The sequence below is a fragment of the Wylensekiella montiformis genome (assembly GCF_009697385.1).
GTDB classification, from domain to species: Bacteria; Bacillota; Negativicutes; order Selenomonadales; family Selenomonadaceae; genus Selenomonas_A; species Selenomonas_A montiformis.
In genome coordinates, this window is record NZ_VUNL01000009.1 from 1 (window position 1) to 114865 (window position 114865).

Genomic DNA, 114865 nt, shown 5'->3' on the forward strand with positions numbered 1-114865 from the left:
GAATATCCGGTGACGATGCCTGAATGGTTCCACCTGTTCCCATACCGAACACAGTAGTTAAGCATTCAGAGGCCGAAAGTACTTGTCTGGAGACGGGCTGGGAGGATAGGAAGTTGCCGGTTTCATTGAAGGCGTCCTGCGGGGCGTCTTTTTCGTTGCATCAAAGAAAAAAGCAGCTTTTCCGTTAGAAGCTGCTCCTTTGGCCGTGAATGGCCTGTGTCTGCATCAATTTTCGCGTTCTGTGTTGTGAAGAAAAATAGATGGATCAATATTGATTTCGCGGATGAAATGACGAAGTTCTCTGTCGCTGATGACGATTTCAATGGCCCGGTTTCCCGCCGGATCGGTGGAAAGATCAATGGTTTCCGGTTCATTCCGTACCTTTCCGTCGCGATCGGCAAAGAGCACAATGGTCGGCGTTTCTGTCTTTCCAAACGTGCAGGAAGAAACGATGCCATATCCGTAGATGGTCTGCATTACCGTCCCTATCGGATAAAGCGATACATTGTTGAAGAACAGGGCGAGAAGGTCCGGATCAAACTGCCCTTTGCTGATATTGACCATGATGTTGCGGGCAATGTTTGGTGTATAGGCTTTTTTATAGGGGCGTTCGCTGGTCAGCGCATCGTAGACATCGGCGATTGCTACGATACGGGCATAACGATGAATCTTTTCGGCTGACAGGCCGCGCGGATAGCCTGTCCCGTCCATGTGTTCATGATGTTCCGAGGCAATGGCCGCGAGAATGGCAGGAGATGGAAGACCGCGCTCCATGCGCATAATGCGTTTTGCTCCTTGAAGCGGGTGCTGCTTGACCTGCTCGAATTCTTCCGCTGTCAGTCCGGTTGTTTTATTCAAAATGGCAGGGGGGACATTGATCTTTCCGAGATCATGCAAAAGAGCGCCTAATGTGAGCAGGAGAAGTTCCTTTTTCGTATAATGGCAAAGGAGCCCCAGCATGGCGGACAGGATGGCGACGTTTACACTGTGCGCGAACGTGTACGTGTCGTGCAGGCGGATATCGGTGAGCTGCACCAGATTTTCCCGACGGTCGATGAGATCGAACAGGATATTTTCAGATACGGCCTGAATGCTTTTGGCATCAAACTGGCCGGTTTCTTCTACGGTCTGAAAGGCATTATAGACTTTTTCGATGGCATTGACGCGTGTTTTTTCCTGTACAATGTCCTGAGGCGGCATCAGCTGGAAGTTGGGATTGGATGAGGTGACGGCAACGGTCGGAATGCCGATTTTCCGGAGCTGACGGATGTATTCTTTGGTGATGGGCTGTCCTTTGACCAGATAGCTTGCACCATGATGATTATAAATGCTTTGAGCGACGATCATGCCCTGTTTCAGTTTTTTTATCGGTAAGCGTATCATGAATCAGGACCCCTCCCTGCTGCTTTTGCGGCGATATGACGCAGCGATATATTCCTGTTTATCATAACGTATTTTTTATTTTTTGAAAAGCGATTTATGTAAACGCCGCGATTTCATTGCGGGAACAGGGGATATTTGTTATACTTATTAAGTTGAATTTTTCGTATAAGGGGCGCGATACCATGCGGCAGAAGCGCAGAAAGCGCAGTTATAAACGGTTGTGGCAGGCAGGAATTCTTTTTATGGTGATTCTTGCAGCCGGACTGGGGCTTTTTTTCGGCAAGATGCAAAACGGTACTTTGCCGGGGCAGGATGGCGATGGAAAGAATCGCATTGTACATGTTATGATTTTGGGGGTTGATCGTCGGGCTGATGATGCCGGGCGAAGCGATACGATGATGATTGCTTCTCTGGATCCGGACAAGGAAACGGCGTCGCTTCTTTCCGTGCCGCGTGATACGCGGGTGAAAATCGACGGGCATGGCTATGAGAAAATCAATCACGCCTATGCGTATGGAGGGCATGAGCTTTCCCAAAAGGCGGTAGAGCAGCTGCTCGGAGAGAAGATCGATCATTATATTCTCATCGATACGCGTTCCTTTGCACGGATTATTGACGCGATGGGCGGTGTGGATATTCAGGTGGAAAAGCGCATGTATTATGAGGATCCCTGGGATGACAACGGCGGTCTGGTCATTGATCTTTATCCCGGGAAACAGCATATGGACGGAGCAAAAGCGATCCAGTATGTGCGGTATCGTGACGGTGAGGGCGATATTGGGCGTATCGGCCGCCAGCAAAAGTTTGTGAAAGCCTGTCTGAATCAGCTGATTTCCCCGGAAATGCTGCCGAAACTGCCGAATTTGGTTGAGGAGATCCGTTCGGTGCTGGAAACGGATATGTCTCTGCCGGAGCTTCTGCAGTACGCGCATTTGCTGAAAAGTGTCCACGATCACGGGCTGACTGCGCAGATGGTGCCGGGGCAGCCCGGGTATCTCAAGGATGTCAGCTATTGGATTCCGGACATCACGGATCTGAGGAAGATGGTGATGGAAGAATTGGGACTGGATTTTTCGGCCGAGGCTGAGGAAAAGGCAAAGGCCGATGAAGCGGAGTATATGAAGAGCCTGCCGAAGGATATGCAGGTTCTGGCTCAGTCCAAAAATAACGGCACGATAAGGGACGACGGTGCGCAGGCCGAGCAGGAAGGCGATGCGGCTGCACCGATGGAGCCGTCCCAGATTTCGGTGATGGTGATTAATGACAGCGGGATCAACGGCGCCGGGGCAAAGGTGGCCGGGGTTCTTCAGCGGAAAGGGTTCATGATTTCCGGAGTGGAGACCGGCCGGACGAGTTCACGGCAGCATACAACCATTGTGACTTCCAAACGCAATACGGATGTGTTTTATGGAATGCCCTTCCGTTGTGTGATTATGGACGGCGGAAGTTCGAATCAGGCAGTCGTTCATATCGGGCTGGATTATCGGCCATGAATGAGAGACGGGGCAGCTGCTCCGTCTGCTTATTATAGACGAACTGATATTCTGATTTTACGCGGATTCAGAGGTGAACAGATTTTGAGTATATTGAAGGTACAGGGACTGAGTAAATCGTTTGGCGTGGAAACGCTGTTTCATGATGTGTCGTTTGAGATAGGCCGCGGCGATCATGTGGGATTTGTCGGCGCCAATGGCGCGGGGAAAACGACGCTGATGAAGATCTTGATGGGAAAAGAGGAGGCAGACGGCGGCTCCGTGCAGTTTGACCGGGCCGCTACGGTCGGGTATGTTGAGCAGCAGGCCGATTTCGGGGAAGGAACGCTCTATGAGGAATTCAAGCGGGCCTTTGAAGATGTCATGGAACTTGGCGAACGAAAGCGTGAGCTGGAACGGCGGATTGAAACGGAGCAGGACGAAGCGCTCATGGAGGAATACGGCCGGGTTGTGGAACGATTCGAGCAGCTGGAAGGCTATGATTATGAAAGCCGTATCCGCCGTGTGGCGTTTGGTCTTGGGTTTACGGAAGAGGATTTTGAGCGGGATGCAGCGCATTTTTCCGGCGGACAGAAAACGAGGATCTGTCTGGCGAAAGCGCTGCTTCGCGAGCCGGATTTTCTGTTTTTGGATGAGCCGACCAATCATCTCGATATCCATATGATCGAATGGCTGGAACGTTTTCTGAAAAATTATCGCGGCGGCGTATTGATTATTTCGCATGACCGCTATTTTCTGGATCGGGTCGCTGCGCGTATTATCGAGCTGTCTGACCGGACTGTGACGAGCTATGAGGGAAATTATACGCATTTTATGCAGGTTCGGACGCAGCGCCGCGAGGCCTTAAAATCTGCTTATGAAAAGCAGCAGGAACATATTCGCAAGACGGAGGAATACATCCGAAAATATAAGGCGGGAATCAAATCCAAGCAGGCAAGGGGACGCCAGAGCCAGCTCAATCGTTTGGAACGCATTGTAGTGCCGCCGGAAGAGGCTTCGTTTAGTTATTTTGCCTTTCACAAACCGCCGGAATGCGCACAGCGGGTCGCGGAATTGGAGGATGTATCGGTTTCTTTTGGATCGAAGGATATTTTCCGCCATCTTTCTCTGCTGATCCGCAGGGGCGACGGCGTTGCACTGGTTGGACCGAACGGGGCGGGCAAGACGACGCTGCTTCGCGTTCTGGTCGGGGAACTGCAGTCGGAGACAGGACAGGTCAAAATCGGCAGCCGGGTCAAGATTGGCTATTTTTCCCAGCAGCACGAGGGCCTGCATATGGAGCAGACCGTTTTGGACGAGATACGATATGAATACGGGCTGGATGAAGAGCAAGCCCGGCGCTATCTGGGGGCCTTTCTCTTTCATGGCGATGAAGTTCTGCGGCGTATCAGTGATTTATCCGGCGGAGAACAGTCCAGAGTGGCCTTTTTGAAGCTCATGCTGACCGGCGCGAATTTTCTCGTGCTGGACGAGCCGACCAATCATCTCGATATTCCTGCCCGCGAGGCGGTGGAGGAGGCGCTCATGGCCTATCCGGGTACCTTTCTGGCCGTTTCGCACGATCGGTATTTTCTTGACAAGGTCGCGAACTGTACGTTGGAACTCGATCATGGGCATCTTACGGAGTACCCCGGGAACTACAGCTACTATCTCATGAAGAAAGAGCTGGCGGAACAGGAGGAAGAGGCGCGGCAGGAAGAAGCGGCGCGCAGGAGTCCGGAATCTGATGGAAAAAAGACAAAAACCGATTCCTATACGGCCATGAAGCAGGCGGAAGATGATCGGCAGAGAAAGGCCCGGAAGGAACAGGCTGAACGTGGGCGCATTCAGAGTATGAGCGAGACCAGACGCGCGGAACTGATTCAGCGGGCGGAAGCCGAAATCGCCATGGCGGAGGCCGAACTGAAGGGGCTGGAGTATCAGATGAACGATCCTGCTGTTCAATCGGATCCGGGCAGGAGCCGGAGTATCGCTGAAGCATATGCGGCCAAGGAAAGAGAAATCGAGCAGCGCTATGAAAAATGGGAGCAGCTGACGGAAGCATAAGGCTGGGCAGGAGGGACAGGAAATGGCAAAGCCGGATTTTCAACAGACGACATTGGGCTTTCAGACAGACGAGGAGCTGGTGGGGCTGGTGGACCGTATCGTTTTCGCCAGTGACGACGGGATGTTTTCCGTATTCCGGTTGTGTCCGGTCCAGCAGAATAGCCGTGTGACGGTAACGGTTCGTGCAGAACCGCCGTTGGTCGGTCAGCAGCTGCATCTGAAGGGGAAATGGGTCAGTCATCCCCGCTTCGGCCAACAGTTTCAGGCGGAAAGCATTCGGCTGGAATCCCCGACCGGCTTGGATGGAATCGAGCGCTTTCTGGCCTCCGGGGTCATCGATGGCGTCGGCCCCGCGATGGCACATCGTATCGTAAGTTGTTTTGGAACGGATACCATGGATATTCTTGAGCATCATCCGCATCAGCTGGAACAGGTCGAGGGCATCGGGAAAAAAACGGCTGAGAAGATCGCCGCTTCGTATCGGGACCAATCCGAGCTGCGGGAAATCATGATCTGGCTGGAAGGACATGGCGTATCTGGCGCGTTTGCCGCCAGAATTTATAAGAAGTACAGTTCTTTTTCTTTGGACATACTGGAACATCATCCGTATCAGCTGGCGAGAGATATTGAAGGCATCGGCTTTGCCACTGCAGATGCCATCGCCAGCTCGTCCGGCGTGTCACGGGAGGATGCGAGCCGCATAGCGGCTGGCATTGATTACGCATTGCAGCAGATTGCGGTCAACGGGCATTGCTGTATTCCTGAAGAACCGCTGATCGACAAGGCGGCGAAGCTGCTGCAGACGGATCATGAAACCGTGCGCGATGTTCTGAGAAAACAGTTGGACAGCAAACAGCTGGCTGTGGAATACCTTGGGACCCGGCCGCTGATTTATCCGGCATATCTTTATCGGGCGGAACGCAAGACGGCCGAGAAGCTGTTGTACCTGCAGAAGTATGCGGAGCCGATTCAGGCGGAGGACGCGGAGCGGCGGGTTGAGGATTGGGAGCATCAGACGGGACTGGCTCTGGCAGACGCCCAGCGCGAGGCGCTGGCGGCAGTTCTGATGCATGGTGTTTTTGTACTCACTGGCGGTCCGGGTACAGGTAAGACTACCGTAATACGCGGTATGCTGGAGCTTTTGGAGCAGGAGGGGCTGGAACTTTTACTGGGGGCGCCGACGGGAAGGGCGGCCAAACGGCTGACTGAGGCGACCGGGCGCAGGGCTTTGACGGTTCATCGCATGCTGGAAGCGCAGGGCGGACGTCAGGACGACGGCGCGTCGATGTTTGCCAAGGATTCGGAGGAGCAGCTGGAAGCAGATGCGATCATCCTCGATGAGGTTTCTATGATGGACATTGTGCTGATGCAGCATTTTCTGGAGGCTGTGCCGGACGGATGCCATGTTATTTTAGTTGGTGATGTCGATCAGCTTCCGGCTGTCGGGCCCGGCTCTGTGCTGAAAGATATTCTGAGATCCGGGGTTATTCCAAGCGTACGCCTGACGGAGGTATTTCGTCAGAATGAAGAGAGCAGCATCGTGTTGAATGCTCATGCGATCAATGCCGGACGAATGCCGGTATGCAATCCGTCCGGGGATTTTCAATTTATTGATTTGCCGGATGAGCAGGCTGTCGCGGACCGGATTGTGGAACTTTGCGTAAAGGAATTGCCGAAGCAAGGCTGGAATCCGATGACGGATGTTCAGGTTTTATCGCCAATGCATCGATTGGCCTGCGGCGTCGCCAATCTGAATAAGCGCCTGCAGGCTGCGCTGAATCCCCCGTCTTCGTCCAAGGCGGAATTTGTCAACAGCGTGCAGATTTTTCGCCTGGGTGATAAGGTGATGCAGACGAAAAACAATTATATGAAGCGGGTATTTAATGGTGATATCGGTTTTATCACAGAAGTGGAATCCGATCACATTACCGTCCGTTTTCAGGAAGATCTTTGTGTCGATTATGAGCGGAATGAATTGGGGGAGCTGCAGCTTTCTTATGCGATGAGTGTCCATAAAAGTCAGGGAAGTGAATATCCGGTTATTCTGCTTCCTCTGACACCGGGACATCGGATTATGCTTCAGCGAAATCTTTTATATACGGCAGTCACACGGGCAAAGAAGCAGGTTATTTTATTGGGATCCAAAGCGGCATTAAACACGGCGGTGGAAAATGATCGCATGCGAAAACGCTATACGCTTTTGGCGGAACGCCTCGCTCGTTTATCCGGTGATAAGGAGCGCTAAGATTTCCATTTCTGCAGGCGGGAGATAAACGCCCCAAAAGCCCGGAATAAGTATTCCCTTATTTCACGGAGGATCCTTTTCGGGCTGAATCCATACGATAAATTTTTGATAAAAAAGATTCAGATAGCCTTGCGGGATAAGGTATCTTTTGCTAGAATGAAAAGTGGTAAATTTAGAAAGGAAAGGGAGATCTTTTATGGCTAGAAAAACAAATTATACGGAAAAGATTGCAGCACTTGAAGCGAAAATCGCGAAAAAACAGGATGAGCTGAAAAAACTCAAACAGCAGCTTTCTGAACTGAAGGCCAAAAAGGCCAGTGAAGATTATCAGGAATTGACGGAATACATGCAGGCTAATAATCTGACGGTATCGGAAGTTCTTGCTTCCATCAAAGGCTGATTCTTTGCTGCAGAAGAGCTGCGGTACGGGATGGATGCGTTCCATCTGGTGCACAGCTCTTTTTTTTTCAGTTTATCAAAGCGCAGGGAAAGAGCTGACTGGCGATTTTTGCGGTTCGTGGTATAATAAAAAGATGTACGCATACAGGATGATTGTGAAGAATGGAGTTTTTTCTATACCATGAAACGATTGCAAAAGAGATGGATAATAACGGGCGTTCTTGGTCTGGCCGCATGTCTGTCGGCCGGCATAGAACCGGTGGCAGCCGAATCGGCTGCTCATGCTGTACGAAGCGTGAAGACGGCGCCGGATGTGCCGAGGGTGATCGCTCTGGGAAAGCGGGAGTCAGCGAGTCCTTCGGAAACTGGTTCGGTGATTCCGGCGGTGAAGGAAATCCGGAATGTCCGGCTGGAATGGCCGGAAAGACCGGGAGCTGTCCAGTATCAGGTTGTTTTGCTCCGGTCGGAAAACGATGAGGCAGCGAATATTGTCCTGACGCGTGATGCGGTATTTACAAACGGGGTAGATATTAACCTGAGCCGGTTCGGCAAAGCTGCCGGCGGATTTTATTGGAAGGTATGCGCGCAGGACTATGAAGGCCGGCCCCTTGGGCATTTTTCTAAACCGAAGCCGATTACAGAGGGCAGCACCTTGAATCCTGAGGCACCGAAGCCGACGACGCAGTTTGAGCGTATGGACTACGTTCCAGTTTATCCGGTGTTTTCGTGGATTCCTGTAGATGGCGCCAAGCATCATGAAGTGGAAGTTTATCGGGAAAATGACTGGGGAGATTCTCTGGTACACCGGTTGTCCGCGGAGGAATATGATGTGTATGAGATGGGTGGCTATACGACGCCGGGACGTTATTTCTGGCGGGTTCGTTCTCTGGATGAAACAGGAAATCCCATCAGCGGATGGTCGGAGAAAAGCCGATTCACGGTGACGAGTCCCGTGCCGGTTGCGGCGCTGGGAGACAGTATCACGCATGGCGGCGGCGCCATGTCTGTACCGCCGGGCTATCTGCTGTATGACTGGGAGACGTATTCGCCGGTTCCGGTCAAGAATATCGGTTTCAGCGGAAATACGACGGAGGATATGATTGAGCGGTTTGAACGGGATGTCCTGCCGTTTTCTCCGCGCATTCTGGTCATCATGGGGGGCGTCAATGATTATCGCGGGACGGTAAACGGCTGGACAACGGTTCAGCATTTGAAGACCCTGCGCGATAAATGCGATGCCTACGGCATTATTCCCGTCTTTGCCACCGTCACGCCGATCAATCCGGATCTGATGGCCCGGCGCGCGCATATTGAGGCGCCGCCTTTGGACTGGCAGGTTCATCAGCAGTATATCAATGACTGGATTATGAGACAGACTTATTGCGTGGACGTGTCCACCATGCTGGCGGATGGAACAGGATGTCTGCGGTCAAATTATACAACAGATGGCCTGCATCCAGATTATTTTGGGAAAAAATACATTGGGGAACGGATTGGCCAGTACCTGCTGCGAACGTTTCCGTGGATTACGGCGGGACTGGTTAAAAAGCCGGTTCCCGTATTCGGACAGTAAGACAGCAGCGTGAAATATGAAAAAGGGAGAGGAACCGTGTTGAAAAAAAGGCGCCTTCGGGCAGCGATGGTGCTCATCCTTCTGCTTGCAGTGAGCGCGATCGGTTTTTCCTGGCAGTCGGAGCGTACTCCGGAATATGCCATGAAACAGCTTATGGAGGGAATGCGCACAAGAAATTCCCGTCAGGTGGAGTTGTATGCGGATGTCAGCAGTCTGATCGAGACGAGCTACGACGCCGGCACGAATCTTCTGGCGGAACGGATACAGGAACTGCAGCGGGAATATCCGCAGGACTGGTTTTTCCGACATGATACTGCGTTTATGCGGAATTATATTGCCGACCGGCGCGACGAGGATATCTTGTTTATTCATCAGATTCTGGTATTCTATATGGATCCGGACATGACGCCGATCAGCCGGATGGATGGGCAAGCCCGATGGGCGGCGGATGAAATCGAGCAGTTTGAAACGAATTATACGGTAAGGCTGGGAGAAGTGCGCAGGCACGGAACGGAAGCGACCGCTGCTTTGGAGATTCGGGGCAGGGATACGGACTATGGGCGGCTGGTTCCGCAGCTGACGGTCAAGATTCGGCTTCGTCGGCAGGCGGACGGACACTGGCAGGCTGTAAGCGTGGACAATGTGGATGAGCTGTTTGCTCCGGTGGTCCGGGGGGTTGAGGATTACTGGACGCTTCAGGGATGGCAGTAACCGGATGAATTTTCTATAGGAGGCAGGAGTCGAAGCGCGTTTGTCGAATACACTATATCAGAGATGGTGATGGGAAGATGCGGATGGTATCTTCTGTCTATGGAGGGGATTTAGCGAAAAGGATACGAGTGCAGGGAAAGGGGAGAACATAATGAAATATGAATTTACCGATGATTATCTGACAGGGATCGAGTTTATTGATCAGGAACATGCGCATCTCTTTGAGATTGCCAATGAGACGTATGATCTTCTGACCGATAATCTTGTTACGGATAAATATGATCGGATCGTCAGCTTGCTGGAAGAGTTGCGCGAATATACCAAGACGCATTTTGCGCATGAAGAGGAATATATGGAGAGTATCCATTTTCAACATATTTGGAGTGAACGTCATGCGCATATTCTCTTCGTAAAAAAGTTAGAGGAGGTCGATCTGCAAAAGGTGGATGACAGTCAGGATGAATATATTCTTGAAGTTCTGGACTTTCTGGCCAAATGGCTGACGGGGCATATTAAAGGAGCGGATAAACGCATCGGTGTAGCTGCCGGAACAATAAAGCAATAAAAAAAGAGCCGAAAGGCTCTTTTTTTATTGAGGGATAAACCAGCTCCTCAAAGCAGCTCGTCTTTGTGATCGAGAATGGTCCTGCCTGCCATGCAGGCAGGGCAGAAACAGGTGTCGCCGCCGTCGGCTTTTACCTGTTTTGCCTGAGCCAGCATGGCTGCTGCCTGATCCGCGCCGAAAAGCTCTTTGGCTTGTTCGGAGGCGAAAAAGGGAATGACCTCGTCGATGGACTGAACATCCTGCTCGAGTTCCCGGATCAGTTTTTCCGCAGCGGCGTGTTCGTTTTCTTTTCCCACAGCGTCCAGATAGGCGCGGGCTGTTTGGCGAAGCCCTTCATAGCAGCTTGGTGCATCGATAACGTCCTGAACCTTTTGACGGAGTTCGTTTTTTGTCATGGCGGATACATCCTTTCTTTGTTTATAGATGTAATATAATTTATTACTTATTCATCCATAGCTTAGCATAGATTTCAGGCGTTGTCAATCGATATGTTTCAGCAACAGGCCAGTTCCATAGGAATATGTATCGTGTGGAATAGGCAGCTTGACGGATAGGAAGAAATATTATATGATAAATAAAACAAATTAAACATATTTTGATACTATGAATTGGCCATTCGACAAACGAAAGCCTGCGGCAGCTCATGGGGTGATGATATGGCAAAAAGGAAAATCGCGCAGGGGGAGATACCCGCCGATGTCATGGCGGAGATCCTGCGGATGCTTCAGAAGATCCGCTTTGGCGAGGTGATCCTGACGGCGCAGGATGGCGTGTTGATTCAAATGGAGTGGAGTGAAAAGCTGCGGCTGGATTGCTGGGGAGATCAGCGGGAAAAAGCTGACTGGCCGCCCGGGACAATCCGATGTGTGGCCGGGCATATCCGGCAGGAGTTTGCGCATTTGCAGTTTGGGCGTCTGGTTATTGTAGTGAAGCAGGGCAATGTACTGCAGATGGAACGGACGGAAAAACAGCGGTTTACGGGAATGTACGGCGAAGGAATTTGATTTGCAATTTTTATCAAAGTGTGTATAATGAAAGTAACAATCGTATAACAAGGGGAGCTTGTGGGCAGAGGATGCAAAGCAGGCTGAGAGGGAGTTTGAGACTCCGACCCGTAACCTGATTTGGATAATGCCAACGTAGGGATGAGCAATGGAATTTGCATATTCGGTGAGACTGTCCGTCGGGCAGTCTCTTTTTCTTGTGGGTTAAAAAAAGAGCGTATCAGGCCGGAATGTCAGGCCTTCCTGCATGATGAGGGAGGAAATGTGATGGTAAAAATCAATGGAGCGAAACAGGATGCCGACGGGTGCACGGTGGCGAAATGGCTGGCAGAGGCCGGCTATGACAGCCGTGCCGTAGCCGTGGAGTACAATGATGTGATTTTACCGAAGGAGGATTACGGCAGCACGGTGCTTCGGAACGGGGATGTCGTGGAGATCGTCTGTTTTATGGGCGGCGGCTGCGGCTGCCGTAAGGATGGCTGATTCTGTATTTGGAAAGGGAGCGTTAATTGTTATGGCAATGAATGAAGAAGATACGTGGAGTCTGGGCGGACATCGGTTTCATTCTCGGTTTATTCTCGGTTCGGGCAAATATTCCCTGCAGCTGATAGAAGCGGCGGTGAAGGATGCCGGTGCGGAGATTGTGACATTGGCGGTCCGGCGCGCGAATACGAAGAAGAAGGAAAACATTCTGGACTATATCCCTTCCGGAACGACGCTGCTGCCGAATACTTCCGGCGCCCGCAGTGCCGAGGAAGCGGTGCGCATTGCCAGACTGGCTCGGGAACTCGGATGCGGGGATTTCATAAAAATTGAAATTATGCGCGATTCGAAGTATCTGCTGCCGGACAATCAGGAGACCATCCGGGCTACGGAGCAGCTGGCAAAGGAAGGGTTTGTCGTTCTCCCCTATATGTATCCGGATCTGAACGTGGCGCGGGATCTTGTGCAGGCTGGCGCGGCGGCAGTGATGCCGCTGGCGGCTCCGATCGGCTCCAATAAAGGACTGGCTACAAAAGAGTTTATCCAGATTCTCATTGATGAGATTGACTTGCCGATTATTGTCGATGCGGGGATTGGAAAGCCTTCTGAGGCCTGTGCGGCGATGGAAATGGGCGCGGCGGCGATCATGGCTAATACGGCGCTGGCGACAGCCGGCAATCTGCCGATGATGGCAGCTGCGTTCCGTGACGCGATCCGTGCGGGGCGGAACGCTTATCTGGCGGGACTCGGGCGCGTCCTGACGCGCGGTGCGTCGGCTTCGGATCCGTTGACCGGTTTTCTTAGGGACTGAGGGGGCAGTATCATGAACGAAGAAACAAAGGAAAATCATTTTTTTGTCGATTCTGAGAAGCTCAGCGAAAAGGCATTGGCTAAAAAGCATCAGCTGGAAACCGACCCTTCCTGCCGCCGTGATCCGATGGAATATTTTCCGGAAATGGAACAGATTTCTTCGGATGTGCGGGATAAGGTTGTCGCACAGATGGGGTCTTATGACTATACCCGTTATACGGCAGCAGACGTGCGCCGCGCACTGAACCATGAAACCTGCGGCGTTGAGGACTTTAAGGCGCTGCTGTCGCCGGCTGCTGAACCGTTTCTGGAAGAGATGGCTCAGCGGGCGCGGCGGGAAACCGGCCGTCATTTTGGCAATACCGTATATTTGTTTACGCCGCTTTACATTGCCAATTACTGTGAGAATTATTGCGTGTACTGCGGGTTTAATTGTTACAATGATATTCAGCGTCTGCAGCTCAACGCGGAACAGATTGAACATGAAATGAAAGTCATTGCTGACAGCGGCATGGAGGAGATCCTTATCCTGACTGGGGAAAGCAAGACGAAAAGCAGCGTGGAATACATCGGCGACGCCTGCCGGATGGCCAGAAAATACTTTAAAAATGTAGGGCTGGAGATTTACCCGGTCAATACGGAGGAATACCGGTATTTGCATGAGTGCGGCGCAGATTATGTCACCGTGTTTCAGGAAACGTATGATTTGCAAAAATATGAGACGCTGCACCTCATGGGACATAAACGGGTATGGCCGTATCGTTTTGAAGCGCAGGAACGGGCTTTGATGGGCGGCATGCGCGGCGTTGGCTTCTCGGCGCTGCTTGGACTGTCGGATTTTCGCCGGGATGCTTTGGCGACGGCGCTGCATATTTGGTATCTGCAGCGCAAATATCCGCAGGCCGAATTTTCGTTGTCCTGTCCGCGCCTGCGGCCGATCATCAACAATGAAAAAATCAATCCGCTCGATGTGGGAGAGAAGCAGCTGTGTCAGATTCTCTGTGCATATCGGATTTTTCTTCCGTATGCCGGCATTACGGTATCTTCACGGGAAAGCGCGGCGTTCCGCAATGGCATTGCACGGATCTGTGCGACGAAGATATCCGCCGGAGTGTCGACAGGAATTGGCGATCATGAGGAAAAATACACGGGACGGGAAGAAGAGGAGACGGGCGACGCACAGTTTGAGATTTGCGATACGCGCAGCTTCCGCAAGATGTATGAGGATATGAGCAGCGAGGGGCTGCAGCCGGTGCTCAATGATTATTTGTATGTCTGAGCGCATCGATTGGAACAGGGTGGTTTGCGTCACAAACCGGCATCTTTGCGATGGCCCGCTGGAAGAACGGATGAAGCGCATCGCTGCCTGCCGTCCGAGGGCGGTTATTCTGCGGGAGAAAGACATGGACGAGAGGGAATATGAGGCCCTTGCGGCGCGCATGATACCGATTTTTCGCTCGCAGGAGGTTCCCGTTATTCTGCACAGCTTTTTCTCTTCCGCTGTCCGTCTTTGCCCGGATGGGCTTCATTTGCCGCTTTCGCTGCTTCGCAGAACCTCTCCGGCCCAGCGCCGCCGATTCCGGGTGCTGGGAACATCCTGTCATTCCCTGACTGACGTTCAGGAGGCGGCTGCGCTTGGATGCAGCTATATTCTGGCCGGTCATATTTATGCCACCTCGTGCAAACAGGGCTTGCCCGGGCGCGGTATTGATTTTTTGGCGCAGGTCTGTGCGGCTTCGCCTGTGCCGGTTTATGCGATTGGCGGGATCACGCCGCAGCGCCTGCCGGAGGTATTGCGGGCCGGTGCGGCGGCTGCCTGCGTGATGAGCGGTCTGATGAGCGGTGAATTATGGCTGGAAAAGGCGGAGAAAAGCTGATAGGCAGGTTGACATTTTCTTCATCACGGTGTATGATAGCACTATCGAATTACAAAACATATAAAAATAATAGGAATAGATGGTGCAAACCGAAGGTCATTCGAAAAACGAAAGCCTATGGGAAACACGAAGCCTGTTCGGAATCCGCAGCAGCATGTTCTGTTTTTGCAGAGACCCGGCCGGTGTGTTTTTCATGGGCTTTTTTGTGCTATTAGGAGGAGAAGAACATGAAACTTACTGTTAATGGGAATCCGCTGGAACTCGACCATGCTGTCAGTGTACGGGAGCTGTTGACCGTGGCGAAGGCAGAACAGCCGGACTATGTCACAGTACAGCTCAATGGGGAGTTTGTCGATCACGCAGGATTTGATGATACGGTGGTAAAAGATGGTGATACAGTGGAATTTCTTTATTTTATGGGAGGCGGTGCGCGGTGAGCAGTACGCTGACGAATGAACAGATTGAGCGATATTCTCGTCATATTATTCTTAAACAGGTTGGGGGAAAAGGGCAGGAAAAGCTTTTGAACGGAAAGGTACTGGTCATCGGTACGGGAGGCCTTGGCGCGCCGGCTGCGATGTATCTTGCCGCCGCAGGCGTGGGGCATATCGGTCTGGTCGACTTTGATGTGGTGGATTTATCCAATTTGCAGCGACAGATCATCCATCAGACGAAAGATGTCGGCAAACCGAAAATTCTGTCCGCTGAGGAGACTATCCATGAGATGAATCCGGACGTTGCGGTTCACACATATCATGAGATGGTCCATGCCGCAAATATCCGGGATATTATTCGCGATCAGGACTATGATTTCATCATCGATGGCACAGATAATTTCCCGGCGAAATTTCTCATCAATGATGCCTGTGTCTTTGAGAAAAAAGCGTATAGCCATGCCGGTATCATCCGGTTTCAGGGACAGCTTATGACCTATGTTCCGGGACAGGGGCCGTGCTATCGCTGCGTGTTTCCGACGATGCCGCCGAAAGACGCCGTACCGACCTGCCGGCAGGCCGGCGTGCTCGGGGTCATGGGCGGGATTATCGGTACGCTGCAGGCGACGGAAGCGCTGAAATACCTCCTCGGAATCGGCGATCTGCTGACCGGCTTTTTGCTGACGTATGATGCCTTGACTATGACGTTCCGCAAGATCCGGATCCCGCGCAATCATGACTGCGCCGTCTGCGGTGATCATCCGACCATCACGGAGCTGATCGATTATGAACAGCCGTCCTGTGATCTGCGCACGCACTGATGCCGGCGGCGAAAAAGAAAGGAGCTAAGGCCATGCCGATACATTTGCATTTAGAGGATTATCTGGCAATGGTACGTCATGCGCGTGATATGGCCCCGGTTGAGGACTGCGGGCTTATCGGCGGACGCATAGACGGTGAGGATAAAATCATAGAAAAGGTTTTTTATCTTACCAATGTTGACCATAGCGAGGAACATTTTTCCCTGGACCCCAAAGAACAGTTCGATGCGGTCAGGGCGCTTCGCGAACAGGGGCTGGAGCTGCTCGGAAATTGGCACAGCCATCCGGCAAGTCCGTCGCGTCCGAGTGAAGAAGATAAAAGACTGGCCTTTGATACGAAAGCGAGTTACTTGATCCTGTCCCTTCATGGCGGGGAGCCGGTGCTCAATAGTTTTCAGATCAGCCGGGATAAAACCGTGACGAAAGAGGATTTGCGGATACGCTGAAGGGAATCCTGTTTGTTTTAGGAGGAGTTTTAAATGGCAGTAGATTACAGCGCGCTGAAAAAAGGCGGTCTGATGAGGCAGAAACAGAAAGATTGTTTTTCGATGCGATTGAAGTCGGTCGGCGGCCACTTTACGGCTGACCAGCTCAATACCGTCCGGCAGGTTGCGGACCGGTACGGCAAGGGATATGTGCATCTTACGAGCAGGCAGGGGATTGAGATCCCATATATCCGTCTGAGGGATATCGATGAGGTCAAAAAAGTGCTCAAAGAAGGCGGCGTGGAAGTCGGCTTCTGTGGCCCGCGCGTGCGTACGATCACAGCCTGCCAGGGCGCGGCGACCTGTCCGTCCGGTCTGATCGATACGGTAAAGCTCGCCAACGAATTTGACCGCCGCTACGGCGGCAGAGAACTGCCGCATAAATTTAAATTTGGTTTTACCGGATGTCATAACAACTGCCTTAAAGCAGAAGAGAATGACATGGGGATAAAGGGCGGCGTGGAACCCCGCTGGGATTCTGCAGGCTGCACCTACTGCGGCGTATGCGAAGCCGTGTGCCCGGAAAAGGCGATTGCGGTCGACAAAGAGTCGGGGACGGTTACGCTTCATCCGGATCAATGCGTCTATTGCGGCAAATGTATCAAAAGCTGCCCCGCTGATGCCTGGACGGGAGACCGCGGCTTCGTCATTTCGTTTGGCGGCCTCTATGGCAACCGCATTGCGGTCGGCCGCCATTTCCTGCCCATTGTGTTCAGCGAGGAAAAAGTGTATGAAATCGTAGAGGTTACCCTGAAATTCTTTGAAGATTATGCCCGCCCCAGCGAACGGTTCGCAAACTGTCTGGATCGTGTGGGCTGGGATAAATTTCAGCAAGAAGTGGAGGCGGTATTATGAGCGAAACAGTCAGGACGGATCATGTGATCGATATTACCGATGTAGTCTGCCCGATTACCTTTGTCAAGGTCAAGATGGCACTGGAAGATCTCGAAGACGGGCAGAATCTGCGGATACATCTCAATGAAGGCGAGCCGATTCAGAATGTGCCGCGGAGTCTTAAGGATGAGGGGCATAAAGTGCTGTCTGTCGATCGAAAGGACGACGGCACTTATGATCTTGTCGTGCAAAAGGGCGGGCTGAGCGCATGAGGTTTACGACGAGACTTTTGCATGATTCCTTTCAGCCCGATAAAGGAAGCGGATGTGTGACGCAGCCGCTGTATCAGAGCTCGGCCTTTTATTAGAATGCGGCAGATTCGGAGCGATGTTCACGCTGCGGCTGGATTCGAAAAAGCGGGTCTTCCGTTTCATTGACGGACTGAGGATCTGCTGGAAGATCTCGATCAGGCTCTGAGTCATTTGCTTGTGGATTGACAGAAAAACGATGGTATGATAGTATAATACACAGATTAACGAATTGTGGGAAAAGTGGTTCCAAATCGTAAAGGCAGTGCGATTTGGAGCCCTTTTCGTCTATCGGAGCAATAGGGGGACTTTTGATGCAGGATCTGATCTCACCGGAAATTCATACGATTACCCGAAACATTCTGGCAGACTATGACCATAAGCGGCCGATCGATAAGCTGGACGTGTTCAATCAGCCGGACTCGAAGGTTATCTATGAACTCATTCAGGAATTGGTGCGCGTGGCTTATCCCGGTTTTTCCAAGGATAAGAATTACCGGATTTATGATATCCGCAACAATTTGTCCATGGTCATTGAAGATATTGCGTTTCGGCTCAATAAGCAGATTGCCATTGCGCTGCGGTATGGTCAGCGGGCTGATGACATCCGGCTGGCTGAGACGAGAGATCAGGCGCAGCGCATTACGCTGGAATTTTTGCGCAAGATTCCGGAGATTCGCGAATATCTGGCTACGGATGTCGAGGCGGTTTTTGACGGCGATCCTGCAGCGGAGAGTGCGGATGAGATTATCTTTGCTTATCCGGGGCTGTATGCTATTACGATTTTCCGCTTTGCGCATGTTTTGTATCAGCTGGGTGTTCCGGTGATTCCCCGCATTATGACGGAACTGGCACATAGCAAAACCGGCATCGATATCAATCCGGGAGCAACTATCGGCAAATATTTCATGATCGATCATGGAACGGGGATTGTCGTGGGCGAAACGACGGAGATCGGCGAACATGTCAAGGTTTATCAGGGCGTCACATTGGGCGCATTGTCCACTTCCGGCGGGCGGAAATTGTTTAACAAGAAACGGCATCCGACCATTGAGGATTATGTGACGATTTATTCCGGCGCGTCTATTCTTGGCGGGGACACAGTCATAGGACGCGGAGCGGTCATCGGCGGCAATGTATTTCTGACCAAATCCGTTGCGCCGGATACGAAAGTCAGTGTCAAAAATCAGGAACTCCGCTATAATCAGGGGAAGCGGGAGGTTCAGGAAGTGGAGGCTGATCCGGATGCAGCCTGGTTTTATGTGATATGAAAATCCGCTTCATTATCCACTGTCGGAATAGGATTGCGGACCGACAGCGATGCTCAACGCGATCCGTTTTCTGTTTGAACGGGAAGAGGATAGGGTATTTTATTTGATTGAGAAGAAAGGCGCGGAGTGCAGGGAGAGGATTCTTTACTGCATTCCGCGCCTTTCGCTATAGGAAAAAGTGCGGAAGGGAAAAGGGTTCGGGGCAGAACGAGCCTTTCGGGCAGGGATTGTCCTGCGGGCATGGCAGGCTTGAATGGAGCGGCTGCTCCATGATATTGACGGAATCGGCAGCATATTGTACGATGTTCTCAGATTGAAAAGCAGGGAGCGTTTTATTATGGATAGTATGACCTGGGTGGTCTTTGATATGATGGGAACGGTCGCGTTTGCTGTGTCCGGGGCGATGGTCGGGATTGAGAAGAGGATGGACATCTTTGGCATTGTGGTTCTGGCGCTGCTCACGGCGGTGGGTGGCGGCATGGTGCGGGATGTGCTGGCCGGCGTGACACCTCCGGCCGCCTTGTGCAATATTACCGATTTTATGCTGGCTATTGTGACTGCGGCAGTGGTTTCGCTGGTTTATACCTTATGGTCGATCTCGCATCGCGGCAAGCATTTGATTTTGGCGGTGTACAACATTTTTGATTCCATCGGGCTGGCCTCTTTCACCATCACAGGGATGATTACGGGGCTGTCTGTACAGGGGGGCAACCCGTTCGTTCTGCCGGTATTGCTCGGTGTGATTACCGCGGTGGGCGGCGGAATTTTGCGTGATCTTATGGCTCAGCGGATGCCCGCGGTCCTTTATAAGGATATTTACGCGGTGGCTTCTTTGGCTGGTGCTTTGGCCGCTTCTGTATCTCTTCCGTATATGGGAATCACCGGGATGGCCTGGCTGTGCTTTGCCGTGGTGATGGTTCTGCGTTTTGGGGCGCTGCAGTTTGGCTGGCATTTGTTTCATCCGCGGCCGGGCCGGATCAGACGGCGCACGCGGGACAAGGTGTTGTAAACGGGAGGAATACAGTATGTCTGTAAAAATTGTTGGATATTATCAGCTGCCGACACAGCGTGAACCTCAGCTGGTGGATTTTCAAGAGGTATTTGATCGATCCTTTATGCGGAAATATACGCGGTTCCGCACCTTTGACAAATTTTTGTCCGGTGGAAAGTTTCAGATTGCCTCTCAGGCGGATTTTGAGGCGCTGCCGGAAGAGACGATGGATGATCACGTTCGCCGGACGACAAAATTTTCTTCCTGGCAGGAAATGCTCGATACAGCGACCGATAAATACGTCCTGCATCAGCAGAAGGTATGGTCGGACGGTTCAGAATAGAGAGGTCATGGGGAGGAGAAAAACATGGGTTGGAGCAATATAGCGGCCGGCGCGGCTATGGGACTTTGGCTGCTGACGACACCTGTTTTTGCGGCCGGAGCCTGGATCGACACGGAGGATTTTGCTGCGATAGCAAGCGGCGAAACGGTACCGGGATATTCCAGCAAGGCGCAGCTGATCCGGAAGGCGGAGAAGGCGATGACGCAGCCGGTTCCGCTTCTGACGGATAAAGAAGTGGTTCCGCCTTCCGGAGATAAGCGGGATTATACGAGTCTGGCGATTTATTTCTGGCCGGACAGCACAAGTCCTGACGGGCTTTCATACGTCCGCCGGGACGGCCATGTAAATCCGGAGCGCTGGGATGAGTCGCGCTATGATGCCAGACGGTTGGAGCGGATGAAGAGCGAGCTTCGGGCTCTGGCGCAGGGCTATGCGGTAAGTGGATATGAGGCGTTTGCCGAGCGGGCGGCCGCTTTGGTGGACAGCTGGTTTATCGATCCGGCTACACGGATGAATCCACGGCTGGAATATGCCCAGCTGGTGCCGGGGAAATCAGAGGGACGCCATTCGGGGATCATCGATACGGTGAATCTCATTGATGTGGTGGATGCGTTGTATCTTCTGGAGTCCTCGCCGGCTTTTCCACCGGAGAAGCAGCGGAAGGTGAAGGCATGGTTCGGCGCATATACGGATTGGCTGCTGACGAGCGAGAAGGGGAAACGGGAAGCGGCCTCGGCGAACAATCATGGGGTCTGGTATGACGCACAGACCGCTGTTTTTGCGCATTATGCCGGACGTGATGATGTGGCGCGACGTGTTATCCGCGATGTGGTTCATCGGAGGCTGGAGAAGCAGCTGGCGCCGGACGGCAGCTTTCCCTTGGAGCTTGCGCGGACACGGCCGATGAATTACAGCCTGTATGTTTTGCGCGGCTATCTCACGCTGGCCAGAGTCGGTGAGGAGCTCGGCATCGATCTTTACGATCAGAAGACGGCAAAGGGGCAGGGGCTGAAGGAGGCCGTTTTGTTTATCCTGCCATATGTGCGCGGGGAGAAGCAGCTGGAAAAACGGGATGTGGCCGAATGGAAGGCCGGTTCGTTCCGGCAGGCTTTGCGTCTGGCCAATCGTCATTATCATGAGCCGGCGTTCGATTTCGCTTCCGTTTCAGGACAGCAGACGTCCGGCAGGATAAAGTAAGACGTATTCAGCGGGAGTCTTAGCGCCCTTAGTATCGGATCATCCTGAAGGTGGAGTGAAAGCGCTTTCTTTTTTGTGCGGAATGGGGAAAAGAGGACTTGAAACATGGCCCTCTTTTCTAGTATGATGGTACATATAGAGTTTAGAGGCGGAATGACAGGAATGGGAGGCAAGCGTAAGATTGCTGGAGAAACTGACTTTTATATCGGAAGAATACAAATTGAGGGTCGAGCTTACGGTTCGGAATCGTCAGCTGTATTACCAGGTACAGCATGGGGAGGAGCAGATGCCTGAGCCTGAGATGATGGATGGAGGGCGGCGCTGGCTGAGACGTATGGAACGGATTCATTTGGATTCCTGGCGGGCCAGCTATCAGCCGGAAGTCCCGCCTGCCGCGCATAAGCTCTGGCGTCTGGCTTTCAGGGACAGCCGGACGGGGGCGCGGCGCATTGTCGGCGATCAGGCTTATCCCGGTTCCTGGGCGGCGTTTATCGATCTCATGAATGAAGTGCCGGGCGTGGCTTTGCACCGCGTTCGCCAGCTGGAGCAGGTTTCCCTGCTTTTGCAGGATACCATGGACAACCCCGGAGGGACGATCTATCTGCCACGTCAGAAAAAACTGGCTTTGACGGAGAAACTGGTCATCAACCGGGGCAAGCATCTGCTGCTTTTTACGCGCCATAAGCAGGGGCTGGGTACGGAGCGTCATGCCTATGATTCGGTGCGGAATGTTCCGCTGCTTTTGGAGCGCATTGCGGCTCATGCCGCGGAGTTTGGCGGGCAGTCCGATTCGCTGGCCGATGATTTTCTGCCGCGTGTGGAATGGAAGCTGATTTGGCATGACGGTACGGAAAACAGCGGCAGCTATACGCTCCGGGGAGAGGAAATGCCGGAGTCCTGGAAGGCTTTCATTCAGGAAATCGAATGGTTTACCGGAAACGTACGCGGCCGTATTTTTTGATACATGTCGGGCTGATATAACAGGGCGTCTTTGTCAAAGGTACAAAGATATAGAAAATGGAACAGGACAATCTTGATTTTACTTCCTTAAAGTGATATCATAAAGGCATGGGATAGGCAGAACGCATGGAAGTTGCATCCCAATCAATGATGTTTTCTCGGGTATAATCGGCAAGAGTTATGCCTGAAGTCCCTGCTCTTGTGCAAAGAGTGCTGCAGTTCGTGGAGGAAGCAGCGCTCTTTTTGCGTTTTGCCCGTAGATTTTGCGGCCGGAACCCCCAGGGGGGCTTCCGCTTTGTCGGACAAGCCTTTACAATGAAAAGGTAACATAAAGGTAATATTTCATTGTGAAGGAGATGAGGCAATGCATATTCCGGAAAATTATCTGAGCCCTTCTACCTGCGCGGTTTTGGGGGCTGCGATGGTACCGGTATGGCTGATGGCTGTTCACAAAGTCCGCCGGGAGATTCCTCGGGAGAAGATGCCGCTGCTGGGGATTGGCGCAGCGTTTTCTTTTCTTGGCATGATGTTTAATATTCCGCTGCCGGGAGGAACGACGGGGCATGCGGTCGGCGGAACGCTTCTGGCTGTTTTGTTCGGCCCGTGGTCGGCTTGTCTGACGGTCAGTATCGCTTTATTGATTCAGGCGTTGTTTTTTGGTGATGGCGGGATTCTGGCCTTTGGCGCAAACTGCTTCAACATGGCATTAGTCATGCCGTTCAGCGGCTGGGCGGTCTATCGCGGCCTGATTCGGGTTATGCCGGCGCATCCGACGGCGGCTGCCGGTATCGGCGCTTATGTGGGAATCAATCTTGCCGCCCTGTGTGCGGCGGTGGAATTTGGCATTCAGCCGATGCTGTTTACCGATGCAGCCGGACAAGCGCTTTATTGTCCGTATCCGCTGCAGATTTCCATTCCCGCCATGATGGTCGGTCATCTGACTTTGTTCGGGCTTGCGGAGATTGTGTTCACCATGGCTGTGCTGAGTTATCTGCATAAGACGGCCCCGGCCCTGACTGATGGAACCGGCATAAAGGGCAGCCGCCCGGTCTATGCGCTGCTTGCCTTGCTGATTGCCGGGACGCCGCTGGGACTGCTGGCTGCCGGAACAGCCTGGGGAGAATGGGACCCGGAAGAGCTGGCCGGACAGGACTTTTTGGGCAATGCTCTCGGTTATACGCCGGCAGGGATGGAGCAGGGCTTTTCCTTTGAGGCACTGTTTCCGGATTATGCGGTTGCCGGTATGCCGGAATCGTTCGGTTATATCTTGTCTGCGGTGATCGGGACGGCGCTGCTGGTGATTTTGTTTAAGATTTTTGCATCGTTTTTACCGCGTTCTGCTGACTATGATGCGCAGGCGCATGGATGATGAATCGATGAGGCGGAGAAATGCGGCTTTCTGAGTGGATGATTCGGGAAGAAGAATATCAGCCGGGAAGAGATCGGGATTATTTTATTTCCCGGTCTTTTTTGCGTGTTCTGGCTGTTTTGATTTCCTTCCGGCATCAGGCGCACAAGCGGATTCTGGATAAGGTTCCGCCCCGGACTGTGCTGATTCTTTTTGTGCTGTGGCTATTTCTGACGGTCAGTGCGCATACATTGGCTTTCCTGCTTTGCCAGCTGGCGGGGGTACTGGCTCTGCTCTGCTTTCTGGATGGGAGAGTGATTCGGCATCTGCTCGGAGCCGCCATTGCTGCGATGTTGTTTTCGTTTTTTCTGTTGTTTCCTGCGTTGTTTCTGGGGACCGGGAACCGGACGCTGCTGATGATTCCGTTTAAGACGTTTCTTACCGTATCTTCTCTGGGGATTGTGACGGAACTCTTGCCCTGGCATCAGATGACGGCGGCTTTGCGCGCTTTTCGCTTGCCTCAGGAGGTTATCTTTCTGCTGGATACAGCGCTGCGCTGTATTGTTCTGCTGGGAGAACGGGCCGGGGAGATGCTGACGGCGCTGAAGCTTCGCTCTGTCGGTCATAATACGCACAAAAGCCGGGCCGCAGGCGGCGTGCTCGGCAGCTTATTCCTGTATTCGCGGGATATGTCGGAGGAGATGTATCAGGCCATGGTCTGCCGGTGCTTCACGGGAGAATATCCGGCTGCGCCTTCCCAGCGGGCTGGTTGGATGGATGCTGTTTTATGGGCCGTGTTTTTGGTCTATCTGTTTCTTTTTTTGCGGATGGAGGGGATCTGATGAGCATCCTTGTCTTTCGGGATGTGTGCTATGCCTATGAGGGCGAGCCGGTTTTGCGTCATGTGGATTTTCAGGCAGAGAAAGGGCAGGCTGTAGCCTTGTGTGGGCCGAATGGGGCGGGAAAGTCGACCTTGCTGCGCATGGTCAATGGACTGATTTATCCGGATATCGGCAGCTATACCTTTGAGGGAACGGAGATTACGGCTGCCCGTATGCGTGATCATCGTTATTCCAAATGGTTTCATCAGCGCGTTGGTTTGATCTGGCAGAATCCGGATATTCAGCTGTTCTGCGGCAGCGTGGAGGACGAACTGGCTTTTGGCCCGCGGCAGATGGGGCTTTCAGAGGACGAGGTGAAACGGCGTGTCGACGATGCGCTTGTCCTGCTGGGGCTGGAGCGCCTGCGCCGCAGGGCTCCGTATACGCTGTCCGGCGGCGAGAAAAAAAAGACGGCCATTGCCAGTGTCCTGACGATGAATCCAGCGGTTTGGACGCTGGATGAGCCCATGAGTTTTCTCGATGCAGAGGCGCAGGAATGGCTGCTTGATTTTTTGAAGTCGCTCAAGGAAGCGGGCAAAACGTTGATTTTTTCTACCCATGAAAGCCGTATGGTGCGCGAACTGGCAGATCTGCGGCTGGATATCCGTGCGGATCATGGAGCGGAAGTCCATGCCGTCTGAGGTTGTATCCGCGCGGTGGTCTGCTATAATGGAGACAGGAGTTGCCGAAATGATCTGAGGATAAAGGAGCGATAACGATGTATACTCTTTCCAGTCGTGCGTTTCAGGGCATCAGCCCGAAGATTGATGAAGAGGCGTTTGTGGCGCCGCAGGTGTTCCTGTCCGGTGATGTCCGGGTGGCGAAATATGCGAGCCTTTGGCCTGGCGTTGTCGCGCGGGGCGATGTGAATTATATTTCGGTCGGCGTCTGCTCGAATGTGCAGGATCTGGTCTGTCTGCACGTTGCTGACGAGTTTCCCTGTCTTATCGGCGATTATGTCACGATCGGACACGGCGCGGTAGTTCATGGCTGTGAAATCGAGGACCATGTGCTTATCGGCATGAATGCGACGGTGCTGACCGGGGCGAAGATCGGCCGCGGCTCCGTGATTGCTGCCGGGGCTCTGGTACGGGAACATGAAGTGATCCCGCCGAATTCGCTGGTGGTCGGCGTGCCGGGCAAGGTGGTCAGGACACAGGATCGCATGAAAAGCATCCACGCACAGGCCATTAAATATAAATGCGAGTGGGCCATCGGTTATGGTGTCAAGCCGGATATTGCCGGTGAGACATATCATGGAGAAACGATTATCTGAATAAAAGGCGACAGGCCCTCTGTCCCGCTTTGGGACGGAGGGCCTGTCGCCGTGATGGGGCTCTAGGATTGTACCGGAAGGGCAAGGAGACGCTGGCTGCCCTTTTGGAAAGTGAAGCGGGCGGAGGTTTTATCCGTGAGTTCTGCCAGTATTTTTTCCATGTCGGCCGGCAGGATCAGCAGATGAAGCGTAACCTTTTCTGCGTATTCGGGCGCTTCGCTTCGGATTCCGGTCTGGCGCATCCAATGTTCGACGGAGGCGAGCAAATCGTAATCCAGAGTGACGGAAAGCTCCTGATAGGGTGTCATTTCTACGACGGTGGCGGCTTCGATCCCGAGTGCCGCGGCATGGCTGTAAGCCCGGATCAATCCCCCGGCGCCGAGCTTTATGCCACCGAAATAGCGGGTGACGACGATGACCGTATCGGTCAGGCCGGCTTTTTTCAACGCGTCCAGCATCGGATTGCCGGCGGTTCCGCCTGGTTCGCCGTCGTCGTTGGACTTTTGTTTTTCTGCGGATTCGCCCAGCACCCATGCCGAGCAGTTGTGTCTGGCATCAAAGTATCTTTTTTTTATGGACAGGACGAAGGCGCGGGCTTCTTCTTCGGTTTTTGCATGGCAGATATGTGTGATGAATCTGGAACGCTGTATTTCATAGAGCGTTTCGATGGTATCGTCTTGTTCCGCAATGGTCCGGAACGCTTTCATGAAAAGCACCTCTTTCTTGCTGAATCCTGTTTCTCATTATAGCGTATGGGCAGGCGGTGAGAAAAGAAAAATTTCTTGTCCGAAGGTATAGTAATCGGCTGCGGTTTGTAGTATTCTTAGAATCATAAAGAATCGAAGCACCGCGGATGGCAGACGCTATACAAATCACAGACAGGCAGCGGTGCTGGGAAGGTTGTGTTAGTAAGGTCATGAGCGAATCGAAGATGAACAGAGGCCTCAAGAATCGGCATTTGCAGCTGATCTCTTTGGGCGGGGTTATTGGCAGCGGTTATTTTCTGGGAACGGGATATGTTCTGGAAAAGGCCGGTCCGGCATCTATTCTGGCCTACTTGCTGGGCGGCATCATTGTACTTTGTGTTATGCTCTGTCTGGCGGAGCTGGCCGTAGAAAAACCGGTTTCCGGCTCTTTTGTTACCTATGCACGGGAGAATATCTCCTCTACCTGGGCCTGCGGCGTGGGCTGGGCCTATTGGATTACCTGGGTTGCCTACGTCCCTTCGGAGATGATCGCGGCAGGGATTATCATGAATCATTTTCTGCCGATGGTCAGTCAGCTTTGGTGGGCGGTCCTGTTCAGTCTGCTGGTGACCTGCATCAACCTGTTTCATGTCGATAAGTTCGGGGAGAGCGAGTCGTGGCTGGCGCTCATCAAGATCATAGCGCTTGTGGCGTTCAGCGTGGTGGCGGGGCTGATCTGTTTCGGCCTGATCGGTGATCAGGGGTATATCGGCACGAGCGTGCTGCTCGGAAGCGGCGGATTCGCTCCGAATGGTTATTGGTCTATCGTGCTGACGATGGTGATCATTCTGGTCAATTTTCAGGGGACGGAAATCATCGGACTGGCCGCCGGCGAGTGCCGGGAACCGGCCCGCAGCATTCCGATTGCCGTCCGCAATGTCACCTGGCGCATCATTGCGCTGTATATCATTCCGATTTCCCTGTTGATTTCCATCCTGCCATGGGATCAGGCCTCTTTATCCGAGAGCGTGTTTGCCGCTGCAGTCAACCAATACGGCTTTACCGGGTTTGGCGCCTTTTTTGCGTTTGTTATTCTGACGGCCGCCATTTCCTGTTCCAATTCCGGCCTTTACGGTGCGGCACGGGCGCTGCACGCATTGGCCAAACTGGACATGGCGCCGAAAGGCCTCGGGCGGCTCAACGCAAACGGCATGCCGTCGCGGTCGATTCTGGTGTCCGTCTGTGCCTGTTGGGCAGTGATTCTTCTTTATGCGTTCAATCCGGATTCCGTGATTTATACTTATCTGCTGGCCGTGTCGGGATTTACCGGTGCGATCGCCTGGATTTCGATCTGCTGGAGCCAGTATCGCCGCCGCCGCCGCCATATTGCGGAAGGGACAGTGAACCAGCTTCGTTACAAAACGCCGTTTTTTCCTTATGTGACCTTGTTCGGTATTTGGTCGCAGGTGTTTTGCCTGATTGTCATGATCTTTACGCCGGAGCTGCGCGATGCGCTGCTGGCCGGTGTTCCCATGCTTGTACTGCCGATGCTCTGGTATCGTTTCCGTGTGAGACATCATGAGACACCGGTTCGCGTTCTGCGCTGATCCGGTATGTTTGCCTGACTGGCCGGTCAGATAGGACGATCATCCTGTCTGACCGGTCTTTTTTGCCGGAAGTTCTTTTGTTTTGCTTGCATCGCCTTAGCAATGCGAGTAAAATAAACAAAGTGAGAAAAATATGAGACAAAAGTCTTATTTTGAGGAAAACATCATGTCAAGAAATTTCTGGCGTATGCTGGTGGCGGGGATTTTGCTGCAGGGAGCGGGCTTTTTCCTTTCCGGCTGGGCAGGCGCATTCGTTCTATTTGATTTCGGTGCTTTGCTGGTCACTGCTGCGATGGGGGTTCTGCCCGGATTGCTGGTGGTATTGATCGGCGGGATGCTGGTCTCCGTCGCAGGGGACGGCCGTTTTTTTATGCTGCCGTTTGATTTTCTGACGGTGCTTATGTTCGGATTTTTTTTACGGCGCGGTGTATTAAGGTCCTGGCGGACTATGGCGGAAGCGGCCATAGGGCTCAGTGTGTTCATTGCGGTTTTGGCCGATGGCGTATGCCATGCGCTGAATTATAAGATACCGGCGGAATCTTTGGCACAGACGGTCAGCGGACAGACGGCAGGAGCGGTCTTCCTATTGGCGGAGGTGGGGATTCTTGCGCTGCTCATCAGCGTGAATCTGTTTTTGGACTTTTTCCTGATCCGGCTGATCCTTGACCGCTTCCCCGGACTGGTCAAACGGTCTTTGATTGAGTCGGCGTGGGGTTGGGGACGGGTGCGTCAGTGGCCGCTGCGCCTGAAATTTGTTGCCGTGCTCAGCGTCATGATGTTGCTGGCCGGATCCGCGCTTTTTTTTCTCCTTCGCGGCGTTTACCGGGAAGAAGTTTATGGGACTTACGGTTCTTTGGCGCGCAATTATGCTTCCGCGGCCAAGGGCATGATCACGCCCGATGAGCTGGAAGCTGTTTTGGCGCCGCATGGGGATCGTTCGCGGGATTATCAGGAGTTGAAGCGGGATTTCCGCACGTTGTATGAACATTCGGATCATGCGATCCGGTTTCTGTATGTTCATCAGGTGATCCGGGATGAAACGGGGCCGGCCATGCGTGTGATTTGCGAGGCGGATAACGAGACGCTGCAATATGATGACCGCATTCCTATGCGCAGTGCGTATTATCGCCCCTTGAAAAAGGCGTTGCTGGACGAGAATACGAAGCAGACCATCGGCCCGGTGGTGTCTCATGATCCGAAATGGGGCTGGCTGCTTTCTGTTTATGAGCCCCTGATGGACGAGTCGGGAAACACGGTGGCTTATATCGGTGTGGATTTGGATATGCGTCAGGTGATGGACGAGGTACACAAGCTGGACGCAAAGATCATCAGTGTGGAATGTATCATTTTCTGTTTCCTGCTGGCCTTTGTTTATACGTTCATCACCAATCAGGTGATCCGTCCGATTGGCAGGCTTCAGGAAATGCTCAGATATTTTCGTGAATTTCTGGAGAAAAAGCCTTCTGAACCGCCTATTCGTTCGGGCGATGAATTGGAAGAGCTGTATAAGGAGATTTTGCTGTCGCAGGACAAGATCCTGGACGATACGCGCCAGCTTCGCGAGTATCTGAATCTGATCGAGCGGATGGCCCTGCGTGATGAACTTACCGGGGTGAAAAACCATACGGCTTATGAGCAGAAGATCGTGGAACTTACTGCGTCTATTGTGGCCGGAACCGCGGAGTTCGGCGTGCTGATGGCCGATATGAATGAGCTGAAATACATCAACGACGTTTACGGGCATGAAAAAGGGGACGTGGCGCTCAAGGCGGTGAGCAGGGTTCTCTGTACGATTTTCGCGCATAGTCCGGTGTATCGTATTGGCGGGGATGAGTTCGTGGTCGTTCTGACTGGACAGGATTATGCCGTGCATCAGAACCTGCTTTTGCAGATGAGGCCATATATCCGGCTTCATGACCGGACGGTAGAGCATCCCTGGAAAATGGCAGCGATGGCTGCCGGATTTGCGGTATATCGCCAAGGGGATACGTATGCGGATGTATTCAATCGGGCTGACGAGCAGATGTATGAAAATAAGAAAGTCTTGAAAGCCGGCGGGGCGCTTCCCCGCGATTCGGTTCCGGACAAGATGTGATTCTTCTGCAATAAACGATGCCCCCGGCAGATCAAAACTGGCCTGCCGGGGACATCGTTTATTGCGGTGAAGGAAGATCTTCACGGATATCGAGATAATCACGGATTGCGGTGATTTCCTTTGCGGTATACAGCCCGACCGGCGATTCGCGGATCATGACCGATTGCAGAATACGGCTTTGTTCCGTCTGGCTTTCTGCGCGCATGGAGGCTGGATCCGCTGCCGCTTTGGTCAGGGCGATAGTCCGATATTGCGCATCGGCATAAGCGGAGGTTTTTTTCATCACCTCGGCAAGCAGATCGTAACATCCGTCATTGAGCGCAGCCGGGGGAGCGTTGTGCGCGATCCGGTCGCGCAGGCTTTGGCTGTCTTTTTCCAGCTGCTGGAGGCGCTGATAGGTGGTTTGTATGCTGATGTTGTTTTCCTTGAAGTTTTCAAGAATATGATGATACCACTGCCAATTGCGGTCCAGTTCATTGAGGTCTTTCTGATATCCGGCATACCAGGCGGCAAAGATTTGCTGCTGCTGGCTGCGCTCCCATTGCTCGGACTCACTCAGAGCGGTTTTTGGCGGTTCCGGACGCGGCCAGACATAGTATACGATCAGTCCGGCGACTGCAAGCGTGAGACAGAAGCAGGCAAAGATTTTTTTATTGGGCAGATAGCGGTAGAGCAGAATGAGCAGGATAAGTGCGGCAAGGGCCATCATGTATAAGATCATATTTGGAAACCTCCCGTTCCGATAGCGCATTTCCTTTATTTTATCATAGATTTGGCGACAGCGGCAAAACCTGCCGGGCGGAGGTGATTTTTTCTTTCGGATGAAGGAGGAGATCCCTTCTTTTTGCTTGCGGATCGGGGCTTTAGCAGGTAAGATTAAAAGAAGAAGGAAATGGATATATGGGAATCAATCGATAAAGATGGTCAGAGAACGATGAGGATGGATAAGTTATGAAGCAATTCCCTTTTTTGGTACATGGAAGAAAAGAACTGCTGGCCGATGTTGAGCAGGTCCGTCAGGAAGCAAAGAAGATGAAGGCCCTGTCGGGCGTACTCGTCTCGATCTTTATGAATCGGGCGGATCCGGCGATGCTGCAGGATATGAAGCAAATGATTTGTGCGGCGTTTCCGGAAGCACAGATCATTGGCGCGGTGTCGACTGTAGAGATCATCGACGGCTGTTTGATCGAGAACGATATTGTTGTCAATTTTACGCTGATGGAATGTTCCTCTGTGCGGGTCATGTCGTTTGATTTTCGGATGGAGGACAGTGAGGCTGCCGGACGCAGTCTGCTTGCGGTTCTGGATGCGGATCGTCATGCCGCGGCGGTGGAGGTTATTTCGGCGGGATTTCATCTCAATATCAACCCGTTTTTTCGTCAGGCGTCCCGGGCGCGCAGGGAGATTCTTTTTTTTGGCGGCCTTGCGGACGACGGCAGTCTGGGGCAGAATGGCATGGTCTTTACACAGGACGCGCTGCTTCGCCACGGCATAGCTGTGGCCATATTCAGCGGGAAAAAGCTTCATGTGCAGACCAGTTCGAGCTTTGGCTGGAAACCGCTGGGCCGCTTTATGACGGTTACGAAGATGGACGGAGAGTTCTGCGTGCAGGAACTGGACGGCAAGCCGGCCATGGATGTGTTTGAGCGGTATCTGGATATTGGCAATGATGACCGCTTCTTGACGGAGGCGCTGACCTTCCCGTTTTATTTTGAGCGCAACGGCGTGGTGCTGGCCCGCCATCCGCGGCGCTGTCTCAAAGACGGCAGCGTCATGTTTGGAGCGGATTTCCGCGTGGGAGAGCGGGTGCGTCTGGCCTATGGAGACCCCGGTGAGATCATTGACAATGCGCTGGTCCTTCAGAATAAAATGGCGTCGTTCCGCCCGGAGGCTGTTTTTGTCGTGAGTTGTGTGGCGCGCTGGATGCTGCTGGGCAGTGATACGGAGCAGGAATTGTCGATCACGCGGCGTTTGGCGCCGTCCGCCGGATTTTATGCGTATGGGGAGTTCATGCGCACCGCGGATGGTCAGATCATGGTGTCCAATATGACGCTGGTTCTGATCGGGATGCGGGAGGGGCTGGGCAAGGATTCTGTGCGCCGCGCGCCGAGTCAGCCGCTGCATCTTCGGCCGCATCGTTCGATTATGGCCCATTTGGTTCATTTCATTGAGAGGACGACGCAGGAGCTGGAGGAGAGCAATGCTGCGCTTTATCGGCTGGCCCGCATCGATTATCTTACCGGACTCCTGAACCGGGGAGAAACGGAAAACCGGCTGCGACAGTTGATGGCCGAATTTCAGCTGTGCCGTCAGCCGGTGGCTGTTTTCATGTTGGATGTGGATGATTTCAAGCTGGTCAATGACCGGTTCGGTCATGCGATGGGCGACTGTATTCTGCAGCTGCTGGCCGGGATTATCCGGGAGGTTTCTGACAAAGCTCATGCTGTGGCGGGCCGATGGGGCGGCGATGAATTTCTCGCCGTTTGCCCGGATCTTTCTTTGGAGGAAGCCCGGGGAGCGGCCGAACAGATTCGGAAGCATGTCGCTGACATGGATCCGCTGTCGGAAAAAGACCGCGTGACGGTCAGCATCGGCGTGGTGGCTGCACGGACCGGCGATACGGCAGAGACGGTGTTTGCGCGTGTGGATCGGGCCTTGTATGAGGCGAAGCAGCTTCGGGGAAAGAATACCGTGGTGATCCGGGAAGAGCCGTGATTTTGCTAAAATCTTCTTGCCAAGTCCGGGATTTCTATGATAAACTGAACAGAGTTTTGTTATAAGGATAGTTGAGGCGGAGTCTGTTCACCACAGGCCCCGTCTGTTTTTTCGGGAGCATATCCCGGTAAATGGAAGGAGGAAAGAATAATTTGGCGGTTGTAGCAGGAATTATCTTTATTTTGATGTATGCGGTGATTGTATCGGAAAAGATTCACCGCACCGTGGCTGCCATGCTTGGGGCGCTGCTCATGATCTTGTCAGGGATTTTGTCGCAGGATACAGCGCTGCATCATATCGACTTTAATACGTTGGGACTGCTGGTCGGCATGATGGTGCTGGTTGGTGTGACCAGCCATACCGGCCTGTTTGATTATGTAGCAATCAAGGCGGCCCGTGCGGCGAAGGCAGAGCCGCGCCGTATTCTGGTTTATCTTGGCTTTATTACTGCGGTTTTTTCGGGGTTTCTCGATAATGTGACGACGGTTCTGCTTATGGTTCCGGTCACGTTCAGCATCACCCAGAAGCTTCATATCAATCCGATGCCCTTTTTGCTGACTCAGATTATCGCTTCGAATGTCGGCGGAACCGCCACGCTGATCGGCGATCCGCCGAACATCATGATCGGCAGCGCGGTAAAGGAGTTGACGTTCATGGCATTTATTGAAAATCTGGCGCCGATTGCCATTTTCAATTTATTGATCGTGATCTTCTTGGTAGAGGTCATTTACCGCAAGGGGCTGAAAACCACGCCGGAATTGCAGGCGGAGCTGATGCGGCTGGATGAGCGGAAGGCGCTGAAGGACCGCCGGTTGCTTTCCCGGGCGCTCTTTGTACTGGCCTTGGTTATTCTCGGCTTCTTTACGCATTCCGTGACCCATATTGAATCTTCGTTGATCGCCTTGACGGGCGGTTTCCTGCTGCTCCTGCTGGCCGGCGGAAGTCATCATCTGGTGGAAAAGACGATGAAGTCGGTGGAATGGGCGACGATCTTTTTCTTTATCGGCTTGTTTATTGCTGTGGGCGGCTTGATTGAAACGGGGATTATCAATAGTTTGGCGGCCCGGGCGGTATCTCTCACCGGCGGCGATGTGACCGCGACCTCTCTCATGGTGCTCTGGCTCAGTGCGCTGGTATCTTCGGTCCTCGATAATATTCCGTTTGTGGCGACGATGATCCCGCTGATTCAAAATATGGGGACTATGGGCGTGAGCAATCTGGAGCCAGTATGGTGGAGCCTCGCTCTGGGGGCCTGCCTGGGCGGAAACGGAACGCTGGTCGGAGCGTCAGCAAATCTTATTGTGGCCGGATTGGCCGCAGAGCGCGGCGTGAAAATCACGTTTATTCAGTATTTTAAGATCGGATTTCCGATTATGCTCTTGACGATTGTGCTGTCAACGGTGTATGTTTATATCCGGTACCTGATTTGATCCGGTAAGCAGCTGTGGGACTCTGTCGGTTCCACGGCTGTTTTCATTATAAGAAAATGTCCTTTGTGGAAGGACTTTCTGGAGATGCGGCGAATACTAGGAAATGAAAATCTGTTGGGAGGGACTCCTTTTGGCTAAATTTGGTGGCCGTGGATACGGGATGTGTATTCTCTTTGTTGTGGTTGGCGCGATTCTCGGCGGCATTTTGGGACAGCTGCTGTCAGGCGTCGAGGCGCTGGCCGGTCTGATGCCTTATCTGGTTACGACGTATCCGGTTTTTGATACGTCGCCGATAACGGTGAATCTATATGTGATTCGCCTGACGATCGGTCTGGCCTTTGCTCCGAACCTCATGAGTATTCTGGGCATTGTGGCGGCGCTTCTCTTGTTCCGCCGGTATTGAGGAGGAGGGACGGTTATGATTATTCTCGCATCCGGTTCGCCGCGCCGCAGAGACCTTCTTTTGCAGATCGGGGCCAGCTTTCGGGTGGTTGTAAGCGATGCTGCTGAGGAAAGCGGCGATGCGCTTCCGCCGGAAGAGCTGACTGTCAGGAACGCTTCGGCCAAGGCTATGGCTGTGGCGGCGCAGCAGCCGGACTTCCCGGTGCTCGGCGCCGATACGGTGGTGTCCCTGGACGGGCATATCTATGGCAAGCCGGGCGGCAGAGAGGATGCAGTCCGCATGCTGTCGGAGCTTTCGGGACGCACCCATCAGGTGACGACAGGGATTGCGCTGGCCGTCGGAGGCCGTGTATTCACAGACGCGGCTGTGACGGAGGTTCGATTTGCACCGCTCAGTGAGGTGGAGATTCTGGCTTATGTGGAAAGCGGGGAACCGCTGGATAAGGCGGGCGCCTATGCGATTCAGGGCAAGGCGGCCGTTTTTGTCGAGTCGCTCCATGGTTCGTTTTCCAATGTGGTCGGGCTTCCGCTTCATGCTGTAGCGCGGCTTGCCGGAAAGGCAGGCGTTAATCTTTATGACCATTATGGTAAGGGACCTACCGGCTGAGGAAAGGCCAAGGGAGAAGCTGCTGGGATATGGTGCTTCCGCCCTGAGCAATGCGGAACTTCTGGCGATTCTGCTGCGTACCGGCACATCGAAGCAATCGGTGCTTGGCATTGCGGATGAAGTGCTGGCGCATTACAAGGAACGGGGAATTGCCGGCATGGTGCACATGGCTCCTGCGGAGCTTGCAGCCATACGCGGCATCGGTATGGCCAAGGCGGCGACGATCGTCGCCGCTGTGGAGCTGGGGCGACGGCTGGCCGTTCGGACGGCGGAGCAGATACAGGTGGTGCATGGGCCGGAGGATGCCGCCCAGTTTGCGATGCCCCGGTTTCGCTTTGAGCAGAAGGAACATTTTGCGGTCATGCTGCTGAATACCAAAAATCATATTCTGGGATTAAAAGAGGTTTCGATGGGGAGCCTGCAGGCTTCTGTCGTTCATCCGCGGGAAGTGTTCCGGGCGGCGATCGATTATGCGGCGGCATCTATGATCCTGCTTCACAATCATCCGAGCGGAGATCCGAGTCCGAGCCGGGAGGATATTGCTGTTACGCAGCGTCTGGTCAAAGCAGGGCGCATTATGGATATCCCCGTTCTGGATCATATTATCCTTGGCGATTGCCGCTTTTTGAGCCTGAAGGAAAAGGGAATGATGTCCTGAACGGAAAGTTTACGTTTTTCGCGGAGAAAACCGTAAAAGACCATTACAAACTGACAGGATGTGTGATACAATAAGAGTACTGTTTTGATTGATTGTAAAATCGCCGGTGCATACTGTGCCGGCTTGCTTTGATTCACGAAGGGAGTTTTTCAGTAACATGTGGAGTCTTTTTGGCGGTTTGTCTCACGATATGGGTATTGACCTTGGTACAGCCAATACGCTGGTTCATGTGAAGGGCAGGGGAATTGTTCTGCGTGAGCCGTCGGTTGTCGCGATTAAGAGCGATACGGGAGATGTCCTGGCGGTAGGCGAGGAGGCCAAGCAGATGATCGGCCGCACGCCGGGAAATATCGTTGCCATTCGTCCGATGAAAGACGGCGTTATCGCCGATTTTGATGTGACGCAGGCCATGCTGAAATATTTTATATGCAAGGCGATGAATACGAAGTCCTTCGTCCGTTCGCGTCCGCGCGTCGTCGTCGGCGTTCCATCCGGCGTGACGGAGGTGGAGAAGCGCGCGGTTATCGATGCGGCGCAGCAGGCTGGTGCGCGCGAAGCGTATCTGATCGAGGAGCCGATGGCGGCTGCGATCGGCGCTGGTCTGCCGGTCGAGGAAGCGACGGGCAGCATGGTGGTCGATATCGGCGGCGGGACGACGGAAATCGCGGTGATTTCTCTGGGTGGCATTGTGACGAGCTGCTCCATCCGCATCGGCGGGGATGAGATGGATTCGTCCATCGTTCAGTACATCAAGCGGATGTACAATCTGATGATTGGCGAACGTACGGCAGAAGAGATCAAGATTCGGATCGGCACGGCGATTGTGACGCCGGATACGGATAAATCGATGGATATTCGCGGCCGTGATCTGGTCAGCGGACTGCCGAAGACCCTGACGATCCAGTCCAAGGAGATTCGCGAAGCGCTGGATGAGCCGATCTATAAGATCATCGATGCAGTCAAGGGGACGTTGGAGAAAACTCCGCCGGAGCTGGCGGCCGATGTCATGGATCACGGCATTATGATGACCGGCGGCGGCGCGCTGCTGACGAATCTTGACAAGCTGTTGTCGCAGGAGACGGGCATGCCGGTGCTGGTTTCGGAGGATGCGCTGTCCTGCGTCGGTGAGGGAACGGGAAAATCCTTAGAGAATATTGAGCTCTTGAAGCGTGTTGTCATGACCTCGAAGAAGCTGAGACAATGAGCAGCCGGGTGAGAAAGAGCAGAAATCCGCATCGCAGGCTGTGGGTGCTCCTGATTGTACTGGTCAGCATATTCTGTGTGATCTTTTTTGCCGCCCGGGGACGGTTTCAGGTTCCTGTGACCAGCCGGGCGGTCCTGCTGGTTCTGTCTCCCTTTCAGCAGGCTGTTTCCTGGGCAGGGGATCAGGTCAGCGGGTTGACACGGAATATTTGGGACATTGTCACGGTGTACGAGCAGAATAAAATGCTCCGCAATGAGGTGGGGCAGCTTCGCGTGCAGAATCTGGAGGCCAGTGAGGCGCTGGCCGAGAATGAGCGGTTGCGGGCGCTGATCGGCTATAAGCAGACGATGACACAGTTTGATCTGGTGGCGGCGCGTGTTATTGGCCGGGAATCGGCCACATGGTCCCGTATGATTGTCATTAACCGGGGCCGGAAAGACGGAGTGGATGCCGATATGGCTGTCGTGACGGAAAAGGGGCTGGTCGGTCATGTCGTCGAGGCGGGCTGGAATACGTCCAAGGTGCAGCTTATCCTTGATCCGCGTTCGTCGGTGGGGACGATTGTTCAGCGGGCGGAGTCGCGCGTGGCTGGTATTGTGCAGGGAGATCTGGATAACCCGATGATGCCGCAGATGGTGAATATCCCCAAAAACGCGGACGTAGTCGAAGGCGATGTGATTGTAACTTCGGGATTTGGCGGTATTTATCCGAAAGGCATCGTGGTCGGACTGGTCTCTTCCCTGCAGAATGATTCCGGCGGTTTGCTGAAAGTTGGTCTGCTGGAACCGGCTGTGGATTTTCAGAAGCTGGAGGATGTCATGGTCATCACCGTTTCCCGGGAAGCGCCACCGGAGCCGATCCGCCCGCCGGTACAGACGCCGGGGACGGAGACGGATCCGGCCGCGCAGGCTGCTGAAGCAAAGGCCGCTGCAGCAGACGAAGGGGGACAGCCATGAATCATTATGGAAGAGTGGCGGCAGTGGTTCTTGGCCTGTATGTCCTGCAGACTTCGCTGCTGCCGTTTGCCGCTTACCATGGCATCAGTCCCAATCTTATGCTGCTCCTGACTGTTTCTGCGGCATTTCTGCGGGGACCGCGTGACGGCATTATGATGGGCTTTGTCACCGGACTGCTGCAGGATCTGTCGACAGGGACATTTCTGGGAACCAATACACTGGCTCAGATGCTGATCGGCCTGTTTTTCGGACGTTTTTCCAACCGGGTATTCCGGGAGCAGTTCTTCCTGCCGGTTCTGGCATCGGTGCCTGCCATGGCGGCGGACTATTTTATTTTGGCGCTGCTTATGGTATTATTAGGGTATCGCTTTAATCCGGTGAGCAGCATGCAGACCATGCTTCTGCCAATGCTCATCTATCAGCTGGCTTTTGCTTATCCGGTTCATCGCCTGACGTATGCGCTGGATCAGAAGCTTCGCGAAAAAGAACAACACTGATTAAGGCACCTTGCGGGGTGCCTTTCATTATGGGAGAGATATTTCTTGGTCGAAAAGGATGAATTCGGCGGCAGGCTGAAAGTGATGGGCTGGCTGTGTGTGCTGGTCATCGTCATATTGATCGGAAGGGCCGGGTATCTGCAGATTTATGAAGGCGATTATTATTCGGAGCTGGCGGAGGGCAACCGCATCCGCATCATCCCTTCCATGGCACCGAGGGGGACGTTCTTTGACCGCAACGGTGAGCTTCTGGTGCAGAACCGCCCGGGGTTTACGGTATCCCTTCTGCCGTTGACAGCGCCGATCTCAGAAGAAGTGATTCAGCGTTTGTCCGGGCTGATTAAAGTGCCGACGGACGAAATCAAAACAAAGATCGCCGCACACAGCGGCTTTGATCCGATACGCATCAAGGCAGATGTCACCCCCGACATCGTGACGATTATCGAGGAGCAAAAGAACAATTATCCCGGTGTTGTCATCGAAGTGCAGCCGATCCGCGATTATGTGGGCAGGCAGGAAGGCGCGCATACATACGGATATGTAAGCGAGATCAACGATACCGAGCTGGAGAAGATGAAGGACAAAGGATATAAATCCGGCGATATCATCGGCAAGTTCGGACTGGAGAAAATTTATGATCAGGAACTGCGCGGGGAGAATGGCGGACAGCAGGTCGAGGTGGATGTTTCCGGCAAGCCGGTTCAGATTATCGGCCGCAAGGATCCGGTGCCGGGCGATGATCTTGTCCTGACGATTGACAAAAGTCTGCAGGATGCAGCGGAAAAAGCCGTAGATGAGCAGCTTCAGGCCATCCATGCGAATGCGGCTGCGGCTGTCGCTCTGGATCCGCAGACCGGAGAGATTCTGGCGATGGTCAGCCGTCCTGCCTTTGATCCGAATTTGTTCGCGCACGGCATTTCATCGAAGGACTGGAATGCTCTGAACAATAATCCATATCATCCGATGGATAATAAGGCGATTACCGGCGAGTATCCGCCGGGCTCCACCTTTAAGATCATCACGGGGACGGCGGCGCTGACCGAAGGAGTGGTTTCTCCGGATGAACTCATTATGGACAGCGGGCATCACTGGCTGATTCCCAAGGGCAATGCCGGCGGAGAAGCGCTGGGGCTGCTGAACTTCCGGCAGGGAATGGCTCATTCGGATAATGTTTACTTTTATGAAATGGGCAATCGTCTCGGCATTGACCGGCTGGAAAAGTATGCGCGCATGTTCGGACTCGGCAAGAAGACGGGGATAGATCTTCCGTATGAAGCGGAAGGACTCGTTGCCAATCGGCGTTATAAGGAAAAGAATTTTGAGGACGGCGACTGGTATCTGTCGGAAACCTTTGATGCGGCAATAGGGCAGGGCTTTAATCTGGTCACTCCGCTTCAGGCTGCGATGGTTATGGGAGAGATCGCGGCGGACGGAAAGCGCTATAAACCGCATGTGGTCAAGCGGATCATCAGCCCTGACGGCAGCACGGTAAAGGAAGTGGAACCGGAGCTGCTGTCGACACTGGATGTCAAGCCGGAGGTCATCCGGCTGGTTCAGCAGGGGCTCCATGATGTTACGACCTATGGAACGGCGGCTTCGTCGTTTCAGGGATTTCCCATCCAGATCGCAGGCAAGACAGGTACGGCGGAAAACCCGCATGGGCGCGACCATGGATGGTTTGTCGCCTATGGACCGTTTGATCAGGCCAATATTGTCGTCGCCGTTATTGTGGAACAGGGCGGCTATGGTTCCCAGTCCGCTGTGCCGATTGGGCGCAAGATCCTTGAGGCATGGTTTGGTTTAAATCAGCAGCAGGATAAAAACGGGAGCGGGAATGCGCAGTGAATGACGCAGAGAAGAATTTTATGAAACGAGGACAGTCATGAGTGAGGAGATTGTGAAAATCAAAGGCAGCAAGTCCGGCCTGCAGCTGAGTTTTGCTAAAGGCGCTGCTTTTGCAGAAATCAGGAAGGATATCGAAGAAAAGCTGAATTCGGGAAACGGCTTTTTCCTGCGGGGGACGTTGGTGCTGATTCCGCGGGATGTCTTTTCGGAAGAGGAGCGCGCGGAGCTGCGCCGTATGTTTCATGAGGCCGGCCTGATCTGCCGGACGATTCGCGAAGAAGAGCGTCCGCCTGCGCCTGCCGCGAAACAGCCGAAGCATCAGGCGGAACCCTTGGCGCAGGAGCCCGGCCCGGTACAGGAGATGGTGGTCGTGAACCACACGATCCGGGGAGGACAGGAAATCCGGACGCAGAGCTCCGTCATGATCTGCGGCAATGTCAATCCCGGCGCACAGATTATTGCCGGCGGAAGCATCGACATTCGCGGCACGTGCCGCGGAATGGTGCATGCCGGCGCTTTTGGCGACAACACGGCTTTTATCATCGCCGATCATCTCATGCCGACGCAGATTCGTATTTCGAATCTCATTGCCCGTTCCCCGGATCATATGGAAAAGACGGACCGGGCAGAACGAGCTTCCATCAAAGAAGGACGCATTGTCATTGAACCGATAGAAAGGTAGGAGCAGACAGTATGAGCGAAATCTATGTAATCACTTCCGGAAAAGGCGGCGTCGGCAAGACGACAACCACGGCGAATCTCGGTGTAGGACTGGCTATGCGCGGCAAGAAGGTCGTATTGGTGGACACGGATACAGGGCTGCGCAACCTGGATCTGCTTCTCGGGCTGGAGAACCGCATCATGTATGATCTGATTGATGTCACAGAAAAACGCGTTCCCTATAAAAAAGCTCTGGTCCGGCATAAAAAATACGATAATCTGTTCCTGCTTCCTACTTCACAGGTTAAGGACAAGATGGCCGTGAATCCGGATCAGCTGATTCAGCTTTGCGATGAGCTTCGCAAGGAGTTTGACTATATCCTGATTGACTGCCCTGCGGGAATTGAGCAGGGATTTAAAACAGCCATCGCCGCAGCAGATATTGCACTGGTGGTTACTATGCCGGAAATTTCCGCCGTGCGTGATGCGGATAAGATCATTGGCGAACTCGGACGTGCGGATAAGGAAAATATTAAGCTCATTGTCAATCGTATCCGTCCGCAGATGGTGGAAAACGGGGATATGCTGGACATGAATGACATCAATGATATTCTGTCTATCGACTGCATCGGACAGGTTCCCGATGACATCAAAGTTGTTACGAGCACGAACAAGGGAGAACCGTGCATTACGATGGAAGATTCGCAGGCCGGACAGGCTTATCGCAATATTGTCGGCCGTATGTGCGGAGAGAATATTCCCTTCATGACTTTTGCGAAAGAAGGATTCTGGTCCAGACTTAAGCATGTGTTCGGTAAATAAGGAGGAGTTTCATGTTAGACGCATTGATGAAGATTTTCGGCAAAAAAGAGCAGTCCGGAAAAATCGCGCGTGACCGCCTGAAGGTGGTGCTCATCCATGACCGTGCCAACATATCCCCGGAAGTCATGGAGAATCTGAAGAATGATATCATCAAGGTGATTTCCAATTATATGGAGATCAATCAGCAGGAGATGGACATTTCTTTGGCCGATGATGATGATTCGGTGGCTTTGGTGGCCAATATTCCCGTGAGCCGCATGAAGCATGATAAGGGAAGCCATTGAGAGAAGTTAGTGTATTATGACGAAACGATTACTACGGCGTACGGACTTTGTTCTGTTGGCAGCGACAGCGGGGATCCTGATCATGAGCCTGATCGTTATCGGCAGTGCGACGCATATCAATACGCCGAGTGACGACCGCTACTGGTTCGTAGCCCGTCAGGGCATCTTTGCCCTTATGAATATTGGCATCGCTGCCTTTTTGATGAATTTTGATTATAAGATGCTGCAGGGATATGGCAATAAGCTGTATCTTTTCAATCTGGTCATGCTGGTTGCAGTCATGCTGGTCGGCCAGTCTGCTCTGGGCGCACAGCGGTGGATTTCTCTGGGGCCGATCAGTATTCAGCCGTCCGAATTTTCTAAGCTCATCATGATCATTTCTTTGGCGACTATGCTGGAAAAGCGGGTCGGCGAACTCAATACGCTGCATGATCTCCTGCCGGTGGCCGCCTACGTGGGCGTGCCGTTTTTGTTGGTGCTGAAGCAGCCGGATCTCGGCACGTCGCTGGTATTCATGGCGATTTTCTTCGGGATGGTTTTTGTCTGCGGCATCAATCTCCGGCTGCTTGGCGGGATCTTTGGCGCAGGGATTGCGATGATGCCGATCTTATGGCATTTCCTCAAAGACTATCAGAAAATGCGCATCATGGTTTTTATGGATCCGAATGTCGATCCGCTGGGCTCAGGCTATCACATCATTCAATCGAAGATAGCCATCGGTTCGGGCATGTTGTTCGGAAAAGGGCTGTTTCAGGGGACGCAGAGTCAACTGAATTTCCTGCCGGAGAATCATACGGACTTTATTTTTGCCGTGGTGGGGGAAGAACTTGGCTTTGTCGGCGCAGCAATTCTTCTGCTGCTGTACCTGATCGTGCTGTGGCGGGGAATCTGCATTGCGCGGGATGCCAGTGATATGTTCGGACGGCTTCTGGCGGTCGGAATCACTTCTATGCTGGCTTTTCACGTGCTGGTCAACGTGGGAATGACACTGGGCATTATGCCGGTGACAGGGATTCCGCTCCCTTTTATGAGCTATGGAGTCAGCTCGCTGACGACGAACATATTGTCCGTGGCTATTCTGCTCAATATTCAGCTCAGAAAGCAGAAACTGCTTTTTTAGTGCTTGCTTGCATGTCCGTGAGTCTCTGCCGGGGCTTGCGGGCATGCAATGTTTTTTCCTCGGAGAGCGTGGCGCATTTTGCAGGGCAAAGGGCTGTGCAGGAGTAAGACAGACGGAAAAAGGTCAATGGAAAGATGGAGGAATGAAATGGTACGACTTGAACATGAGGTGCTGCAGTCGGTGCTGAAACCGTCGCGCTATACGGGCGGAGAATGGAATGCTGTTCGGAAAGACTGGTCGGAGGTGGATTGTACCTTTGCTCTGGCGCTGCCGGATGTCTACGAAGTAGGCATGAGTAATCTGGGACTGGCCATTTTGTATGATATTCTGAATCGTCAGGAACGGATCGCGGCGGAACGGGTTTACGCACCGTGGACCGATATGGAACAGGAGATGCGCAGCCGCCGCATTCCGCTCTTTTCTTTGGAGACGCATACCGAGCTGTCCGCTTTTGACTTTTTTGGTTTTTCGCTGCAGTATGAGATGATTTATACCAACGTCCTGAACATGCTGGATCTGGCAGGCATTCCGCTCTGGTCTGCCGACCGCGGCGAAGAGGATCCCTTTGTCGTCGGCGGCGGGCCGTGTGTCTACAACGTCGAGCCGGTTGCGGATTTTTTTGACTTCTTTATTGTCGGTGAGGGAGAAGAGGTCATTGTGGAGGTCGCCGAGGCTTTGATCGCCTGGAAGCGTGAGGGGCGTCCAGGCGGCCGCCGCGGATTCCTCCGTCGACTTCTGACAATGGATGGGATTTATGTCCCGTCCTTTTACGCGCCGAAATACGCGGAGAACGGACAATATGAACGGCTGGCGGCATTGGATGACCAAGCCGCGCCGGTCATTTACAAACGCGTTTGCCGGGATATGGATGAAATTCCTTCGGTAGAAAAGCCGGTGGTGCCGTATATGGATATCATCCATAATCGCATCATGCTGGAACTCTTCCGAGGCTGTTCGCGCGGATGCCGGTTTTGTCAGGCTGGGATCTGTTATCGGCCGGTCCGCGAAAGGACGGAGAAAAACCTGCGCAAGATGGCGCGCGGGCTGGTGGACTGCTCCGGCTATGATGAGATGAGTCTGACGTCCCTGTCTTCGGCAGATTATTCCTGTCTGAGCGGTCTGGTGGAAGATCTCATGCAGGATTTTCATGAGGAGAAAGTGAGCTTTTCCCTGCCGTCTCTGCGCATTGACAGCTTTTCGATCGATCTGGCCCATAAAATGCAGCAAGTCCGCAAATCCGGGCTGACTTTTGCGCCTGAGGCGGGAACACAGCGCCTGCGCGATGTCATCAATAAGGGCGTAACCGAAGAGGATTTGATGAATGCCTGCGGTTCGGCTTTCCGTCAGGGGTGGAAGCAGGTCAAGCTCTATTTTATGATGGGGCTGCCGACGGAAACAGATGAGGATGTGATCGGCATTGCCCGTCTGGCCAAGAAGGTCGTCGATCTCTATACGGAGATCAAGGGACGCCGCGGCGTGAAGGTTACGGTTTCCGTATCCTGTTTCGTTCCGAAGCCGTACACGCCGTTTCAGTGGTTTGGCCAGCTGCCGATTGAAGAATTTGAGCGCCGCCAGCGCCTTTTGAAGGAGCACATCACGGATCGGGCCATCACCTTCCATTATCACGACGCGCGGGTATCCGTTATCGAAGGGGTACTGGCCCGCGGCGATCGCCGATTGAGCGCGGTGCTTTATCAGGCGTGGAAAGACGGTGCAAAATTTGATGGCTGGTCGGATCTTTACCGGCATGAGACCTGGATGCAGGCGTTTGCAACATGCGGTATCGATATGCGGCAGTACAACGAGCGGACCCGCAATTTTGCGGAGCCGCTGCCATGGGAAATCACGTCGCCGGGTGTCAATAAGGATTTCCTGCTGCGTGAATGGGAACGGGCGATGGCGGGCCAGCTTACGGAGGACTGCCGCCGCGGCGCATGCAGCGCCTGCGGGATCTGCCCCAATCTTGGGGTTCATGTCATCGATCATGCCGGGGAAGAATCCTGCGGGGCAGAGCCGCCGGCGCAGCAGCCGGGCCTGCCGGTTTCGCACGGGCCGGCGGAACCGGGCCGTCCGCGTGTACTCTATGCGTACCGCGCCGAGATCACGAAAGGCGAGGAACTGCGCTATGTTTCTCATTTGGATTATGCGAATCTTTTCCTGCGGGCTTTTGACCGCGCCAAGCTGCCGATGGCTTATTCGGAAGGATTTAATCCGCATATGAAAGTGGCGTTTGCTTCGGCGCTCTCTCTGGGAGTCGCCAGTGAGGCAGAGTACATGGATTTTGAGCTGACCCGGCCGGTTTGTCAGCCTGAGGTTTTTGACCGGCTGAACGAACAGCTTCCGCCGGGGGTTATGCTGAAAAAGCTGCGGGAGATACACGGGAAGCACAAGGCGCTGATGGCGGAAACCGACGAGGCGAAATACACGGCTGTTCTTTCCTATGAGGGGGATGAAGAGGCGGCCGCCCGGGCTGTACAGGCCTATAATGAAGCAGATACCGTTATCTGGCATCGTGTGACGCCGAAGAAAAAGCGGGAAATCGAAATGAAGCAGTATATGAAGGCGCCGGTCATCTGTCAGAGACATGCGGATGGTTTGCACCTGATGATGGATATTGCGATCACGCCGTCCGGGAGTGTCAAGCCGGTTGAGATTCTGCATGCCCTGCATGAGCAGTTCGGTCTGGCTGTCAATCCGGTGGAAGCACGCATTACAAGAACCGGGCTGTTCGGCCGCGGACGGAGCCTGATTGATTTGGTATCGTGATGGCTGGCGATGATGATCTCAGGGACAGAAAAACGGGAAGGGGGAACAGACGGTGAAGTCGATCCTTGTGACGGCTGCTCCGGAAGAGACGAGGGCAGCACTGGTGGAGGACGGGGTGCTGGAAGCGGTGGAAATGGAACGCTCTGCCCATTCTCACCTTGTCGGCAACATCTATAAAGGAAAAGTCCAGAATGTCCTGCCCGGCATGCAGGCGGCTTTTGTCGATATCGGCACCGGGAAAAACGCCTTTATGTACATTGGCGATGGAAAATCACATGATATGATCGGGACTATGGCGCCGATGCAGTCGATTCATATCGGTCAAAATCTGCCGGTACAAATCATTAAGGATGAAATTGGTACGAAGGGGCCGAGGGCAACGACGCATATATCCCTTCCGGGCCGCAATGTGGTTCTCATGCCGACTGCTGCTTATATTGCCATGTCGCGTCGCATCGAGGATGAAGCGGAACGAAGCCGCCTGCATGAGATTGCCGGACGAATCTGTCCGGAGGGCATGGGCCTGATTATACGGACTGCAGCGATCGGACAGAGCGAAGCGGTTTTGCGTGAGGATGTGGAATATCTGATCCGCTTGTGGCATTCGATTTTGGCGCATTTCCAAATGAAAGGTAAAAAGGCGGCGCTTCTGTACCGCGACGCAGATTTGATCATCCGCGTGGTGCGTGATTCCCTGACCAGCGAGATCGATGAAATGGTCATCGACGACCGGAAAGTCTGGCAGCGGGTCCGGGATCTGGTCCACTTCCTGTCTCCTGATTTGACGGACCGTATCCGCCTTTATGAAGGCCGTGTGCCGCTCTTCCGTGAATATGGCATTGAAGAAGAATTGGAAAAGCTGGGGGCGCGCAAGGTAGAACTTCCGTCCGGCGGTTTTTTGGTTCTGGATAAGACGGAGGCGCTGACGGTGATTGATGTCAATACAGGGAAATATGTGGGAAGCACCAATTTGGGAGAGACGGTATACCGGGCCAATCTGGAAGCCGCGGAGGAGATTCTGCGTCAGATTCGTCTGCGGGACATCGGCGGGATTATTCTTGTGGATTTCATCGATATGGAAAAAGAGGAGCAGAAAGAACATCTGCTGTCCGTTATGCGGGAGAAGGCCCGCAATGACCGCACGAAGACGAACATTGTCGATATCACGAGTCTGGGTTTGGTGGAGATTACCCGCAGAAAATCCCGGCAGAACCTCGACAGCATCCTTTACAGCGACTGCCCGATCTGCCATGGCCGGGGCCGCATCGAATCCCCTGAAACCGTCAGCATACGGATTGCCGGGGACATCCGACGCATGGAACGCACCTCGCATGCCCGTGAAGGCTATGAGATCGAAGTTCACGAAACCGTGGCGGAGGAACTGCGCCAGAATCAGCTGCTGATGGATCTGGCGGCAGAGTTTGGCATGGATATCCGGGTGACGGCAAAGCCCGGGATGCACCCGGAAAATTATTCGATTCTGCAGCAGAGCTGATTCGGGGAAAAAGCACGGAGACGTGCTTTTTTTTATACCAGAGAACGGTGCGCCTTTTTTTCTGTAGACATGTCAGAAAATTTTAAGTATAATAAAGTTAGACGGGGATTAAGAACTTATTCTACTGTTTTTCTTTATTTTATTTTCAAGAAGGAGTGATTGCAATGAACCTTTCCATCAAGATTTTTATTGCTCTGGTCCTTTCCGTCATTGTCGGACTCATAGCGGGGGAACCTGCTCTTCCGTTCATTAACTGGTGGATTGCCCCGATTGGTACGATGTTCATCAATCTGATCAAGATGATGATCGTTCCGGTGGTCTTTACCTCGCTGGTCGTCGGCATGACGAGTCTGGGAGATACCGGAAAGCTTGGACGAATCGGCATTAAGACGATTCTGCTGTATCTGTTTACCACGGCGATTGCGATCATTATCGGCTTTGGCATAGCCGGGCTGGTTCATCCGGGGATCGGCCTTCAGATGGCGAGCGATGCGGCGGTCAAGGTGAAAGAAGCTCCCTCGATCATGCAGGTATTTGTTGCCATGATCCCCGCGAATCCGGTGGCGTCCATGGCGAAAGCGGAGATTCTTCCGGTTATCGTGTTCTCCCTGTTTGTCGGTGTAGGCATCCTGCAGGTCGGCGGTGAACGCGCGGAACGCCTGACGAAGTTCTTCGATGCCTGTGCAGAGGTCTGCTACAAGATCATCGGTATCGTCATGAGCTTTGCCCCGTACGGTGTATTTGCCCTGCTTCTTCCCGTCGTAGCAAAGAACGGACCGGCCGTCCTGCTGCCGCTGATCTCGGTGATTGCCTGCGTGGCGGTCGGCTGTCTGATTCATGCGGTTGTGGTCTACTCGTCATTGGCCAGGTTCTGGGGCGGTCACACGCCTGCGCAGTTCTTCAAGGGCATGAGCGAGGCGATGCTGATTGCCTTTACAACCTGTTCCAGTGCGGCAGCATTGCCGATCAATATGAAAAACTGTCAGGAAAAGCTGGGCGTGTCCCGGGAAGTATCTTCCTTTGTTCTGCCGCTCGGCGCGACGATCAATATGGATGGAACGGCTCTTTACATGGGCGTATGCTCCTTGTTTATCGCCAATGTATTCGGTATTGACCTGACGATGGGACAGATGATGATGATCATTCTGACCGGTACGCTGGCATCCATTGGTACGGCGGGCGTTCCGGGAGCAGGGTTAATCATGCTGGCCATGGTTCTGCAGTCGGTTGGTCTGCCGATTGAAGGTCTGGCCCTTGTAGCAGGCATTGACCGTGTTCTCGATATGTTCCGTACCTGCCTGAATATCACAGGAGACGGTGCGGTGACCATTGTTATGGATCAGGAAGAAAAGCGGTATACAGCCGAACACAAGGCGGCCTGATCTATGCAGTAGTCCCCTGACGAAACAATCCGGGAAATTTTGTTTTCCGGATTGTTTTCTGTTTAAAGGTATGTTATAATGATCAGCGGTGTAATAAAAAGCATGGGTTTCCGATATCTGCCCTGTGCCCTGTAAAGGGTGGTGCAGAGGATGAGGAGCCCAGAAGAAAAAACAGGAGGTGCACCAGCATGGCAGTTATATCCATGAAGCAATTACTTGAAGCAGGTGTTCATTTCGGACACCAGACTCGCCGTTGGAACCCGAAGATGGCAAAATACATCTTCACGGAGCGCAATGGCATTTATATCATTGACCTGCAGAAGACCGTGAAAAAAGTCGACGAGGCTTATGCGTTCCTTCGCAGCGTAGCGGAAGAAGGAAAGAATGTCCTCTTCGTCGGCACGAAGAAGCAGGCTCAGGAGGCCATTAAAGAAGAGGCTCTGCGCGCAGGCATGTTCTATGTCAACGAGCGCTGGCTCGGCGGTATGATGACGAACTTCCAGACCATCCAGAAGCGCGTTTCCCGTCTCAAGGAACTTGAGGCAATGGAAGCTGACGGCACGTTTGAAGTCCTTACCAAGAAAGAAGTTCAGGTTCTCCGTCATGAGATGGAAAAGCTGGAGAAGTATCTCGGCGGCATCAAGGAAATGAACAAGCTGCCGGGTGCGCTGTTCATTGTTGATCCGCGCAAGGAGCGCATTGCGGTAGCTGAGGCACGCAAGCTCAATATTCCTATCGTGGCAATCGTTGATACGAACTGCGATCCGGACGAGATCGACTATGTGATTCCGGGCAACGACGATGCGATCCGCGCAGTCAAGCTGCTGACGGGCCGCATGGCGGACGCTGTCCTTGAAGGCCGTCAGGGTCAGGACAGCGAGGCTGCTGATACGAAGGCAGCGGAGTAATCTGATTCGGACAAAACAGGAAATCGTGACGGGGTAAGGGAATGGTTATCCCTTGCCCCGTTGTTGCTATAAACAGGAGGAAGAAATCAATGGCAATTACTGCTGCAATGGTAAAGGACCTGCGCGAAAAAACGGGCGCAGGAATGATGGACTGCAAAAAAGCACTGACTGCTGTCGACGGAGATGTAGCGAAGGCAATCGATTATCTGCGTGAAAAAGGCATTGCCAAGGCGGAGAAAAAAGCTGGCCGCGTCGCCGCAGAGGGCGCTGTTACGGCTTATGTTAGCGAGGACGCGAAAGTCGGTGCGTTGGTTGAGATCAACTGTGAAACAGACTTTGCAGCTGGCAATGACCAGTTCAGAACGCTGACGGCTAAGGTTGCTAAGCATATTGCCGATGTGAAGCCGGCAGACCTCGATGCGTTGAACAACAGCGAGATCGACGGCAAGAAGGTTTCGGATCTTATCACAGAAGCTACGGCTACCATCGGTGAAAAGATTTCCCTTCGTCGTTTTGTCTGCTATCAGACGGAAGGCCGTTTGGCAAGCTATATCCACATGGGCGGCAAGATCGGCGTTCTCGTCAACCTGACCGGCGGAGATGCAGAGCTTGGCAAAGATGTCGCCATGCAGATCGCTGCTGCTGCACCGGCGGCCATCAACCGCGACGGCGTAGACGCTGCTGCACTGGAGCATGAAAAGGAAGTGCTTCGCAAGCAGGCAGAAGAGGAAGGAAAGCCGGCGAAAATCATCGAGCGCATGGTGGAAGGCCGCATCAATAAATTCTATAAAGAAGTCTGCCTGAATGAGCAGGTATTTGTCAAGGATCCGGACAAGACGATCCAGGATATCCTCGGCGATACGGTGGTTACGGAATTCACGCGCTTCCAGCTCGGCGAAGGTATCGAGAAAAAACAGGAAGACTTTGCCGCTGAAGTGAAAGCGCAGATGCAGTAAAATTCTGGTCTGTCCAGACGGGCATGAGAGAGTACAGATGGTTGTGCTCTCTCTTTTTTTATAGGAAAAGCGGAAATACCTTGCGGGAAACATTGTTTCGCATGCCGTTTTACGGTATAATAAATGAGGTATAATTGTGAATCGGGCCCGGCGCCCTGATATGGAGGGTAATAGTTTTGGAAACAGCGAAATATAAACGTGTAGTCCTGAAACTCAGCGGTGAATCGCTTGCCGGTGAGCAAGGCTTCGGAATCAATCCGGCTGTCGTAGAGGATATTGCATCTCAGATCAAGAAGGTTCGCGAGCATGGCGTTGATGTTGCTGTGGTCGTCGGCGGCGGCAATATCTGGCGCGGGTTGTCCGGCAGCGCTAAGGGAATGGAACGCGCTACCGCCGACTACATGGGTATGATGGCTACGGTCATGAATGCACTGGCCCTGCAGGATGCGCTGGAAAAGATGGATGTAGATACCCGTGTGCAGACGGCCATTGAGATGCGTCAGGTGGCTGAGCCTTATATCCGCCGCAAGGCAATCCGTCACATGGAGAAGGGACGGGTCGTCATTTTTGGCGCCGGTACAGGAAATCCTTACTTTTCCACGGATACCACGGCAGCCCTTCGTGCGGCGGAAATTGAAGCGGACGTCATTCTTATGGCAAAAAAAGGGACGGATGGCATTTATGATTCCGACCCGAATAAAAATCCCGCAGCACATAAATTCGATTCACTGACCTATATTGAGATCCTGAACAAGGGCCTTCAGGTCATGGACACGACGGCGACGAGTCTTTGCATGGACAATAAGATCCCATTGCTCGTATTCAATATCGACGAACATGAGAATATCGTCAAGGCGGCTCTGGGGGAAGAGATCGGTACGACGGTAGGAGGAAAAAACGCATGATTAAAGACATTCTCGCATCCCATGAGGATCGCATGAAAAAATCCATTGAGGCACTGAAACGGGAATATGCTTCCCTTCGCGCTGGGCGCGCGACACCGGCTCTGCTGGATAAAGTCATGGTGGATTATTACGGAGCACCGACGCCCGTGAACCAGATTGCGAAGGTGGCGGTTCCAGAACCGCGTATGATTCTGATTCAGCCTTATGAGAAATCCATTCTTCATGATATCGAAGTGGCGATCATGAAATCCGAGTTGGGGCTTTCCCCGAATTCGGATGGTACGGCAATCCGTCTGGCAATTCCTGCCTTGACGCAGGAGCGCCGTCAGGAATTGGTCAAGACGGTCAACAAGAAGGCTGAGGATGCCAAGGTCGCCATTCGCAATGTCCGCCGTGACGGCAATGATGAGATCAAGAAACTGGAAAAGTCTAAGGAAGTCACAGAGGATGAATCCAAGCGCGGTCAGGAAAGCATTCAGAAGCTGGTGGACAAATACATCAAGCTGGTCGACGCGACAAAGGAGTCCAAGGAAAAAGAGGTTATGGAAGTCTGATATGGCTTATGATGCAGTCGGCCTTCCCTGGACGGAGGCCGCCCGGCAGCTGACAGAGTCAGGCTGCCGTTTCCAAACGGAAATCACACGCCCAACGCGTGATTTTTTCACGACAGATTCAACCTGTCTTTATGTGATCCGGCAGCGTGAGCTGCCGGATGGCATCCTGTTGCTTACCCTTGCGGCTAAGCAGATAACATCGTGAAGGAGGTGTCCTGACATGGCTTATAAAATCAACGATGACTGCATTTCCTGCGGTTCCTGTGCTGCTACCTGCCCGGTTGAGGCAATCAGTGAAGGAGCGGATCATTATGAAATTGATCCGGAAAAGTGCGTAGAGTGCGGCGCCTGCGCCGCCGGCTGCCCGGTATCTGCTATCGAGGCTCCCTGACGCATGGATGACGGAACATCGGATTCCGCCGGGAACGGGCCCCTCTTGCAGAGGGGCTTGTTCTTATTTCGGCCTGTGGCGAGTCTCCCGCGCCTGCGATACGTCGCAATCAGGCGGGCGGGGATGAAGCAGACTCGTATCTCGGCGGTAAACAGCCGATCCAAGCGGCAGCATTTTGCGTATTTTGCATCATTGCGTGATTTTTATTGGGAAAAATTATCCTGAGGATGAGGGATTACGATATGTTGAAAAAAATTCTGGGATCGATCGGCAGCTCCGTGGTATCCGGGGGCAGGTTTGAGATTCCCGAACATGATTCCCCTTTGTTTTCCGAGATTGATTGGGACAAGCTTCCCCGCCATGTGGCCATTATCATGGATGGCAACGGCAGATGGGCGAAGGGGAAGGGAATGATTCGGACAGCGGGGCATACGGCAGGGGTTAAGACGTTGAAAAATATTCTCAAAACAGCAATCGGGCTCAGGCTGGACGCTCTGACTGTTTACGCATTTTCCACGGAGAACTGGAAGCGGCCGCATCAGGAAGTCGATTTTTTGATGAACTTGTTTTCGGAGTACCTTCGGAAAGAGGTTCGCGAGATGTACGAGGATAATGTGCGGATTCATTTCATCGGGCAAATTGACGGTTTGCCCGAATCTCTGCAGAAACAGATGCGCGATGCGGAAGATCTGATGAAGGCGAATACAGGAGTGCGGTTTAATGTTGCCGCCAATTATGGCGGACAGGACGAATTGGTGCGCGCTGTCCGATCCATTGCCGGCAAGGTGGCCTCCGGGGCGCTGAATCCGGAGGATATCGGCGAAGACACGGTGGAAGCGAATCTGGATACCTGGGGGAATCTTCCGGTGGATTTGGTCATCCGCACAAGCGGCGATCAGAGGCTGTCGAATTTTTTGCTCTGGCAGTCCGCCTATGCGGAGTTTTGGTTCACAGAGACGAATTGGCCGGATTTTACCCCGGAATGTTTTGTGGAAGCCATGAAAGATTACGCCGGACGCGATCGTCGTTTCGGCGGACTCTCTCAGACGGATAAAAAAGAATAGGAGCGATGGATTTGCTTACAAGAATCATAACCGGTATCGTCGGTATTGCCCTGGCTGCCGTCATAATCCAGACGGGCGGTGCTTTCTTTGCCGGCGCAGCACTGTTGCTGGCCTGGCTGGCCTGGCTGGAATATGTACGGGTTTTCGCCGAGCGCGGTATGGGACTGACGCTTGTCACAGGACTTCTGGGAATCGGTCTGATTTGGTATGCCGGCTGGCAGCAGCAGACGGACTGGCTGCTTGCCGCCGTTACGTTGTCTGTATGCGTGGTGTTGATGGAAAGCGTGCTGAGACGTTCGGCGGTCAGCATCATGGATGCTCTGGCGTCGGCTGCCGGTATTCTTTATATTGGTTTTCCTTTCGCGTACATGGTCATGCTTCGGCAGACTGCACCGGAGACCTTGCTGATGACGCCGGTCGGCTCGTTTGATTTCGGCTGTGCGATGATTTGGATTTTATTTATCGGCACATGGTCCAGCGATACGTTCGCTTATTTTACCGGCTCTGCGCTGGGGCGGCATAAGCTTTGTCCGTCCATCAGCCCGAACAAGACGGTGGAGGGCTTTTTGGGATCTTTAGTCGGGACGACTGCCGCTGTTGCCGCACTGGGCATGTTCTTTGACCTGCCGGTTCGGGAAATGGCTGTGCTGGGCTTTATTCTCGCGCTTCTGGCTACAATCGGCGATCTCGTGGAGTCTGTAGCCAAACGATATGCGGGGGTCAAGGACTCCGGAAATATTATCCCCGGGCATGGCGGCGTATGGGATCGCTTTGACAGCATCCTGTTTACCGCTCCGCTGGTTTATTATTTTGTGAAATTCGTCGGTATTGTCCTGAAATAAAGGCATGCTGCAGTGAGGAGAATGGAACGATGAAGAATATTGCTGTCCTGGGCTCGACCGGATCGATTGGCACACAGACGCTGGATGTCGTGCGCAGTCATCCCGAGCTTTTCCGCGTGCGGGTCCTGGCCGCGAATTCCAATGATGAATTGCTCGAAGCTCAAATTCGTGAATTTTGCCCGGATCTGGCTGTTCTGGCTGATGAATCAGCCTGGAAGCGCCTTTCGGCGCGATACAGCGGCCCGGTGAAATTGGCCGGAGGCCGGCAGGCCTTTATCGATGCGGCAGCCGTGGATGGCGTTGACACGGTGGTTACGGCTATGATGGGATTTGCGGGGCTGGAGCCGACGATGAAAGCGCTGGATGCCGGAAAGAACATTGCGCTGGCCAATAAGGAAACGCTTGTGGTCGCCGGTGAGCTGGTCATGAAGCGGGCCCGTGAGCAGCGCGTAGCGATTCTTCCTGTTGACAGTGAACACTGCGCCTTGTTCCAGTGCCTGCAGGGAGAGAAAAAGGATACGGTAGAAAAACTGCTTCTTACCTGTTCAGGCGGCCCGTTTCGGGGAAAGAGCCGGGAAGAGCTGGCTGGGGCTACCGTGGCGCAGGTGCTGGATCATCCGACATGGACTATGGGGAAAAAGATTACGGTGGATTCGGCTACGCTGGTCAATAAGGGGCTGGAGGTCATCGAAGCGAAATGGCTGTATGATGTCCGGTACGATCAGATTCAGGTCGTGGTGCATCCTCAGAGCATCGTACATTCCATGGTGCAGTTCCGCGACGGTGCGGTCATGGCGCAGCTCGGGTCGACCGATATGCGGCTGCCGATTCAGTATGCGCTGACTTATCCGGAGCGCACCGTGTCCGGGTTCGAAAGGCTGGATTTCTGGAAGATGAAATCCCTGACGTTTGAGAAACCGGATACCGATACGTTCAGAGGACTGGCCTTTGCCTATGAAGCGGGACAGATGGGCGGCAGCATGCCATGTGTATTCAATGCGGCAAATGAAGTGGCTGTCGGAGCCTTTCTGCAGGGGAAGATTCGGTTCCTCGATATTTATGATATTATTGAAGAGACGATGATGAAAACAGAATGCGTTCTGTCGCCGACGCTGGACGAGCTGTTTGAGGAAGACAGCCGGGCGCGCCGCTTTGCCGCCTCGCTTTTGGCGCGATAAGAAAGGGGAAAAGTATGGTTGTAACGATAGCGGCCGCTATTTTTGTCTTTGGGCTGCTGGTTCTTGTCCATGAACTCGGCCATTTTGTTACCGCAAAGCTGACCGGTATGCGGGTGGATGAATTTGCCATTGGATTCGGCCCGAAACTCATCAGCCATCGATGGGGCGAGACCGTATACTCGATTCGGGCCGTTCCGCTGGGGGGCTTTAATGACATAGCCGGTATGGATCCGGCTGATAATGATGCGGGGGAGCGCGGATATTGCGAGAAGCCGGTTCGTTCCCGCATGATTGTCATTTTGGCCGGTTCCGTTATGAATTTTCTTTTGCCGGTTTTGATTTTTTTCGGGATCTTTTTCTTTTCCGGCGTTAGCACGCCGAATCCGGAACCCGTCATGGGCACCGTCATTGCCGGAAAGCCTGCGGCGGAAGCCGGTTTGCTGGAAGGCGACCGCGTGCTGAGTCTGAACGGACAGCCGGTCGAAAGCTGGACAGATTTTGTGCAGGGTGTGAGAGACAATACCGGCGAAGCAGTCACGGTGACGGTACAGCGCGGCGAAGACACGTTCACGACGACGATGACGCCGGTATATGACAGCAGCGCCAAGCGGGCTATGGTCGGCGTCATGAGCTCGGTGGATACCCGTTATCCGGGGCTGGCTGAAGCTGCCCGGCTGGCCGTGCAGAAAACGGCGGCGATACTCTATATGATGGTGGATGCCCTTTATCGGATCCTTCTGGAGCTTTCCGGTGCGGAGTTGGCCGGGCCGATCGGCGTGGCGCAGATGGCCGGTGAGGTGGCCCAGATGGGCTTTGTGCCTTTACTGAATTTTGCAGCGTTTCTCAGCCTGAATCTCGGCATTGTGAATCTCTTTCCCATTCCCGCTTTGGACGGCGGACATTTTGCCGGCCTGTGCGTTGAGGCTGTGCGCGGCAAGCCGATGGGGCAGAAGGCGATGGAGTATACCCAGAAGATCGGGATTGCGCTGCTGATTCTTCTGATGGTTCTGGCTACAAAAAATGATATTGTGCGGGTATTTACGGGAGGCTGAAGCAAGCTATGATCCAACGAAAAAAGACGCGTCAGATCCATATTGGTCCGGTGGCGATCGGCGGAGGTGCGCCGATTTCCGTACAGTCGATGTGCAATACGAAAACGACCGATACGGAAGTGACTGTCGCGCAGATCAAAGCCCTGCAGGCAGCGGGCTGCGATATCGTGCGGCTGGCTGTGCCTGATATGGAGGCGGCGAAAAATCTTGGAAATATCATCCGGTCTGTACAGGTGCCGCTGGTAGCGGACATTCATTTTGATTATAAACTGGCGATTGAGGCCATTCATCAGGGAATCGCGGCCTTGCGCCTGAATCCCGGCAATATTGGAGGCGCGGAAAAGGTCCGGGCCGTGGTGGCTGCAGCGAAGGAACGGCATATCCCTATCCGCATCGGCGTCAATGCCGGTTCGCTGGATAAAAAAATTTCGGCGAAATATGGAGGTGCTACGCCGGAAGCTTTGGTGGAGTCCGCGATGGAGCATGTCCGTATTTTGGAAGCACTTGATTTCCATGATATGAAAATTTCCCTCAAGGCACATGACGTGCCGCTGACGATTGCCGCCTATCGCCTTATGAGCGAAACCGTGGATTATCCGCTTCATCTCGGCATTACCGAGGCCGGTACGGTCAATACGGGCATCATTAAGTCGGCTGTGGGCATCGGTGCGCTGCTGGCAGAAGGAATCGGCGATACGTTCCGCATTTCTCTGACTGGCGACCCGGTGGTTGAGGTCAAGACGGCCAATGAAATTCTGAAATCGTTGGGGCTGAGAGAATATGGCCCGACTCTGGTGGCCTGCCCGACCTGCGGGCGTACGAGCATCGATCTTCCGGCTATCGCCGATCAGGTAGAAAAGAAGCTGGCAGGCATCAAGGAACCCATTGACGTTGCGGTGATGGGCTGTGTGGTCAATGGTCCAGGTGAAGCGCGCGGAGCGGATGTCGGCATTGCAGGAGGAAACGGCGAAGGGCTGATTTTCCGCAAGGGCGAGATTATCCGCAAGGTTCCGGAAGCCGATCTGGTGGATGAGTTATTCAAGGAAATCGATGCGATATTGGAGGAACGGAATAAAAAATGAGAGCAAGCAATTTATATGCACCAACACTTCGGAATACGCCAGCTGAGGCCGAGATTGTCAGCCATCAGCTCATGTATCGCGCCGGAATGATCCGCAAGGTAGCCGGCGGCATGTATACCTTTTTGCCGCTTGGCTGGCGGGTGATTCGCAAGATCGAGCAGATCATCCGCGAAGAAATGGACGCTGCGGGCGGACAGGAGGTCTGCATGCCGATTCTGCAGCCCTCGGAACTTTGGGAGGAGAGCGGCCGTTGGGCGGCTTATGGCGATGAAATGATGCGGATCAAGGATCGCCATAGCCGTGATTTCTGCCTTGGACCGACGCATGAGGAAATGATTACCGATCTTGTGCGCGATGAAGTGCGCAGCTATAAGCAGCTGCCGCTGATGCTTTATCAGATTCAGGACAAGTTCCGCGATGAGCGCCGCCCGCGCTTCGGTCTGATGCGCAGCCGCGAGTTCATCATGAAGGATCTCTATTCCTTTGACAAGGATGTCGAGGGGATGAATGAATCATATCGGAAGATGTACGATGCCTATACGAAGATTTTTACGCGCATGGGCCTGGAATTCCGTCCGGTTGAGGCCGACAACGGTGCGATCGGCGGCGGTCATTCGCATGAGTTCACCGTTCTTGCGGATGCGGGGGAATCCAATATCGCGTACTGCACGTCCTGTGATTATGCGGCCAGTGATGAAAAGGCGGAACTTAAGCCGCTGGATATTCCCGCCGAAGAAGAGCTGCCGTTGGAAAAGGTCTCTACGCCGGGAACGAATACCATTGAATCGCTCTGCGAATATCTCCATGTGTCTGCCGATCAAACGATCAAGGCTGTCGCTTATCAGACCGATAAGGATGAGCTCGTTTTGGCCTTTGTCCGCGGCGATCATGAAGTCAATGAGGTCAAGGTCATCAATCAGATCGAGGGGGCTCTCGATCTGCGCATGGCGGATGAGGATGCGATTCGCGCCGCCGGCGGCTGTCCGGGCTTTATGGGGCCGATCGGCCTTAAGAAGGGGACGCATGTGCTTGTCGATGCCACGGTGATGAAGATGCATAATGCCGTCACGGGGGCAAATGAGGCGGACGCGCATTTCCGGCAGGTTAACCCAGAGCGTGATTTTGACCGGGGGGCGGTTGTCGTCGCTGATCTGCGCATGGTCAGCGAAGGGGATCCGTGTCCTCATTGCGGTGCGCCGCTTAAGATGACCCGCGGCATCGAGGCCGGTCAGGTCTTTACGTTGGGAACGAAGTACAGTCAGGCCATGGGGGCTGTTTTCCTGGACGAGAACGGCAAGGAGCAGCCGCTTGTCATGGGATGCTACGGAATCGGCGTCGGCCGTACGATGGCAGCGGCCATTGAGCAGAATAACGATGAGCAGGGGATCATCTGGCCACGGGCAATCGCGCCGTTTGAAGTCGTGATCGTAGCCGTCAATGCGAAGAAGGACGACCAGCTCGCTTATGCGGAAGGTGTTTATGAGGAATGTCGTCAGGCCGGCATGGATGTTCTCCTCGATGACCGCAGAGAACGTGCGGGAGTCAAGTTCAAGGACTGTGATCTGATCGGTTATCCGGTACGTGTCGTTATCGGGCCCAAAGCCGTCGATGAGGGCGTGATTGAAGTCAAGGTGCGCCGCACCGGTGAAGTGTATACCTTCCATCGGGAAGAATATCTGTCCAAGGTACAAGAATTGCTGAAGACCCTTTGAGTAAATGCTCATGTACGGTAAGGAAGCAAGCAACCGAAAACAAGAGATAGACCGCCAGCACTACACTATTCCGAACCAAAGACCAAAAGATAAGCATTGTGGGAAAATCTAAACTTTTGGATTTTCCTACAATGCCAACTACGGCGGAATCCCTCCCACTCCTTATATCTTTCTGTATACATTGAATTTGTATTTAGTAAAATGCAGACAACACCACGGATCGGCTTTTGGTTGGACAATTCCAACCAAACACCACAGCAGACAGCAGAAAACATTCTGAACGCTAGGAAGCCGGTATGATTGTTACATATAAGGGGAAGAAAAATTTCTTTTAGGTACTTGCTTTCCTAAAACTGATGTGATACAATGATTTAATCCAGAAAAGGAGTAAAAAATATGCGGCAAGGTATTCTTAAATAAAACTATAATCAAATAGTGGGAACAAAGGATTATGATAGCTCCTTTTGTAGGGGCTTAGTTTTTTGTACCCAATTTAAGAATACTTTTGCCTTATCAATTTTGACATATCCCCAAAAACAGCAATCACAAACAGGTGTATGCTGTATATGTGTATGTCCGCAACTTATAATCCCCAGTGGTAAAAGTATTTTACTGCTGGGGATTTTTATGCCCTTTGGGGCTGTAAAGGGAGGACAATCACATGAAAATAATCAATATTGGAATTCTTGCCCATGTAGACGCTGGAAAGACGACCTTGACGGAGAGCCTGCTATATGCCAGCGGAGCCATTTCAGAACCGGGGAGCGTCGAAAAAGGGACAACGAGGACGGACACCATGTTTTTGGAGCGGCAGCGTGGGATTACCATTCAAGCGGCAGTCACTTCCTTCCAGTGGCACAGATGTAAAGTTAACATTGTGGATACGCCCGGCCACATGGATTTTTTGGCGGAGGTGTACCGCTCTTTGGCTGTTTTAGATGGGGCCATCTTGGTGATCTCCGCTAAAGATGGCGTGCAGGCCCAGACCCGTATTCTGTTCCATGCCCTGCGGAAAATGAACATTCCCACCGTTATCTTTATCAACAAGATCGACCAGGCTGGCGTTGATTTGCAGAGCGTGGTTCAGTCTGTTCGGGATAAGCTCTCCGCCGATATTATCATCAAGCAGACGGTGTCGCTGTCCCCGGAAATAGTCCTGGAGGAAAATACCGACATAGAAGCATGGGATGCGGTCATCGAAAATAACGATGAATTATTGGAAAAGTATATCGCAGGAGAACCAATCAGCCGGGAAAAACTTGCGCGGGAGGAACAGCAGCGGGTTCAAGACGCCTCCCTGTTCCCAGTCTATCATGGCAGCGCCAAAAATGGCCTTGGCATTCAACCGTTGATGGATGCGGTGACAGGGCTGTTCCAACCGATTGGGGAACAGGGGGGCGCCGCCCTATGCGGCAGCGTTTTCAAGGTTGAGTACACCGATTGCGGCCAGCGGCGTGTCTATCTACGGTTATACAGCGGAACGCTGCGCCTGCGGGATACGGTGGCCCTGGCCGGGAGAGAAAAGCTGAAAATCACAGAGATGCGTATTCCATCCAAAGGGGAAATTGTTCGGACAGACACCGCTTATCAGGGTGAAATTGTTATCCTTCCCAGCGACAGCGTGAGGTTAAACGATGTATTAGGGGACCAAACCCGGCTCCCTCGTAAAAGGTGGCGCGAGGACCCCCTCCCCATGCTGCGGACGACGATTGCGCCGAAAACGGCAGCGCAAAGAGAACGGCTGCTGGACGCTCTTACGCAACTTGCGGATACTGACCCGCTTTTGCGTTGCGAAGTGGATTCCATCACCCATGAGATCATTCTTTCTTTTTTGGGCCGGGTGCAGTTGGAGGTTGTTTCCGCTTTGCTGTCGGAAAAATACAAGCTTGAAACAGTGGTAAAGGAACCCTCCGTCATTTATATGGAGCGGCCGCTCAAAGCAGCCAGCCACACCATCCATATCGAGGTGCCGCCCAACCCGTTTTGGGCATCCATAGGACTGTCTGTTACACCACTCTCGCTTGGCTCCGGTGTACAATACGAGAGCCGGGTTTCGCTGGGATACTTGAACCAGAGTTTTCAAAACGCTGTCAGGGATGGTATCCGTTACGGGCTGGAGCAGGGCTTGTTCGGCTGGAACGTAACGGACTGTAAGATTTGCTTTGAATACGGGCTTTATTACAGTCCGGTCAGCACGCCGGCGGACTTCCGCTCATTGGCCCCGATTGTATTGGAACAGGCATTGAAGGAATCGGGGACGCAGCTGCTGGAACCTTATCTCTCCTTCATCCTCTATGCGCCCCAGGAATACCTTTCCAGGGCTTATCATGATGCACCGAAATACTGTGCCACCATCGAAACGGCCCAGGTAAAAAAGGATGAAGTTGTCTTTACTGGCGAGATTCCCGCCCGCTGTATACAGGCATACCGTACTGATCTGGCCTTTTACACCAACGGGCGGAGCGTATGCCTTACAGAGCTGAAAGGATATCAGGCCGCTGTCGGTCAGCCGGTCATCCAGCCCCGCCGTCCAAACAGCCGCCTGGACAAGGTGCGCCATATGTTTCAGAAGGTAATGTAAAGATACATAATCGTCAAGACGGCAACAATCAGAAGTTATGGAGGGTAACAATGGAATATAGTAAGGAAGATTTAATGGAAGCAAAAAAGCAAATTTGGGGAGTGGGAGAGAACATGGGAACAGAGGAAAGTAAAAAAATCTGGGAGGAGAACGCACAATTTTGGGATAATGCAATGGGTGACGAATCTAATGAATTTCACAGAGAGGTAGTGCGTCCCAAAGTAACGGAACTTCTATCTCCTAATCCTGCGGATTACATTTTGGATATTGCGTGTGGCAATGGAAATTATTCTTCGTATCTTGCACAAAGAGGCGCTTCGGTTGTCGCTTTTGATTACAGCAAAAAAATGATAGAATTGGCTAAAAGACGGCAATCACAATATGCAAAACAAATTGAATTTTGTGTGGCGGATGCGACCGATAGAAAAAGTATATTAGAATTAAAAAGAAATCGAGCCTTTACGAAAGCAGTTTCTAATATGGCAATTATGGATATTACGGATATTGAACCACTTCTTATGGCTGTTTATGAACTGTTGCAGGAAAGCGGAATTTTTGTCTTTGCAACGCAACACCCTTGTTTTGTCACGTTGACTGAAAAATATATGACACCGCACAGTTACTATGATATAGCGATTGAAGGGCAACCGAAAGAGCAGATTTATTATCATCGTTCCATACAAGATATTTTTAACCTTTGTTTTAGAGCTGGATTTGTCATTGATGGATTTTATGAAGAATGTTTTAAAACCAACAAAGAAATTCCTATGGTAATGATAGTAAGGCTTAAGAAGGTAAAACGTGATAGCTTAAAATAAATTCAAGTTTGTCGGGTAAATAGCAAACCCAGCCGAGCCAGTCAACGGTCAAGATGAACGGCGCATATGCGCAGCCGTTGACAGCCCCGCCCGCCTTTGCTGGTAGGCAATCAAGGGGCGACAGCAAGAAGTGCCACCGCCCCGCACTATTATTCAGAAAGGGGAATTTCCATGACCGACCAGATAGCCTATCAAGAATATATCCAGCGCAGGTACAACGCCTTTTGCAAGACTGTTATCCGCTGTGCCGCCTTGGACAAGATTTTGAAGCTTAAACGGCAATGGGAACGGCAAGTTTCCCTTGACTATCTGATGAACGAGAAGTTTGTCCAGTTTGCCGCGTCGGAGCCGGACGAGGAATACCCATTTACCGTCTGCGGTCAGACCGTCCTGCTCTGCAACGCCGCCCTTGCCGACGCGATCTCTGTTTTGCCGGAGCAGACGCGGGAAGAAATCCTGCGCTATTACTTTCTGCGCCAGCCGCAGCGCGTGATCGGCGCGTGTATTGGCCGGTCACGCAGCACAGCGGGGCGGCATATCCAGCTTGCCTTGCAGCGGCTACGCGAAGAAATGGGGGTGAGCCGGTATGAGTAGACTTCTCCCCTATGAAACAATCCTCAAAGCCCGTGAGGGCGACCCAGAAGCCGTGAACGCTGTCCTGCTCCACTACGCCGGATATATCCGCTATTTCTCAAAAGTGAACGGGCAGGTCAACGCCGAGGTGGAGGACTATGTAAAGCAGCGGTTAATTGACTGTCAATTCAAGTTCCGGCTTGACGAACCACCGGACAAGTCATAAAAACTGAATACCAGCCGCCACCGACGCGGCCAGCGAAAGCAGTAAGTCTTGAAAAAGATTTACTGCTTTTTTTGTTGTCCGGCTCCGCTCCCGGCCATTTTGCCCCCTGCCGGTTGTAGTAGTAAGCGAGGAGGGAATTTTTCTGCCCTGGTGTTTGGCATTTGGAGCATTTACCCGTAGTAGAGGGCAAAGAGAAAGGATTTCTCCAACACCGGGTAGAAACCACTGCGTCCGGTGTCATTTTAGCGAAAGCGGGCAGGAATGCCCTTTACAGGATTAGTAGTAGCAGAAAAAGAGAAACAAACTTTTGTGGTTGCAGTTTTCCAAAAAAGTGGCGGACGGAAGTGAGAGAAAGTTTGCAGTCACGGAGAGCAAGTTTCTACCACGGTGCCAAAATCCGCAATTCTGCAGTTTTGCCCCTCGCGGGAAACTTGTTGGGGAGTGCCTTCCCCAAACCCTGCTCATGCGCCCTTACGGGCGAGAAAGGAGGTCACACCATGCGAAAGAAATACAACACGCCCCACCGCAGCCGCGTTGTGAAAACCCGGCTGTCCGAAGATGAGTATGCCGACTTCACAGCGCGGCTTGCGCCCTATGGTATCAGCCAGTCCGAATTTCTCCGGCAGGCGATACGGCGGGCGACCATACGCCCGGTTGTCCATGTGTCGTCGGTCAATGACGAGTTGCTTTCCGCTGTCGGGAAGCTGACAGCCGAGTACGGCAGGATCGGCGGCAACCTCAATCAGATTGCCCGGTATCTGAACGAATACGGCGTACCCTACAACACCCTTTCCGGCGAGGTACGCGCCGCCATATCCGACCTTGCCGTCCTCAAGTATGAAGTCCTCAAGAAAGTAGGTGACGCGGTTGGCAACACTCAAGCATATCAACTCTAAAAACGCCGACTACGGAGCCGCCGAGCAATATCTTCTCTTTGAGCATGACGAGTTTACCATGAAGCCCGTCCTTGATGAAACCGGCAGGCTTATCCCCCGCGAGGACTACCGGCTGTCCACGCTGAACTGCGACGGGGAGGATTTTGCCGTTGCGTGTATGCGGGCCAATCTCCGCTATCAGAAAAACCAGCGGCGGGAAGATGTGAAAAGCCACCACTACATCATCAGCTTTGACCCGCGGGACGGGCCGGACAACGGCCTGACCGTAGACCGGGCGCAGGCGTTGGGGGAACAATTCTGTAAAGAGCATTTTCCCGGCCACCAGGCCCTTGTCTGCACCCACCCGGACGGGCATAACCACAGCGGCAACATTCATGTGCATATCGTCATAAACAGCCTGCGGATTGAGGAAGTGCCGTTCCTGCCCTACATGGACAGGCCGGCCGATACGAAAGTCGGCTGCAAGCACCGATGTACCGACGCTGCCCTGCGCTACTTCAAATCCGAAGTCATGGAGATGTGCCACCGGGAGGGGCTTTATCAAATCGACCTCTTGAACGGCAGCAAGAACCGCGTCACCGACCGGGAGTATTGGGCGCAGAAAAAGGGACAGGCCGCGCTGGACAAGCAGAACGCCCCCATGATTGCCGATAGTATCACGCCCCGGCAGACCAAGTTTGAAACGAACAAGGAGAAGCTGCGGCAGACCCTACGGAAAGCCCTTGCCACCGCCGCCAGCTTTGACGAGTTTTCCTCTCTGTTGCTGCAGGAGGGTGTGACCGTCAAGGAGAGCCGGGGGCGGCTTTCCTACCTCACGCCGGACAGGACAAAGCCAATTACCGCCCGGAAGCTGGGCGACGATTTTGACCGCGCCGCTGTCTTTGCCGTTTTAGAGCAAAACGCCGCCAGAGCAGCCGAAGCGCCAGCCAGATCCCCCGATCCCCCACGCACCATAAAAGACCGCTTGCAGGTTGCCAGAGCCGAGATAGCCGCCCCGAAACAGGACGGAGTGCAGCGGCTTGTGGACATTGAGCAGAAAATGGCCGAGGGCAAAGGCCGGGGCTATGAACGCTGGGCGAAGATACACAATCTGAAGCAGGCCGCCAAAACGCTGTCCGTCTACCAGCAATACGGCTTTACTTCCCCGGAGCAGTTAGAAGCCGCCGTTGACACCGCCTATCAGAAAATGCGCCAGACCAGCGGCGAACTGAAAGCACTGGAAACGAAGCTGCAAGGGAAAAAGAAGTTGCAGCGGCAGGTGTTGGCCTACGCCCAGACCAAGGCCGCCCGCGACGGGCTGCGGGCACAGAAATCCGAGAAAGCCCGCGCCGCATACCGGCAGGCCCATGAGAGCGATTTTATCATAGCCGACGCAGCAGCCCGGTATTTCAAGGCGCATGGCATTACCAAGCTGCCCGCCCGGAAAGCGTTGCAGGCCGAGATCGAGCAGCTTATCTCCGAGAAAGACGGCCTGTATAACACCTATCACGAACAGAAACAGCGGTTCAAGGAGTTGCAGACCGTCAAGCGGAACATCGACCAGATTTTGCGCCGGGACGAGCCGCACCGCAGAAAGGAGCAGAGCCATGAGCGATAACCTGCCCCACATGGACTACCGCCAGCACCGGCGGGCGCGGCGGCTGGTACATGAGTGCTGTAACTACGATGAGGGGAACTGCCTGCTATTGGACGACGGGGAGCCTTGCGTGTGCGTCCAGAGCATTTCCTTTTCCCTCATGTGCCACTGGTTCCGTGTGGCTGTCCTGCCCCTTGACGGGGAGCTGGCCGCAGCCCTCTTGTGCCGGGGAAGCCGGAAACGGTGTGCCGTCTGCGGGGCGGCCTTTGTCCCCAAATCCAACCGGGGAAAATACTGCCCCGACTGCGCCGGGCGCATGAAGAAAATCAAAGCCGCCGAGAGAAAGCGGAAACAAAGGCAGAGATGTCACGCTTTAGAGCCTTTCAAACCCGCATAAATCAAGGCTTTTTTCGTGGGTGTCAAAGGGTACGCGATACATTTATCCTTTTCCCCCGGAAACGGCGTTTTAATGCGTGACAATACGCCAAAATCAACCCGAACACAGGGAGGTGATCCTATCGCTGATTATATCAGGGCAGACACGCGGCTGCCCGCCTATCTGCCGTATCCCCGTTTCCTGCTGAAAATGGAGATTTCACAGACCGCCAAGCTGCTGTATTCGCTGCTGTTAGACCGTTCCACCCTCTCCCAGAAAAACAAGTGGCTGGACGACGAGGGCAGGATTTATATTATCTATCCCATCGCGGAGATAGCAGAAATACTGGATAAAGGCAGCACCACCATCAAGGGGGCGCTTAATGAACTGGACACGGCGGGGCTGTTGGAACGGGAACGGGGCGGCTTCTCCGCACCGAACCGGCTTTATGTCAAAGTACCGCCAGTGCCACAGGTACAGTTTTCAGACCAACTGATGGCCGGAAGTCCGCCCCTCATAGAGCCGGAAAACCGTCCTACTGATGGTCAGAAAACCGACCTTATGATGGTCGGAAAACCGTCCCCTAACCAAACTACTATAAACAACCTTACAGAGAGCCAAACAAAGGGAGTGAGTGGGGGGCCGTCCGCGCCCTATGGCCGATATGGAAATATTTTTCTGTCACAGACCGAATACGACGAGTTGCAGGCAGAGTACCCTGACAGGCTGGAACGGTTCATCGAGGAAATGAGCCGCTACCTTGCCGCCAACGGGAAAAGCTACCAGAACTATGCCGCCGCCCTGCGGATATGGGCGGGGAACGACAAAAAGGAAGCCCCTAAAAAGGGCATACCAGACTACTCATGCAAGGAGGGCGAGAGTTTATGAAGAATGAAATCAACGCGGTTTTGGAGAATATGACGACCACCATCCCGGAGCCGGAGGACTACACCGGCGAGGACGGTTTACTGTACTGCGGCAAGTGCCGCAAGCCGAAAGAAGCCTATTTTGCGCCGGATAAGGCCGCTATCTTCGGGCGCGACCGCCACCCGGCAGAGTGCGACTGCCAGAGAACCGCCCGCGAGGAACGGGAAGCCGCCGAAAAGCGGCGCAGACACCTTGACACCGTGGAAGAACTGAAACGCCGGGGCTTTACCGACCCCACCATGCGGGACTGGACTTTCGAGAACGACAACGGCAGGAACCCGCAGACCGGGCTTGCCCGCCGGTATGTGGAGCATTGGGAAGATATGCGGACAGACAATATCGGCTGCCTGTTCTGGGGCGGCGTAGGCACCGGCAAAAGCTACCTTGCAGGCTGTATCGCAAACGCCCTCATGGAGAAAGAAATCCCCGTCCGCATGACGAACTTTGCTCTTATCCTCAATGACCTTGCCGCCAGCTTTGAGGGGCGCAACGAGTACATTTCCCGCCTTTGTCGTTATCCGCTGCTGATCCTTGACGACTTCGGCATGGAACGCGGGACGGAATACGGGCTGGAACAGGTGTTCAATGTGATTGACAGCCGTTACCGCAGCGGCAAGCCGCTGATCGTCACGACCAACCTTACGCTGGACGACCTGCACAACCCGGAGGACACCGCCCATTCCCGGATTTATGACCGCCTGCTTTCCATGTGCGTCCCGGTACGCTTTACCGGCGACAACTTCCGGCAGGAAACCGCCAAGCGGAAAATGGAGAGCATGAAGAAACTGATTACCGACTGAAAGGAGTATTGCCTATGGCAGATAACAAGCAGCACGACACCCGCACCACCCGCCGCCCTGACTGTGTGACGGAAATCCGCATGGGCAATTCCGTCCTTGTCGTGTCCGGCTATTTCAAGAAAGACACCACAACCACAGCCGCCGACAAAATGGCGCGGGTACTGGAAGCGGAAGCCGCTGCTACACAGGAGCCGACTTATCCGGCGTGAACCGGGGCATGGAAAAGCGGCCATGCCAGGGAGCATGACCGCTGGAACGAAAATCGGAAGTGCTTTAGCAATTCTTAATCTCATTCTCTATAAAATAATTTGCAATTTCAAAGGCTTTTATTCTTCTCTTTGCCAATGTGATTTGTGATTTATAACGCTCGGAATTATCCTTTGATTCAAATGTTTTTACTGTTTCTCTTAGCTTGTGCAGAGTTGAATCAATTTGCCTTTTGGCCGCGGTTAATTCATCTATTGTATACTTCATGTTTTCTCCTTTAACTTCTGATTTTTTTGTTAAATCAGAGTATACCACGGAGTTATGAACTTTTCTACTGCAAATATGGGACGACAACCCATACCATAAAAATCGGAAAATTGAAAAGCTGTAAAGAAGCAAATTTAACGCTTTTGCCGCTGTACAGCCCCCGCCGTTCCGTGGTACAATGAAACCACGGAATAGTGGGGCTGGCTGTCGGAAACGGAGGATTTTATGTTAAGACAAGCCACCCAAAACCTCATTACCGCCCTTTATCCGAGATTGTCCCACGAGGATGAATTGCAAGGCGAGAGTAATTCCATATCGAACCAAAAAAGGATACTCGAAACCTACGCAAAACAGAACGGCTTTACCAATCTGCGCTGGTACACCGACGACGGTTTTTCCGGCGCGAACTTCCAGCGGCCCGGATTTCAAGCCATGCTTGCGGACATTGAAGCCGGGAAAGTGGGTACGGTCATCGTCAAGGACATGAGCCGGTTAGGGCGAAACTACTTGCAGGTAGGGTTTTACACGGAAATGCTGTTCCCTCAAAAGGGTGTGCGTTTTATCGCTGTCAACGATAATGTGGACAGTGCCAGCGAGGGCATGGACAACGATTTTACCCCGCTGCGAAATCTGTTCAATGAATGGCTGGTGAGAGATACGAGCAAGAAAATCAAGGCAGTGAAAAAGTCAAAAGGCATGAGCGGCAAGCCTGTTACCAGCAAGCCGGTTTACGGCTATGTGATGGACGAGGACGAGAATTTTATTATAGACGAGGAAGCCGCCCCGGTGGTGCAGCAGATTTACCAGCTTTGCCTTGCCGGGAACGGCCCGACCAAGATTGCCCGTATGCTGACGGAGCAGCAAATCCCCACGCCGGGGACGCTGGAATATCAGCGGACAGGCAGCACCCGCCGTTATCACCCAGGCTATGAGTGCAAATGGGCGACCAACACCGTCGTTCATATCCTCGAAAACCGAGAGTACACCGGATGTCTGGTGAACTTCAAAACGGAAAAGCCTTCTTATAAGGTCAAGCACAGCATAGAGAACCCCGTCGAGAAGCAGGCCATTTTCGAGAACCACCATGAGCCGATCATCGACAAGGAAACATGGGAACGGGTGCAGGAGTTACGCAAACAGCGCAAACGCCCGAACCGCTACGATGAAGTGGGGCTGTTCTCCGGGATTTTGTTCTGCGCCGACTGCGGCCATGTGCTGTATCAGCAGCGGTATCAGAACAAAGACCGCAAACAGGACTGCTACATCTGCGGCAGCTACAAGAAGCGCACCCGCAACTGTACGGCGCACTTTATCCGCACCGATCTGTTGACCGCTGGTGTCCTGGCAAATCTCCGGCAAGTGACCGAATACGCAGCCAAGCATGAGAGCCGGTTTGTGAAACTACTTGTCCAGCAGAACGAGATCGGCGGCAAGCGAAAGACCGCCGCAGCCATCAAGCAGCTTGAACAGGCGCAGGAACGCATTTCTGAAATCAGCCGCATTATCAAGCGGCTGTATGAGGACAATGTAAACGGCAAAATCAGCGATGAGCGTTTCATGGAACTGTCGGCTGACTACGAAGCCGAGCAAGCGGAGCTGAAAAAGAGAGCCGCCGCCCTGCAAGCCGAACTGGACAAGTCACAGGCAGCTACCGTCAACGCCGAGAAATTTATGGGCATTGTCCGCAAGCACCTTGCCTTTGAAGAACTGACCCCCACTCTCTTGCGGGAAATGATCGAGAAAATTGTGGTGCATGAGTGCAGCTATGATGAGAACGGCACCCGCAGGCAGGACATTGAGATTTATTACAGCTTTGTCGGCAAGATTGACTTGCCCGAATAACCGCCCGACCTATCCGACACAATGGCCAAGTGTCGGATAGGAACGGCAAAATTTTTTGCACTTCTATTGCTTCTTTATCACACATAAGCAAAGACGCAAGGTTTGTTTACCGGCCCTTTTTCAGAAACAGACGGTTTTTGTCTGTTTTCTGGAAAGGGGCTTTTTTATTCGATGCTAAGCGCCCCTAAAGCTCTGAATAAGTCTCATTTTATCGGACAGAGTATCTTTACGGCGAATGAATCATTATGTTAGAATTAAAATATTAGAGCGATGAGGCTCAGACAGAAAAAGTGGGTGAGTGACTTGAGTCGTTGCGACGATATTTTTCAGGAAATTCAGACATGCCCGGAGGCATCGACCGGGATTACGGCCCAAGAGCTGTGCAGCCGGACTTCTCTGGACCGGGCGGGAGCGAGCCGTTATCTGAATCAGCTCTGCCGGACAGGAAAGCTCGAAAAGATGAACGGGCGGCCGGTCCGGTATCGTCTCCGGCGAAAGAACGGGGAGGGGCAGGAGGACGGGGAAGATTTGCCGCGCATTGTCGGCATGGACGGCAGCCTGAAGATGGCAGTCCGTCAGGCCAAGGCGGCTATCCTCTATCCGCCGTACGGCCTGCATACCCTGATCCTCGGCGAAACCGGCGTGGGAAAGTCTATGTTTGCTGAGGCTATGCATGATTTTGCCTGCCGGTCCGGTGTCATCCGGGAGGATGCGCCGTTCATCCGGTTTAACTGCGCTGATTATGCCGATAATCCTCAGCTGCTGGTCGCGCAGATCTTTGGCGTGAAAAAGGGAGCGTACAGCGGCGCGGAAAAAGACCGGACCGGTCTTCTTCAGGAAGCGGACGGCGGCATGTTTTTCCTCGATGAAGTACACCGCCTGCCGCCGCAGGGGCAGGAAATGCTGTTCACATTTATCGATAAAGGTGCATACCGGCCGTTGGGGGATACCGGCGCCATGCGGAAGGCCAGCGTGCGGATCGTAGCGGCGACGACGGAAGACCCCCGGTCTTCGCTGCTCGGAACTTTTACGCGCCGCATTCCCATGACGATCACACTTCCTCCATTGCGGGAACGTACCATCGAGGAGCGCTTTGCCCTGGTGAAACATTTCTTATGTATGGAAGCCGGGCGTCTGCAGCATGAGATTTACGCCGAATATCATGCGGTTTTATCGTTCCTCCTTTATGACTGCCCCAATAACATCGGTCAGCTTCGCAGTGATGTACAGCTGGCTTGTGCGCAGGCTTTTCTGGTGCATCGGCCGGATCCTTCATCGTACGTTCTCATCCGGCAGGAAGATTTGCAGGCGAGAGTTAAGCGGGGGATTTTGCATTTCGCGGAACGGCGCGGTGAGATTCAGGAATTTTTGGATCAAAATGAAGACATCATGGTGTTCCGGCCGGATGGAAACGAACATCAGCCTGTTGCTTCCGGCGCCTCAAACAGTCTGGACTTTTACAGCGTGATCGCCTGCCGGGCGGATAAGCTGAGAGCACAGGGAATGACAGAATCAGAAGTGCGGGCGCTGGTCAACGTAGATATCGAGCAGCACTTCCGCCGTTATCTCAGCGATCTGCCGGAACGGTTCCGACGCGATGAACTGGCCAAGGTCGTTCCTGGCGAAGTCATTGATCTGGCGGAAGAATTGCTTCTGATGGCTGAAAAGGAATTGGAGCGCGAATTCGATGAAAAGGTTTATTACGGGCTGACTCTGCATCTGAGCAAAAGTCTGGAACGGATTCGTTATGGTTCACCGATCTATCATCCGCAGCTCAATCATGTGCGCAAGCAGTATCGGCAGGAATTTCAGACGGCAATGCACTTGGCACATCTCATCGAGGACCGGTTTCAGATCGAAGTGCCTTTGGATGAGATCGGATATATCGCGATGTTTTTGATCCCATCCGGAACGCGTGGCGAAGAAAATCCGCAGGCCATGGTTCAGATTCTGGTCCTTATGCACGGGCCGGCCGTGGCCAGCGGAATGGCGGAGGTTGCCAATACACTGGCCGGTATCGCGGTGGCCAAAAGTCTCGACATGCCGTTATCAATGAAGGTGGAGGATATTTATGAGCAGGTGCGGCTTCTCCTGCGTCAGCTTCCGCTGGAACGCGGATTTCTTCTGTTGGTGGACATGGGATCATTGAGCAATTTCGCGGGACTTCTTCAAGAGGAATTCGGTGTGCCAATCCGCTGTCTGGATATGGTAAGCACGCCCATTGTGATCGAGGCGTGCCGGAAGGCGGCGGAAGGCTGCAGTCTGGAGGAAATCTATCGTGACTGCCGGGAGACAGGGCGTTACCGCCTGCAGCCCGTACCGGACGGCACGAAAAAACCATGGATGATCGTTACGGCTTGCTTTACGGGGACGGGAACTGCGCGTTATTTGAAGGAATATCTGGAGAAAGAGCTGGATGGACAGGATATGGCGATTGAAGCGCTGAATATACTGGACCGCAATGATTTCTGCTGCCGTATGCAGACGCTGAGTAAGAATTGGCAGATCGTGGCAGTCGTGGGAACGGTGAATTTCCCAGTGGACCGCATCCCCTTTTTCCCTGCAGCGGATATTCTGGCGGGCAGCGGTCTCGGGGCGCTGCGACGGATCCTGAAAGAACGGCGGGATGATGAGCGGATTCGCCAATCTCTTCAGGCGCATTTGAAAGGCATGGATGTTGGACGGGATCTGGATCAGGCGAAACGGTTCCTTCAGGTCATGAAACGGCGCCTGAATTTGAATTTGACGCAGGATGTTTGTACCGGCATTGCCATTCATCTGCTGTTTATGATCGATCGTATTCTGAATCAGCGGGTTCCCTGCGATTTTCCAAACTGTGCGAAGTACGAGGAAGAACATTTGCAGGCATTTGCAGCTGCTCGCGAAGGCGTGCAGGCATTGGAAAAAGAACACCGGATGGTGATTCCGGATGAAGAGATTGCCTTTTTGGTACGCATGTGTCTGGAAAATCATCAGGAATGTCGGATGGATGAGAATAGTGTGTAAGAGAAAAAATAGTGTGTAAGTTCTTTTGCACACTATTTTTTTTTGCGGAAATACTGCGCGCCCTTATACCATGCGCTCTGGTGAGAAAAAGAAGGCGGGGAAAAGTTGGCATGCCAATTGCAGTATATCAAGGTGAAGCCGAAAAAAGGAAGGAGTGGTTCGATGAAAAAAATCTTACTCGTATGTTCGGCCGGGATGTCTACGAGCCTCATGGTGGCTAAGATGAAGGAAGCTGCGGAGGCGTCCGGGGAATCGGTCCGGATTATGGCTTCGGCGGAAGCGGATCTGGAGGAAAATTTGGAGGGAGTGAATCTGGTTCTTCTCGGGCCGCAGGTACGTTATCTGGAGGCGAAGCTGCGGAGCCGGGTGCCGGCGGAAGTGCCGGTACGGGTCATCGACAGCGTGGATTACGGCACGATGAACGGTGCGAAAGTGCTGGCTGGGGCGATGGCAGAAATCAAGGGAAGGGAAGGATAAACAAAAATGGGAGCAGTCATAAAATTTCTGGAAACCTATTTTGTCCCGATTGCGGGGAGGTTCGGTTCACAGCGACATCTGGTGGCAGTGCGCGATGGTTTTGTTTCGATTACGCCGCTGATCCTTGTCGGTGCGTTGGCTGTGCTGATCAACAGCTTTCCGATCGATGCTTATCAGCATTTGATGGGAGCGGTATTCGGCGGAGAAAATTGGAAAAGCTTCGGCGGAAATCTGTGGACAGGAACCTTTGCGGTCATGAGTCTTTTGGCGGCAATCAGTACCTCGTTTCATCTGGCGAGATTCTATAAGGCGGATTCCCTGGCGGCAGCGCTGCTAACCTTTGGCTGTCTGCTGATGCTCTATGCGCCCTCGGCGAAAGATCCGGGTGCGCTGCCGTTTACTTTCCTTGGCGCACAGGGGCTGTTTGTCTCTCTGTTCACAGCGCTGATCGCTACAGAGATTTTCGTTCATTTGGCAGGAAATCCCCGTCTGATTATCAAGATGCCGGCCGGTGTTCCGCCGGCGGTGGCCAAGTCTTTTGCCGCGCTGATTCCATCTATGGCCGTGCTGGCTCTGTTCGGCTTTTTGAAATGTATTCTTGTTACGGTGGGCGTGACGGATCTTCATCAGGCGATCTTCCAGCTGATTCAGGCGCCGATTTCCGGTCTGGCAGATCAGTATGGTTCGGCGCTTCTGGTCGCTTTTCTGGTGCATATTTTGTGGTTCTTTGGCCTTCATGGCACCAATATTTTGGGCCCGCTGCTGAATGCGGTATATCTTCCGGCTATTAATGATAATATCGCGGCGTTTCAGGCTGGCCAGCCGATTCCGCATATTGTCACGATTCCCTTTTTTGATGCGTTTGTCTGGATGGGCGGAGCCGGCTGTACGATCGGTTTGGTTGCAGCTATCTTCATCGCCGGCAAGCGCAAGGCAAACCGCAGCATCGCCAAGCTGGGAGCGGCGCCGATCGCCTTCAATATCAATGAACCCATTATGTTTGGTATGCCGATTGTTTTGAATCCGATTTACCTGATTCCCTTTGTCCTGACACCGCTGGTTCTGGCAACTACGACTTATGTGGCGATTTCAACGGGGATTGTTCCTCGTACGATCGCTATGATGCCATGGACCACGCCGCCGATCATTGGGGGCTTTCTGGTCACAGGATCGGTTATGGGAGCGCTGCTTGCGGCCGTGAATCTGACGATTTCGATCCTGATTTATATTCCATTTGTCATTATGGGCGAGCGCTATGAGGCGAGAGAGGAAGCGGAGAGAGAGACTGCTGCCGGCGCAGGTGCGGATGCGAAGTCAGGAAGGATATAACGGTAGTTATGCCAATCGATCATTTATCCGTTGATCGGAGACTAAAGGTGGGAAAAGTATGGAAACAAAGGATTCTATGGAAGAAATCATTATGAAGCTCATCGTGGAAAGCGGGGAAGCAAAATCCGCGGCGTTCGAAGCCATTCATGCGGCCAGAAAGGGGGAGTTTAAGCAGGCGGAAGAGCGGCTGAAATTTGCTGGCATGCATTTAATGGAAGCACACCATCGGCAGACCGCCTTGATCCAGCAGGAAGCAGCAGGTGAGCGCCATGAAGTATCTTTGTTGATGGTTCATGCACAGGATCATCTCATGACGGCGATGGTGGTACGCGATCTGGCACAGGAATTTTTGGCATTGTATCGGAAAGGTGAGGAGAAGGAAGCATGACAAAACGTGTAGGCATTTCGATTTATCCGGATCAGGAACGTCTGCAGGATACGCTGGATTATATCGATCTGGCAGCCGGATATGGGTATCGGCGCATCTTTACTTGTCTGATTTCTGAGGCAGGGCGCACTCTGGAGGAAACGGTGGCGTCTTTCCGAAAGATTACAGCCCGCGCCCGGGCGCAGAATATGGAGATTATTGCCGATGTGGCTCCGGAGGTATTTCAGCGATTTGGTGTGAGCTGGAAAGATTTGCGGTTCTTTCATCAGCTGGGATTGTCCGGCATCCGCCTGGACATCGGGTTCAGCGGGCTGGAAGAGAGCATCATGAGCCTGAATCCTTATGGCTTGAAGCTGGAACTCAATATCAGTAATGGCACGGGCTATTTGGAAAACATTCTTTCCCAATGCCCGGATAAAACAAAACTTACAGGCTGCCATAACTTTTATCCGCATCGCTATACCGGGTTGGGCATGGAGCATTTTCTCAAGACCAGCCGGTGCTGCAAAAAACATGGAATCCATACGGCGGCTTTCGTCAATGCGCCGAGCGCAGATCATGGTCCATGGCCGGTGCATGAAGGCCTGTGCACATTGGAACAGCACCGCAGTCTGTCGATTGCCGCGCAGGCTAAGCAGCTGTTTGCGACGGGGCTCATTGATGAGGTGATTATCGCCAATGCGTTTGCGAGCGAAGCGGAACTTGAGGCGCTGGCTGATGTGCCGCGGGAGATTGTGACGTTCCGACTGGACGTGGAAAAGGGGATCCATGATACTGAGCGCAGGATATTGTTTGAGGAACTGCATTTTAACCGGGGCGATGTATCCGACTATCTTATTCGCTCTACCCAGCCGCGCGTCAAATACGGCGGAGAAGATCTTCCGGCATGGAATACGCCGGATCTCCTGCCGGGTGATGTGGTGATTGAATCGTCTGCTTATCCCCGTTATGCCGGGGAATTGCAGATAGTGAAACGGATGATGCCAAACAGCGGCCGGTCCAATGTCGTAGCGCATATTGTGGAGGAGGAGCGCTGTCTGATTGATGGGATCGCCCCCTGGCAGAAATTCCGGTTTGAGTGAATCTGACTTAAATATTATCAAAATATAAAGAATTATCATAATAAAAAGGGAGAGAATTTGGATGAAAAAGAAAATAGCAGCAGGTTTTCTGTGTACTATGATGCTCAGCGGAACAGCTCTGGCCAATCCTTTCGATGATGTGCCGAAAGACCACTGGGCTTATGACGCGGTGCGGCAGCTGGCCGATGATGGGATTATCGACGGATGCGGGGACAACTTGTTCCATGGTGACCGGCCGATGATGCGCTATGAGATGGCTGCGCTTGTTGGAAGGGCGATTTCGCGTGAAAAACTGGGATCGCCGGCGGATCAGGATGCCATCCGGAAGCTGTCCGGAGAGTTTTCCGATGAACTGACTGCATTGGGCGTCCGCGTTCAGACCGTAGAGCAGGAAACCAGCGGGGTGCGCAACCTCAAGATCAGCCATTGGTTCCAGACGGAAAATACTTATGGCGATACGACGGCGGCCGGCAAAGACAAAGCGCATGAATACGAACTGGAATACCGTCTTACGGCAGAAAAGCAAATCAGTCCGAAGCTTTCTGCAACGATGCAGATCGAAACCCAGACCTATTGGGATCAGGATCACTGGCGGGCGGAACGACAGGATGACGGCGTTTATACGCGGCTGGCATTCCTCAAATATCATCCGGATGAACGGACCGAATTATCCGGCGGGAAAAATGCCTACTGGCTGGCAGGCGGCTTTTTGGGCGACGACTTCGTCAGCGGCGTGAATCTTTCTCATCGATTCGGCCGCGATGTCAGCGTTCAGCTCCTTTATGGCTACTACAATGGTTCACAGAGGGCCAAGACGGATTTTCACAGCAATATCTTTTATGGCGGCATAAACGGAAAACTGGGCAGGGCGGATCTTGGCGCGCATTACCTGACCGGATCCAAAGGGCTGGCTGATCCGGGGCAGGAGGCGCGTATCTGGGCCGTCACCGGCGGCATGGATCTTGGCCGCAGCGGTGTAAACCTCTCTGCCGCTTATGGTGAAAACAGCGCGGAGGATAAGGACAATAAATTCGCGAAAATCCAGCTTTATAAGAAAATCGGTACGGTGGATACCTTTGCACAATACTGGAATCAGCAGAAACGGATCAATCTGCCGATGGAGAATGGAAACCATCTGACCTGGTGGGGCGATGAATACAATACGGACGGTCATGATGGATACCGCCTGATCCTCGGACAGCCGGTAAGTCCGAACTGTTATGCTGAAGCATGGTACGGAATCTATAACAACAAGACTACGGATGAAACCGGCCGCAAATATGGCTGGGCGCTGACCTTCTCCTATTGATTTTCCAGGATAAAGAACTCTCTTTCATATAAAACAGCGGGAGTATACGGCTGATTAGGCCGTACACTCCCGCTGTTTTATATGCCCGGTCTCGGCGCTTTTTATGAAAAGATAAACGGAAGATCCATCTGCCGGGGAGACGAACTTTTTTCTTGATTCTTGCCGGAAAAAGCACTATTATGTTATCGAAAGATGTAAAAGAGAGGGAGATACAGGGGGAATCCGTATGCAGAAAGACCCAGGCAGATTTGTCCGGGAACGTTTTGACCAAGCAATAAAAAATCAGGATATTAAGGTGTATTATCAGCCGGAAGTGCGTGCGCTGACTGGGCGCATTTGCGGCTTTGAAGCGCTGGCACGCTGGATCGATCCCGTGGAGGGGATGATTTCACCCGGAGCATTTATCCCGGAGCTGGAGGCTCAGGGGAGGATTCATGAACTGGATCTTTATATGATTCGCCAGGTTTGTGCGGGGCAGCAGCGCATTGAACGTGCCGGATTGACACTGACGCGTACCTCGGTCAATCTGTCGCGGCTGGATTTTGAAGCCTGTGATATTTTTTCCGAAGTAGAGGCGATTCGTCAGGAATATGGCCGAAAGATCGGTTATTTAAATATTGAGATTACGGAAAGCGCATTCAACCGGGATGACCGGGCGCTGGCCGAGGGAATGAAAAAGTTCCGGGAAGCCGGGTATCAGGTATGGATGGATGATTTCGGCAGCGGATATTCTTCACTGAATAATCTTAAGGATTATACCTTTGATTTGCTGAAGATTGATATGGAGTTTTTGCGCGATTTTGAAGAGAAGCCGCAGTCCAAGGTGATTCTGGCTGCCATCGTGAATATGGCGAAGCAGCTCGGGATTCATACGTTGGCCGAGGGGGTGGAGACACAGACGCAGGTTGCTTTTTTGCGCGATATTGGCTGTGAAAAACTGCAGGGATATTATATCGGCCGTCCCGCTCCGATGGATGAGGATATCATGAGCGGGCGAAAGGAGGCGGAAGATATCGAGGATGCGACAGAAGATGCCTATTATGGCGATATTGGCAGCTTAAATGTCCTCAGTTATTTTCCGCTGCAGTATACAGATTCCGGCTATGACATTGTGAACAGTCAGAAGCTGGCCATTCTGGAACTGGACCATGAGGGACGGTTTCGCTATTTGTATTGCAACAAGGCGTATACAGATTTCCTCCGGGAGTCCGGATTCCGGCGGATAGAGGATTCCCTGACCTGTCTCAATGACAATCCGGGCGGGACAGAGCGGAATTTCCGACATATGCTGCTGCGCTGCGGGAAATCTGGCCAGCTGGAAGGGATGGATTGCGTTCTGGCTGGCAATGTCTGCAACATAAAATGCCGGCTGCTGGCGGAAAATACTCAGACGGGATATCGTACTTATGGCGTCGTGCTGACGAATTTTTCGGATTTTACGCTGCTGCATCAGGCCGATGATATTCATCGGGTACTGTGCCATATGATCAGTATCTACAACCGCGTGGATTTGTTTACGGAATCCGGAATGGTGGAGAACGTTTATCTGGAGTCCATGCAGGGGCGCATCACGGATGATGTTCATTCTGTTTCGGAGGTTTTGGAGCGGTATGCCAAAAGCTATATCGTCCCCGAGGAGCGGCAGTCGTTTTATCGCTTCTATGATCTGGATACGGTAGAAGACCGGGCGACGCGGGCGAATAAGGATCATGTGACCGGATTTTTTCATTCCTATGATGAAAGCGGCAGGCTCAGCTTGCAGATGTATCTTTTGATTCCGTTTATCATGGATGGACGGAAACTGATTTTGTCCTGTGTTCGTGATATTGACGGAGTTGGGATGGCTTTGCCGGAAGATATCGTGGAAATTATGGAGGCGTGTCAATGAAGCGGATCCCGGTGATTTTCCTGCTGGCGGCATTGCTCAGTTTGCCTGCTCTGCCGGCAGCAGCCTGTACACTGTATGCGGCGGCGGGGCGTGATGATGTGCAAGGCGGCGGAACGATTCTCGTGAAGAATCGCGACTGGCGCCCCCAGCATCAGGAGGTCCGGCTGGTGGACGAGGGCGGCTGGCGGTTTTATGGCCTCTTTGCCGGAAACGGTACCCGTAAAGCGCTGAAAGGCGGCGTCAACGAGCAGGGACTGGCCATCGTTTCTGCCTCGGCCAGCTCGATTCCGCGGGAGGAGCGTTTGGGCGCTGTTCATCGTGCCAGCATGAAAACGATACTCAAACGGTATACGACGGTAGAGGAAGTTCTGCAGCATAAGGAGCTTTTTGCCGGAGCCAAGTTCCTCATGCTGGCGGATCGGAGCAGGATCGCTTATGTGGAGATCACGCCGGATAATCGGATCCGGGTGCGCGAGACGGCGCGGGGAACCCTCGCTCATACCAACCATTATCTGGAACCGTCTTTTCAGTCGTACAATAAACGGCATGGAACGTCCAGCATGGTGCGTCTTGTGCGTATTCGCACATTGATGGACCAAACAAAGCGTCCTTATCAGATGGCGGATTTTATCCGCTTCAGCGAAGACCGCCATGCCGGTCCGGACAACAGCATCTGGCGCAGCGGCAGCACAAGGGAAGGAACCCAGACGCTGGCGGTTCTGGCCATCCGCATTCCGCCCGCCGGATTGCCGGAGGTGTATATCAAATACCGGGCGAACCCCGACGATCAGGACCGGGAACAAGTCATTCAGACATTTCCCTTTACAAGCGGGGAGAAATGACGTATAATATTTACTGTTCGGGACGTAGCGCAGTTTGGTAGCGCGCTTCCTTGGGGTGGAAGAGGTCGCCTGTTCAAATCAGGTCGTTCCGACCATTTATGAAAAATGAGAGCTGTCCGTAGCGGATGGCTCTTTTTTCGTCGATGGAACATGAATGGGAAAGGAAGAATGTATGAGTATCTTGAACGTATCCCATCTTTCGCACAGCTATGGCGGACGTGAAATTTTTGAAGATGTCAGCTTTCGGCTGCTCAAGGGAGAGCATGTCGCTTTGGTCGGCGCAAATGGCGAGGGGAAATCCACCTTTCTGTCGATTATTACCGGACGGCTCACGCCGGATGCGGGAACGGTGGAATGGGCAAAACGGGTGAAAACCGGATATCTGGACCAGCATACTGTGCTGCAGCCCGGCATGACGATACGGGAAACATTGCGCACGGCCTTTGACGACATGGTGAAGGCTGAGCAGGAGATGCTCGCGGCGTATGACAAGATGGCAGAAGCGTCGCCGGAGGAAACCGATCGCCTCATGCAGGAGGTCGGAGATATTCAGGATATGCTGGAAGCCGGCAGCTACTATACGATTGACGCGCGTATCGATGAAGTAGCGGGCGGCCTCGGCTTGCGTGATATCGGTCTGGAACATAAAGTGGATGAGCTGTCGGGCGGACAGCGGACGAAGGTGCTTCTGACAAAGCTTTTGCTGCAGAATCCTGAGATCCTGATTCTGGATGAGCCGACGAATTATCTGGATGATGAACAGGTTCGATGGCTGCAGCAGTATCTTGCGGATTACCCCAATGCGTTTATTCTGGTTTCGCATGATATTCCCTTTCTCAATGCGGTAACCAATGTGATTTATCATGTGGATAATCTGCATTTGGAGCGTTATACGGGAAGTTATGAGAAATTTGAGGAGATGGCGGCGCTGAAGCGGCGTCAGGAGGAGACCGCCTACGAGCGGCAGCAGGCTGAGATTCGCAGAGAGCAGGATTTTATTCAGCGCAATAAAGCGCGGGTAGCGACCCGGGGGATGGCCAACAGCAGGCAGAAGAAGCTGGATAAGATGGAGGTACTGACGAAGCGGCAGGAGAAACCGAAACCGCATTTTCATTTTCAGTCTGACCGCACGCCGTCGCGTTTCGTTCTCGAAGCGAAGCGGCTGGTATTGGGCTATGATGCGCCGCTGACCACGCCGGTGGATATTCGGATAGAACGGAACAAGAAAATTGCTGTTCGTGGGACGAACGGGCTTGGAAAGTCGACGCTGCTGCGGACCCTGCTTGGAATGATTCCGCCGGTGTCCGGAAAAATCGAGCGGGGAGATTTCGTTTCCGTCGGATATTTTGAGCAGGAGGAGAGCCGGGGAAATCAGAATACGGCATTGGAGGAGTTTTGGCAGGCTTATCCGGGACTGTCGAATTTTGAAGTGCGGGCGGCGCTGGCTTCCTGCGGCTTGACGAACGATCATATCACGACAAAGATGACAGCTCTGTCCGGCGGAGAGGCGGCCAAGGTCAGACTGGCCAAGATTATGCAGAAGCCGGTGAATCTGCTGGTACTGGATGAGCCGACGAATCATCTCGATGTTGAGGCCAAAAAAGAGTTGCGGCGTGCCTTGGAAGAATATAAAGGGACGTTACTGCTCGTTTCCCATGAGCCGGATTTTTACGACGGACTGGTCGACAGCGTCTGGAATATCGAGACCTGGTCCTGCCGGATCGTATGAGCGTATCGTTTGATACTGCGGCGAAAAAAGCATAGAAAAGCGTGGCAGCACAGCGGCGAGAGGGTTTGCCGGCTGTGCTGCCACGCTTTTTCAGATGGTTGTTGATGGTAAATGTTATGATGGGGGGAGAGGAAGGATTATTCCCCGAAATAACGGTCAAACAGTCCTTTAAATCCGCGGCCGTGACGTGCCTCGTCCTTGGCCATCTCATGAACCGTATCGTGAACGGCATCAAGGCCAAGCTGTTTTGCCAGGGTAGCAAGCTCTTTCTTGCCGGCACAGGCACCGTGCTCTGCATCAATGCGCATCGTCAGATTTTTCTTCGTGCTGTTCGTGAGGACTTCACCGAGAAGTTCCGCAAATTTTGCTGCATGCTCGGCTTCCTCAAAGGCATAGCGCTTATACGCTTCGGCAATTTCCGGATAGCCCTCGCGGTCAGCCTGACGGCTCATAGCGAGGTACATGCCGACTTCCGAGCATTCTCCCGTGAAGTTCTGGCGGAGACCTTCGATAATGCGGGGATCTACGTCCTTTGCTGTGCCGACATGATGCTCATCGGCAAAGGTCATTTCACCGGTTTGTTCGATGAATTTGGAAGCCGGCGCCTTACAGATCGGGCACTGTTCCGGTGCTTTGTCCCCTTCGTACACATAACCGCAGACCGTGCAAACAAACTTTTTCATAATAAAACCTCCTGACAGATATCATACACAGAAATTCTTTGCAATGGGTGTTGCTCACTTGCTATGCTTCAATTATAGGTGATGGCATGAGAAATAGAAACGGTTATTTTTAGCTGTATTTTGAAAATAAATCATTCATACTCCGATTTTCTCATCAGAATGTCGATTTTTATAGTATTTTATAAAATATTATTAACAAGTAATTATTATTGATTATATGGCAACATTTACCCATTGACCGCTTCGTGATATAATAAGAAATCAAATGATGATCTGTATGATAATTATAGGAGAGAAGAATTCATGTTTACCTGTATGACGAATTCTCCCGAAGATACTGGTCACCTAGCGGAGCTGGTGGGCCAAAAGATCCGGGAGGGAACTGTTCTCTGTCTGGAGGGCGACCTCGGGGCTGGCAAGACGCTCTTCGTTCAGAGTCTGGCCAGAACCCTTGGCGTCGAGGGAGAGGTGACAAGTCCGACGTTTAATCTCATGAACATTTATGTAGGAATTTGCCGCATCTTTCATTTTGACCTCTACCGGCTGGAATCGGAAGAAGAGCTGGAAGACATCGGTTTCTATGAATATACCGAGGAGCCGGAAGGAATTGTGGTCATCGAGTGGCCGGATAAATTTCCGGAATCGCTGCCGGATGAATACGTGCTGGTTCGTATTGAACGGACTGGAGAGACGGAAGATGCCCGGCGGATTGTTTTTTCCGGTGTGGGAGAACGGAGTCAGGAATTCGTAAAGGAGTTGGAGACTTTTGTCCATACTAGCCATTGATACTGCAACGCAGGTATCCAGTGTGGCGGTGGCCGATGAAAACAGGCTTCTCGCCGAGCTTACCATGCAGGCCAGACTGACACATTCAGAGACCTTGATGCCGCATATTCAGCAGGTACTGCGAATGGCTTCGATGCCGAAGGAGCAATTGGATGGAATTGCCGTGAGCATTGGTCCGGGCTCCTTTACCGGCCTTCGCATCGGTCTGGCGGCGGCGAAAGCCATGGCGTATGCGCTGGATCTGCCCATTGTCGGCATTTCGACGCTCAAGGCGCTGGCCTGCCATTACCCGGTATCGGGGGTTCGGATTGTATGTATGTTGGATGCCCAGAAGGGAAATGCCTACGTCGAGAGTTATCGGTGGGAGGCAGGCCGGCTGGTTACGTTGCAGCCGGTCCGGGTAATGAATATCGTGGAGGCCGTTGAATCCTGCGGCAGGGCCGCGGAACCAGTTGTCTTGCTTGGCGATGCTGTTCAGAAAAAGGTGCGGGGAAAAATTGAGCTGCCACAGGGCGTGACCGTGGCGCCGCCGCACCTCCTGATGCCGCGGGCAGCCTGCACCGCTATGCTGGGCGTTGCGGAGCTGGCCGCTGGGCATCGGGATCCGGTCATGAGCATGGAGCCGGTCTATATCCGCCGCAGCGAGGCGGAGGTGCTTTGGGAAAAGCGGCATCCGGAAGCAGTCCGGAAGGAAAGGCCTGCGGAGGAAATGTGATGGAAGGTAACGAGGTGCATTTTCGGGTCATGGCGCCGGAAGATGCGGATGATGTGGAACGGGTAGAGAAAGCCTGCTTTTCGATTCCCTGGTCGCGCGAGGCCTTTTGGAAAGAGGCCTCCAACGAGAATACGCTGTACTTGCTGGCACTTGATGGCAAAAGGGTCGTCGGGTATGCAGGCTGCTGGATTTCCTATGAGGAAGCGCAGATTACCAACGTGGCCGTGCTTCCGGAATATCGTGGAAAGGGAATCGGCACCCGGCTGTTCGGCGCGGTGATCGATGCCGTGAAGGCAAAGGGCGTTACCGCTATGACATTGGAGGTACGGCCGTCCAATGAGCCGGCGCTCGCCTTGTATGATCGTTATGGATTCAAAGCTGCGGGACGGCGCCCGCATTATTATCAGGATGATGGGGAAGACGCCATCATTATGTGGAATACCAGACTTTAAAGAGAATCGTGGAGTTTAATCATGGAAAAGAATGAAAAAGAAATCCTGACATTGGCCGTTGAATCCAGTTGCGATGAGACGTCGGCTGCTGTGCTGAAGGGGGGCCGGACCGTTTTATCCAATATCATTTCAACACAGATTCCGGTCCATCAGAAGTTTGGCGGCGTGGTGCCGGAGATTGCTTCCCGCAAGCATATTGTAAATATCCTGCCTGTTGTTGATGAAGCCGTCCGTCAGGCAGGAATCCGGCTGCAGGATATCGATCAGGTTGCCGTAACGTATGGCCCCGGACTGGTCGGCGCGCTGCTGGTCGGTGTTTCCGCTGCCAAGGCGCTGGCTTTTTCACTCGATGTTCCGCTCATCGGCGTCAATCATCTGGAGGGGCATATTTTTGCCAATTTCTTGTCTGCGCCGGATCTGGAGCCTCCGTTTATGGCGTTGGTCGTGTCCGGCGGTCATACTGCGCTGGTCGATGTGCGCGGATACAATCATTTCCATATGATGGGGCAGACGCGGGATGACGCGGCCGGCGAGGCATTTGACAAGATCGCCAGGGTTATGGGGCTGCCTTATCCGGGCGGTCCGCGCATTGACGCGCTGGCTGCCCGGGGAAATGCTATGGCTATCGATTTTCCTCAGGCGCTGACCGAGAAAGGAAATTACGAATTCAGTTTCAGCGGGTTAAAATCCGCCGTGCTGAATTATATCAATAGTGAGAAGATGAAAGGACATGCGCTGAATCAGCCGGATATCGCAGCCTCTTTCCAGCGTTCGGTGATTGAAGTGCTTGTCGGCAAGGCGTTTCAGGCTGTTCAGGAAACCGGCCGCAGCACGCTGGTTTTGGCTGGAGGCGTGGCTGCTAACAGCGGCCTGGAACAGCGCCTGCGGGAAGCGGCGGAAAAGCGCGGGGTGAGGTTTTGCTACCCGGATCGGATCCTTTGCACGGATAATGCCGCAATGATCGGATGCCGTGGCTTTTATCAATCGCTGGCCGGCGGATTTAGCGATTTGTATCTCAATGCGGTCCCGGGACTCAGTCTTACGGACAGAAACGAATAAAAGAACAGCGCTGGCTGTTCTTTTTCATCCGATGCCAAGAAGCGTTGGGTAAGTGAGACTAAATTCAAAGAGACTAAAAACTCCCTCTGAATTTAGTCTCACTTTATGTATGACGAGAATATTGCTTCACGAAATTGTACGAATTTGGTATACTATACATAAATTCCAGCTATTTTGATGGGAGGCGGCAGGATGGAGAATCGGATAGAACTTTATCATCGCCATACGGATCTTACTGTCACGCAGATTAGCCTGCTGGAGCGAATGCGGGTGGTATTTCCTTTTTTAGCGGACCTGGCACATGGACAGTTGAAAGTGTATGTTCCGGCAAGGGAAAAAGGGCGTCTCCTCATCATCGCACAGGAGCGGCCGCATACCGTTTATATGTCCCGTCAGAAGTTGGATCTCGGACGACTTCAGCCGGCTATTGAAGAGCCGTTGGTTCGCCAGACTCTGCAAACGGGGATGCCGGGGCATGGCAAGCGGGAATGGACGTATGGCTCACTGATCGATATGTATACCTATGCGATTCATGACGGTGCGAAGGTGATCGGCGTTATCAGCTTTGAAGTGGATGGGGACCGCCTTCAAATCGATGATTATCCCTGTTTGTTAGCTACGGCGGTGGATATTCTTTATCATGCGCGCAAGGGCGTGGATGATAAACAGTATCAGCCGATCTCTTCCAGTGACGGGATTATGATCACAGATCAGTTCAGCCGCATTATTTTTGCCAACGCTGCGGCACAGCGCATTTACCGGGTGCTTGGTGTCGGCAGCCTGAAGGGCGGTCATTTGTTCGACCGCCAGATGACCAGACATATTTTGCGGGAAACCATGGAACGCGACCGTCCATGGCAGAAAGAACTCGTGGCCGGGAATATGACGATCATCCGCCGACAGATTGATCTGCAGGAGGGAGGACAGCTGATCCGGCGTATCGTTGTTCTTTCGGACATTACCGAAATACGGGCCAAGGACAAGGAGATACGCATCAAATCGGCAGTCATTCAGGAGATTCACCATCGGGTGAAAAATAATCTGCAGACTATTGCGAGCCTGCTCCGCCTGCAGGCCCGCCGCAGTCAGTCGGAAGAAGTGAAAAATGCGCTGCAGGAGAGCGTCAACCGGGTATTGTCCATTTCCGTCGTGCATGAATTTTTGTCTCAGCAGGGCGAAGAGGATATCAATGTCCAGCAGGTCATGCAGCAGATCTTTCAGCTCGTTGGACGAAATATGGCCGACAGCGAATTCTTCGTACGAACCGAATTCAGCGGCCCGGATGTCGTACTCCCCTCCAAATATGCCAGTTCGCTGGCCTTGGTGCTCAATGAGCTGGTGCTTAATGCGATGGAGCATGCCTTTGAAGGGCGTTCCTCCGGAACGATCGGACTGCGGGTCGAAGAAGACGGCGATCACTGGCAGCTGGATCTTTACGATGACGGATGCGGTCTGCCGGAAAACTTTGATCCGCACAAAACGCGTTCGCTGGGCCTGTCCATTGTGCGTACGCTTATCGAGGGAGATCTGGACGGCATGTTCGATCTGGAAAATGACGCGCGGGGGCCCGGGCATGGAACACACGCCCGAATACGTATTCCTAAGCCCGATCCGGACGAACATCATGGTGTGGTACAGAGCCTGGAGGAATGAGAGAATATGGAGAAGAGAAGAAATCCGAAAAATAAATCCCTGCGTCTGGTCATTGCGGATAATGAGTCCATCATCCGAATGGATCTGCGGGAAATGCTGGAAGAGGCAGGCCATGAGATTGTCGGTGAGGCTATAGATGGACGCAAAGCCATAGAACTGACGCGGATGCATCGTCCTGATCTTGTCATCATGGACATTAAAATGCCGGAAATGGACGGCATCACGGCATCGAGAAAAATCGCCGAGGAAAAGCTGGCCCCGGTCCTGCTCCTTACCGCATTCAGTCAGCCGGAAATCGTCGAAAAAGCGAAGGACTCCGGGGTATTGGGCTATCTCGTCAAACCGGTCCGGGAGAGCAATCTGTTTCCCGCTATGGAAATTGCGCTGTCCCGATGGGAGGAAATGAAGGGGATGGAACAGGAACTGGATCGCCTCAAGGATTCGTTGGAGACACGAAAAATCGCGGACCGTGCAAAGGGCATTCTTATGGCAGCGCATAAACTCAGTGAGCAGGAGGCATATCGCCGCATGCAGCGCTATGCCATGATGAAGCGTCTGTCCATGAAAGAGGTCGCTGAAGCCATTGTCCGGGCGGCGGGAGGAAAAGTATAATCAGGAGATGAGCGGGCTGCCCGGTGAAATATCGTCGTGGACAGCCTGTTTTTGTTTTTTTGACTTTTTTTATTTTCGAACTTGACATTTTGACTAAGACGCGGTAGTATAAGAACTGTAGTTAGCACTCGACGTCAGTGAGTGCTAACAGAATAAATCAGCTATTTCATAATATAGGAGGAAGATACCTATGATTAAGCCATTGGGCGAAAGAGTTGTCATTGAAGTTTCTGAGGGCGATGCCAAGACGGCCAGCGGAATTGTCCTGCCGGATACGGCGAAAGAGAAGCCGCAGAAGGGTACGGTTGTGGCTGTAGGTTCCGGTAAGCTCCTCGATAACGGCGAGCATGCTGCGATGGAAGTCAAAGCCGGCGATCACGTTGTCTTCTCCAAATATTCCGGTTCGGAGATTAAGGTGGATGACAAGGAGTATCTGATCGTCCGCGAGAGCGATATTCTGGCAGTATTATAATCGCCGATTCCTTTTTTCGCGGAAGGACGGCACCCGGAGCGGGGCGAAAACCGATCCGGGTTTCGATGAGATCAATTTGGAGGTAATATAAATGGCTAAACAGATCCTGTTTGATGAAGAGGCTCGCCGCGCACTGGGCCGCGGCGTTGATGCGCTGGCTAATGCCGTAAAGGTAACGCTTGGACCGAAGGGCCGCAACGTTGTTCTGGAAAAGAAGTTCGGTGCTCCGACGATTACGAATGATGGTGTGACGATTGCCCGCGATATCGAACTGGAAGATCCGTTTGAGAACATGGGCGCACAGCTGGTCAAGGAAGTTGCCACGAAGACGAACGACATCGCCGGCGATGGAACGACGACGGCAACGCTGCTCGCGCAGGCTATGATTCAGGAAGGCATGCGCAACGTAGTGGCTGGAGCCAATCCGATGATTATCAAAAAGGGCATCGATGAAGCGGTCAATGCGCTGGTTGAGGAGATTAAGAACAAGTCCCGCAAAGTTGACGGCAAGGCAGATATCGCTCAGGTTGCTACGATTTCTTCCGCCAACGAGGAAACGGGCAATCTTATCGCCGAGGCAATGGAAAAGGTCGGCAAGGACGGCGTAATCACCGTAGAGGAATCCAAGACGATGCAGACGCATCTTTCCGTTAAGGAAGGCATGCAGTTCGACCGCGGCTACATCTCCCCGTATCTCGTTACGGATACGGATAAGATGGAAGCGGTACTCGATGATCCGTACATTCTGATCACGGATCGCAAGATCTCTGCGATTGCGGATATCCTGCCGATTCTGGAACAGGTGGTTAAACAGGGCAAGCAGCTCATGATCATTGCTGAGGATGTAGACGGCGAAGCGCTGACGACGATTGTGGTCAACAAGCTGCGCGGAACGTTCAAGGCACTGGCTGTTAAGGCTCCGGGCTTCGGTGACCGCCGCAAGGCCATGCTGCAGGATATCGCTATCCTTACGGGCGGGCAGGTCATCAGCGAAGAGCTCGGCCGCAAGCTCGACAGCGTCACGCTGGATGACCTCGGCCGTGCCAGCAAGGTTTCTTCCACGAAAGAAGAAACGACCATCATTGGCGGCAAAGGCGACAAGGCGGCTATCGATGAGCGCGTAGCGCAGATTAAGAAGCAGATTGCCGAGACGACGTCGGATTTCGATAGGGAAAAGCTTCAGGAACGTCTGGCTAAGCTTGCCGGCGGCGTAGCGGTTATCGAGATCGGCGCTGCAACGGAAGTTGAGATGAAGGATAAGAAATACCGCATTGAGGATGCGCTGAACGCAACGCGCGCTGCGGTAGAGGAAGGCATCGTCGCCGGCGGCGGCACGACCTTTATCGATATCCTGCCGGCGCTGGATAAGATTCAGGTCGAGGGTGATGAGAAGGTCGGCGTGAACATTGTAAGACGCGCTGTAGAAGAACCAGTTCGTCAGATTGCGAACAACGCAGGTCTGGAAGGCTCCGTTGTCGTCGAGAACGTGAAGAAGGCAGGCACGGGAATTGGCTTCAATGCGCTCAAGAATGAGTATGTCGATATGATCAAGGCTGGTATTGTTGACCCGGCTAAGGTTACGCGCAGCGCATTGCAGAATGCAGCCTCCATTGCTTCGATGGTTCTCACGACAGAAACGTTGGTTGCGGATAAGCCGGAAGAGAAAGCGGCTGCACCGGCTGCCGGAGCACCGGGCATGGGCGGAATGCCGGGAATGATGTAATAAGCGGCGAAAGCCTTTATACATCAGGGCTTTACGGAAAATAGAATAGCTTTTGGCCACTTTTGGGCCACTAAAAAGAGGCTGCTGCACGTAAATATTACGTGCAGCAGCCATTTTTTGTTCCTGAAAAAAGATCATCCCGGAGCTTGAATGCCTCGGGATTAGGTGTAGAATTTAGATATGCTAAAATCAAATTCACAGAAAGATTATACGTCTTTAGAAGGAACTCTCAAGTATGTCTTCGCCGATGAAATTCTTTCTCTATACAAGAAAGAAATTTTTACGATTTTGCGGTAAAATTAACTTAAAATGTTTTAAGTTAATTTTATTTAAGTAAGGTGGTGAGGATATGAGGTTCATAGGTCGTCAGCATGAGCTGGCTGTTATCAGACAGAAGTTGGCTAGTAATCGTGCAGAGTCCCTGTTGGTATATGGGAGGAGACGTGTTGGCAAGAGTGAGCTGATAAAAGAGGCATTGAAGGATGTGGATGCCACCATTATTCATTATGTTTGCCGCAAGTCTTCGTTTGTCCAGAAGTGTGCAGGTTAATGATACAATTCGCCGAAATCGTCGGTACGGCGGACCTTTTTTGTTCGGTTTCAGAATCGTCCGGAACCTCGTTCAGACGGCGTGGCTATTGACTTCTGCAGGGTTATCCGATATAATAATCAAGCATTGTGATTCATTGCAGTGCCTGATAATAGGTGAGAAATCCAGAGAATGATTCCTGTTGTTCTGGTGTAGAGAAAAGGGCAGTGGATGCCCTTAGCGCAGGTTCTCAGAGGCGGACGTATGGCCTTTGAGAAGACGAGGAGAAGGTTGTCGAGTAGTCAGCGGATGCCTTCCGGCCGGTCCGGCCGATAAAGTCCGATAAAGCCCGCATGCGAGTGCGGAGGGAAAGCGGACGGAGGACGCAGCAGGAGCCTACCAATGCTAGGAGGTACGGTTATGTGTGGTATCGTAGGTTATGTCGGTGACAAGCAGGCGGCGGATTTTCTTTTAGAGGGGCTGGCCAAGCTGGAGTACCGCGGTTATGATTCGGCCGGGATTGCTGTTTTTGACGGTTCTTCTGTCCGCGTAGAGAAAAGCGTCGGTCGTCTGGCTTCGCTGCGTGATAAGATTCGCGATGACATGCCGCAGGGAACCATGGGAATCGGGCATACCCGCTGGGCGACGCATGGGCGTCCGTCGGATGTCAATGCACATCCGCATACCGATTGTTCCGGTGATTTTGTTGTGGTACATAATGGAATCATCGAGAATTATCTGTCATTGAAGGAAGATCTGATCGAAAAAGGGCATGCGTTTCGTTCGGAAACGGATACGGAAGTCGTTGCGCATCTTCTCGAAGAGGTCTATAATGGCGATTTCGTTTCCTCTGTCCGGGAGGTACTGCGGCGCATTGAAGGATCTTATTCGCTGGTCTTTATGAGTGCGAAGCATCCGGGTACATTGATTGCAACAAAGCAGGATAATCCGCTGGTCATCGGTATTGGCGAAGGGGAGAACTTCATTGCTTCCGATATCCCGGCTATTATTCAGCGCACTCGTCGTACCTATATTTTAAATGACGGAGAGATGGCTGTTCTTACCAAGGATTCCATCAACATTACGAACCGTCAGGGCGAGCCGGTTACGAAAAAAGTCTTTGAGGTCAACTGGAATGCCGAGGCTGCAGAAAAAGGCGGCTATGAACATTTCATGCTCAAGGAAATTCATGAGCAGCCGAAGGCCGTCCGGGATACGATGAGCCAGCGTGTCGCCAAGGACGGCAAGAGCATCGTGATGGACGAGCTCAAGTGGGACGCGGAGTATTTGAATTCCTTCAACAAGATTTATATTGTGGCCTGCGGCACGGCTTACCATGCCGGACTGGTCGGCAAGTTCTACATTGAAAAGCTGGCCCGTACGGTAGTAGAGGTCGATGTGGCGTCTGAGTTCCGGTATCGTGAGCCGATCGTTGATGAAAACACCTTATTTATTGCGGTTTCCCAGTCCGGAGAGACCAGCGATACGCTGGCCGCGATGAAGGAGTCGAAGCGTCTCGGCGCTAAGACGCTGGCACTGACTAATGTGGTAGGTTCCTCGATTGCCCGTGAGGCGGATCAGGTCCTTTACACCTGGGCCGGTCCGGAAATCGCGGTCGCTTCGACGAAGGCGTACACGACGCAGCTGGTGCTGTTCTTTATGCTGGCCCTTTATATGGCGCAGATTAAGAAAACACAGAAACCGGAACGCATCGCGGAGCTTATCGGGATGATGCAGCAGATTCCTGCCCAGATCAACCAGACCTTGGAGGATGTGGAGCCGATCAAGACCTTTGCTAAGCAGTATGGGTTTAATGAAGATGTGTTCTACATCGGCCGCTCTTTGGATTATGATGTGGCGCTTGAAGGTTCGCTGAAGCTGAAAGAGATCTCTTATATTCATGCGGAGGCTTATGCGGCGGGTGAACTCAAGCACGGCACGCTGGCCTTGATCGTCGAGGGCGTACCGGTCATTGCGCTGGCGACGCAGAAGAGCGTTTACGAGAAGACGCTGTCCAACATCAAGGAAGTCAAAGCCCGCGATGCTGTGGTGATTGGTCTGGCCGCTGAGGGCGACGAAGAACTGGAAAAATATGTCGATCATGTCATAAAGGTTCCGGAAACCGATGAACTGCTGATTCCGATCCTGACCGTTGTTCCGCTGCAGCTTTTGGCTTATTTTGCCGCTATTACGCGCGGCTGTGACGTTGACAAGCCGCGTAATCTGGCCAAGTCGGTGACAGTGGAGTAAAATCCCTTCGTTTATAGAAAGATAGAAAAGCCGGGCGTTCCATTCCAATGAATGTAACGCCCGGCTTCTTTGCATGACAGGCTTGGGATGCTCAGCTTAGAAGCAGGCTGTCACTGACCAGTTCACTGCCCGCGGCCTGTTCGAACATGGCAAGCAGATCCTTGACTTCCAGGTGCTGTTTCTTTTCCTCGGGAATATCAAAGAGGATTTGGCCGCCGTACATCATGATGAGACGGTTGCCGAACTTGAGCGCATCGCGCATATTATGCGTAATCATGAGTGTGGTCAGATTCTGCTTGGCAACGATGTCGCGCGTGAGGGTGAGCACTTGTTCGGCTGTTTTCGGATCAAGTGCCGCAGTGTGTTCGTCAAGAAGCAGAAGCTTCGGCTTTGCCATAGTGGCCATGAGAAGCGTCAGTGCCTGTCGCTGGCCGCCGGACAGCAGGCCGACCTTGGATTCCAGCCGGTCTTCCAGTCCCAAATGAAGCCCTGCGAGAAGCTCGCGAAAATGGTCACGGGTTTTTGCTGTCGAGCTCCAGCGGAGCGTCGGTGTCCTTCCGCGTCGTGAGGCGATGGCGAGATTTTCCTCAATTTGCATGTTGGCGGCAGTTCCCATCATAGGGTCCTGAAAGACGCGGCCGATAAAGCGGGCACGCTTGTGTTCCGCCCATTTTGTGATGTCGGTGTCCGCGATCTCAATGCGTCCCTCGTCGACAGGATAGGTACCGGCAACACAGTTCATGAGTGTGGATTTCCCCGCTCCGTTTCCGCCGATGACGGTGACGAAATCACCGGGAGCAAGATGGAGACTCACATCATGCAGCGCAAGTTTTTCTGTGATGGTATTCGGATTGAAGGTTTTGGATATTTTTTCAATGCGCAGCATCAGCGCGTCACCTCCTTGCGGAATTTGTTCCAGCGTTTCTGAAGAAGCGGCATGGAGAGTGCAAGCGCAACGAGAATAGCCGTGAACAGTTTGAGGTCATTGGGCGGCATACCCATTTGCAGTACGATGGCAATTACGGCGCGGTAGACGATAGAGCCGAGAATGACGGAGATCAGGCAGTTCCGGAAGCTTCGTGTACCGAAGAGCACCTCACCGATGATGACGGAAGCAAGGCCGATCACGATGGTGCCGACTCCCATGCCGACATCGGCAAAGCCATTGTTCTGTGCGACGAGTGCGCCGGATATGGCGACAAGTGCATTGGAAAGCAGCAGGCCGAGGACAATCATGATATCGGTATCGACGCCGTTGGCACGGATCATGTGCGGATTGCAGCCAGTCGCGCGGATGGCTGCGCCAAGCTCGGTGCCGAAAAACCAGTAGTTCAGGACGGCGACGATGAGCACGATACCCGCCCCGATGGCGAGAACCGTCATGCCCATGTCAAGACCGGGAATTTGTACGATTGAAAAGATGGTATCCTGAGCGAGCAGAGGAAGATTGGCTTTGCCCATGATGCGAAGGTTAACGGAATAGAGCGCAATCATAGTCAGGATACCGGCCAGCAGCGCCGGTATTTTGAGTTTTGTGCAGAGAACGCCCGTGACAATACCGGCAAGTGCGCCGGCAAGGCAGGCGGCAAGGATAGCCGTAACCGGAGATGCGCCGGAAGTCAGCAGTGTGGCCGCGACAGCAGCGCCGAGCGGAAAGCTGCCTTCGACCGTGAGGTCGGCAATGTCGAGCACGCGGAACGTAATGTAGACGCCGATGGCAAGGAGCGCCCATAAAAGCCCCTGTGAGATGGTGGAAATGACGAGATCCATATTGAGAAATACTCCTTCGTGTTGTTTATTTATCCGATGCTAAGGGACGCTAAGACTTCCAGCTCTGCAGGCGGGAGATAAACGCCCCTAAAGCCATGGATCAGTCTCACCTTATTCGATGAGGTCGGCGTCTTTCAGAATGTCTTCCGGGATCGTGATGCCAAGGCGCTGGGCATCTGTTTTGTTGATGCTGACTTTGAGATCCTTGGCGAGTTCAATGCTCATGTCTGCCGGTTTATTCTTTCCTTCCAGAATATCTGCAGCCATGTGGCCGGTCTGGACACCGAGCTTATAGTAGTCGATGCCATAGGTGGCAAGCCCACCCGCCTTGACCATGTTCGGTTCTCCGCAGATGACCGGTATTTTCGCTGCGTCAGTAATGGCAATGAGCGTCGGCATAGCGGAAGCGATGACATTATCCGTAGGCTCATAGAAGGCGTCAACGGAACCGATGAGACTCTGTGCAGCCTGCTGGAGGTCATTGACCGTGGATATCGTAGCAACTTTTACCGTCAGTCCCTTTGATTCCGCATATTCCTGCATGGCCTTGACCTGCACTTCCGAATTGACTTCGCTGGAGCAGTAAATGACACCGACTGTTTTGGCCTGAGGTTTGAGCCTGAGCAGCAGGTCGATCTGTTCCTTGATGGGGTTCATGTCGCTGGTTCCCGTTATATTCCGGCCCGGTTTTTCGTTGGATGCGGCAAGTTTTGCGCCGACGTAATCCGTGATGGCCGTGCCGACAATGGGGATGTCTTTCGTGGCATTGGCGACGGTCTGAGCTGCCGGGGTAGCAATGGCGCAGATGAGATCCATCTTGCCGCTCACAAAGCGCTGGGCGATATTCTGAAGATTCGACTGATCCGCCTGTGCATTCTGCCGGTCAAAGGTGACGTTTTTTCCTTCTTCAAAGCCGCGTTCCTTGAGCCCGTCGACAAATCCCCGGTTGGCCGCGTCAAGCGCATTATGTTCGACGAGCTGGACGATGCCGATCTTATAGGTTTTGTCCCCGGAGCCGCCGGCCTGCTGGGATCCGCCGCAGCCGGCAAAAAGGCCTGTGGTGAGGAGCGCTGCAGCGCCCAAAGAGAGCAGTTTCATTTTTTTTGACATACTGGAAATTTTCATGAGAAAACCACCTTTTCTTTGATTTGATTGTAATTTGTTCGTAGTAATAGACACCACCATTATACAATGTTACACCTATAAAATCCAGTGTTGTTTTCATAGAAAGGACATTTTGGAATAGATGAGATGGTGTCATGTGTAGACATCCGGGCGAACTTATCGATGCAGGCACCCCTGATTGCGGCCTTTTTGCTTGGCGCGGTACAGGGCGGTGTCGGCTCGTTCGAGGACAGCGCGGATATCGGTGTCCTTTGGATGGAAATAGGAAAAACCGAGTGATACGGTAACGGATATGGTGCTGTCCTGAACAGGGACGGAAATGGCGGCGACGGATTGTAAAATCTTGGTGATCAGAAAATCCACATATTGGGGATTTAATCCGCTGAATACGCCGACAAATTCATCCCCGCCCCAGCGTATGATGTGATCGGAGCTTCGGGTCGCGCGCCGCACGGCTGTGACGACCTCGCGCAGCACCCGGTCGCCGGCTTCATGGCCATAGCGGTCATTGACCTGTTTGAAATGATCGATGTCCAGCATCATAATGGCTGCGTTGCGGGTGCCATGGCTTTGCTGAAATTGTTTCCATTCGCGTTCCAGAAGCTTTTGTCCGTATTTTCGTGAATGTGCGCTGGTCAGGGTATCCCAGTTGATCTGCTGCTGCAGCTCGCGGTGGCGCTGCTGGAACAACCGGCGGTCGCTGTGGCGGATAAAAAGAATGGCCAGACAGCAGAGGCTGAGAACCGAGAGAAACATGACGAATAGTACCATGCGCATGAGGGGAATCATGTGTTCTTGAGACTGGTGGATATAATGGTCCATATCGTCGATATTGGTTCCCATGGAAATAATCCAGTCGAAGTCCTTATAGAGTTTTGCGTAAGCCATCTTTTCCGTCACTTCATCGGAATCGAGTTTTTTAAAATAATAGGTATGGAACACTTCGCCATCGCGGCGGATGCTGGACAGTTCATCGGCGTAGGGATGATTGCCGTGAAGATCGGTCATATCGGTGGACAGGTAATATCCTTCCGTTTTGGTCAGATTCGGATGGATGAGGCGAATGGCGTAACGGTCGCCGCCGTCATAGTTCAGTACCTGCTCGACCCAGACGTAGGCATTGTCGTTGTAATTGGTGTGATGAATTCGTTCGTAGATATGGCGCTTGACCGTATCATCGATCTGCTGCTGGCTCCAGTCCGGATGTTCCTCACGGAGCGAAAGGCGTTCTCCGTCGATATCGTCGATGAGATTGTTGACGGTATCCCGGAGATGATTTTTTTGAACAGTCAGCACGTTGTCATAGATTTCCCGGGCAAAAAGATGCGATCCGCTGTAGAATACGAGAAAAAAAGTCAGCATCATGAACAGGATCATGATGCCAAGCACGGCAGCCAGATTTCGCCGGTAGCCGGACTCTGCGGAGAAGAGCTGTTTCTTTGGCATGTTCAAATTTATCCCCCCCTGATTGCCGTTTCGGAGATCCTGCAATATTGGTCTCAGTATACCACAAGTTACCGGAAAGGAAGAATGATTTTTTTTCGCAAATGATTTTTTGTTTGGCGATGTTGTGCTTCCATGATACAATGAAAAGAAATCCATGTTATAGATATGAAGGAGGGGACGCGATGTTATCCATGGAAATCGGCCAGGGTCTGCTGATTCCGTTTCTTGGTACCGTATTGGGAGCGGGATGCGTTTTTATTCTGCGTCAGGAGCTCAGGGCTTCCGTGCAAAAAGCTCTGCTGGGGTTTGCGGCCGGGATTATGATTGCCGCTTCAGTCTGGAGTTTGTTGATCCCGTCTATGGATGCCTGCAGCGGCTGGGGAAGTCTGGCCTTTCTTCCCACTTTGACCGGTTTTTGGGCGGGAACGTTGTTTCTTCTGCTGCTGGATCATGTGATTCCGCATCTTCATATTCATGGAGAGGAACCGGAGGGCCTGCATCGGGATTTGTCCAAAAAGATGATGCTGATACTGGCGGTCACGCTGCATAATATTCCCGAAGGAATGGCCGTCGGCGTAGTGCTGGCCGGCTGGCTGTCCGGACAGACCGAAATCACAGGGAGTGCAGCGCTTATTTTGTCTGTCGGCATTGCGATCCAGAATTTTCCGGAAGGCGCAATCATATCCATGCCGCTGCGTGCCGCCGGTATGAGCCGGACCCGGGCTTTTTTGGCCGGTGCGGCTTCCGGCATCGTCGAGCCTCTGGGCGGACTGCTCACCGTTGCCGCAGCACAGTTTGTCACACCGATTCTCCCGTATCTGCTGGCTTTTGCTGCGGGGGCCATGGTCTATGTGGTGGTGGAGGAACTTCTGCCGGAAATGGCTGAGGGCAAACACTCCCATGTCGGAGTCCTTTCTTTTGCCGCAGGCTTTACCTTGATGATGGCGCTGGATGTGGTATTTTCCGCCTGACTTTTGTCAAAGACATTCAAAAAGAGCTGGTTTCCAGATCATCCAGACATTCGTGGAACTTCCGGAAGGTGGTGTCAAACGGCTCCCGGCTGGTCATGTCGACACCTGCCTGCTGGAGCAGGCGGATGGAGTAATCGCTGCCGCCGCTGGCAAGATAGGAAAGGTATGCGTCGCGGGCATCTTCGCTTCCTTCGCGCAGCCGGGCGGACAGCGCCATGGCTGCCGCATATCCGGTGGCGTACTGATAAACATAAAACGGACGGTAAAAATGAGGGATGCGGCTCCATTCGGCGCGAAGCCCTTCATCGAGCAGCACATCTTTTCCATAATAAAGGCGGTTGAGTTCCATCCAGTTTTTTTCAAGGAAGTCAGCAGTCAGGGCTTCGCCGCGTTCTGCGGCCTCATGTGTGATTTGTTCGAATTCGGCGAAGAGCACCTGCCGGAATACCGTGGTGCGAATCTGTTCCAGATATAGATTGAGGTAATACAGGCGTTCCTTTCCCTGAGCATGGCGGAGCATATATTCCAGCAGCAGATTTTCATTCGTAGTCGAAGCGACTTCCGCGCAGAAAATGCTGTATTCTGAATTGGTATATTCCTGATGACGGCTGCTGTAAAAGCTGTGCATGGCATGGCCCATTTCATGCGCAAGCGTAGACATGGATTCATAGGTATTATTCCAGCTCATCAGTACAAAGGGATGGACACCATATACGCCCCAGGAATAAGCGCCGCTTCGTTTGCCTTGATTTTCACAGCGGTCAACCCATCCGTTTTCCAGTCCGTGGAATAGGTCGTTCCTATAGGCGGGGCCGAGCGGGGCCAGCGCTTTCTGAAGAGTGGCGGTTGCTTTTTCGTAGGTAAAGACGGTTTGGGGGCGCTCGACGATCGGTACGTAAAGATCATACATATGAACGGCGTCGAGATGCAGCAGCTTTTGCTTGAGTTTCATGTACCGGTGAAGCTCCGGCAGAAATTCGTGCGTGACGCTTATAGCGGTGTCGTAGACGGATGCAGGGATGTTGTTGGCATCGAGTGCGGCTTCGCGCATGGTGCTGTAGTGGCGGGATTCGGCGAGAAACTGACTGGCCTTTACGGAGGACTGATAAAGTGAGGCAAAGGTGTTGCGGAATTTGTGATAGGTATCAAAAAGCTTTGTGAAGGCATCTTTCCGCACCCGGCGGTCTGCGGAACGAAGAAATGTCATATAACGGCTTTCGGAAAGGGGAACAAGCTGACCGCTTTCCGAAAGCGTATCGGGGAAATGAAGATCGGCGTTGACCATGACCGTATAGGTGTTGCGGGCTGCGCTGCGGAGTTCGCCGGTACGGGCCAGCATGGCTTCCTGTTCCGGCGTCAGGATATGTGATTTTGTTCGCAGGAGCTCCTGCAGACGGAACCGGTATTTTGCAAGGCCCGGAAGGGCATCGGGCATTGTTTTCAGGACGGGATCCGGCAGGGACAAAAGCTCTGGTTCGATAAAGGAAACAGCAGCACCGGCTTGGTCGAGCAGCGGCATGACGCTGGCTGCATCCGCCTGATACTCCTGATTGGCTGTATCGGTATCTGCCATCATGCGGGCCCAGGCAAAAACCGAAGACAGAGTGATCTCCATTTCGTCCTGTTTGCGCAGGCAGTCCAGCAGGGCTTCGGGATGGTGCAGACGCCCTTTTTCTTTTTGTATGGCTGTGAATTGGCTGGGCAGTCCATCGCGGGCCTTTTGCCACTCTTTTCTGGAGGGATAAATATCGGAAAGATTCCATTTCTGTTCGTCGGCGCAGTCTTCTCGTGCCGGAATCGTGGCGGCGGTCTGATTTATCATCATAATCATCCATCCTTTCTGTGTTTCCTTTACGGCTGATGTGGAGTATCTCGCAGAGAGAGTAAAAACTCTTCTCTGAATAAGTCTTATATTATTATAGCATAATGTGAGTGACGGACGGCATTCCCGCCCTGAATGATCGGTGGTTTTCTTTTTTTGAGGTGAAATGAAATTGGCTTTACATTCTGGGTACGACAACAAAGCGCAGGCTTCCGTTGTCTGGTTGGCAATCAATGCGAAATTCCCGCATACGTGTCCGGCTGTTCGTTATTTGCGGGAAGCTGTTCCCGGTTCGCGTATTCTGGAACTGACCATCAATCAGCCTTTGTCGGATTTGTTGGGCGAGATTTATGAAAATCGGCCGGCGGTTCTGGGGATTGCCTGCTATATTTGGAATATTCGTCTGGTCCGGGATCTTTTGGCGATTTTGCCGGATATTCTGCCGGATACGGTTATCGTTTGCGGCGGCCCGGAAGTTTCTTATGAAACAAGGGCCTTTATGCAGGAGTTTCCGATGGTGGATTATGTTGTGCGCGGTGAGGGGGAAGAATGTGTTCCGCAGCTGGTGGATCTGTTGGAGCGGAGCGGCTTTGACTGCAAGGCGGCGAATGGCGCATTGGATCGCTGCCCTGTCGATGGGATTGCCTGGCATGATGCTTCCGGCAGAATTTGTGAGGGGGCTGCTGTTACCGTGCCGGATCTTTCTGTTCTGCCGTTTCCTTACCGGGAGGATGAACTGGAGACGCTTTCGGACCGCATTCTTTATTATGAGACGTCGCGCGGCTGTCCGTTTTCCTGTGCGTATTGTCTTTCCTGTGCTACAGCTGGCGTGCGGTTCCTGCCTTTGCCGCGTGTATTCCGGGATTTGGATCGGTTTACGAAGCACAATGTGCGTCAGGTTAAATTCGTCGATCGCACCTTTAATGCGAATCCGTCGCATTTTCTGCCTATCTTGAAGTATATTCAGGCGCTGCCCTCTGCCTGCCGGACGAATTTTCATTTTGAAGTGGCGGTCGATTATCTGAGTGAAGAGGTCATGGAGGTTTTGCGCTGTCTCCCGCGCGGCCGGGTTCAGCTGGAAATCGGCATTCAGTCAACGAACGAGTCTGTGCTGCGGGCGGTTTCCCGCGTCAATCACTGGGAGAAGATTCAAACAAACATTGCCCGGCTGATGCATTTTGGTAATATGCATCTTCATGTGGATCTCATCATCGGGCTTCCCGGCGAGGACATGGCTTCCTTTCGCCGATCCTTCAATGACGTTTTTTCGCTTCATACCGATATGCTTCAGCTGGGCTTTTTGAAATTCCTCAAGGGCGCTTCCATGATGCGCCTTGTGCGTCCTTATGGATATCGCTATCTGTCCATGGCACCCTATGAAGTGCTTTCCTCTGATGCTATGAGTTATGGTGATATCCGGTGGCTGCACAGCTTCGAGAAGGTATTTGAACTGTATTATAATGCCGGCCGGTGCCGTCATACGGTATCGTTTCTGATTGCCGGGGCGGAGGGCGGCGATGCCTTTGCGTTCTGGCGCAAGTTCACGGATTGGTGGGAAAGACAGGGGTTTCACCGCATCGGACACAGTGCGAAAAGCCTGTACGGGCATTTGTTCCACTTTGCGCGAACGTGCTGCGGCGCAGGAGAAGAAGAACTGGACAATCTGCTGCGCTACGATGCGCTGACGGCTGATGGCGGCCGCATCCGTCCCGCTTTACTGCGCTGGACCTGCGAGGATAGAAAAACGCCGGCAGACCGGTTTTGGCGCGGCCCTGTGGAACAGGTGCAACGGTATTTGCCGGACTTTTCGTTTACCAGCTGGCAGAATCTCCGCCACAGGTACCGGCTGGAATGGTTTGATTTTGACGTGAGAGAGGCAGAGACGGGAGCTCTTCCGCGCAGGAAGACGATCCTTTTGTTCGACTTTACGAAAGAGCCGGTGAGCTGCTGTCCGGTTTCTCTGGATGAGCGAGACGAAACGGAGTGAGAAGATGTATATGACAGGCGCTTTGCCTTACCGGACCTTTTCTGATTATCTGAAGCAGCGGTATGGGGAAAAAGTGTATAAGCTTCCCGTGGCTCTTCCGGTGACCTGCCCGAATCGGGATGGGATGCTTGGAACAGGGGGATGCACGTTTTGTGGTTCCATTGGAGCCGGATATGAAAATCTGCCTCCGGATATGACCATTCATGCACAGCTGGAGGCCAATAAGGCGCATATCGTTCCAAAATACAAGGCGAAAAAGTTCATCCCGTATTTTCAGAATTTCAGCAATACCTATACCTCGCCGTCCCGGCTGCATCAGTGGGTACGGGAGGCCGGCAGACCGGCGGACGTTGTGGCCGTTTATATCGCGACACGGCCGGACTGCATTCACGATACATATCTTTCCATGCTGCGCGATCTGTCTGAAGAACTGAACATCGATATTTGTGTGGAACTGGGGCTGCAGAGCGTCAACTGTCATTCTCTGCGGAAGATTCATCGCGGGCATACTCTGGGCGAATTCGTGGATGCAGTTCTGCGGATCAAGCGCTTCGGGATGCAGTCCTGCGCGCATTTGATTCTGAATTTGCCGTGGGACGACCGCGACGATGTGATCGAAGATGCCAAGGTCCTGTCCGCTCTTGGGGTCGATCAAGTTAAGCTGCATGCGCTGTATCTTGTTCGTGGGACGGAAATGGCGCGTCAGTTTGAAGCAGGGGCATGGACTATGGTGAGCCGGGAGGAATACGAGGAACGAGTCATCACCTTTCTGGAATATCTGTCGCCGGATATCGTTCTGCAGCGTTTGATCGGACGTGCGCCGGAAGACCATACCATCTTTTCCAACTGGCATACCGGATGGTGGAAGATTCGCGACCATATTTTGCAAACGATGCAGGAAACGGGACGCTTTCAGGGACGCTGCTGTGATTATCTCAATGGTCGGGCCGTGCGGAAATTTCTGTCAGAGGAAGGCCGGTCCTGTTCGGACGCATGAACGCAATAAAAAACGCTGCCCGCTCGGTGGAGCGGGCAGCGTTTTTTATTGCAGGGCATTGCCTTGTGAATCCTTTATCCGATGCTAAGGGGCGCTGAATAAGTCTTCCTTTATTCGGCGGCGCCGACAGCTTCGTTCAGACCTTCGACCAGCGCATCGACATCAATGCCGTGAGCCAGAGCACCCTGCTCGATGTTTTCGAAGTGAGCAGCTGCGCAGCCCAGGCAGCCCATGCCGGCGTTGACAAAAACGTCCACCGTGTCCGGATATTTCTGAACAACATCGAGAATGCTCATGTCTTTGGTAATAGCCATAATATAAAACCTCCCATGTGTCTTTTTTCTATATTATTATGGATAGAGTCGGCAAAGGATGAATCCCTTGTCACAGGCATTATAGCACAGAACAGAGAACGGATACAAGAAATAAATGAATCTGATTCAGAAAAAAATAAGCAGAAGGGTAGTTTTTTTGTTTCAATCGGGTTAAAATGAGAAAGGCTGAGAAATTGGATGAGAAAGCGGGGATGAAAACGATGGGGTTGATCGCATGTTCTCTGCGAGGCGTACCGGTTTATTCTTATGGATTGTTTGTTGCGGTGGCTTTGCTGCTTGGCCTGCTCGTTGCGTGGCTTTGTGTCAAGGCGCAAAAGGTCAGCTTTGCACCGGTGCTGGATATGGCACTGTGGGGGATTCCGCTGGCTCTTCTCGGTGGACGGGCAGGCTTTGTCTTTCACCACTTTGATCGTTACAGCAGTCATTTGCCGGATATCTTTGCCGTCTGGCAGGGAGGGTTCTCCCTTTACGGCATGATTGCCGGCGTGCTGGCTGCTGTGATCGGTACCTGCCGGGTGCAGGGAAGGGATACCTGGATATGGCTGGACCGCCTGATTCCTTCCGGCGTGATCTTTTTGGCGGTGCTGGAGATGGGCGTTTTTATTCTGCAGCTTAATCCGGGGCTGCCGTTCCCCGATGATATTCCCAATGATCATGCACTGGCCGAGTATATCGAATACAATTACCGTCCGATCGGTTTTGGGGATACGCTCTATTTTCAGCCCATTGCATTGTATCAGGCCGGCCTGCAGCTGCTGATTTTTTTCTTGTTGCTGGTGCTGACTCTTCTGCGGGCGAAACGGCACTGGCTTCGTACACCCGGTAGTCTGTTTCTGCTGGGGACGGCAGGGGTGGCCTGGATCCGGTTGGGCTGCGGCTTTTTCTATCTGGCCACGGGGGCAGATGACGGCGCAGCGATGCCGTTGGGGCGTATTCTGTCTGGCGGTATCGGGCTTTTTGCTATATTCTTGCTGATGATGCGCAGAAGATCGGATGTCTGGGAGAAAGGAATGGGAGGAAAAGAACATGTCGGTAATGTATGCTGGAAAGAGACGGAGGGCTTGGCTGAAACGGGCGCTTCTGCTCCTCATGCTGGTGCTCATCCCTCTGCTGGTATCCAGTCCCAAGCCGCTGACGGCTACGATGGTCGCCGACAGTGAAAATGGGACAAAGGTTATGGTGCTGAATTATCATAAAGTGGATAACACGTTTATTTCTTTGTCCGTCCGGCCGGATGATTTTGAAAAGCAGATGCAGTATCTGAGCGACAATGGCTATCATACCATCACACCGGACGAACTGTATGATAGTCTGGCCGGAAAGGGAGAATTGCCGGAAAATCCGGTACTCATCACCTTTGATGATGGATATGAGGATAATTATACGAATGCGTACCCGATTTTGAAGAAGTACGGGTTTAAGGCGACGATCTTCGTGATCACTGGCTTTCTGGGCAAGGATAAAAATTATATGACCTGGGATCAGGCGCGTGAGATGGATGCCAATGGCATCAGCATAGAATCGCATACGGTGGATCATAAGTCCATGACGGATCTCACGGATGATCAGCTTCGGGCGGAATTGGTGGATTCCCGGAAAAAGGCGGAAAAAGAGCTGGGACACCCCGTCGAGTACATGGCGTATCCCACCGGCACTTATAACCTGCACATTGCTGAGATGGTCAAAGAAGCGGGGTATAAGGCGGCGTTTACCATCAAATACGGCAATGTGGATAAAGCCAGCAATATTTACGCATTGGAGCGCGTTCCGATCTTTCATACAGAGGATACGAACCGGGATTTTTTGGAACGTATTCGCTATACGCCGATCTTTGAGCGATTTGGCTGGATTAAGAGCTGAACCAGCTGTTCGGAGAACAGACAAGCTTTCCCATTTGGGGGAGGCTTGTTTTTTTGTGCGAAAAAGCGTGTTTTCCCAAGTTTAGCTTGCAAAAACAACGATTTTTTGGTATAAAAGAGAATAGATAAAGTGGCGATTTGTGGGGGAAAGTGGTTTAAAAACCCAGAAAGGTGGTGAGGCAGGATGTTCATGGGGGAATATGTTCATTCCATTGACGCCAAAGGGCGTGTCATCCTGCCAGCGGATTTCCGGCAGGAACTCGGTGTCACCTTTATTATCACGCGCGGCCTGGATAATTGTTTGTTCCTGTACGGTCAGCAGGCATGGGAGGAATGGGCAGCCAAGCTGCGCGCCCTGCCGATTGCCAAGCCGGCGGCCCGGGCGTTGAACCGCTTTTTTTTCGCCGGGGCAAGGACGCTGGAATGCGATAAACAGGGGCGTTTCCTCGTACCGGCCAACCTGCGCAATCACGCAGGCATCTCTCTGAAGCAGGATGTGGTTTTGACTGGCGTGGACAACCGCATCGAAGTGTGGAGCCGGGAACAGTGGGCAAAATACAACAGCGAAGTGGAGCCGGATGTGACAGCGATTGCGGATTCGCTGTCTGAACTGGGAATTTGAAAGAACGAACCGCTTGTGGGCGGCGGAATCAGCAAGGCAGGTGCAGATGATGGAGTTTCACCATATCAGTGTAATGCTGGAAGAGACCGTGAGAGGTCTGGTGACAAATAAAAAAGGAACCTATGTGGACTGCACTCTGGGCGGCGGAGGGCATTCCCATCGTATTGCCGAATTGCTGGAGCCTGCCGGACGCATCATCGGCATCGATCAGGATGAAGAAGCGGTAGAAGCGGCGTCAGCCAGACTGAGCGATGCTGCCTGCCGGGTGGATATTGTACACGATAATTTTCGTCATCTGGAACAGATTCTGCATGCTGAGGATGCGGATCAGGTGGATGGCGTCGTCTTTGATCTGGGTGTGTCTTCCCATCAGATTGATACGGCGGAGCGCGGTTTTTCCTATATGCATGATGCGCCGTTGGATATGAGGATGGATCCGGAGGCGGAGCTTTCGGCCTATGAGGTGATCAATACATATAGTGAGCAGGATCTGTTCCGTATTTTTCATGATTATGGAGAGGAACGATGGGCTAAGCGCATCGCGCAGTTTATTGTCAGGGAGCGTCAGACAGCGCCCATACGCACGACAGGCGGTTTAGTCGATGTAATCTGCAAGGCCATCCCCAAGGCGGTTCGTCAGGCAGCGGGCGGCCACCCGGCAAAGCGTGTGTTTCAGGCGGTCCGCATCGAGGTCAATGACGAACTTGGGATTCTCGAGACGGCATTTCGCACAGCGGTGCGCCATCTGAAGCCGAGGGGACGTATTGCGATCATTACCTTTCATTCTCTGGAAGACCGGATTGCGAAGAAAACATTGCGCGACATGTCGCGCGGATGTATTTGCCCGCCGGAACTTCCTGTCTGCGTCTGTCACCATCGTCCGGAAATCCGCCTGCTTGGCAAGCCCGTTACAGCGGCGCCGCAGGAGATAGAGCGGAACTCGCGATCCAAAAGCGCCAAGCTGCGGCTGGCGGAAAAGCTGCCGATTGCTGAAGAAAGAGGGGAATGCTGATGCTGGCCAGACAGGAAGAAGCTCAAGCTGAACAATGGGAAGCGGTGCGCAGCCAGCTGGAAGAGGATGCAAAGAAACCGCTGTATCGCACCGTTCTGGACAGGGGGACGCGCTCGCGCTGCCGGATCCTTTTTCTTACCGTAGCCTCACTGGCCATGCTGGTGACTGTTGGAAGCGGCATCAGTGCCAGCCGGGGATACGCCTTGATCGAGGTGCAGCAGAAGGCGGATCAGCTGGAACAGGAAAATGAACGCCTGAAAATCGACATTGCACGACTGAAATCGCCGGAGCGCATCAAGTCCATCGCCAGTGACCAGCTGGACATGGCGGTTCCGCAGAGCACCTACTTCAGTCATGAAAAGTAAACACAGCGGATCGGAACGCATTTTCGGTCCGGATACGGCGAAAGGCTGTCAGTGAAGAGGCAGCTTCTTTCGCTTTTCTTTGTTTGGAACGAAATAAAACGTGAGATCGTGTTACGGCGATGAAATGCAGCGTGAATGGAAAGAACGAAAAAAAACTATAATTTTTTCCAGAGACGGTTTATAATAGTGTACGGTTCGCTGAAATGGAGGCGGACTGAGGAGGAACGGAAATGAAATCAATCTGTGAATTAGCCCGTCTGGTTGATGGCGCTGAAATTATCGGCAATAAAGAGATCGAGATTGCAGGAATTGAACATGATTCCCGCAAGGTCGGGAAGGGGACGCTGTTCGTTTGCATTCCGGGCGTTCATGTCGATGGACACCAGTTTATCCGGCAGGCGGCTGTTGCCGGAGCCTGTGCGATTCTGACGACGCGCCGCGATGTCGAGGTGCCGGACGGGATGACTATTCTGCTGGTGCCGGAGCTTCGGGCGGCTCTGGATGCTATGGTTCCATATTTTTACGATTATCCCGCCCGCAGCATGCGTATAATCGGCATTACCGGAACGAATGGCAAGACGACAACGAGCTATATCACGCGGGCAATCCTTCGCCATGCGGGATATAAGGTCGGCCTGATCGGTACGATTCAAATCATGATGGAGGAGGAGGTATTTCCTATCCACAATACGACGCCGGATGTTGTTGAGCTTCAGCACACGCTGGCCATCATGCGGGACAGAGGCATGGATTATGTAGTCATGGAAGTATCTTCGCATGCGCTGGATCAGGATCGCGTGGCCGGAATCGAGTTCGATACGGCGGTGTTTACGAATCTGACGCAGGATCATCTGGATTATCATAAGACATTGGAAAATTATATGCTGGCCAAGGCAAAACTCTTTGACCATGTATCCGAGCCGGGCGTCAAGCAGGGCAAAACAGCGGTGGTTAATGTCGATGATGCGGCGGGAAAGACCATGCTGGCCCATGCGGACTGCGCGCATCTCACCTATGCGATTCGCCAGCCGGCCGATCTTCGTGCGACGGATGTTCATGTTTTAGCAGGCGGCGCAAACTTTACGCTGAATCATGATTCTTTTGGAACGATGCCGCTGCAGCTGCATATTACGGGCATTTTCAATGTCTATAATGTCATGTCCGCCGTCGGAGCCGCGCTGGCTGAACATGTCAGTCCGGAGAATATTGCGGCTGTGCTTCGGACTTTTACCAGTGTGCCGGGGCGCTTTGAGCTGGTGAAAGCGGGACAGGATTTTTCCATTATTGTGGATTATGCCCATACGCCGGATGGTGTGGAAAACGTACTCAGAACAGCCCGGGAGATTGCCAAAAAGAAGATTATCGCCGTGTTTGGCTGCGGCGGCGACCGCGACCGTACGAAGCGGCCGATCATGGGGCGTCTTGCCGCAAAGCTGGCGGATGTCGTCATTGCGACATCCGATAACCCGCGGTCGGAAGATCCGGAATCCATTCTTGACGAGGTAGAAGCCGGCGTACGGGAAACGATCGGGGATAAGCATCATGAGCGCATCGCTGATCGCCGCGAAGCTATTTTTCGCGCGGTGGAGCTTGCTGAGCCGGAGGATTTGGTCATTATTCTCGGCAAGGGACATGAGAATTATCAGATTCTCAAGGATGGAACGATTCATTTTGATGACAAAGAGGTGGCCTGTGAAGCCGTGGCTGCCCGCAGGGAGGGAAAAGGATGCCGTCATTCCAGCTGAATGAGGTGACCGGAATAACCGGTGCCGTCACTTATTCGGTCCGTCAGAAGATGTTTTCTGATTTAGTCAGCGATACCCGCAGGATTCAGCCCGGGGTCTTGTTTTTGGCGTTTAAGGGTGAACGATTTAATGGGGAGGATTTTGCCGCAGAAGCTTTGCGGAAAGGAGCTGCGGGCGTCATGGTGAGCAGCGGCTGTCCCGAGGAAACGCTCCGGAAATGCAATGGAACGGTTTTGCTCGTTGAGGATACGCTGAAGGCTTACCAGCAGCTGGCCCATGCATGGCGCAGACGATTTCCGGATCTTCCGGTTGTGGCGATTACGGGCTCGAATGGCAAGACGACAACAAAAGACCTTACCGCGGCGGTTCTTTCTGCCCGTGGTCCGGTTTTGAAAACACAGGCAAATTATAATAATGAAATCGGACTTCCGCTGACGCTGCTGGGGATACGCAAGGAACATACGGCGGCTGTCGTCGAGATCGGTATGCGCGGTTTTCATCAAATCGAAGCGATGGCTCCGCTGGCGGAGCCAAAAATCGGCATTGTCACGAATGTCGGCGAAACGCATATGGAATTGTTAGGGTCATTGGAAAATATTGCCCGGGCCAAAAGCGAACTGGTCGAAGCGATTCCGGCAGGAGGGACGGTCATTCTCAATGCGGATAATCCCTATGTGGCTGCTATGCGTGATAAGGCGGGAGACGGCGTGCAGGTCATGACTTTTGGCTTGGATCATGAGGCAGATGTGCGCGGTGAGAATATTCGTACCGAAGGAAGCGATACGAAGTTTACCGCTGTCTATGATGGAGAACGCCATGAATACTCGATAGCCATGGTCGGGCGCCATAATGTCAGCAATGCGCTGGCTGCGATTGCCGCTGGTTTTGCGCTGGGGCTGCGGGCGGAAGAAATCCGGGAGGGACTTTTGCATCTGGAAGCGACAAAAATGCGTTTCGAATGTCGCCGTGTCGGAGCATGGAACGTGGTCAATGATGCTTATAACGCAAGTCCGATGTCGATGACAGCAGCCATTGAAACGCTGTCGGATCTGACCCGGGGCAGAAAAATAGCGGTTATGGGGGATATGCTGGAGCTTGGCAGTGTGTCCGTCGAAGCACACCGCAAGGTCGGCCGGGAACTGGCTGCACATCACTTTGATGCGGTTGTCACGCGCGGAGAGATGGGCCGTTATATTGCAGAAGGGGCCGAAGAAGGCGGGATTGCGTCGGTATTTTGCTGTGGCTCACATGAAGATGCTGCAGATCGTCTTCATAAACTTTTGCAGCCGGGTGATACGATCCTGTTTAAGGGATCGCGCGGCATGCAGATGGAAAAAATCATTGACTTGCTTTGAGCAGGCCGTAGCGATAGGGAGAGGAATCATAACGTGGAAATCAACGTTCTTATTGCAGCTGTTGTGGCTGCTGGCTTTGTTCTGGTGACGGGACCTTTTTTCATTCCCGTTCTCCATCGGCTGAAATTTGGGCAAAGCATCCGCGAAGAGGGGCCGAAAAGTCATCAGGCCAAGAGCGGTACCCCGACGATGGGCGGTATCATGATTATCCTTGGCATCACGCTTGGCACAGCCGCTGCGGCTCCGCTGTCAACAGAAATACTGCTGGCTTTGTTTATTATGCTGGGCCATTTTGTGCTGGGCTTTCTCGATGATTACATCAAGGTAGTAAAAAAACGGAATCTTGGTCTGAAAGCCAGGCAAAAACTGCTGGGACAGATTTTTATCGCTGTCGTTACGATGGTGATTGGCACCCGGATGCTGGGCATCGATACAAGTATCTGGATTCCTGTGGCAGATACCTCAATCGATATCGGAGCGGGATATTATCTGCTCTTGCTGTTTGTGATGGTCGGCACGTCAAATGCAGTCAATCTGACAGACGGTCTGGATGGTCTGGCATCCGGAGCTGTCGCTATTGCGGCCAGCAGCTACGCCGTCGTCTGCATCCTCATGGGACATTCGGATCTGGCGATATTCTGTGCGGCTATCGTTGCGGCCTGTGTTGCGTTCCTCCGCTTTAATGCGCATCCTGCCAAGGTGTTTATGGGAGATACGGGGTCGCTGGCTTTGGGCGGTGCGCTGGCTGCAGTCGGCATCCTGACGCATACGGAGATTTTGCTGGCTATCATTGGTTTTGTATTCGTTTGCGAGGCGCTTTCTGTCATCATTCAGGTGATTTCCTTTCAAACTACAGGGAAGCGCGTGTTTCGCATGAGCCCGATTCATCATCATTTTGAACTTGGCGGATGGTCAGAGTGGAAAGTGGTGGTTGTATTCTGGTTCATCGGTTTGCTGGCCAGTGTTGCCGCGCTGTCCATGATTTGATTTGATTATGTATTGCACAGAGGGGGACTTTTCGTGGAAATGGATTGGTCGGGCAAGAAAATCCTGGTGGTCGGTGCCGGTATCAGCGGTTTTGCCGCCGCACGTTTGGCAAAAAAGTTTGGCGCTGAGGTGATGCTGAGCGATGCCAAGGCGGAAAGCGAAATCAAGGGCGATTGCTCTGCCTTGCGTGAAGCTGGCGTTGCCTTATTGTTTGGGCCACAGCAGGAAAGTCTGCTCGATGGAGTGGACATGGTGATCGTATCGCCTGCTGTTCCAGAGAGAATCCCTCTGATTCAGGCTGCGTACTCGCGTGATATTCGTGTACTTACCGAGGTAGAGTTGGCCTATGAATTGTCAGAATCACCGATTTGTGCCGTGACGGGGACGAACGGCAAGACAACGACGGTAACGCTGCTCGGCTTGCTGCTGGCCACCCGGTACGATCCTGTTGGCGTAGGCGGAAATATCGGCGTTCCGCTTTCGGAGGAGGTATTGCGCGTCGGAAAGGGCGGCTGTATTGCCGCTGAAATATCGAGCTATCAGCTGGAAGCGACAAAGGATTTTCACCCGCATATCGCAGCAGTGCTCAACGTGACGCCGGATCATATCGTGCGGCACGGCTCCATGGACGTTTATCAGAAGATGAAGGAGCGCATTTTTGCTCAGCAGACGGCCGAAGACTTTCTGGTTCTCAATTATGATGATGCGCGCACCCGGTCGATGAAGAACCGGGCGGCTTCGCGTGTGTGCTTTTTCAGTCGGCGGGAGGAACTGACTGAAGGCGCGTTCCTTTGCGGCAGCCGATTGGTGATTCGCTGGGATGGACGGGAATATCCGCTATGCACGGCAGAGGAACTGGGCATTAAAGGCGGACATAATATAGAGAATGCGCTGGCAGCAGCTGCGGCGGCGTTTCTGGCCGGCTGTGAACCGCAGGCAATGATCCGGGTTTTGAGGGAATTTCACGGGGTGGAGCATCGCATTGAATACGTGCGCACAGTGAATGGGGTTGCTTATTATAATGATTCCAAGGCGACCAATACTGATTCGGCGATCAAGGCGCTGGAGACCTTTTCCGATGGAATCGTTCTTCTGGCCGGCGGCGACGATAAGATGACCGATCTGACGGAATTTATGCAGCTTGTTCGTGAACGAGTGAATGACCTGATTCTTATTGGTGATGCCGCCGCGCGCTTTGAAAAAGAAGCGTTGGCGAATGGCATCGATCCGGAGCATATTCACCGGGCAGGCCACTCTATGGATCATGCGGTACGGCTGGCGCATGAGCTGGCTCATGCACCGCAGGTTGTTCTGCTTTCCCCGGCCTGCGCCAGTTTTGATATGTATGACGGTATGGCAGAGCGCGGCCGTGATTTTAAACGATTGGTCAATGCATTGCAAGGAGAGTCTTAACGTTGAAAATCATTGTTTCCGGCGGCGGCACAGGAGGACACATCTATCCGGCCGTTACCATTATTCGCACGATACAGGAAAAGCATCCGGATGCCCGCTTTCTTTATGTCGGGACGCAGAAAGGTCTGGAAGCCGATATTATTCCGAAGGAAAATCTGCCGTTTGCAACGGTGGACATACAGGGATTTGAACGCCATCTGACACCGGCAAACATCCTCAGAGCTGGAAAAGCCTTGGTCGGCGTGGCCAAAGCGGCACGGATCGTTCGTTCCTTCCGGCCGGATGTGGTTGTTGGTACAGGGGGGTATGTCTGCGGTCCGGTCCTGATGGCGGCCAGTCTGATGCGCATACCGACGCTGATTCAGGAACAGAATGTCGTACCGGGCATTACGAATAAGATATTATCCGGTTTTGTCTCGCGGATCGCAGCGGGGACGGAAGAAGCAAAACGTCATTTCCCCGCAGATAAAGTGGTGTTTACCGGCAATCCGATACGCAGTGAAGTCATGACGGCCCGTCGCGAGGACGGAGCGCGGTCTTATGGCTTTGATCCGTCAAAAAAAACGGTATTGATTTCCGGCGGCAGCCGCGGTGCGCGCAGCATCAATCGGGCAATGATTGATGTGCTGGTACAGGCGGCGGATCATCCGGAGGTGCAGTATCTGCATGTGACCGGCAGTCTAGAGTATGACGATGTCATGAACCGCTTGAAGCAAGCGGGGCTGGATCTGGAGCAGACGCCGCATATCAAGGTACGTCCGTACCTTTATGATATGCCGCAGGCCATGGCCATGACCGATTTGGCGGTATTCCGTGCCGGAGCTACGGGACTGGCGGAGCTCACTGCAAGAGGGATTCCTGCTATTTTGATTCCGTATCCTTATGCGGCGGAAAACCATCAGGAGCATAATGCCCGTGCCTTGGAGCAGGCCGGAGCCGCGCGTATGATACTAAACCGCGAACTAACCAGTGCGCGTCTCTGTGCCGTGCTCACGGAGCTCCTCAGTGAGGATGATAAGCTGGTGGCCATGGCAAAGGCCAGCCGGGAGATGGGCAGACCGCAGGCGGCCGGAGATATTGCCGATTTGGTCCTGGCACTGGCTGGCCGGAAATAAGGAGGATATGATCTGATGAAAAAGCTGAATGAGCTTAAAGATATCGAAACGATTCATTTTGTGGGGATTGGCGGCGCCGGCATGAGCCCGCTGGCCAGGATTATGCTGGAGCTTGGATATCATGTGTCAGGGTCGGATCGTGAAGATTCCGGTGTGATTGAAAATCTGCGCAGGCTGGGAGCGAAGATTATGCTGGGCGGCCAAAAGGCAGAGAACGTGCGGGGAGCTGATGCGATTGTCGTCTCGACCGCGA

Annotated in this window: 112 protein-coding genes, 1 tRNA gene, 1 rRNA gene and 1 riboswitch (1 of these 115 cut by a window edge); of the genes, 102 read left to right on the forward strand and 12 right to left on the reverse strand. The window is 53.0% G+C overall.

What is annotated here, in order from left to right; genetic code table 11:
- Positions 1-5: 5 nt before the first annotated feature.
- Positions 6-122: ribosomal RNA gene (rrf, locus tag FYJ78_RS08565) — 5S ribosomal RNA — on the forward strand.
- Between the two features lie 103 nt (positions 123-225).
- Here rrf and FYJ78_RS08570 read toward each other — a convergent pair.
- Complete coding sequence (locus FYJ78_RS08570; protein ID WP_154621000.1) at positions 226-1383, reverse strand: HD-GYP domain-containing protein; 1158 nt, start codon at positions 1381-1383, stop codon at positions 226-228.
- Positions 1384-1535: 152 nt separating this feature from the next.
- Between FYJ78_RS08570 and FYJ78_RS08575 the strand changes: the two genes are divergently transcribed.
- The 7 genes from FYJ78_RS08575 to FYJ78_RS08605 all read left to right on the forward strand — a co-directional run bounded on the left by FYJ78_RS08575 (position 1536) and on the right by FYJ78_RS08605 (position 10415).
- Complete coding sequence (locus FYJ78_RS08575; RefSeq protein ID WP_235899966.1) at positions 1536-2876, forward strand: LCP family protein; 1341 nt, start codon at positions 1536-1538, stop codon at positions 2874-2876.
- A gap of 84 nt (positions 2877-2960) precedes the next feature.
- Positions 2961-4922 carry an ABC-F family ATP-binding cassette domain-containing protein gene (locus FYJ78_RS08580; protein WP_154621002.1) on the forward strand — a complete coding sequence of 654 codons (1962 nt, stop codon included), beginning with the start codon at positions 2961-2963 and terminating at the stop codon, positions 4920-4922.
- A gap of 22 nt (positions 4923-4944) precedes the next feature.
- On the forward strand, positions 4945-7167 hold the full coding sequence (gene recD2 / locus FYJ78_RS08585; RefSeq protein ID WP_154621003.1) for an SF1B family DNA helicase RecD2: 2223 nt from the start codon (positions 4945-4947) through the stop codon (positions 7165-7167).
- Positions 7168-7363: 196 nt separating this feature from the next.
- Positions 7364-7567, forward strand: coding sequence for a protein kinase (locus FYJ78_RS08590; protein ID WP_154621004.1), 204 nt, complete (start codon positions 7364-7366; stop codon positions 7565-7567).
- Positions 7568-7747: 180 nt separating this feature from the next.
- On the forward strand, positions 7748-9139 hold the full coding sequence (locus FYJ78_RS08595) for an SGNH/GDSL hydrolase family protein (RefSeq protein ID WP_154621005.1): 1392 nt from the start codon (positions 7748-7750) through the stop codon (positions 9137-9139).
- A gap of 36 nt (positions 9140-9175) precedes the next feature.
- Positions 9176-9850: a hypothetical protein gene (locus FYJ78_RS08600; RefSeq protein ID WP_328597689.1), complete on the forward strand. Its 675-nt coding sequence runs from the start codon at positions 9176-9178 to the stop codon at positions 9848-9850.
- Between the two features lie 151 nt (positions 9851-10001).
- Complete coding sequence (locus FYJ78_RS08605) at positions 10002-10415, forward strand: bacteriohemerythrin (RefSeq protein ID WP_154621007.1); 414 nt, start codon at positions 10002-10004, stop codon at positions 10413-10415.
- Positions 10416-10462: 47 nt separating this feature from the next.
- Here the strand turns inward: FYJ78_RS08605 and FYJ78_RS08610 are convergent, their stop codons facing one another.
- Positions 10463-10810: a heat-shock protein Hsp90 gene (locus FYJ78_RS08610; protein WP_154621008.1), complete on the reverse strand. Its 348-nt coding sequence runs from the start codon at positions 10808-10810 to the stop codon at positions 10463-10465.
- Positions 10811-11071: 261 nt separating this feature from the next.
- Between FYJ78_RS08610 and FYJ78_RS12760 the strand changes: the two genes are divergently transcribed.
- The 19 genes from FYJ78_RS12760 to FYJ78_RS08705 all read left to right on the forward strand — a co-directional run bounded on the left by FYJ78_RS12760 (position 11072) and on the right by FYJ78_RS08705 (position 25738).
- Positions 11072-11419, forward strand: a complete 348-nt coding sequence (locus tag FYJ78_RS12760) for a YezD family protein (protein WP_195847935.1) — start codon at positions 11072-11074, stop codon at positions 11417-11419.
- A 40-nt stretch (positions 11420-11459) separates the two neighbouring features.
- Positions 11460-11578: riboswitch (TPP riboswitch) on the forward strand.
- Between the two features lie 108 nt (positions 11579-11686).
- Positions 11687-11902, forward strand: a complete 216-nt coding sequence (gene thiS, locus FYJ78_RS08620; protein WP_154621009.1) for a sulfur carrier protein ThiS — start codon at positions 11687-11689, stop codon at positions 11900-11902.
- Between the two features lie 31 nt (positions 11903-11933).
- Positions 11934-12713, forward strand: coding sequence for a thiazole synthase (locus FYJ78_RS08625; protein WP_154621010.1), 780 nt, complete (start codon positions 11934-11936; stop codon positions 12711-12713).
- Between the two features lie 12 nt (positions 12714-12725).
- Positions 12726-13991 carry a 2-iminoacetate synthase ThiH gene (thiH, locus tag FYJ78_RS08630; protein ID WP_154621011.1) on the forward strand — a complete coding sequence of 422 codons (1266 nt, stop codon included), beginning with the start codon at positions 12726-12728 and terminating at the stop codon, positions 13989-13991.
- Complete coding sequence (locus FYJ78_RS08635; protein ID WP_154621012.1) at positions 13972-14589, forward strand: thiamine phosphate synthase; 618 nt, start codon at positions 13972-13974, stop codon at positions 14587-14589. The genes thiH and FYJ78_RS08635 overlap by 20 nt, the downstream gene beginning before the upstream one ends.
- Before the next feature lie 227 nt (positions 14590-14816).
- Positions 14817-15026, forward strand: a complete 210-nt coding sequence (gene thiS / locus FYJ78_RS08640; protein ID WP_154621013.1) for a sulfur carrier protein ThiS — start codon at positions 14817-14819, stop codon at positions 15024-15026.
- Complete coding sequence (locus FYJ78_RS08645; protein ID WP_328597690.1) at positions 15023-15844, forward strand: HesA/MoeB/ThiF family protein; 822 nt, start codon at positions 15023-15025, stop codon at positions 15842-15844. The genes thiS (FYJ78_RS08640) and FYJ78_RS08645 overlap by 4 nt, the downstream gene beginning before the upstream one ends.
- Before the next feature lie 32 nt (positions 15845-15876).
- Positions 15877-16290 (forward strand): M67 family metallopeptidase, encoded by a 414-nt coding sequence (locus FYJ78_RS08650; protein ID WP_154621014.1) that lies wholly within the window; start codon positions 15877-15879, stop codon positions 16288-16290.
- Between the two features lie 33 nt (positions 16291-16323).
- Complete coding sequence (locus tag FYJ78_RS08655; protein WP_154621015.1) at positions 16324-17184, forward strand: 4Fe-4S binding protein; 861 nt, start codon at positions 16324-16326, stop codon at positions 17182-17184.
- Positions 17181-17435: a sulfurtransferase TusA family protein gene (locus FYJ78_RS08660; protein ID WP_154621016.1), complete on the forward strand. Its 255-nt coding sequence runs from the start codon at positions 17181-17183 to the stop codon at positions 17433-17435. The genes FYJ78_RS08655 and FYJ78_RS08660 overlap by 4 nt, the downstream gene beginning before the upstream one ends.
- A 350-nt stretch (positions 17436-17785) precedes the next feature.
- Positions 17786-18742, forward strand: coding sequence for a serine O-acetyltransferase (locus FYJ78_RS08665; RefSeq protein WP_154621017.1), 957 nt, complete (start codon positions 17786-17788; stop codon positions 18740-18742).
- Between the two features lie 337 nt (positions 18743-19079).
- Positions 19080-19751, forward strand: a complete 672-nt coding sequence (locus FYJ78_RS08670; protein WP_154621018.1) for a trimeric intracellular cation channel family protein — start codon at positions 19080-19082, stop codon at positions 19749-19751.
- 16 nt (positions 19752-19767) lie between these two features.
- On the forward strand, positions 19768-20076 hold the full coding sequence (locus FYJ78_RS08675; RefSeq protein WP_154621019.1) for a hypothetical protein: 309 nt from the start codon (positions 19768-19770) through the stop codon (positions 20074-20076).
- Between the two features lie 24 nt (positions 20077-20100).
- Positions 20101-21273 (forward strand): alginate lyase family protein, encoded by a 1173-nt coding sequence (locus FYJ78_RS08680; RefSeq protein WP_154621020.1) that lies wholly within the window; start codon positions 20101-20103, stop codon positions 21271-21273.
- A gap of 181 nt (positions 21274-21454) precedes the next feature.
- A complete protein-coding gene (locus tag FYJ78_RS08685; protein ID WP_154621021.1) occupies positions 21455-22234 on the forward strand; it encodes a hypothetical protein in 780 nt (259 codons plus the stop codon).
- A gap of 363 nt (positions 22235-22597) precedes the next feature.
- Positions 22598-23602, forward strand: a complete 1005-nt coding sequence (cbiM, locus tag FYJ78_RS08690) for a cobalt transporter CbiM (RefSeq protein WP_154621022.1) — start codon at positions 22598-22600, stop codon at positions 23600-23602.
- Positions 23603-23622: 20 nt separating this feature from the next.
- The gene (locus tag FYJ78_RS08695) at positions 23623-24423 is read left to right on the forward strand and encodes an energy-coupling factor transporter transmembrane component T (RefSeq protein WP_154621023.1); all 801 of its coding nucleotides are present in this window, start codon (positions 23623-23625) and stop codon (positions 24421-24423) included.
- Positions 24423-25103: an energy-coupling factor ABC transporter ATP-binding protein gene (locus FYJ78_RS08700; RefSeq protein WP_154621024.1), complete on the forward strand. Its 681-nt coding sequence runs from the start codon at positions 24423-24425 to the stop codon at positions 25101-25103. Before FYJ78_RS08695 ends, FYJ78_RS08700 begins: the two co-directional genes overlap by 1 nt.
- Positions 25104-25180: 77 nt before the next feature.
- Positions 25181-25738: a gamma carbonic anhydrase family protein gene (locus FYJ78_RS08705; protein WP_154621025.1), complete on the forward strand. Its 558-nt coding sequence runs from the start codon at positions 25181-25183 to the stop codon at positions 25736-25738.
- Positions 25739-25800: 62 nt separating this feature from the next.
- Here the strand turns inward: FYJ78_RS08705 and FYJ78_RS08710 are convergent, their stop codons facing one another.
- Positions 25801-26445, reverse strand: coding sequence for a YigZ family protein (locus tag FYJ78_RS08710; protein WP_154621026.1), 645 nt, complete (start codon positions 26443-26445; stop codon positions 25801-25803).
- Between the two features lie 209 nt (positions 26446-26654).
- On the opposite strand from FYJ78_RS08710, the gene FYJ78_RS08715 reads away from it, so the two are divergent.
- Positions 26655-28031 carry an amino acid permease gene (locus FYJ78_RS08715; protein ID WP_154621027.1) on the forward strand — a complete coding sequence of 459 codons (1377 nt, stop codon included), beginning with the start codon at positions 26655-26657 and terminating at the stop codon, positions 28029-28031.
- Between the two features lie 166 nt (positions 28032-28197).
- Complete coding sequence (locus FYJ78_RS08720) at positions 28198-30126, forward strand: GGDEF domain-containing protein (RefSeq protein WP_195847936.1); 1929 nt, start codon at positions 28198-28200, stop codon at positions 30124-30126.
- A gap of 58 nt (positions 30127-30184) precedes the next feature.
- On the opposite strand, the gene FYJ78_RS08725 is transcribed toward FYJ78_RS08720, so the two are convergent.
- Complete coding sequence (locus tag FYJ78_RS08725) at positions 30185-30847, reverse strand: hypothetical protein (protein WP_154621029.1); 663 nt, start codon at positions 30845-30847, stop codon at positions 30185-30187.
- A 230-nt stretch (positions 30848-31077) separates the two neighbouring features.
- On the opposite strand from FYJ78_RS08725, the gene FYJ78_RS08730 reads away from it, so the two are divergent.
- From FYJ78_RS08730 to FYJ78_RS08925, 38 genes are all read left to right on the forward strand, one after another.
- Complete coding sequence (locus tag FYJ78_RS08730) at positions 31078-32841, forward strand: sensor domain-containing diguanylate cyclase (RefSeq protein WP_154621030.1); 1764 nt, start codon at positions 31078-31080, stop codon at positions 32839-32841.
- Positions 32842-32993: 152 nt separating this feature from the next.
- Positions 32994-34271 (forward strand): ArsB/NhaD family transporter, encoded by a 1278-nt coding sequence (locus tag FYJ78_RS08735; protein WP_154621031.1) that lies wholly within the window; start codon positions 32994-32996, stop codon positions 34269-34271.
- 130 nt (positions 34272-34401) lie between these two features.
- Complete coding sequence (locus FYJ78_RS08740) at positions 34402-34674, forward strand: DUF4321 domain-containing protein (protein ID WP_408014438.1); 273 nt, start codon at positions 34402-34404, stop codon at positions 34672-34674.
- A gap of 15 nt (positions 34675-34689) precedes the next feature.
- The gene (locus FYJ78_RS08745; protein ID WP_154621032.1) at positions 34690-35280 is read left to right on the forward strand and encodes a Maf family protein; all 591 of its coding nucleotides are present in this window, start codon (positions 34690-34692) and stop codon (positions 35278-35280) included.
- Positions 35249-35938 (forward strand): RadC family protein, encoded by a 690-nt coding sequence (gene radC, locus FYJ78_RS08750; protein ID WP_154621033.1) that lies wholly within the window; start codon positions 35249-35251, stop codon positions 35936-35938. Before FYJ78_RS08745 ends, radC begins: the two co-directional genes overlap by 32 nt.
- Before the next feature lie 157 nt (positions 35939-36095).
- On the forward strand, positions 36096-37142 hold the full coding sequence (locus FYJ78_RS08755) for a rod shape-determining protein (RefSeq protein ID WP_154621034.1): 1047 nt from the start codon (positions 36096-36098) through the stop codon (positions 37140-37142).
- Positions 37139-38098, forward strand: coding sequence for a rod shape-determining protein MreC (mreC, locus tag FYJ78_RS08760; protein WP_154621035.1), 960 nt, complete (start codon positions 37139-37141; stop codon positions 38096-38098). The genes FYJ78_RS08755 and mreC overlap by 4 nt, the downstream gene beginning before the upstream one ends.
- Positions 38095-38595: a rod shape-determining protein MreD gene (gene mreD / locus FYJ78_RS08765; protein WP_154621036.1), complete on the forward strand. Its 501-nt coding sequence runs from the start codon at positions 38095-38097 to the stop codon at positions 38593-38595. Before mreC ends, mreD begins: the two co-directional genes overlap by 4 nt.
- An 84-nt stretch (positions 38596-38679) precedes the next feature.
- A complete protein-coding gene (gene mrdA / locus FYJ78_RS08770; RefSeq protein WP_408014439.1) occupies positions 38680-40440 on the forward strand; it encodes a penicillin-binding protein 2 in 1761 nt (586 codons plus the stop codon).
- Positions 40441-40477: 37 nt separating this feature from the next.
- A complete protein-coding gene (minC, locus tag FYJ78_RS08775) occupies positions 40478-41122 on the forward strand; it encodes a septum site-determining protein MinC (RefSeq protein WP_154621038.1) in 645 nt (214 codons plus the stop codon).
- A gap of 11 nt (positions 41123-41133) precedes the next feature.
- Entirely contained in the window at positions 41134-41922 is a 789-nt protein-coding gene (gene minD, locus FYJ78_RS08780) for a septum site-determining protein MinD (RefSeq protein ID WP_154621039.1), read from the forward strand.
- A gap of 11 nt (positions 41923-41933) precedes the next feature.
- Positions 41934-42206 (forward strand): cell division topological specificity factor MinE, encoded by a 273-nt coding sequence (gene minE, locus FYJ78_RS08785; protein ID WP_154621040.1) that lies wholly within the window; start codon positions 41934-41936, stop codon positions 42204-42206.
- A gap of 16 nt (positions 42207-42222) precedes the next feature.
- Positions 42223-43326 (forward strand): rod shape-determining protein RodA, encoded by a 1104-nt coding sequence (rodA, locus tag FYJ78_RS08790; RefSeq protein WP_154621041.1) that lies wholly within the window; start codon positions 42223-42225, stop codon positions 43324-43326.
- A 147-nt stretch (positions 43327-43473) separates the two neighbouring features.
- On the forward strand, positions 43474-46092 hold the full coding sequence (locus tag FYJ78_RS08795; RefSeq protein WP_154621042.1) for a TIGR03960 family B12-binding radical SAM protein: 2619 nt from the start codon (positions 43474-43476) through the stop codon (positions 46090-46092).
- 52 nt (positions 46093-46144) lie between these two features.
- Positions 46145-47587, forward strand: coding sequence for an Rne/Rng family ribonuclease (locus tag FYJ78_RS08800; protein WP_328597691.1), 1443 nt, complete (start codon positions 46145-46147; stop codon positions 47585-47587).
- Positions 47588-47751: 164 nt separating this feature from the next.
- On the forward strand, positions 47752-48969 hold the full coding sequence (locus tag FYJ78_RS08805; RefSeq protein WP_154621043.1) for a dicarboxylate/amino acid:cation symporter: 1218 nt from the start codon (positions 47752-47754) through the stop codon (positions 48967-48969).
- 188 nt (positions 48970-49157) lie between these two features.
- Complete coding sequence (gene rpsB, locus FYJ78_RS08810; RefSeq protein WP_154621044.1) at positions 49158-49877, forward strand: 30S ribosomal protein S2; 720 nt, start codon at positions 49158-49160, stop codon at positions 49875-49877.
- 89 nt (positions 49878-49966) lie between these two features.
- Positions 49967-50833: a translation elongation factor Ts gene (tsf, locus tag FYJ78_RS08815; protein ID WP_154621045.1), complete on the forward strand. Its 867-nt coding sequence runs from the start codon at positions 49967-49969 to the stop codon at positions 50831-50833.
- A 176-nt stretch (positions 50834-51009) separates the two neighbouring features.
- Positions 51010-51738 carry a UMP kinase gene (pyrH, locus tag FYJ78_RS08820; RefSeq protein ID WP_154621046.1) on the forward strand — a complete coding sequence of 243 codons (729 nt, stop codon included), beginning with the start codon at positions 51010-51012 and terminating at the stop codon, positions 51736-51738.
- Positions 51735-52292 carry a ribosome recycling factor gene (frr, locus tag FYJ78_RS08825; protein WP_154621047.1) on the forward strand — a complete coding sequence of 186 codons (558 nt, stop codon included), beginning with the start codon at positions 51735-51737 and terminating at the stop codon, positions 52290-52292. Before pyrH ends, frr begins: the two co-directional genes overlap by 4 nt.
- 1 nt (position 52293) lies before the next feature.
- A complete protein-coding gene (locus FYJ78_RS08830) occupies positions 52294-52497 on the forward strand; it encodes an aliphatic sulfonate ABC transporter (RefSeq protein WP_154621048.1) in 204 nt (67 codons plus the stop codon).
- 15 nt (positions 52498-52512) lie between these two features.
- On the forward strand, positions 52513-52683 hold the full coding sequence (locus FYJ78_RS08835; protein WP_154621049.1) for a 4Fe-4S ferredoxin: 171 nt from the start codon (positions 52513-52515) through the stop codon (positions 52681-52683).
- Between the two features lie 242 nt (positions 52684-52925).
- Entirely contained in the window at positions 52926-53747 is an 822-nt protein-coding gene (gene uppS, locus FYJ78_RS08840; RefSeq protein WP_154621050.1) for an undecaprenyl pyrophosphate synthase, read from the forward strand.
- An 11-nt stretch (positions 53748-53758) separates the two neighbouring features.
- The gene (locus tag FYJ78_RS08845; protein ID WP_154621051.1) at positions 53759-54589 is read left to right on the forward strand and encodes a phosphatidate cytidylyltransferase; all 831 of its coding nucleotides are present in this window, start codon (positions 53759-53761) and stop codon (positions 54587-54589) included.
- Positions 54590-54618: 29 nt separating this feature from the next.
- Positions 54619-55767 carry a 1-deoxy-D-xylulose-5-phosphate reductoisomerase gene (locus FYJ78_RS08850; RefSeq protein WP_154621052.1) on the forward strand — a complete coding sequence of 383 codons (1149 nt, stop codon included), beginning with the start codon at positions 54619-54621 and terminating at the stop codon, positions 55765-55767.
- Positions 55768-55781: 14 nt separating this feature from the next.
- Positions 55782-56819: an RIP metalloprotease RseP gene (gene rseP / locus FYJ78_RS08855; protein WP_154621053.1), complete on the forward strand. Its 1038-nt coding sequence runs from the start codon at positions 55782-55784 to the stop codon at positions 56817-56819.
- Positions 56820-56827: 8 nt separating this feature from the next.
- Positions 56828-57901, forward strand: coding sequence for a flavodoxin-dependent (E)-4-hydroxy-3-methylbut-2-enyl-diphosphate synthase (gene ispG / locus FYJ78_RS08860; RefSeq protein ID WP_154621054.1), 1074 nt, complete (start codon positions 56828-56830; stop codon positions 57899-57901).
- Entirely contained in the window at positions 57898-59613 is a 1716-nt protein-coding gene (locus tag FYJ78_RS08865; protein WP_154621055.1) for a proline--tRNA ligase, read from the forward strand. Before ispG ends, FYJ78_RS08865 begins: the two co-directional genes overlap by 4 nt.
- 661 nt (positions 59614-60274) lie before the next feature.
- The gene (tet(W), locus tag FYJ78_RS08875; protein WP_002586627.1) at positions 60275-62194 is read left to right on the forward strand and encodes a tetracycline resistance ribosomal protection protein Tet(W); all 1920 of its coding nucleotides are present in this window, start codon (positions 60275-60277) and stop codon (positions 62192-62194) included.
- Between the two features lie 50 nt (positions 62195-62244).
- Positions 62245-63012, forward strand: a complete 768-nt coding sequence (locus FYJ78_RS08880; RefSeq protein WP_002586626.1) for a class I SAM-dependent methyltransferase — start codon at positions 62245-62247, stop codon at positions 63010-63012.
- A 171-nt stretch (positions 63013-63183) separates the two neighbouring features.
- On the forward strand, positions 63184-63606 hold the full coding sequence (locus FYJ78_RS08885) for a sigma-70 RNA polymerase sigma factor region 4 domain-containing protein (protein WP_002586616.1): 423 nt from the start codon (positions 63184-63186) through the stop codon (positions 63604-63606).
- Positions 63599-63811 carry a helix-turn-helix domain-containing protein gene (locus FYJ78_RS08890; RefSeq protein WP_002586615.1) on the forward strand — a complete coding sequence of 71 codons (213 nt, stop codon included), beginning with the start codon at positions 63599-63601 and terminating at the stop codon, positions 63809-63811. Before FYJ78_RS08885 ends, FYJ78_RS08890 begins: the two co-directional genes overlap by 8 nt.
- Positions 63812-64308: 497 nt before the next feature.
- Positions 64309-64707 (forward strand): plasmid mobilization protein, encoded by a 399-nt coding sequence (locus tag FYJ78_RS08900; protein WP_002596229.1) that lies wholly within the window; start codon positions 64309-64311, stop codon positions 64705-64707.
- Positions 64679-66304 (forward strand): relaxase/mobilization nuclease domain-containing protein, encoded by a 1626-nt coding sequence (locus tag FYJ78_RS08905; RefSeq protein ID WP_002596230.1) that lies wholly within the window; start codon positions 64679-64681, stop codon positions 66302-66304. Before FYJ78_RS08900 ends, FYJ78_RS08905 begins: the two co-directional genes overlap by 29 nt.
- Complete coding sequence (locus FYJ78_RS08910; RefSeq protein ID WP_002596231.1) at positions 66294-66680, forward strand: cysteine-rich VLP domain-containing protein; 387 nt, start codon at positions 66294-66296, stop codon at positions 66678-66680. Before FYJ78_RS08905 ends, FYJ78_RS08910 begins: the two co-directional genes overlap by 11 nt.
- Positions 66681-66752: 72 nt before the next feature.
- Positions 66753-67547: a replication initiator protein A gene (locus FYJ78_RS08915; RefSeq protein WP_006356266.1), complete on the forward strand. Its 795-nt coding sequence runs from the start codon at positions 66753-66755 to the stop codon at positions 67545-67547.
- Positions 67544-68386, forward strand: a complete 843-nt coding sequence (locus FYJ78_RS08920) for an ATP-binding protein (RefSeq protein WP_002596233.1) — start codon at positions 67544-67546, stop codon at positions 68384-68386. The genes FYJ78_RS08915 and FYJ78_RS08920 overlap by 4 nt, the downstream gene beginning before the upstream one ends.
- A gap of 14 nt (positions 68387-68400) precedes the next feature.
- A complete protein-coding gene (locus FYJ78_RS08925) occupies positions 68401-68595 on the forward strand; it encodes a transposon-encoded TnpW family protein (RefSeq protein WP_002596234.1) in 195 nt (64 codons plus the stop codon).
- Between the two features lie 64 nt (positions 68596-68659).
- Here the strand turns inward: FYJ78_RS08925 and FYJ78_RS08930 are convergent, their stop codons facing one another.
- Positions 68660-68860: a hypothetical protein gene (locus FYJ78_RS08930; RefSeq protein ID WP_002596235.1), complete on the reverse strand. Its 201-nt coding sequence runs from the start codon at positions 68858-68860 to the stop codon at positions 68660-68662.
- 225 nt (positions 68861-69085) lie between these two features.
- Between FYJ78_RS08930 and FYJ78_RS08935 the strand changes: the two genes are divergently transcribed.
- The 11 genes from FYJ78_RS08935 to abc-f all read left to right on the forward strand — a co-directional run bounded on the left by FYJ78_RS08935 (position 69086) and on the right by abc-f (position 82752).
- A complete protein-coding gene (locus FYJ78_RS08935; RefSeq protein ID WP_002596236.1) occupies positions 69086-70702 on the forward strand; it encodes a recombinase family protein in 1617 nt (538 codons plus the stop codon).
- A 294-nt stretch (positions 70703-70996) separates the two neighbouring features.
- Positions 70997-73708, forward strand: a complete 2712-nt coding sequence (locus FYJ78_RS08940) for a sigma-54-dependent transcriptional regulator (RefSeq protein ID WP_195847937.1) — start codon at positions 70997-70999, stop codon at positions 73706-73708.
- A gap of 162 nt (positions 73709-73870) precedes the next feature.
- Positions 73871-74185 carry a PTS sugar transporter subunit IIB gene (locus FYJ78_RS08945; protein ID WP_154621057.1) on the forward strand — a complete coding sequence of 105 codons (315 nt, stop codon included), beginning with the start codon at positions 73871-73873 and terminating at the stop codon, positions 74183-74185.
- 6 nt (positions 74186-74191) lie between these two features.
- Positions 74192-75514: a PTS sugar transporter subunit IIC gene (locus FYJ78_RS08950; RefSeq protein WP_154621058.1), complete on the forward strand. Its 1323-nt coding sequence runs from the start codon at positions 74192-74194 to the stop codon at positions 75512-75514.
- A gap of 58 nt (positions 75515-75572) precedes the next feature.
- Positions 75573-75902 carry a PTS lactose/cellobiose transporter subunit IIA gene (locus FYJ78_RS08955; RefSeq protein ID WP_154621059.1) on the forward strand — a complete coding sequence of 110 codons (330 nt, stop codon included), beginning with the start codon at positions 75573-75575 and terminating at the stop codon, positions 75900-75902.
- Positions 75899-76984: a DUF871 domain-containing protein gene (locus FYJ78_RS08960; RefSeq protein WP_154621060.1), complete on the forward strand. Its 1086-nt coding sequence runs from the start codon at positions 75899-75901 to the stop codon at positions 76982-76984. The genes FYJ78_RS08955 and FYJ78_RS08960 overlap by 4 nt, the downstream gene beginning before the upstream one ends.
- 61 nt (positions 76985-77045) lie before the next feature.
- On the forward strand, positions 77046-78293 hold the full coding sequence (locus tag FYJ78_RS08965; protein WP_154621061.1) for an S-layer homology domain-containing protein: 1248 nt from the start codon (positions 77046-77048) through the stop codon (positions 78291-78293).
- A gap of 226 nt (positions 78294-78519) precedes the next feature.
- Positions 78520-80181: an EAL domain-containing protein gene (locus FYJ78_RS08970; protein ID WP_154621062.1), complete on the forward strand. Its 1662-nt coding sequence runs from the start codon at positions 78520-78522 to the stop codon at positions 80179-80181.
- Positions 80178-81023: a carcinine hydrolase/isopenicillin-N N-acyltransferase family protein gene (locus FYJ78_RS08975; protein WP_154621063.1), complete on the forward strand. Its 846-nt coding sequence runs from the start codon at positions 80178-80180 to the stop codon at positions 81021-81023. The genes FYJ78_RS08970 and FYJ78_RS08975 overlap by 4 nt, the downstream gene beginning before the upstream one ends.
- 18 nt (positions 81024-81041) lie before the next feature.
- Positions 81042-81118, forward strand: a tRNA-Pro gene (locus FYJ78_RS08980).
- A 77-nt stretch (positions 81119-81195) separates the two neighbouring features.
- A complete protein-coding gene (abc-f, locus tag FYJ78_RS08985) occupies positions 81196-82752 on the forward strand; it encodes a ribosomal protection-like ABC-F family protein (RefSeq protein ID WP_154621064.1) in 1557 nt (518 codons plus the stop codon).
- A gap of 137 nt (positions 82753-82889) precedes the next feature.
- Here the strand turns inward: abc-f and FYJ78_RS08990 are convergent, their stop codons facing one another.
- Positions 82890-83435 (reverse strand): NADH peroxidase, encoded by a 546-nt coding sequence (locus FYJ78_RS08990; protein WP_154621065.1) that lies wholly within the window; start codon positions 83433-83435, stop codon positions 82890-82892.
- Positions 83436-83738: 303 nt separating this feature from the next.
- Between FYJ78_RS08990 and tsaE the strand changes: the two genes are divergently transcribed.
- From tsaE to glmS, 10 genes are all read left to right on the forward strand, one after another.
- Positions 83739-84221 carry a tRNA (adenosine(37)-N6)-threonylcarbamoyltransferase complex ATPase subunit type 1 TsaE gene (tsaE, locus tag FYJ78_RS08995; protein WP_154621066.1) on the forward strand — a complete coding sequence of 161 codons (483 nt, stop codon included), beginning with the start codon at positions 83739-83741 and terminating at the stop codon, positions 84219-84221.
- On the forward strand, positions 84202-84936 hold the full coding sequence (tsaB, locus tag FYJ78_RS09000; protein ID WP_154621067.1) for a tRNA (adenosine(37)-N6)-threonylcarbamoyltransferase complex dimerization subunit type 1 TsaB: 735 nt from the start codon (positions 84202-84204) through the stop codon (positions 84934-84936). Before tsaE ends, tsaB begins: the two co-directional genes overlap by 20 nt.
- Positions 84936-85388 (forward strand): ribosomal protein S18-alanine N-acetyltransferase, encoded by a 453-nt coding sequence (gene rimI / locus FYJ78_RS09005; RefSeq protein WP_154621068.1) that lies wholly within the window; start codon positions 84936-84938, stop codon positions 85386-85388. Before tsaB ends, rimI begins: the two co-directional genes overlap by 1 nt.
- A gap of 21 nt (positions 85389-85409) precedes the next feature.
- The gene (gene tsaD, locus FYJ78_RS09010; protein WP_154621069.1) at positions 85410-86447 is read left to right on the forward strand and encodes a tRNA (adenosine(37)-N6)-threonylcarbamoyltransferase complex transferase subunit TsaD; all 1038 of its coding nucleotides are present in this window, start codon (positions 85410-85412) and stop codon (positions 86445-86447) included.
- Positions 86448-86639: 192 nt separating this feature from the next.
- On the forward strand, positions 86640-88100 hold the full coding sequence (locus FYJ78_RS09015) for a sensor histidine kinase (RefSeq protein WP_154621070.1): 1461 nt from the start codon (positions 86640-86642) through the stop codon (positions 88098-88100).
- 6 nt (positions 88101-88106) lie between these two features.
- Positions 88107-88712 carry an ANTAR domain-containing response regulator gene (locus tag FYJ78_RS09020; RefSeq protein ID WP_154621071.1) on the forward strand — a complete coding sequence of 202 codons (606 nt, stop codon included), beginning with the start codon at positions 88107-88109 and terminating at the stop codon, positions 88710-88712.
- A gap of 190 nt (positions 88713-88902) precedes the next feature.
- Entirely contained in the window at positions 88903-89184 is a 282-nt protein-coding gene (groES, locus tag FYJ78_RS09025) for a co-chaperone GroES (protein WP_154621072.1), read from the forward strand.
- Between the two features lie 91 nt (positions 89185-89275).
- On the forward strand, positions 89276-90907 hold the full coding sequence (gene groL / locus FYJ78_RS09030; RefSeq protein WP_154621073.1) for a chaperonin GroEL: 1632 nt from the start codon (positions 89276-89278) through the stop codon (positions 90905-90907).
- Positions 90908-91256: 349 nt separating this feature from the next.
- On the forward strand, positions 91257-91457 hold the full coding sequence (locus FYJ78_RS09035) for an ATP-binding protein (RefSeq protein ID WP_154621074.1): 201 nt from the start codon (positions 91257-91259) through the stop codon (positions 91455-91457).
- A gap of 399 nt (positions 91458-91856) precedes the next feature.
- The gene (glmS, locus tag FYJ78_RS09040; protein ID WP_154621075.1) at positions 91857-93686 is read left to right on the forward strand and encodes a glutamine--fructose-6-phosphate transaminase (isomerizing); all 1830 of its coding nucleotides are present in this window, start codon (positions 91857-91859) and stop codon (positions 93684-93686) included.
- A 91-nt stretch (positions 93687-93777) separates the two neighbouring features.
- Here glmS and FYJ78_RS09045 read toward each other — a convergent pair whose 3' ends face one another.
- From FYJ78_RS09045 to FYJ78_RS09060, 4 genes are all read right to left on the reverse strand, one after another.
- Positions 93778-94572 carry an ABC transporter ATP-binding protein gene (locus tag FYJ78_RS09045; protein WP_154621076.1) on the reverse strand — a complete coding sequence of 265 codons (795 nt, stop codon included), beginning with the start codon at positions 94570-94572 and terminating at the stop codon, positions 93778-93780.
- On the reverse strand, positions 94572-95456 hold the full coding sequence (locus FYJ78_RS09050) for an ABC transporter permease (protein WP_154621077.1): 885 nt from the start codon (positions 95454-95456) through the stop codon (positions 94572-94574). Before FYJ78_RS09050 ends, FYJ78_RS09045 begins: the two co-directional genes overlap by 1 nt.
- 111 nt (positions 95457-95567) lie before the next feature.
- On the reverse strand, positions 95568-96566 hold the full coding sequence (locus FYJ78_RS09055; protein WP_154621095.1) for an ABC transporter substrate-binding protein: 999 nt from the start codon (positions 96564-96566) through the stop codon (positions 95568-95570).
- A 171-nt stretch (positions 96567-96737) separates the two neighbouring features.
- The gene (locus tag FYJ78_RS09060; RefSeq protein WP_195847938.1) at positions 96738-98027 is read right to left on the reverse strand and encodes a sensor domain-containing diguanylate cyclase; all 1290 of its coding nucleotides are present in this window, start codon (positions 98025-98027) and stop codon (positions 96738-96740) included.
- 182 nt (positions 98028-98209) lie between these two features.
- Between FYJ78_RS09060 and FYJ78_RS09065 the strand changes: the two genes are divergently transcribed.
- Entirely contained in the window at positions 98210-98998 is a 789-nt protein-coding gene (locus tag FYJ78_RS09065) for a ZIP family metal transporter (RefSeq protein ID WP_154621079.1), read from the forward strand.
- A 16-nt stretch (positions 98999-99014) separates the two neighbouring features.
- Here FYJ78_RS09065 and pepF read toward each other — a convergent pair whose 3' ends face one another.
- Entirely contained in the window at positions 99015-100823 is a 1809-nt protein-coding gene (pepF, locus tag FYJ78_RS09070) for an oligoendopeptidase F (protein ID WP_235899968.1), read from the reverse strand.
- A gap of 169 nt (positions 100824-100992) precedes the next feature.
- Here pepF and FYJ78_RS09075 point away from each other — a divergent pair, with 169 nt between their 5' ends.
- The gene (locus FYJ78_RS09075; RefSeq protein WP_235899970.1) at positions 100993-102807 is read left to right on the forward strand and encodes a B12-binding domain-containing radical SAM protein; all 1815 of its coding nucleotides are present in this window, start codon (positions 100993-100995) and stop codon (positions 102805-102807) included.
- Positions 102808-102829: 22 nt separating this feature from the next.
- Positions 102830-103804, forward strand: a complete 975-nt coding sequence (mnmL, locus tag FYJ78_RS09080) for a tRNA modification radical SAM protein MnmL/YtqA (protein WP_154621097.1) — start codon at positions 102830-102832, stop codon at positions 103802-103804.
- 110 nt (positions 103805-103914) lie between these two features.
- Here mnmL and FYJ78_RS09085 read toward each other — a convergent pair whose 3' ends face one another.
- Positions 103915-104118 carry a DUF1858 domain-containing protein gene (locus FYJ78_RS09085; RefSeq protein ID WP_154621081.1) on the reverse strand — a complete coding sequence of 68 codons (204 nt, stop codon included), beginning with the start codon at positions 104116-104118 and terminating at the stop codon, positions 103915-103917.
- Between the two features lie 176 nt (positions 104119-104294).
- On the opposite strand from FYJ78_RS09085, the gene FYJ78_RS13010 reads away from it, so the two are divergent.
- The 11 genes from FYJ78_RS13010 to murC all read left to right on the forward strand — a co-directional run.
- The gene (locus FYJ78_RS13010; protein ID WP_154621082.1) at positions 104295-105299 is read left to right on the forward strand and encodes a prolipoprotein diacylglyceryl transferase family protein; all 1005 of its coding nucleotides are present in this window, start codon (positions 104295-104297) and stop codon (positions 105297-105299) included.
- The gene (locus tag FYJ78_RS09095) at positions 105229-105999 is read left to right on the forward strand and encodes a polysaccharide deacetylase family protein (protein ID WP_235899972.1); all 771 of its coding nucleotides are present in this window, start codon (positions 105229-105231) and stop codon (positions 105997-105999) included. Before FYJ78_RS13010 ends, FYJ78_RS09095 begins: the two co-directional genes overlap by 71 nt.
- A 183-nt stretch (positions 106000-106182) precedes the next feature.
- Positions 106183-106620, forward strand: coding sequence for a division/cell wall cluster transcriptional repressor MraZ (gene mraZ / locus FYJ78_RS09100; protein WP_154621083.1), 438 nt, complete (start codon positions 106183-106185; stop codon positions 106618-106620).
- 49 nt (positions 106621-106669) lie between these two features.
- Positions 106670-107632 (forward strand): 16S rRNA (cytosine(1402)-N(4))-methyltransferase RsmH, encoded by a 963-nt coding sequence (gene rsmH / locus FYJ78_RS09105; RefSeq protein ID WP_154621099.1) that lies wholly within the window; start codon positions 106670-106672, stop codon positions 107630-107632.
- Positions 107632-107997 (forward strand): septum formation initiator family protein, encoded by a 366-nt coding sequence (locus FYJ78_RS09110; protein ID WP_154621084.1) that lies wholly within the window; start codon positions 107632-107634, stop codon positions 107995-107997. Before rsmH ends, FYJ78_RS09110 begins: the two co-directional genes overlap by 1 nt.
- A gap of 230 nt (positions 107998-108227) precedes the next feature.
- Positions 108228-109742: a UDP-N-acetylmuramoyl-L-alanyl-D-glutamate--2,6-diaminopimelate ligase gene (locus FYJ78_RS09115; protein WP_154621085.1), complete on the forward strand. Its 1515-nt coding sequence runs from the start codon at positions 108228-108230 to the stop codon at positions 109740-109742.
- Complete coding sequence (locus FYJ78_RS09120; protein WP_154621086.1) at positions 109724-111097, forward strand: UDP-N-acetylmuramoyl-tripeptide--D-alanyl-D-alanine ligase; 1374 nt, start codon at positions 109724-109726, stop codon at positions 111095-111097. The genes FYJ78_RS09115 and FYJ78_RS09120 overlap by 19 nt, the downstream gene beginning before the upstream one ends.
- Positions 111098-111130: 33 nt before the next feature.
- Positions 111131-112084 carry a phospho-N-acetylmuramoyl-pentapeptide-transferase gene (gene mraY / locus FYJ78_RS09125; RefSeq protein WP_328597692.1) on the forward strand — a complete coding sequence of 318 codons (954 nt, stop codon included), beginning with the start codon at positions 111131-111133 and terminating at the stop codon, positions 112082-112084.
- Positions 112085-112123: 39 nt separating this feature from the next.
- Positions 112124-113497 (forward strand): UDP-N-acetylmuramoyl-L-alanine--D-glutamate ligase, encoded by a 1374-nt coding sequence (gene murD, locus FYJ78_RS09130; protein WP_154621101.1) that lies wholly within the window; start codon positions 112124-112126, stop codon positions 113495-113497.
- Between the two features lie 2 nt (positions 113498-113499).
- On the forward strand, positions 113500-114612 hold the full coding sequence (gene murG / locus FYJ78_RS09135; RefSeq protein ID WP_154621087.1) for an undecaprenyldiphospho-muramoylpentapeptide beta-N-acetylglucosaminyltransferase: 1113 nt from the start codon (positions 113500-113502) through the stop codon (positions 114610-114612).
- Positions 114613-114627: 15 nt separating this feature from the next.
- Positions 114628-114865, forward strand: the 5' portion of a protein-coding gene (murC, locus tag FYJ78_RS09140; protein WP_154621088.1) for a UDP-N-acetylmuramate--L-alanine ligase. Its footprint extends 1154 nt past the window's final position; only the first 238 of its 1392 coding nucleotides appear in the window; the start codon lies at positions 114628-114630; its stop codon lies off the right edge, out of view.

What these genes read in the sequence shown, in the direction of transcription:
- FYJ78_RS08570 (WP_154621000.1), bottom strand. Translation starts at nt 1,383, where the DNA reads ATGATACGCTTACCGATAAAAAAACTGAAACAGGGCATGATCGTCGCT.
- recD2 (WP_154621003.1), top strand. Translation starts at nt 4,945, where the DNA reads ATGGCAAAGCCGGATTTTCAACAGACGACATTGGGCTTTCAGACAGAC.
- FYJ78_RS08590 (WP_154621004.1), top strand. Translation starts at nt 7,364, where the DNA reads ATGGCTAGAAAAACAAATTATACGGAAAAGATTGCAGCACTTGAAGCG.
- FYJ78_RS08595 (WP_154621005.1), top strand. Translation starts at nt 7,748, where the DNA reads ATGAAACGATTGCAAAAGAGATGGATAATAACGGGCGTTCTTGGTCTG.
- FYJ78_RS08605 (WP_154621007.1), top strand. Translation starts at nt 10,002, where the DNA reads ATGAAATATGAATTTACCGATGATTATCTGACAGGGATCGAGTTTATT.
- FYJ78_RS08610 (WP_154621008.1), bottom strand. Translation starts at nt 10,810, where the DNA reads ATGACAAAAAACGAACTCCGTCAAAAGGTTCAGGACGTTATCGATGCA.
- FYJ78_RS12760 (WP_195847935.1), top strand. Translation starts at nt 11,072, where the DNA reads ATGGCAAAAAGGAAAATCGCGCAGGGGGAGATACCCGCCGATGTCATG.
- thiS (WP_154621009.1), top strand. Translation starts at nt 11,687, where the DNA reads ATGGTAAAAATCAATGGAGCGAAACAGGATGCCGACGGGTGCACGGTG.
- FYJ78_RS08625 (WP_154621010.1), top strand. Translation starts at nt 11,934, where the DNA reads ATGGCAATGAATGAAGAAGATACGTGGAGTCTGGGCGGACATCGGTTT.
- thiH (WP_154621011.1), top strand. Translation starts at nt 12,726, where the DNA reads ATGAACGAAGAAACAAAGGAAAATCATTTTTTTGTCGATTCTGAGAAG.
- FYJ78_RS08635 (WP_154621012.1), top strand. Translation starts at nt 13,972, where the DNA reads ATGATTATTTGTATGTCTGAGCGCATCGATTGGAACAGGGTGGTTTGC.
- thiS (WP_154621013.1), top strand. Translation starts at nt 14,817, where the DNA reads ATGAAACTTACTGTTAATGGGAATCCGCTGGAACTCGACCATGCTGTC.
- FYJ78_RS08650 (WP_154621014.1), top strand. Translation starts at nt 15,877, where the DNA reads ATGCCGATACATTTGCATTTAGAGGATTATCTGGCAATGGTACGTCAT.
- FYJ78_RS08655 (WP_154621015.1), top strand. Translation starts at nt 16,324, where the DNA reads ATGGCAGTAGATTACAGCGCGCTGAAAAAAGGCGGTCTGATGAGGCAG.
- FYJ78_RS08660 (WP_154621016.1), top strand. Translation starts at nt 17,181, where the DNA reads ATGAGCGAAACAGTCAGGACGGATCATGTGATCGATATTACCGATGTA.
- FYJ78_RS08665 (WP_154621017.1), top strand. Translation starts at nt 17,786, where the DNA reads ATGCAGGATCTGATCTCACCGGAAATTCATACGATTACCCGAAACATT.
- FYJ78_RS08670 (WP_154621018.1), top strand. Translation starts at nt 19,080, where the DNA reads ATGGATAGTATGACCTGGGTGGTCTTTGATATGATGGGAACGGTCGCG.
- FYJ78_RS08675 (WP_154621019.1), top strand. Translation starts at nt 19,768, where the DNA reads ATGTCTGTAAAAATTGTTGGATATTATCAGCTGCCGACACAGCGTGAA.
- FYJ78_RS08680 (WP_154621020.1), top strand. Translation starts at nt 20,101, where the DNA reads ATGGGTTGGAGCAATATAGCGGCCGGCGCGGCTATGGGACTTTGGCTG.
- cbiM (WP_154621022.1), top strand. Translation starts at nt 22,598, where the DNA reads ATGCATATTCCGGAAAATTATCTGAGCCCTTCTACCTGCGCGGTTTTG.
- FYJ78_RS08695 (WP_154621023.1), top strand. Translation starts at nt 23,623, where the DNA reads ATGCGGCTTTCTGAGTGGATGATTCGGGAAGAAGAATATCAGCCGGGA.
- FYJ78_RS08700 (WP_154621024.1), top strand. Translation starts at nt 24,423, where the DNA reads ATGAGCATCCTTGTCTTTCGGGATGTGTGCTATGCCTATGAGGGCGAG.
- FYJ78_RS08705 (WP_154621025.1), top strand. Translation starts at nt 25,181, where the DNA reads ATGTATACTCTTTCCAGTCGTGCGTTTCAGGGCATCAGCCCGAAGATT.
- FYJ78_RS08710 (WP_154621026.1), bottom strand. Translation starts at nt 26,445, where the DNA reads ATGAAAGCGTTCCGGACCATTGCGGAACAAGACGATACCATCGAAACG.
- FYJ78_RS08715 (WP_154621027.1), top strand. Translation starts at nt 26,655, where the DNA reads ATGAGCGAATCGAAGATGAACAGAGGCCTCAAGAATCGGCATTTGCAG.
- FYJ78_RS08720 (WP_195847936.1), top strand. Translation starts at nt 28,198, where the DNA reads ATGTCAAGAAATTTCTGGCGTATGCTGGTGGCGGGGATTTTGCTGCAG.
- FYJ78_RS08725 (WP_154621029.1), bottom strand. Translation starts at nt 30,847, where the DNA reads ATGATCTTATACATGATGGCCCTTGCCGCACTTATCCTGCTCATTCTG.
- FYJ78_RS08730 (WP_154621030.1), top strand. Translation starts at nt 31,078, where the DNA reads ATGAAGCAATTCCCTTTTTTGGTACATGGAAGAAAAGAACTGCTGGCC.
- FYJ78_RS08745 (WP_154621032.1), top strand. Translation starts at nt 34,690, where the DNA reads ATGATTATTCTCGCATCCGGTTCGCCGCGCCGCAGAGACCTTCTTTTG.
- radC (WP_154621033.1), top strand. Translation starts at nt 35,249, where the DNA reads ATGACCATTATGGTAAGGGACCTACCGGCTGAGGAAAGGCCAAGGGAG.
- FYJ78_RS08755 (WP_154621034.1), top strand. Translation starts at nt 36,096, where the DNA reads ATGTGGAGTCTTTTTGGCGGTTTGTCTCACGATATGGGTATTGACCTT.
- mreC (WP_154621035.1), top strand. Translation starts at nt 37,139, where the DNA reads ATGAGCAGCCGGGTGAGAAAGAGCAGAAATCCGCATCGCAGGCTGTGG.
- mreD (WP_154621036.1), top strand. Translation starts at nt 38,095, where the DNA reads ATGAATCATTATGGAAGAGTGGCGGCAGTGGTTCTTGGCCTGTATGTC.
- mrdA (WP_408014439.1), top strand. Translation starts at nt 38,680, where the DNA reads ATGGGCTGGCTGTGTGTGCTGGTCATCGTCATATTGATCGGAAGGGCC.
- minC (WP_154621038.1), top strand. Translation starts at nt 40,478, where the DNA reads ATGAGTGAGGAGATTGTGAAAATCAAAGGCAGCAAGTCCGGCCTGCAG.
- minD (WP_154621039.1), top strand. Translation starts at nt 41,134, where the DNA reads ATGAGCGAAATCTATGTAATCACTTCCGGAAAAGGCGGCGTCGGCAAG.
- minE (WP_154621040.1), top strand. Translation starts at nt 41,934, where the DNA reads ATGTTAGACGCATTGATGAAGATTTTCGGCAAAAAAGAGCAGTCCGGA.
- rodA (WP_154621041.1), top strand. Translation starts at nt 42,223, where the DNA reads ATGACGAAACGATTACTACGGCGTACGGACTTTGTTCTGTTGGCAGCG.
- FYJ78_RS08795 (WP_154621042.1), top strand. Translation starts at nt 43,474, where the DNA reads ATGGTACGACTTGAACATGAGGTGCTGCAGTCGGTGCTGAAACCGTCG.
- FYJ78_RS08805 (WP_154621043.1), top strand. Translation starts at nt 47,752, where the DNA reads ATGAACCTTTCCATCAAGATTTTTATTGCTCTGGTCCTTTCCGTCATT.
- rpsB (WP_154621044.1), top strand. Translation starts at nt 49,158, where the DNA reads ATGGCAGTTATATCCATGAAGCAATTACTTGAAGCAGGTGTTCATTTC.
- tsf (WP_154621045.1), top strand. Translation starts at nt 49,967, where the DNA reads ATGGCAATTACTGCTGCAATGGTAAAGGACCTGCGCGAAAAAACGGGC.
- frr (WP_154621047.1), top strand. Translation starts at nt 51,735, where the DNA reads ATGATTAAAGACATTCTCGCATCCCATGAGGATCGCATGAAAAAATCC.
- FYJ78_RS08830 (WP_154621048.1), top strand. Translation starts at nt 52,294, where the DNA reads ATGGCTTATGATGCAGTCGGCCTTCCCTGGACGGAGGCCGCCCGGCAG.
- FYJ78_RS08835 (WP_154621049.1), top strand. Translation starts at nt 52,513, where the DNA reads ATGGCTTATAAAATCAACGATGACTGCATTTCCTGCGGTTCCTGTGCT.
- uppS (WP_154621050.1), top strand. Translation starts at nt 52,926, where the DNA reads ATGTTGAAAAAAATTCTGGGATCGATCGGCAGCTCCGTGGTATCCGGG.
- FYJ78_RS08850 (WP_154621052.1), top strand. Translation starts at nt 54,619, where the DNA reads ATGAAGAATATTGCTGTCCTGGGCTCGACCGGATCGATTGGCACACAG.
- rseP (WP_154621053.1), top strand. Translation starts at nt 55,782, where the DNA reads ATGGTTGTAACGATAGCGGCCGCTATTTTTGTCTTTGGGCTGCTGGTT.
- ispG (WP_154621054.1), top strand. Translation starts at nt 56,828, where the DNA reads ATGATCCAACGAAAAAAGACGCGTCAGATCCATATTGGTCCGGTGGCG.
- FYJ78_RS08865 (WP_154621055.1), top strand. Translation starts at nt 57,898, where the DNA reads ATGAGAGCAAGCAATTTATATGCACCAACACTTCGGAATACGCCAGCT.
- FYJ78_RS08880 (WP_002586626.1), top strand. Translation starts at nt 62,245, where the DNA reads ATGGAATATAGTAAGGAAGATTTAATGGAAGCAAAAAAGCAAATTTGG.
- FYJ78_RS08885 (WP_002586616.1), top strand. Translation starts at nt 63,184, where the DNA reads ATGACCGACCAGATAGCCTATCAAGAATATATCCAGCGCAGGTACAAC.
- FYJ78_RS08890 (WP_002586615.1), top strand. Translation starts at nt 63,599, where the DNA reads ATGAGTAGACTTCTCCCCTATGAAACAATCCTCAAAGCCCGTGAGGGC.
- FYJ78_RS08900 (WP_002596229.1), top strand. Translation starts at nt 64,309, where the DNA reads ATGCGAAAGAAATACAACACGCCCCACCGCAGCCGCGTTGTGAAAACC.
- FYJ78_RS08910 (WP_002596231.1), top strand. Translation starts at nt 66,294, where the DNA reads ATGAGCGATAACCTGCCCCACATGGACTACCGCCAGCACCGGCGGGCG.
- FYJ78_RS08915 (WP_006356266.1), top strand. Translation starts at nt 66,753, where the DNA reads ATGCGTGACAATACGCCAAAATCAACCCGAACACAGGGAGGTGATCCT.
- FYJ78_RS08920 (WP_002596233.1), top strand. Translation starts at nt 67,544, where the DNA reads ATGAAGAATGAAATCAACGCGGTTTTGGAGAATATGACGACCACCATC.
- FYJ78_RS08925 (WP_002596234.1), top strand. Translation starts at nt 68,401, where the DNA reads ATGGCAGATAACAAGCAGCACGACACCCGCACCACCCGCCGCCCTGAC.
- FYJ78_RS08930 (WP_002596235.1), bottom strand. Translation starts at nt 68,860, where the DNA reads ATGAAGTATACAATAGATGAATTAACCGCGGCCAAAAGGCAAATTGAT.
- FYJ78_RS08935 (WP_002596236.1), top strand. Translation starts at nt 69,086, where the DNA reads ATGTTAAGACAAGCCACCCAAAACCTCATTACCGCCCTTTATCCGAGA.
- FYJ78_RS08945 (WP_154621057.1), top strand. Translation starts at nt 73,871, where the DNA reads ATGAAAAAAATCTTACTCGTATGTTCGGCCGGGATGTCTACGAGCCTC.
- FYJ78_RS08950 (WP_154621058.1), top strand. Translation starts at nt 74,192, where the DNA reads ATGGGAGCAGTCATAAAATTTCTGGAAACCTATTTTGTCCCGATTGCG.
- FYJ78_RS08955 (WP_154621059.1), top strand. Translation starts at nt 75,573, where the DNA reads ATGGAAACAAAGGATTCTATGGAAGAAATCATTATGAAGCTCATCGTG.
- FYJ78_RS08960 (WP_154621060.1), top strand. Translation starts at nt 75,899, where the DNA reads ATGACAAAACGTGTAGGCATTTCGATTTATCCGGATCAGGAACGTCTG.
- FYJ78_RS08965 (WP_154621061.1), top strand. Translation starts at nt 77,046, where the DNA reads ATGAAAAAGAAAATAGCAGCAGGTTTTCTGTGTACTATGATGCTCAGC.
- FYJ78_RS08970 (WP_154621062.1), top strand. Translation starts at nt 78,520, where the DNA reads ATGCAGAAAGACCCAGGCAGATTTGTCCGGGAACGTTTTGACCAAGCA.
- FYJ78_RS08975 (WP_154621063.1), top strand. Translation starts at nt 80,178, where the DNA reads ATGAAGCGGATCCCGGTGATTTTCCTGCTGGCGGCATTGCTCAGTTTG.
- abc-f (WP_154621064.1), top strand. Translation starts at nt 81,196, where the DNA reads ATGAGTATCTTGAACGTATCCCATCTTTCGCACAGCTATGGCGGACGT.
- FYJ78_RS08990 (WP_154621065.1), bottom strand. Translation starts at nt 83,435, where the DNA reads ATGAAAAAGTTTGTTTGCACGGTCTGCGGTTATGTGTACGAAGGGGAC.
- tsaE (WP_154621066.1), top strand. Translation starts at nt 83,739, where the DNA reads ATGTTTACCTGTATGACGAATTCTCCCGAAGATACTGGTCACCTAGCG.
- rimI (WP_154621068.1), top strand. Translation starts at nt 84,936, where the DNA reads ATGGAAGGTAACGAGGTGCATTTTCGGGTCATGGCGCCGGAAGATGCG.
- tsaD (WP_154621069.1), top strand. Translation starts at nt 85,410, where the DNA reads ATGGAAAAGAATGAAAAAGAAATCCTGACATTGGCCGTTGAATCCAGT.
- FYJ78_RS09015 (WP_154621070.1), top strand. Translation starts at nt 86,640, where the DNA reads ATGGAGAATCGGATAGAACTTTATCATCGCCATACGGATCTTACTGTC.
- FYJ78_RS09020 (WP_154621071.1), top strand. Translation starts at nt 88,107, where the DNA reads ATGGAGAAGAGAAGAAATCCGAAAAATAAATCCCTGCGTCTGGTCATT.
- groES (WP_154621072.1), top strand. Translation starts at nt 88,903, where the DNA reads ATGATTAAGCCATTGGGCGAAAGAGTTGTCATTGAAGTTTCTGAGGGC.
- groL (WP_154621073.1), top strand. Translation starts at nt 89,276, where the DNA reads ATGGCTAAACAGATCCTGTTTGATGAAGAGGCTCGCCGCGCACTGGGC.
- FYJ78_RS09035 (WP_154621074.1), top strand. Translation starts at nt 91,257, where the DNA reads ATGAGGTTCATAGGTCGTCAGCATGAGCTGGCTGTTATCAGACAGAAG.
- glmS (WP_154621075.1), top strand. Translation starts at nt 91,857, where the DNA reads ATGTGTGGTATCGTAGGTTATGTCGGTGACAAGCAGGCGGCGGATTTT.
- FYJ78_RS09045 (WP_154621076.1), bottom strand. Translation starts at nt 94,572, where the DNA reads ATGCTGCGCATTGAAAAAATATCCAAAACCTTCAATCCGAATACCATC.
- FYJ78_RS09050 (WP_154621077.1), bottom strand. Translation starts at nt 95,456, where the DNA reads ATGGATCTCGTCATTTCCACCATCTCACAGGGGCTTTTATGGGCGCTC.
- FYJ78_RS09055 (WP_154621095.1), bottom strand. Translation starts at nt 96,566, where the DNA reads ATGTCAAAAAAAATGAAACTGCTCTCTTTGGGCGCTGCAGCGCTCCTC.
- FYJ78_RS09060 (WP_195847938.1), bottom strand. Translation starts at nt 98,027, where the DNA reads ATGCCAAAGAAACAGCTCTTCTCCGCAGAGTCCGGCTACCGGCGAAAT.
- FYJ78_RS09065 (WP_154621079.1), top strand. Translation starts at nt 98,210, where the DNA reads ATGTTATCCATGGAAATCGGCCAGGGTCTGCTGATTCCGTTTCTTGGT.
- pepF (WP_235899968.1), bottom strand. Translation starts at nt 100,823, where the DNA reads ATGATGATAAATCAGACCGCCGCCACGATTCCGGCACGAGAAGACTGC.
- FYJ78_RS09085 (WP_154621081.1), bottom strand. Translation starts at nt 104,118, where the DNA reads ATGGCTATTACCAAAGACATGAGCATTCTCGATGTTGTTCAGAAATAT.
- FYJ78_RS13010 (WP_154621082.1), top strand. Translation starts at nt 104,295, where the DNA reads ATGAGAAAGGCTGAGAAATTGGATGAGAAAGCGGGGATGAAAACGATG.
- FYJ78_RS09095 (WP_235899972.1), top strand. Translation starts at nt 105,229, where the DNA reads ATGCTGGTGCTCATCCCTCTGCTGGTATCCAGTCCCAAGCCGCTGACG.
- mraZ (WP_154621083.1), top strand. Translation starts at nt 106,183, where the DNA reads ATGTTCATGGGGGAATATGTTCATTCCATTGACGCCAAAGGGCGTGTC.
- rsmH (WP_154621099.1), top strand. Translation starts at nt 106,670, where the DNA reads ATGGAGTTTCACCATATCAGTGTAATGCTGGAAGAGACCGTGAGAGGT.
- FYJ78_RS09110 (WP_154621084.1), top strand. Translation starts at nt 107,632, where the DNA reads ATGCTGGCCAGACAGGAAGAAGCTCAAGCTGAACAATGGGAAGCGGTG.
- FYJ78_RS09115 (WP_154621085.1), top strand. Translation starts at nt 108,228, where the DNA reads ATGAAATCAATCTGTGAATTAGCCCGTCTGGTTGATGGCGCTGAAATT.
- FYJ78_RS09120 (WP_154621086.1), top strand. Translation starts at nt 109,724, where the DNA reads ATGCCGTCATTCCAGCTGAATGAGGTGACCGGAATAACCGGTGCCGTC.
- murD (WP_154621101.1), top strand. Translation starts at nt 112,124, where the DNA reads ATGGATTGGTCGGGCAAGAAAATCCTGGTGGTCGGTGCCGGTATCAGC.